The 115343-nt window shown below is 32.7% G+C and carries 95 protein-coding genes and 3 tRNA genes (1 of these 98 cut by a window edge); 56 read left to right on the plus strand and 42 right to left on the minus strand.

Annotated features, from left to right (window positions below):
- Together GKZ86_RS18070 and GKZ86_RS18075 are read left to right on the plus strand one after the other, a co-directional pair.
- Positions 1-167, plus strand: the 3' portion of a protein-coding gene (locus GKZ86_RS18070; protein WP_154784462.1) for a polysaccharide biosynthesis/export family protein. It extends 625 nt beyond the left edge of the window; only the last 167 of its 792 coding nucleotides appear in the window; its start codon lies off the left edge, out of view; the stop codon is at positions 165-167.
- Between the two features lie 14 nt (positions 168-181).
- Positions 182-2548 (plus strand): tyrosine-protein kinase, encoded by a 2367-nt coding sequence (locus GKZ86_RS18075; RefSeq protein ID WP_154784463.1) that lies wholly within the window; start codon positions 182-184, stop codon positions 2546-2548.
- An 80-nt stretch (positions 2549-2628) separates the two neighbouring features.
- Here GKZ86_RS18075 and GKZ86_RS18080 read toward each other — a convergent pair whose 3' ends face one another.
- Positions 2629-3366 carry a tyrosine-protein phosphatase gene (locus GKZ86_RS18080; protein WP_154784464.1) on the minus strand — a complete coding sequence of 246 codons (738 nt, stop codon included), beginning with the start codon at positions 3364-3366 and terminating at the stop codon, positions 2629-2631.
- A gap of 143 nt (positions 3367-3509) precedes the next feature.
- Between GKZ86_RS18080 and GKZ86_RS18085 the strand changes: the two genes are divergently transcribed.
- The 13 genes from GKZ86_RS18085 (at position 3510) to GKZ86_RS18145 (ending at position 14947) form a co-directional block, all read left to right on the plus strand.
- Positions 3510-4703, plus strand: a complete 1194-nt coding sequence (locus GKZ86_RS18085; RefSeq protein WP_154784465.1) for a DUF5009 domain-containing protein — start codon at positions 3510-3512, stop codon at positions 4701-4703.
- A 210-nt stretch (positions 4704-4913) separates the two neighbouring features.
- Positions 4914-6017: a hypothetical protein gene (locus GKZ86_RS18090; protein ID WP_154784466.1), complete on the plus strand. Its 1104-nt coding sequence runs from the start codon at positions 4914-4916 to the stop codon at positions 6015-6017.
- Between the two features lie 30 nt (positions 6018-6047).
- Entirely contained in the window at positions 6048-7211 is a 1164-nt protein-coding gene (locus tag GKZ86_RS18095; protein WP_154784467.1) for a glycosyltransferase family 2 protein, read from the plus strand.
- 84 nt (positions 7212-7295) lie between these two features.
- Positions 7296-8645, plus strand: coding sequence for a dihydrolipoamide acetyltransferase family protein (locus GKZ86_RS18100; protein ID WP_154784468.1), 1350 nt, complete (start codon positions 7296-7298; stop codon positions 8643-8645).
- A gap of 166 nt (positions 8646-8811) precedes the next feature.
- Complete coding sequence (locus GKZ86_RS18105) at positions 8812-9582, plus strand: 3'-5' exonuclease (protein WP_154784469.1); 771 nt, start codon at positions 8812-8814, stop codon at positions 9580-9582.
- Between the two features lie 90 nt (positions 9583-9672).
- Positions 9673-10284 (plus strand): fumarylacetoacetate hydrolase family protein, encoded by a 612-nt coding sequence (locus GKZ86_RS18110; protein ID WP_154784470.1) that lies wholly within the window; start codon positions 9673-9675, stop codon positions 10282-10284.
- The gene (locus tag GKZ86_RS18115; RefSeq protein WP_059116510.1) at positions 10284-10628 is read left to right on the plus strand and encodes an Hpt domain-containing protein; all 345 of its coding nucleotides are present in this window, start codon (positions 10284-10286) and stop codon (positions 10626-10628) included. The genes GKZ86_RS18110 and GKZ86_RS18115 overlap by 1 nt, the downstream gene beginning before the upstream one ends.
- A 227-nt stretch (positions 10629-10855) precedes the next feature.
- Complete coding sequence (locus GKZ86_RS18120) at positions 10856-12109, plus strand: CinA family nicotinamide mononucleotide deamidase-related protein (RefSeq protein WP_154784471.1); 1254 nt, start codon at positions 10856-10858, stop codon at positions 12107-12109.
- Between the two features lie 71 nt (positions 12110-12180).
- Positions 12181-12417 carry a 50S ribosomal protein L28 gene (rpmB, locus tag GKZ86_RS18125; protein ID WP_008468080.1) on the plus strand — a complete coding sequence of 79 codons (237 nt, stop codon included), beginning with the start codon at positions 12181-12183 and terminating at the stop codon, positions 12415-12417.
- 27 nt (positions 12418-12444) lie between these two features.
- Positions 12445-12627, plus strand: a complete 183-nt coding sequence (gene rpmG / locus GKZ86_RS18130) for a 50S ribosomal protein L33 (protein ID WP_008253902.1) — start codon at positions 12445-12447, stop codon at positions 12625-12627.
- 77 nt (positions 12628-12704) lie between these two features.
- Positions 12705-12857, plus strand: coding sequence for a DUF4295 domain-containing protein (locus GKZ86_RS18135; RefSeq protein ID WP_007805819.1), 153 nt, complete (start codon positions 12705-12707; stop codon positions 12855-12857).
- Between the two features lie 271 nt (positions 12858-13128).
- Positions 13129-14082: a signal recognition particle-docking protein FtsY gene (gene ftsY, locus GKZ86_RS18140; RefSeq protein ID WP_154784472.1), complete on the plus strand. Its 954-nt coding sequence runs from the start codon at positions 13129-13131 to the stop codon at positions 14080-14082.
- A gap of 226 nt (positions 14083-14308) precedes the next feature.
- A complete protein-coding gene (locus tag GKZ86_RS18145) occupies positions 14309-14947 on the plus strand; it encodes a Zn-dependent protease (protein ID WP_228526601.1) in 639 nt (212 codons plus the stop codon).
- Between the two features lie 9 nt (positions 14948-14956).
- Here GKZ86_RS18145 and GKZ86_RS18150 read toward each other — a convergent pair whose 3' ends face one another.
- Positions 14957-16024, minus strand: coding sequence for a serine hydrolase (locus tag GKZ86_RS18150; protein WP_154784602.1), 1068 nt, complete (start codon positions 16022-16024; stop codon positions 14957-14959).
- A 174-nt stretch (positions 16025-16198) separates the two neighbouring features.
- Between GKZ86_RS18150 and GKZ86_RS18155 the strand changes: the two genes are divergently transcribed.
- Positions 16199-16639: a hypothetical protein gene (locus tag GKZ86_RS18155; protein WP_154784473.1), complete on the plus strand. Its 441-nt coding sequence runs from the start codon at positions 16199-16201 to the stop codon at positions 16637-16639.
- Positions 16620-16916 carry a DUF721 domain-containing protein gene (locus GKZ86_RS18160; RefSeq protein WP_154784474.1) on the plus strand — a complete coding sequence of 99 codons (297 nt, stop codon included), beginning with the start codon at positions 16620-16622 and terminating at the stop codon, positions 16914-16916. Before GKZ86_RS18155 ends, GKZ86_RS18160 begins: the two co-directional genes overlap by 20 nt.
- A 133-nt stretch (positions 16917-17049) precedes the next feature.
- Here the strand turns inward: GKZ86_RS18160 and GKZ86_RS18165 are convergent, their stop codons facing one another.
- From GKZ86_RS18165 to bshC, 3 genes are all read right to left on the minus strand, one after another.
- Entirely contained in the window at positions 17050-17469 is a 420-nt protein-coding gene (locus GKZ86_RS18165) for a nucleoside-diphosphate kinase (RefSeq protein WP_154784475.1), read from the minus strand.
- Positions 17470-17676: 207 nt separating this feature from the next.
- Positions 17677-18948: an acyltransferase family protein gene (locus GKZ86_RS18170; RefSeq protein ID WP_154784476.1), complete on the minus strand. Its 1272-nt coding sequence runs from the start codon at positions 18946-18948 to the stop codon at positions 17677-17679.
- A 168-nt stretch (positions 18949-19116) separates the two neighbouring features.
- Positions 19117-20706 carry a bacillithiol biosynthesis cysteine-adding enzyme BshC gene (gene bshC, locus GKZ86_RS18175; protein ID WP_154784477.1) on the minus strand — a complete coding sequence of 530 codons (1590 nt, stop codon included), beginning with the start codon at positions 20704-20706 and terminating at the stop codon, positions 19117-19119.
- Positions 20707-20976: 270 nt separating this feature from the next.
- On the opposite strand from bshC, the gene GKZ86_RS18180 reads away from it, so the two are divergent.
- The 4 genes from GKZ86_RS18180 (at position 20977) to GKZ86_RS18195 (ending at position 24669) form a co-directional block, all read left to right on the plus strand.
- Complete coding sequence (locus GKZ86_RS18180) at positions 20977-22254, plus strand: MFS transporter (RefSeq protein WP_154784478.1); 1278 nt, start codon at positions 20977-20979, stop codon at positions 22252-22254.
- A gap of 104 nt (positions 22255-22358) precedes the next feature.
- Positions 22359-22613: an autorepressor SdpR family transcription factor gene (locus GKZ86_RS18185; protein ID WP_026984867.1), complete on the plus strand. Its 255-nt coding sequence runs from the start codon at positions 22359-22361 to the stop codon at positions 22611-22613.
- A 2-nt stretch (positions 22614-22615) separates the two neighbouring features.
- Complete coding sequence (locus GKZ86_RS18190) at positions 22616-23278, plus strand: SdpI family protein (RefSeq protein ID WP_154784479.1); 663 nt, start codon at positions 22616-22618, stop codon at positions 23276-23278.
- 26 nt (positions 23279-23304) lie between these two features.
- A complete protein-coding gene (locus tag GKZ86_RS18195) occupies positions 23305-24669 on the plus strand; it encodes a S9 family peptidase (protein WP_154784480.1) in 1365 nt (454 codons plus the stop codon).
- A gap of 55 nt (positions 24670-24724) precedes the next feature.
- Here the strand turns inward: GKZ86_RS18195 and GKZ86_RS18200 are convergent, their stop codons facing one another.
- Positions 24725-31960: a T9SS type B sorting domain-containing protein gene (locus tag GKZ86_RS18200; RefSeq protein ID WP_154784481.1), complete on the minus strand. Its 7236-nt coding sequence runs from the start codon at positions 31958-31960 to the stop codon at positions 24725-24727.
- Between the two features lie 188 nt (positions 31961-32148).
- Here GKZ86_RS18200 and GKZ86_RS18205 point away from each other — a divergent pair, with 188 nt between their 5' ends.
- Both GKZ86_RS18205 and GKZ86_RS18210 read left to right on the plus strand, forming a co-directional pair.
- Entirely contained in the window at positions 32149-34374 is a 2226-nt protein-coding gene (locus GKZ86_RS18205; RefSeq protein ID WP_154784482.1) for a radical SAM protein, read from the plus strand.
- 82 nt (positions 34375-34456) lie between these two features.
- Positions 34457-34777, plus strand: a complete 321-nt coding sequence (locus tag GKZ86_RS18210; protein ID WP_154784483.1) for a GIY-YIG nuclease family protein — start codon at positions 34457-34459, stop codon at positions 34775-34777.
- A 190-nt stretch (positions 34778-34967) separates the two neighbouring features.
- Here the strand turns inward: GKZ86_RS18210 and GKZ86_RS18215 are convergent, their stop codons facing one another.
- Genes GKZ86_RS18215 through GKZ86_RS18225 form a run of 3 tightly spaced genes read right to left on the minus strand, consistent with a single transcriptional unit; the run spans position 34968 to position 37731 of the window.
- Positions 34968-35732 (minus strand): MBL fold metallo-hydrolase, encoded by a 765-nt coding sequence (locus GKZ86_RS18215; protein ID WP_154784484.1) that lies wholly within the window; start codon positions 35730-35732, stop codon positions 34968-34970.
- A gap of 56 nt (positions 35733-35788) precedes the next feature.
- Positions 35789-36472: a response regulator transcription factor gene (locus GKZ86_RS18220; RefSeq protein WP_154784485.1), complete on the minus strand. Its 684-nt coding sequence runs from the start codon at positions 36470-36472 to the stop codon at positions 35789-35791.
- Positions 36469-37731: a sensor histidine kinase KdpD gene (locus tag GKZ86_RS18225; RefSeq protein WP_154784486.1), complete on the minus strand. Its 1263-nt coding sequence runs from the start codon at positions 37729-37731 to the stop codon at positions 36469-36471. Before GKZ86_RS18225 ends, GKZ86_RS18220 begins: the two co-directional genes overlap by 4 nt.
- 161 nt (positions 37732-37892) lie before the next feature.
- On the opposite strand from GKZ86_RS18225, the gene GKZ86_RS18230 reads away from it, so the two are divergent.
- Entirely contained in the window at positions 37893-38309 is a 417-nt protein-coding gene (locus GKZ86_RS18230) for a DUF1573 domain-containing protein (protein ID WP_154784487.1), read from the plus strand.
- 91 nt (positions 38310-38400) lie between these two features.
- On the opposite strand, the gene GKZ86_RS18235 is transcribed toward GKZ86_RS18230, so the two are convergent.
- On the minus strand, positions 38401-38907 hold the full coding sequence (locus GKZ86_RS18235; protein ID WP_154784488.1) for a C40 family peptidase: 507 nt from the start codon (positions 38905-38907) through the stop codon (positions 38401-38403).
- A gap of 250 nt (positions 38908-39157) precedes the next feature.
- Here GKZ86_RS18235 and GKZ86_RS18240 point away from each other — a divergent pair, with 250 nt between their 5' ends.
- The 4 genes from GKZ86_RS18240 to GKZ86_RS18255 all read left to right on the plus strand — a co-directional run bounded on the left by GKZ86_RS18240 (position 39158) and on the right by GKZ86_RS18255 (position 45401).
- Positions 39158-40246 (plus strand): SGNH/GDSL hydrolase family protein, encoded by a 1089-nt coding sequence (locus tag GKZ86_RS18240; protein WP_154784489.1) that lies wholly within the window; start codon positions 39158-39160, stop codon positions 40244-40246.
- Positions 40236-41615 carry a sialate O-acetylesterase gene (locus GKZ86_RS18245; RefSeq protein WP_154784490.1) on the plus strand — a complete coding sequence of 460 codons (1380 nt, stop codon included), beginning with the start codon at positions 40236-40238 and terminating at the stop codon, positions 41613-41615. The genes GKZ86_RS18240 and GKZ86_RS18245 overlap by 11 nt, the downstream gene beginning before the upstream one ends.
- A gap of 205 nt (positions 41616-41820) precedes the next feature.
- Positions 41821-44136: a beta-glucosidase BglX gene (bglX, locus tag GKZ86_RS18250; protein WP_154784491.1), complete on the plus strand. Its 2316-nt coding sequence runs from the start codon at positions 41821-41823 to the stop codon at positions 44134-44136.
- A gap of 308 nt (positions 44137-44444) precedes the next feature.
- Complete coding sequence (locus tag GKZ86_RS18255; RefSeq protein ID WP_154784492.1) at positions 44445-45401, plus strand: aldo/keto reductase; 957 nt, start codon at positions 44445-44447, stop codon at positions 45399-45401.
- Positions 45402-45452: 51 nt separating this feature from the next.
- Here the strand turns inward: GKZ86_RS18255 and GKZ86_RS18260 are convergent, their stop codons facing one another.
- The 7 genes from GKZ86_RS18260 to GKZ86_RS18290 all read right to left on the minus strand — a co-directional run bounded on the left by GKZ86_RS18260 (position 45453) and on the right by GKZ86_RS18290 (position 55449).
- Positions 45453-47447 (minus strand): glycoside hydrolase family 97 protein, encoded by a 1995-nt coding sequence (locus GKZ86_RS18260; protein WP_154784493.1) that lies wholly within the window; start codon positions 47445-47447, stop codon positions 45453-45455.
- Between the two features lie 130 nt (positions 47448-47577).
- Positions 47578-48864 (minus strand): cellulase family glycosylhydrolase, encoded by a 1287-nt coding sequence (locus GKZ86_RS18265; RefSeq protein WP_154784494.1) that lies wholly within the window; start codon positions 48862-48864, stop codon positions 47578-47580.
- 255 nt (positions 48865-49119) lie between these two features.
- Positions 49120-50367, minus strand: coding sequence for a glycoside hydrolase family 26 protein (locus GKZ86_RS18270; protein ID WP_154784495.1), 1248 nt, complete (start codon positions 50365-50367; stop codon positions 49120-49122).
- 3 nt (positions 50368-50370) lie between these two features.
- Positions 50371-51561, minus strand: a complete 1191-nt coding sequence (locus tag GKZ86_RS18275; RefSeq protein ID WP_194632548.1) for an AGE family epimerase/isomerase — start codon at positions 51559-51561, stop codon at positions 50371-50373.
- A gap of 6 nt (positions 51562-51567) precedes the next feature.
- Entirely contained in the window at positions 51568-52758 is a 1191-nt protein-coding gene (locus GKZ86_RS18280; RefSeq protein WP_154784496.1) for a glycosidase, read from the minus strand.
- A 28-nt stretch (positions 52759-52786) separates the two neighbouring features.
- Entirely contained in the window at positions 52787-54178 is a 1392-nt protein-coding gene (locus GKZ86_RS18285; protein WP_154784497.1) for an MFS transporter, read from the minus strand.
- 140 nt (positions 54179-54318) lie between these two features.
- Positions 54319-55449, minus strand: coding sequence for a glycoside hydrolase family 26 protein (locus GKZ86_RS18290; RefSeq protein WP_154784498.1), 1131 nt, complete (start codon positions 55447-55449; stop codon positions 54319-54321).
- A 302-nt stretch (positions 55450-55751) separates the two neighbouring features.
- Between GKZ86_RS18290 and GKZ86_RS18295 the strand changes: the two genes are divergently transcribed.
- From GKZ86_RS18295 to GKZ86_RS18325, 7 genes are all read left to right on the plus strand, one after another.
- Positions 55752-56630, plus strand: a complete 879-nt coding sequence (locus tag GKZ86_RS18295) for an AraC family transcriptional regulator (RefSeq protein ID WP_154784499.1) — start codon at positions 55752-55754, stop codon at positions 56628-56630.
- Between the two features lie 311 nt (positions 56631-56941).
- Positions 56942-60139, plus strand: coding sequence for a TonB-dependent receptor (locus GKZ86_RS18300; RefSeq protein WP_154784500.1), 3198 nt, complete (start codon positions 56942-56944; stop codon positions 60137-60139).
- 11 nt (positions 60140-60150) lie between these two features.
- A complete protein-coding gene (locus GKZ86_RS18305) occupies positions 60151-61749 on the plus strand; it encodes a RagB/SusD family nutrient uptake outer membrane protein (protein ID WP_154784501.1) in 1599 nt (532 codons plus the stop codon).
- Between the two features lie 16 nt (positions 61750-61765).
- Positions 61766-62824: a hypothetical protein gene (locus GKZ86_RS18310; protein WP_154784502.1), complete on the plus strand. Its 1059-nt coding sequence runs from the start codon at positions 61766-61768 to the stop codon at positions 62822-62824.
- Between the two features lie 94 nt (positions 62825-62918).
- Positions 62919-64154: a glycoside hydrolase family 27 protein gene (locus tag GKZ86_RS18315; protein WP_154784503.1), complete on the plus strand. Its 1236-nt coding sequence runs from the start codon at positions 62919-62921 to the stop codon at positions 64152-64154.
- Positions 64155-64165: 11 nt separating this feature from the next.
- Positions 64166-65125 carry a glycoside hydrolase family 5 protein gene (locus tag GKZ86_RS18320; RefSeq protein ID WP_154784504.1) on the plus strand — a complete coding sequence of 320 codons (960 nt, stop codon included), beginning with the start codon at positions 64166-64168 and terminating at the stop codon, positions 65123-65125.
- A gap of 634 nt (positions 65126-65759) precedes the next feature.
- Positions 65760-66851, plus strand: a complete 1092-nt coding sequence (locus tag GKZ86_RS18325) for an outer membrane beta-barrel protein (RefSeq protein WP_154784505.1) — start codon at positions 65760-65762, stop codon at positions 66849-66851.
- A gap of 337 nt (positions 66852-67188) precedes the next feature.
- On the opposite strand, the gene GKZ86_RS18330 is transcribed toward GKZ86_RS18325, so the two are convergent.
- From GKZ86_RS18330 to GKZ86_RS18350, 5 genes are all read right to left on the minus strand, one after another.
- Complete coding sequence (locus tag GKZ86_RS18330) at positions 67189-68094, minus strand: N-acetylmuramoyl-L-alanine amidase (protein WP_154784506.1); 906 nt, start codon at positions 68092-68094, stop codon at positions 67189-67191.
- Positions 68095-68125: 31 nt separating this feature from the next.
- Positions 68126-68680 (minus strand): hypothetical protein, encoded by a 555-nt coding sequence (locus GKZ86_RS18335; protein ID WP_154784507.1) that lies wholly within the window; start codon positions 68678-68680, stop codon positions 68126-68128.
- A gap of 41 nt (positions 68681-68721) precedes the next feature.
- Positions 68722-70035: a 30S ribosomal protein S12 methylthiotransferase RimO gene (rimO, locus tag GKZ86_RS18340; RefSeq protein ID WP_154784508.1), complete on the minus strand. Its 1314-nt coding sequence runs from the start codon at positions 70033-70035 to the stop codon at positions 68722-68724.
- 224 nt (positions 70036-70259) lie between these two features.
- Entirely contained in the window at positions 70260-71762 is a 1503-nt protein-coding gene (locus tag GKZ86_RS18345) for an OmpP1/FadL family transporter (RefSeq protein ID WP_154784509.1), read from the minus strand.
- Between the two features lie 48 nt (positions 71763-71810).
- Entirely contained in the window at positions 71811-72830 is a 1020-nt protein-coding gene (locus GKZ86_RS18350; RefSeq protein ID WP_154784510.1) for a hypothetical protein, read from the minus strand.
- 101 nt (positions 72831-72931) lie between these two features.
- Between GKZ86_RS18350 and proS the strand changes: the two genes are divergently transcribed.
- The 5 genes from proS (at position 72932) to rpsT (ending at position 75193) form a co-directional block, all read left to right on the plus strand.
- Entirely contained in the window at positions 72932-74410 is a 1479-nt protein-coding gene (gene proS, locus GKZ86_RS18355; RefSeq protein WP_154784511.1) for a proline--tRNA ligase, read from the plus strand.
- 77 nt (positions 74411-74487) lie between these two features.
- Positions 74488-74559, plus strand: a tRNA-Glu gene (locus GKZ86_RS18360).
- A gap of 41 nt (positions 74560-74600) precedes the next feature.
- Positions 74601-74672 (plus strand) — tRNA-Glu (locus tag GKZ86_RS18365).
- Positions 74673-74715: 43 nt separating this feature from the next.
- Positions 74716-74787: transfer RNA gene (locus GKZ86_RS18370), tRNA-Glu, on the plus strand.
- Between the two features lie 154 nt (positions 74788-74941).
- A complete protein-coding gene (gene rpsT / locus GKZ86_RS18375; protein WP_089051601.1) occupies positions 74942-75193 on the plus strand; it encodes a 30S ribosomal protein S20 in 252 nt (83 codons plus the stop codon).
- Between the two features lie 323 nt (positions 75194-75516).
- On the opposite strand, the gene GKZ86_RS18380 is transcribed toward rpsT, so the two are convergent.
- Together GKZ86_RS18380 and GKZ86_RS18385 are read right to left on the minus strand one after the other, a co-directional pair.
- Positions 75517-75924, minus strand: coding sequence for a response regulator (locus tag GKZ86_RS18380; RefSeq protein WP_154784512.1), 408 nt, complete (start codon positions 75922-75924; stop codon positions 75517-75519).
- 6 nt (positions 75925-75930) lie between these two features.
- On the minus strand, positions 75931-77643 hold the full coding sequence (locus GKZ86_RS18385; protein ID WP_154784513.1) for a PAS domain-containing protein: 1713 nt from the start codon (positions 77641-77643) through the stop codon (positions 75931-75933).
- 167 nt (positions 77644-77810) lie between these two features.
- Here GKZ86_RS18385 and typA point away from each other — a divergent pair, with 167 nt between their 5' ends.
- The gene (gene typA, locus GKZ86_RS18390) at positions 77811-79607 is read left to right on the plus strand and encodes a translational GTPase TypA (RefSeq protein WP_154784514.1); all 1797 of its coding nucleotides are present in this window, start codon (positions 77811-77813) and stop codon (positions 79605-79607) included.
- Between the two features lie 239 nt (positions 79608-79846).
- Here the strand turns inward: typA and GKZ86_RS18395 are convergent, their stop codons facing one another.
- From GKZ86_RS18395 to GKZ86_RS18405, 3 genes are read right to left on the minus strand one after another with little or no spacing between them, the layout of a single operon-like run.
- The gene (locus GKZ86_RS18395; protein WP_154784515.1) at positions 79847-82198 is read right to left on the minus strand and encodes a T9SS type B sorting domain-containing protein; all 2352 of its coding nucleotides are present in this window, start codon (positions 82196-82198) and stop codon (positions 79847-79849) included.
- A 15-nt stretch (positions 82199-82213) separates the two neighbouring features.
- Complete coding sequence (locus GKZ86_RS18400; RefSeq protein ID WP_154784516.1) at positions 82214-83050, minus strand: ABC transporter permease; 837 nt, start codon at positions 83048-83050, stop codon at positions 82214-82216.
- 2 nt (positions 83051-83052) lie between these two features.
- Positions 83053-83964, minus strand: coding sequence for an ABC transporter ATP-binding protein (locus GKZ86_RS18405; protein WP_154784517.1), 912 nt, complete (start codon positions 83962-83964; stop codon positions 83053-83055).
- Between the two features lie 95 nt (positions 83965-84059).
- Between GKZ86_RS18405 and GKZ86_RS18410 the strand changes: the two genes are divergently transcribed.
- Complete coding sequence (locus tag GKZ86_RS18410) at positions 84060-85112, plus strand: hypothetical protein (RefSeq protein ID WP_154784518.1); 1053 nt, start codon at positions 84060-84062, stop codon at positions 85110-85112.
- A gap of 67 nt (positions 85113-85179) precedes the next feature.
- Positions 85180-86040 carry a hypothetical protein gene (locus tag GKZ86_RS18415; RefSeq protein WP_154784519.1) on the plus strand — a complete coding sequence of 287 codons (861 nt, stop codon included), beginning with the start codon at positions 85180-85182 and terminating at the stop codon, positions 86038-86040.
- A gap of 87 nt (positions 86041-86127) precedes the next feature.
- Here GKZ86_RS18415 and GKZ86_RS18420 read toward each other — a convergent pair whose 3' ends face one another.
- Positions 86128-89859 carry a metallophosphoesterase gene (locus GKZ86_RS18420; protein WP_154784520.1) on the minus strand — a complete coding sequence of 1244 codons (3732 nt, stop codon included), beginning with the start codon at positions 89857-89859 and terminating at the stop codon, positions 86128-86130.
- Positions 89860-89887: 28 nt separating this feature from the next.
- On the opposite strand from GKZ86_RS18420, the gene GKZ86_RS18425 reads away from it, so the two are divergent.
- Positions 89888-91066 (plus strand): Pycsar system effector family protein, encoded by a 1179-nt coding sequence (locus GKZ86_RS18425; protein ID WP_154784521.1) that lies wholly within the window; start codon positions 89888-89890, stop codon positions 91064-91066.
- Between the two features lie 132 nt (positions 91067-91198).
- On the opposite strand, the gene GKZ86_RS18430 is transcribed toward GKZ86_RS18425, so the two are convergent.
- Entirely contained in the window at positions 91199-93568 is a 2370-nt protein-coding gene (locus GKZ86_RS18430; protein WP_154784522.1) for a GAF domain-containing protein, read from the minus strand.
- Positions 93569-93798: 230 nt separating this feature from the next.
- On the opposite strand from GKZ86_RS18430, the gene GKZ86_RS18435 reads away from it, so the two are divergent.
- Together GKZ86_RS18435 and GKZ86_RS18440 are read left to right on the plus strand one after the other, a co-directional pair.
- Positions 93799-94551, plus strand: a complete 753-nt coding sequence (locus GKZ86_RS18435; protein ID WP_154784523.1) for an SDR family oxidoreductase — start codon at positions 93799-93801, stop codon at positions 94549-94551.
- Between the two features lie 72 nt (positions 94552-94623).
- Positions 94624-95205: a TetR/AcrR family transcriptional regulator gene (locus GKZ86_RS18440; protein ID WP_154784524.1), complete on the plus strand. Its 582-nt coding sequence runs from the start codon at positions 94624-94626 to the stop codon at positions 95203-95205.
- A gap of 117 nt (positions 95206-95322) precedes the next feature.
- On the opposite strand, the gene GKZ86_RS18445 is transcribed toward GKZ86_RS18440, so the two are convergent.
- The 11 genes from GKZ86_RS18445 to GKZ86_RS18495 all read right to left on the minus strand — a co-directional run bounded on the left by GKZ86_RS18445 (position 95323) and on the right by GKZ86_RS18495 (position 103901).
- Positions 95323-95832: an Rrf2 family transcriptional regulator gene (locus GKZ86_RS18445; RefSeq protein ID WP_154784525.1), complete on the minus strand. Its 510-nt coding sequence runs from the start codon at positions 95830-95832 to the stop codon at positions 95323-95325.
- Between the two features lie 36 nt (positions 95833-95868).
- A complete protein-coding gene (locus tag GKZ86_RS18450; protein ID WP_154784526.1) occupies positions 95869-97092 on the minus strand; it encodes an NAD(P)/FAD-dependent oxidoreductase in 1224 nt (407 codons plus the stop codon).
- A 270-nt stretch (positions 97093-97362) separates the two neighbouring features.
- A complete protein-coding gene (locus GKZ86_RS18455; protein ID WP_026984812.1) occupies positions 97363-98421 on the minus strand; it encodes a nucleoid-associated protein in 1059 nt (352 codons plus the stop codon).
- A 41-nt stretch (positions 98422-98462) separates the two neighbouring features.
- The gene (locus GKZ86_RS18460) at positions 98463-98822 is read right to left on the minus strand and encodes a four helix bundle protein (protein WP_154784527.1); all 360 of its coding nucleotides are present in this window, start codon (positions 98820-98822) and stop codon (positions 98463-98465) included.
- Between the two features lie 97 nt (positions 98823-98919).
- Complete coding sequence (locus GKZ86_RS18465) at positions 98920-99459, minus strand: hypothetical protein (RefSeq protein WP_154784528.1); 540 nt, start codon at positions 99457-99459, stop codon at positions 98920-98922.
- Positions 99460-99643: 184 nt separating this feature from the next.
- Positions 99644-100243 carry an HPP family protein gene (locus GKZ86_RS18470; protein ID WP_154784529.1) on the minus strand — a complete coding sequence of 200 codons (600 nt, stop codon included), beginning with the start codon at positions 100241-100243 and terminating at the stop codon, positions 99644-99646.
- A gap of 110 nt (positions 100244-100353) precedes the next feature.
- The gene (locus tag GKZ86_RS18475) at positions 100354-101634 is read right to left on the minus strand and encodes a chloride channel protein (protein ID WP_154784530.1); all 1281 of its coding nucleotides are present in this window, start codon (positions 101632-101634) and stop codon (positions 100354-100356) included.
- A 288-nt stretch (positions 101635-101922) separates the two neighbouring features.
- Entirely contained in the window at positions 101923-102312 is a 390-nt protein-coding gene (locus GKZ86_RS18480; RefSeq protein WP_154784531.1) for a VOC family protein, read from the minus strand.
- A complete protein-coding gene (locus GKZ86_RS18485) occupies positions 102312-102887 on the minus strand; it encodes a sugar O-acetyltransferase (protein ID WP_154784532.1) in 576 nt (191 codons plus the stop codon). The genes GKZ86_RS18480 and GKZ86_RS18485 overlap by 1 nt, the downstream gene beginning before the upstream one ends.
- A gap of 8 nt (positions 102888-102895) precedes the next feature.
- Positions 102896-103354, minus strand: coding sequence for a YciI family protein (locus tag GKZ86_RS18490; RefSeq protein ID WP_154784533.1), 459 nt, complete (start codon positions 103352-103354; stop codon positions 102896-102898).
- Positions 103355-103442: 88 nt separating this feature from the next.
- Entirely contained in the window at positions 103443-103901 is a 459-nt protein-coding gene (locus GKZ86_RS18495; protein ID WP_154784534.1) for a DinB family protein, read from the minus strand.
- A 140-nt stretch (positions 103902-104041) separates the two neighbouring features.
- Between GKZ86_RS18495 and GKZ86_RS18500 the strand changes: the two genes are divergently transcribed.
- From GKZ86_RS18500 to GKZ86_RS18540, 9 genes are all read left to right on the plus strand, one after another.
- Positions 104042-106207, plus strand: coding sequence for a TonB-dependent receptor (locus tag GKZ86_RS18500; protein ID WP_154784535.1), 2166 nt, complete (start codon positions 104042-104044; stop codon positions 106205-106207).
- Between the two features lie 386 nt (positions 106208-106593).
- Positions 106594-107001 carry a DUF2141 domain-containing protein gene (locus GKZ86_RS18505; protein WP_154784536.1) on the plus strand — a complete coding sequence of 136 codons (408 nt, stop codon included), beginning with the start codon at positions 106594-106596 and terminating at the stop codon, positions 106999-107001.
- A 50-nt stretch (positions 107002-107051) separates the two neighbouring features.
- A complete protein-coding gene (locus tag GKZ86_RS18510; RefSeq protein ID WP_154784537.1) occupies positions 107052-107672 on the plus strand; it encodes a hypothetical protein in 621 nt (206 codons plus the stop codon).
- A gap of 27 nt (positions 107673-107699) precedes the next feature.
- Positions 107700-109061: a 2TM domain-containing protein gene (locus GKZ86_RS18515; RefSeq protein ID WP_154784538.1), complete on the plus strand. Its 1362-nt coding sequence runs from the start codon at positions 107700-107702 to the stop codon at positions 109059-109061.
- A 2-nt stretch (positions 109062-109063) separates the two neighbouring features.
- Complete coding sequence (locus tag GKZ86_RS18520; RefSeq protein WP_154784539.1) at positions 109064-109366, plus strand: 2TM domain-containing protein; 303 nt, start codon at positions 109064-109066, stop codon at positions 109364-109366.
- Positions 109367-109368: 2 nt separating this feature from the next.
- Entirely contained in the window at positions 109369-109698 is a 330-nt protein-coding gene (locus GKZ86_RS18525; protein WP_154784540.1) for a 2TM domain-containing protein, read from the plus strand.
- Positions 109699-109700: 2 nt separating this feature from the next.
- Positions 109701-110006: a 2TM domain-containing protein gene (locus GKZ86_RS18530; protein WP_228526600.1), complete on the plus strand. Its 306-nt coding sequence runs from the start codon at positions 109701-109703 to the stop codon at positions 110004-110006.
- 17 nt (positions 110007-110023) lie between these two features.
- On the plus strand, positions 110024-110389 hold the full coding sequence (locus GKZ86_RS18535; RefSeq protein WP_154784542.1) for a 2TM domain-containing protein: 366 nt from the start codon (positions 110024-110026) through the stop codon (positions 110387-110389).
- A gap of 36 nt (positions 110390-110425) precedes the next feature.
- Positions 110426-111193, plus strand: a complete 768-nt coding sequence (locus GKZ86_RS18540) for a LytTR family DNA-binding domain-containing protein (protein ID WP_154784543.1) — start codon at positions 110426-110428, stop codon at positions 111191-111193.
- 102 nt (positions 111194-111295) lie between these two features.
- Here GKZ86_RS18540 and GKZ86_RS18545 read toward each other — a convergent pair whose 3' ends face one another.
- Positions 111296-112321: a COX15/CtaA family protein gene (locus GKZ86_RS18545; RefSeq protein WP_154784544.1), complete on the minus strand. Its 1026-nt coding sequence runs from the start codon at positions 112319-112321 to the stop codon at positions 111296-111298.
- A gap of 358 nt (positions 112322-112679) precedes the next feature.
- Positions 112680-114110, minus strand: coding sequence for an HD domain-containing protein (locus tag GKZ86_RS18550; RefSeq protein WP_194632547.1), 1431 nt, complete (start codon positions 114108-114110; stop codon positions 112680-112682).
- Positions 114111-114435: 325 nt separating this feature from the next.
- On the opposite strand from GKZ86_RS18550, the gene yaaA reads away from it, so the two are divergent.
- On the plus strand, positions 114436-115194 hold the full coding sequence (gene yaaA / locus GKZ86_RS18555) for a peroxide stress protein YaaA (protein ID WP_154784545.1): 759 nt from the start codon (positions 114436-114438) through the stop codon (positions 115192-115194).
- The last annotated feature ends 149 nt before the right edge of the window (positions 115195-115343 follow it).

A 115343-nucleotide genomic window follows, 5' to 3' on the forward strand; every position in this document is an offset into this window, starting at 1 on the left:
AATCAGACTTTATTAATTCTCCCTTTTATTATTTGGCTCAAAATGATGTAATATATGTTGAGCCTAATAAAACAAAAGTAAATGCATCCGCAGTTGGACCAAATACTGCAGTTATTATATCTGCGATTTCTATTTTAGTATCGCTTTCTGTTCTAATATTTAAATAAATCGAAATAGTATAATGCAAAGAGAAGATTTTTATAATGATGAAATCGAAGATGTTAATCTTCGTGAACAATTAGATAAATATATAATTCACTGGAGATGGTTCTTATTAAGCATCGTAATTTGCTTAACCATTGCTTTTTTGTATTTGCGATACACTACTCCAATTTATGAAGCAACCACTACGATATTGGTTAAAGATGAAAAAAAAGGAGGAATGCTTTCAGAATTATCCGTTTTTTCAGATTTAGGATTAGGAGGGGCTTCTGTTAATAATTTAGACAATGAAATAGAAATATTAAAATCAAGGACTATTGTTGAAAGTACTGTAGAAAAATTAAATTTAAATATAGCTTTAATTGCAGAAGGAAGTGTAGTAGACAGGGATATTTATAAAGACGTACCAATAAAAGTAAATTTCATTAGTAAAACAGTTTTGTTCAATAATGCTAAAGTTGTTTTAAAATGTAATTTTTTAACGAAGGAAACTTTTGAATTTACAAATTATAAGGAAAATGAGAATATAATTTTATCTACTAAGAAAGTATTTAAATATGGTGAAAAAATACCAACCAGTTTAGGGATTTTAGTCATAAATAAAACAAATGCTTTTGACGAAAATAATTTTAAACATTATAATTCTATTAGTATTTCTATTAGTCCTGTTGAAAACGTTGCTGAGAGCTATAAAATCAGATTAAAAGTAGAGCCAATAAGTAAAACTAGTAGTGTGGTTAATGTATCTATTTCTGATCCTGTACAAAAAAGAGCAGAAGCTTTTTTAGATAATATGATTCGGATCTATAATGAAGATGCGGCACGAGACAAGAATTTTATTTCTGAAAATACCTCCAGATTTATAGCGGGCAGATTAGCTTTAATCGCGCAAGAATTAGATGGAGTAGAACAAGATGTAGAAAGTTTTAAAAAATCAAACAGATTAACTGACATTGAATCTGAAGCAAAACTTTTTATTGAAGGTTCAAATGAATATGATAAAAAGGGAGTAGAAACGGAGATTCAGCTAAATGTAGTTTCTTCTTTATTAGATTTTATAAAAACAAGCACCAATTCTGATCTACTACCAACGAATCTGATTACCGATAGTGGCGATACAGGAGGATTAATAAGTTCTTATAATCAGCTGGTTTTAGATCGTAATCGTATTTTGAAATCAGCGACAACTGAGAATCCATCTGTGATAAAATTAGATCAACAGATTACTTCTTTAAAATTAAATATGGCTGAAAGCCTAAAACGTTTGCAGTCTAATTTGCAAATTCAAAATAAGAATATTCAAAATCAGGAAGGTGTTCTGGATAGTAAAATAAGTAAGATTCCCGCACAGGAACGACAATTTAGAGTAATTGCCAGGCAGCAAAAAGTAAAAGAAGAATTATACCTGTATTTGTTGCAAAAAAGAGAAGAAACGGCAATTTCGTTAGCAGCTACAGAACCCAATGCCCGTGTTATAGATGTTGCTAAAGCGGGAAGAAACCCTGTAAGTCCGAAGAAAAAAGTTATATATCTGGCCGCAATGTTATTGGGATTATTAGTTCCTTTTGGAATTATTTATGCAGATGATTTACTAGATACAAAAATTAAAAGTAAACAGGATTTAGAAGGTAAGACACAAATTCCTTTTGTTGGCGATATACCAACATCTAATGATATCGAAGAATTAATAAAAGCAGAAAGCAGGACCAGTTCTGCCGAAGCAATTAGAATTGTGCGGACAAATCTTGAGTTTATGTTAAATAAAGTTCCTGATGGAATTGCGAAGACTTTATTTGTAACATCTACATTTCCGGCAGAAGGTAAAACATTTATAGCGGTTAATTTAGCTGCAACATTTGCTTTGTCAGGAAGAAGAGTGCTATTAATAGGCATGGATATCAGAAACCCAAAATTTAGTGAATATATGGATGTTCCGACTTTTGGCTTAACAAACTATTTATCATCAGCAGATAAAGATGTTAGAGATTATATTATCAAACATCCTGGTTATGAGAATTTCTTTATCCTTCCTTCGGGTATAATTCCGCCTAATCCGGCCGAATTGTTAATGAGTAAAAGAGTAGATCAGCTTTTTGAGACATTGAAAAAGGAATATGATTACATTATAGTTGATACAGCGCCTGTTAGTTTAGTTACAGATACTTTATTGGTTGCTAAAAATGCAGATACTTTTGTTTATATAATGCGTGCAAATGTCTTAGAAAAACGAATGTTATCAATTGCAAATTCTTTATACAGAGAAAATAAATTACCAAATATGTGTATTGTACTTAATGATACTGATTCTTCAAAAGCTTATGCGTATGGATATGGATACGGTCCTAAGGAAGCAAAAAAACATTGGTTTAGAAAGTTTTTTTCTTAATGGGTAATAGCATAAAAAAAGGCGATTCAAATATTTGAATCGCCTTTTTTTATGCTATTTTGTGTTTAAAACTGTTTTGTTTAAAATTTAAAAAATTGATTATTTTTTATGATTTCTTTTAAAGGAGCAATGTTTTTTACTTTTATTTTTTGACTGAAGGCCGCTATATGATTATTATGATGAACATCAGAGCCCGTAAAATCATACATTCCCTTTTTTAATAACTGATCGGCAACCTTCGTAATTCTCTCTCCATAATAACCTACTAAAGACAATAAATTTAGTTGAAATAAACATCCGGCTTTTTTCAGTTTCTCATATTCATTAAAGTTTTTATGATAAAATAAATATCTTTCAGGATGTGCTAAAACCGGAATATATCCTGCCACTTGCAAATCGAAAAGTATTTTATACAATTGTACTGGAGCATTCATATAAGACATTTCGACCAAAACGTAATTATCTTTTAATGTTAGAAGTTTTTCAGATTTAAAATGATTTTCAAACCAGTCATCCATGAAATATTCTGCTGCAGCATGAAGTGGAACTTTTACGTTGTGGTTATTTAATAAAAGTTTAGTTTCAGAATGGTTTGCAATAATAGTCTGCGGTGAATTATTCCAAATATAATGGCTAATGTGCGGTGTAGTTATAAATTGATAAATACCAATTTCTTTTAGCGCTTTAACAAGTTTTGTTGTTTCGGTTATAGTTCTTGCACCATCATCAATTCCCGGTAATAAATGAGAATGAATATCTGTATAATCGCCAGAAAGAAGGTCTTTTAAGTACGGTTTTGATTTAAAAAATGATAGCATTTGACAAAAGTAATTAAATTGGCAGAGATTTTCTTACTGATTAGTGTATTATTTACAAGAATTAATATTTAACAGCTGTTGAAAGATAATTTTGCATTTAATTAATTATGTTATAATTTGCATTGAAAAAAATGTAATAATTTATGAAAATTAAAGAAAATTTATATAATCAAAGAATTATTTCAATAGACGCTTTACGCGGAATTACAATTTTTGTAATGATTTTTGTAAACGAATTATCAAGTGTCAAAAATGTGCCACAATGGATGAAGCACATGCCGGAAGATGCTGACGCGATGACTTTTGTAGATTTAGTTTTTCCTGCCTTTTTATTTATTGTCGGAATGTCGATTCCATTTGCGTTTAATGCCAGATTAATTAAAGGTGATAGTACAAAAATAATTTGGACACATACTTTAAAAAGAGCTTTGGCTTTAATTATAATTGGCGTTTTTATGGTGAACGCTGAATATGGTTATGACGCTTCAAAGATGATAATTGCACCTGCATTTTGGGGACTTTGGGCTTATGCAATGCTAATTCCTATTTGGAATAAATATCCGAAATATTTTTCGTTTTGGTTAAAAAATATACTTCAATATGGTGGAATCTTAGTTTTGATAACGCTTTACTTTTTATATGTTCAGGAAAATACGGGTGATATTGGGATGACGCCAAAATGGTGGGGAATTCTTGGGTTAATAGGTTGGGCATATCTTTTTACCGTGATTTATTATTGGCTTGTTTCAGGAAAATTATGGGCAATGATTACTTTTTTGGTTGTTTGTGTTGTTGCTAATTCAATTAATTTAACAGAAGGTTTGACATTACAAAAAGTGATCTGGTTTAATTTTATAGCAGGACATTTAACGCATGCTTCATTAGTTGCCGCGGGAGTTGTTATTTCATTATTGTTTTTTGATCGAAAAATTCCACTTAAAATTAATTGGGCTGTTATTGCATTTGCTGTTTTGTTTTTTTTGGCTGGATATTTTCTGAGACCATATTATGGAATTTCTAAAATAAAAGGAACCCCATCCTGGACAATGTTCTCTGCTGCAATTTGTACCGTTCTCTTTTATTTTCTCTACTGGTTAATGGAAGTTAAAAAGCAAACCAAATGGAGTAATTTCTTCATGCCGGCAGCGGCAAATCCTTTACTAATTTATATTTTGCCAGGCGTAATTTATTATTTTAATCTGGCTTTCAATATTAAAATTATTCCGGACTATTTTCGCGAAGGTGTTCCAGGAATTATTTGGAGTTTAGTATTTTCGACTATAATGTTATTGGTCATGAAAATATGCAATAAATACAAAATTCAATTGCATTTATAAAAGACCTTCCTATTCCAAATAATATAAACTTTAATCACTTTAGAATTTTTTCTATTTATTCTTTTCAAAACTATCGATGTATCTTAATAAATTCTAAATTTGTAGGAAAATATTCTTAGTTTGCTTTTGATGAATAATTCGAAATTAAAGTTAATAGTACTTGTTTTTCTTATTACTCCATTTTGTTATTCGCAAAATGACAGCATAACTATGGAGAAAAAGGATATTCTGGATGTTATATATAAGATTTTCAATAAAAACGATTCTATAAGAAAAATTAAAGATAAAAAAGTAGCCTTTTCGTTATTACCGGTTCCTATCGATGCCAATTCGAGTTCAGGATTAGTAGTTTCATTTTTAACAACTTTTTATTTAGGTGAAGATCATAAAACAACAAAAATGTCGCAAGTATCTTTTTCTCCCTATTTCAGTTTTAGTAATCAGTATGTTTTTCCTTTTCAGTCATATATTTATACCAAGGATAATAAATGGAATTTTATTGGCGATTATCGTTATCTGATTTATCCTCAGCTCACATATGGTTTGGGAGAACATAATACGAAAGATGAAATGTCAACTTTAGACTATCAGCAATGGCGGTTTTATCAATTTATTACCCGAAAAGTAATTGGCGATTTTAGACTGGGTATGGGTTTAATGTTAGATAATTACCAAAACATTTCGGAGAAATCATATATAGATGAAGAAACAGATTATGTGAAATATATGAATGGAGATTTTTCAGATGAAAGTTCTTTCGGTTATGCATTTCAGGCGTTATACGATTCCAGAGAAAATAATGTAAATCCTGAACAAGGTTTGTATGTCGAGGCCGATTTACGAATAAATACAAGCGGAGCAGAAGGAAAAAAATGGAAATCACTTTATATTGATGCCCGAAAATATCATTCATTTAATAAATACAAACATAGAGTTTGGGCTTCGAGAGCTTTTTATTGGGCAACATTTGATGGTAAACCTCATTATCTCGATCTTCCCAGTATAGGTTGGGATCGTGAAGGAAAAACTGGAAGGGGATTTACAAAAAACAGATATCGCAGCAATGCATTGCTTTATTTCGAAACCGAATATAGAACTGACATTACCCGAAATGGTTTTTTTGGTGCCGTATTTTTTGCAAATATTTCATCTGTTTCAAAATTAGAAACCTATCAATTTGATAAATGGAATCCTGCTGTTGGAACCGGAATTCGAATTAAATGGAATAAACGAAACAACAGCAATTTAGCGCTAGATTTTGGTGTCAGTAAAAACGATTGGTCATTAAGGTTAGGATTAACAGAAAATTTTTAACTTTCAACAAAATCCACAGTCCCAATTTTCATGCAATTATCGGTAATTATTCTCAATTATAATGTACGTTATTTTCTCGAACAATGCGTTTTAAGTGTTCAGGAAGCCATATCTACACTTAATGCCGAAATCATAGTAATCGATAATAATTCTACAGATGATAGCTGTTTGATGATGAAACAGCGATTTCCGGAAATTAAACTAATTCAAAACAAAGAAAATTTTGGTTTTCCCAAAGGAAATAATATTGCTGTCGAACAAGCACAAGGAAAATACATTTGTATACTAAATCCTGATACCGTTGTTGCAGAAGATACCTTTAGTAAAGTTTTGGCTTTTGCCGAAAAGCAAATTGATCTCGGAATTATTGGTTGCAAATTAATTGACGGAACAGGAAGTTTTCTACCAGAAAGTAAACGTTGTATTCCAACACCTTGGGTTGCTTTCACCAAGTTTTTTGGTTTGTATAAAATTTTCCCCAAAACACATCTTTTCAATCAATATTACGCCCAGCATTTATCTGAAAATGAAACAGGAAAAATAGACATTCTGGTTGGCGCTTTTATGTTTATGCAACGAGATTTATATCTTGATTTAAAAGGGTTCGACGAAGATTGTTTTATGTATGCCGATGATATTGATTTGTCCTATCGTGTTTTACAAAATCGAAAATCAAATTATTATTTTCATGAAACTACCGTAATTCATTATAAAGGAGAAAGTACAGTAAAAGATGAAAAATACATGAAACGTTTTCAGGAAGCGATGAGGTTTTTTTATCAGAAGCATTTTAAAAAATCATTCTTTTTTGAGGTTTTTATTCAAATTGGAATTGTGTTTTTTTCTTTTGTTAAAATGTTTCAGGGAAAATCGAAACTAAAAGCTGTACCAAAAAGTTATGTTTTGTATTCTTCAAATGAAAAATTATCCGAAAAATTGACTCATATTTTCAAAAATAAAGTAGTTATTTTCGATTTCAAAAAAGAAAAAACAGTAAATTCGTCTCAGATTTTTAGGGGTAAAAGAGTAGAGATAATTTTGGATAATCAATATGTTTCATTCAAAAAATGTATCAAAATCATAGAAACTCTTAAAGATAAGAGCATTACTTTTAAAATTTTCCCCAAAAATGCAAATTTTATTATTGGAAGTGATTCAAGAAATGATAGAGGTCAAATTATAAAAATTGAGTAAAAAATTATATTAAATGTAATTTATATTTAAAATATTCAGTAATTTCGCAATCTGAAAATTAAAATCACCCTTGAGGTTAACAATATGGCAAGATTTGAATTAAAACTTCCTAAAATGGGAGAAAGTGTAGCTGAAGCAACCATTACAAACTGGTTGAAAGAGGTTGGAGACAAAATTGAAGCTGATGAAGCTGTACTGGAAATCGCAACTGATAAAGTAGATAGCGAAGTACCAAGCGAAGTTTCAGGAATTTTAGTTGAACAATTATTTGGCAAAGATGATTTAGTTCAGGTTGGTCAAACCATTGCAATTATAGAAACAGAAGGTGATGCACCGGCAGCAAAAGTAACAGAAGAAGTTGCGGCTCCGGCAGAAGTTGCAGAAATTGAAAAGACGATTGAAGTAGCTCAGGAAACTGTTACTGCCCCACTAAATTTTTCAGGATCAGATAAGTTCTTTTCTCCATTAGTAAAAAACATTGCAAAAGAAGAAGGTGTTTCTGTTGCAGAACTGGATAATCTTAACGGTTCAGGAAAAGACGGACGTATTACTAAAGAAGATATCTTAAAATATATTGAAGATCGTAAATCTGGTGCGATTGCTCCAACTCCAAAAGTTGTTGAAGAAGTTCCAAAACCTATAGAGGTTGTTTCACAAGTTGCTCCACAGGTTGTAGAACCAATAGTTCAAAAAGTTCAGCAAGCAGTTCCTGTTTCTGTAAATGGAGGTGATGAAATTATCGAAATGGACAGAATGCGCAAACTGATTTCAGGTTACATGATTACATCGGTACAAACTTCAGCTCACGTTCAGTCGTTTATTGAAGTAGATGTAACCAACATTGTAAAATGGAGAGATAAAGTTAAAACAGCTTTCGAAAAAAGAGAAGGTGAGAAATTGACTTTTACGCCAATTATGATGGAAGCTGTGGCAAAAGCATTAAAAGATTTCCCGGGAATGAATATCTCTGTTAATGGTGATTATATCATTAAAAAGAAAAATATAAATTTAGGTATGGCTGCAGCGTTACCAAACGGAAATTTAATTGTTCCTGTTATTAAAAACGCAGATCAGTTAAATCTTGTTGGAATGGCAAAAGCAGTTAACGATTTAGGAAACCGTGCAAAAGCAGGAAAACTAAAACCGGATGATACACAAGGCGGAACTTACACGGTAACGAATGTGGGAACGTTTGGAAGTGTTTTTGGAACGCCAATTATCAATCAGCCTCAAGTTGGAATCTTAGCTCTTGGTGCAATTCGTAAAGTGCCTGCTGTTATCGAAACTCCGGAAGGAGATTTTATCGGAATCCGTCAAAAAATGTTCTTATCGCATTCTTATGATCATAGAGTAGTAGATGGTGCATTAGGAGGAAGTTTTGTAAAACGCGTTGCCGAATATTTAGAAGCTTTTGATATCGATAGAGATTTTTAAGAAATAAAAAATTTATAAATATTTAACCCTTTTAACATTTTAGATGTTGAAAGGGTTTTCTTTTTCTGATAAATCTATATTCAAAGTAAGAATCCTAGAACTTTGTAAAAAAAACGGGGAAAATTCGTCTTTAAAATTTATATTTGTAGACTTTTAAAATTTAAATATGGAACTAAAACTCAACAAACCAATTTGCTTTTTTGATCTCGAAACCACTGGAATTGACATAGGAAAAGACCGAATAGTAGAAATTTCAATATTTAAAGTTTTTCCTAACGGAAACAAAGAAAGTAAAACCTGGTTGGTGAACCCTACAATTCCAATTCCACCACAAACAACAGCAGTTCATGGTATTACCGATGAAAAAGTGGCAAACGAACCTACTTTTAATGAACTGGCACCGCAAATTCATAATATGATTAAGGATAGTGATTTGGGTGGATTTAACTCAGATCGTTTTGATATCCCTTTATTAGCTGAAGAATTACTTCGTGCGGGAGTTGATTTTGACATGAAAAATAAAGTTTCGGTCGATGTTCAGACTATTTTTCATAAAATGGAAGAACGTACATTAAGTGCTGCCTTGAAGTTTTACTGCGGAAAAAGTTTAGAAAATGCACACTCGGCAGAAGCGGATACTATGGCAACTTACGAAATTCTGAAAGCACAATTAGATCGTTATCCTGAATTGGAAAACGATATGAAAATATTGTCTGAATTTACAACCCGTAAAAAAATCGCTGATTTTGCAGGAATGATTGCTTTTGATAAAGACAATGAAGAGATTTTTACTTTTGGAAAACACAAAGGCGCAAAAGTAGAAAAAGTGTTAGAATCAGAACCGGGCTATTTCAGCTGGATCCAAAATGCTGACTTTCCTTTATATACCAAGAAAGTCTTAACAGCTATAAAATTAAGAAAGTTAAATACTAAGTAAGGTTCTGAGGAACTAAGATTCTAAGACTCTGAGTTTTTTCTTGGTTTCTTGGCAACTTAGTGTCTTAAGTAGCTTAACAATTCAAAAAAAATGAAAATACTTTGTATCGGTAGAAATTATGCCAACCATATTGAAGAATTAAAAAACGAAAAACCTTCTGAGCCTGTCGTTTTTATGAAGCCGGATTCAGCTGTTTTATTAAAACAACATCCTTTCGTAATACCTGAATTTTCTGAAGAAATTCATCACGAAATAGAAATAATTGTTAAAATTAATAAAGTAGGTAAGTATATTGAACCTAAGTTTGCGCATAAGTATTATGATGAAATTAGTGTAGGTATCGATTTTACTGCCAGAGATTTACAAGCCCAATTGAAAGCAAAAGGTTTGCCTTGGGAAAAAGCAAAAGCCTTTGATGGTTCTGCGGTTATTGGAGATTTTTTGCCTAAAACCGATTTTGTTTCGATGGAAAATCTTAGTTTTGAGCTTACAAATAACGCACAAACAGTTCAAAAAGGGAATACAGGTCTTATGCTTTGGAAAATTGATGAACTTGTTTCGTACGTATCGCAATTCTTTACGCTTAAAATAGGGGATATAATTTTTACAGGAACTCCGGAAGGTGTTGCTGCCGTAAAACCAAATGACGTTTTAGAAGGCTTTTTAGAAGATAAAAAATTATTTAGAATACAAGTAAAATAATGGCTTTAAAATATAACCTTTCGAAAGTGTATGCGCTTTCAGATAATGATCCTGAATTTGTAAACGAAATTCTTAAATTATTTGTAACAGAAGTTCCTGAAGATTTAAAACAAATCAAAGAAGGAATCAAAAAAAAGGATCATAAATATGCTTACGCCTATGCGCACAAAATTAAACCAACATTAGATTTAATGGGTTTAAATGTGGCTTTTGAAGAAATTCTTCAGGTAGAAGCCTGGACAAAAGCAGAAGGCAAGAAAAAAGAAATTGTCGAAACTTTTAAAAGTATTAAGCTGCAAGTAAAAGAAGCTATCAAAGAAATTAAAAAAGACTTTGATGTTTAATTTGGGCGTGACCTTATTTTTGACCTAATTTAAATTAGGTCAAAAATAAGGTCGGGTCATTCACTATATCTTTTGTTCCAGAAATTTTTTGTTTAATGAGTACCTTTCGTTTGTCACAAAAGGATGCCGTTTCTACCCCTCACGCAAAATCGTTTCAATAAAACCTACTTTCTAATAATAACCTTACGATTAGTGATTTAAACTTCGTAAGAAAAATATTTTACGATATGAAAGCAACTATTATCACTATTGGAGATGAAATTTTAATAGGACAGATTGTAGATACAAATTCTGCATTTATTGCCAAATCACTTGATCGGATTGGAGTTGAAATTCATGAAATGATTTCGATCAGCGATGATAAAAAACATATTTTAGACACTTTTGCACAACTACAAAATAAAGTCGATGTTGTTTTAATTACAGGCGGATTAGGTCCGACAAAAGACGATATAACTAAAAAAACATTCTGTGAATACTTTGATGATGAGTTGGTTGTAAATCCGCAGGTTTTGGCTCACGTAACAGAATTAATCGAAGGTTTTTATAAACGACCAATTTCACAATTAAATAAAGATCAGGCTTTAGTTCCGTCAAAATGCACCGTTTTGCATAACAAAATGGGAACTGCACCAGGAATGTGGATGAAGAAAGAAAATACTGTTTTTATTTCACTTCCGGGAGTTCCGTATGAAATGAAATATTTAGTAGAAGAAGAGATCATTCCTAAAATAGTAAATGAGTATAAACGTCCTTATATTATTCATAAAACGATTTTAACGTATGGGCAAGGCGAGAGCCTAGTGGCAGAACGTATCGAAGATTGGGAGAATAGTTTACCTGAATTTATCAAATTAGCCTATTTGCCAAATCCGGGAAGAGTTCGTTTGCGTTTGTCTGCCAGAGGAATAAATAAAGAAGAATTAGAAGCAGCAATTGATGAAAATGTAAAATCTTTAGATGCTATTATTCACGATATTATAGTAGGATACGAAGAAAATGAAACGATAGAATCTGTAGTAGGAAAGTTACTTACAAAGCAAAATAAAACAATTGCAACAGCTGAAAGTATTACAGGAGGAAAAATTGCTTCAATTTTATCGGCTGTTCCGGGAGCTTCTAACTACTTTAGAGGCAGTGTAGTTTCGTACGCAACAGAGGCTAAAGTGAGTGTTCTCGGTGTTTCGCAGGATTTAATAGATCAATATTCGGTGGTAAGTGCACAAGTAGCTTCGGCTATGGCTTTGAATGTGAAAGAGATACTCAAAACTGACTATGCAATTGCAACAACCGGGAACGCCGGACCGACAAAAGGTGACTCGGATGCAGAAATTGGCACTGTTTTTATCGCTTTGGCAACTCCAAATGATATAATTGTTGAAGAATTTAATTTTGGTCAACCACGTGAGAAAGTGATAGATAGAGCCACGATTAAGAGTTTAGAAATATTACAGAAAGAAATTTTGAAAATTGTGCATTAATTTTTTGCTACAATGGTTTATTTTTCTTTTCTTTGCACCCTGATTTTGAATAACGATAAAAGATAAGTATAATGTCAAGAGTTTGTGACCTTACAGGTAAAAGAGCGATGGTAGGAAATAACGTTTCTCACGCTATGAACAAAACTAAGAGAAAGTTTTCTGTAAACTTAGTTAAAAAGCGTTTTTATCTTCCAGAAGAAGATAGATGGATTACTCTTAGAGTAGCAGCATCTACGATAAAAACAATTAATAAAAATGGAATCACTGCTGTTTTGAAAAAAGCGCAGTCAGAAGGATTTATCAAATAATCTTTTCCTAAATAAATATATAGCAAGATGGCAAAGAAAGGTAATAGAATCCAGGTAATTTTGGAATGTACTGAGCACAAGACTTCTGGTGTTCCAGGTACTTCAAGATACATAACAACTAAGAACAAAAAAAATACTCCGGACAGATTAGAGATTAAAAAATTTAATCCAATCTTGAAACGCGTAACTGTTCACAAAGAAATTAAGTAATAATTAGAGATTTTTGTAAATCTCAAATGGTTTTGCCATTTAGAGTTTTATAGAAAACTTCAAATAACATTTGAATCATGGCAAAGAAAACCGTAGCATCGTTACAAACATCTTCTAAGAGATTATCAAAAGCCATAAAAATGGTAAAATCTCCTAAAACTGGTGCATATACATTCGTAGAATCTATTATGGCTCCTGAAGAAGTTGATACTTTCTTGAAAAAGAAATAATTACAATCACATTATATAGAAAAGCTACTTTCATTCGGAAGTAGCTTTTTTATTTTTTATATTTGTCTCAACTTTTATAGAAGTAGAATAATTGGCTTTTTTTTAAGCGATAATTTACGTTATACTTTATATCTTTACTCTTCATTTGTGTGATAAGCAAAGAATATTGATGCTATAGAACAGAAATAAAAATAATTGACATTCTTTAAAGATTAGGATTTCAGATAATCTAATAAGTCTAGAAGTCTAACAATCTAATAATCAACAAAAAATGAGTTTTTTTAAAAAATTATTCTCTACTGATAAAAAAGAGACTTTAGACAAAAGTCTTGAAAAATCAAAAACTACTTTTTTCTCAAAGTTAAGCAAAGTTGTTGCCGGAAAATCTAAAGTCGATGACGATGTTTTAGATGATCTGGAAGAAATTCTTGTAGCTTCGGATGTTGGCGTAAATACAACACTAAAGATAATTTCAAGAATCGAAAAACGCGTTGCTGAAGATAAATATTTAGGAACAGAAGAATTAAATCAAATTCTTCGTGAAGAAATCGGTGGTTTATTGTCTGAAACCAATAGAGGAGAAGCAACAGAATTTGATATTCCGAAAGATAAAAAACCTTATGTTTTAATGGTTGTTGGAGTAAATGGAGTTGGTAAAACAACAACCATTGGTAAACTGGCCTATCAATTTAAAAAAGCAGGTTATAAAGTTGTTTTAGGTGCCGGGGATACTTTTCGTGCCGCAGCAATCGATCAACTTCAGGTTTGGGCAGATCGGGTAGATGTGCCAATCGTAAGACAAAATATGGGAAGTGATCCAGCTTCTGTTGCTTTTGATACTTTACAATCAGCCGTAGCTCAAAATGCAGATGTTGTTATTATTGATACTGCAGGACGTTTGCATAATAAAATCAATTTGATGAACGAATTAACCAAAGTAAAACGTGTAATGCAGAAAGTTGTTGCCGATGCGCCTCACGATGTACTTTTGGTTTTAGATGGTTCTACAGGTCAAAATGCTTTTGAACAAGCAAAACAATTTACTGCTGCAACCGAAGTAACTTCTCTTGCTGTAACAAAATTAGACGGAACTGCAAAAGGTGGCGTTGTAATTGGTATTTCAGATCAGTTTCAGATTCCTGTTAAGTATATTGGAGTTGGCGAAGGAATTGAAGATCTGCAAGTCTTTAATAAATACGAATTCGTAGACAGTTTTTTTAAATAATTTTTCAGATAATTTATAATGAGTTTTTCTTCTATAAAAAATATAACGCCTCTTACTTTTTATTTCGGAAGCGTTATTTGTTTTGTTTTAGCCAATGTTTTAAGAGATAAAAGCCTGTCTTTTTATTATATTTTATTGGTTCTGGGGTTAATTTTCTTTTTTATGGGAATCTTAAAAAGACTTCGTACTAAAAGTTAATTTTTACTTTTAGAAATTTATTCAGTAAATGTTTTCATTACGAACAGCTGTAATTATCATGAAATACTATGTTTTTATTTTGATTTTCGGCTTGTTTTCTTGTACAAACAAGAAAAATGAAAACAATAATAAAGATTTAAAAGTAATTCAAAAGGTTATAGTTATCCAGCCTTTGGGTAATTTTAAAACAGAACAGGCTAAAAATATTTTTGCAAAAATCAAGACTATCAACTCAAATGTAGTTTTACGAGAAAATATTCCTTTTCCTGAAAATTCATATTATAAACCCAGAAATAGGTATCGTGCTGACAGTATTATAAAATCAATCCGAAATAATATCGGTAAAGATTCTGTTATTGTTGGGTTGTCTCATTCTGATATTAGCACAACAAAAGACAAGATTCAGGATTGGGGAGTGATGGGATTGGGTTACAGACCAGGAAAATCTTGTGTAGTTTCTGATTTTAGATTGTCTGTCAGGAATAAAAATCAACAGTTTTATAAATTGGTTTTACATGAACTTGGTCATACAGCGGGTTTACCACATTGCGCAGTGAAAACTTGTTTAATGCGAGATGCAGAAGGCGGAAACCCACTGGATGAAGAAAAAAACTTTTGCAATAATTGTAAAAGCTTCTTAAAAGCTAAAGGTTGGCAATTAATATAAGTGTTTACTTTACTGATACAAAGCACTAATTTTCTCCCATAAAACTTTATCAAAATCAGATAAGGCAAGATTAACATTATCTGCTGCATCTCCCATTCTGATGATAACCATATTTTTGCTTGGCACTACATAAATTTTTTGGTCGTTTTTACCCAAAGCCATAAACATATCATTTGGTCCGGTAGGAATTACACTTCCAGGAAAAGTAAGTTGTGACTGTGGTAAATGATAATTTGCTTTCCCGTTTAACCACCATAAATAACCATATCCTAAATTAATACTTTGTGAAGTAGTTGTAGCTTCAGTAAAATAAGCTTCGTTTAAAATTTGGGTGTTTTCCCATTTTCCTTTATTCAGCATCAATAATCCGAAACGTGCCATACTTCTGGAAGTACTGGTATATACGCTGTTTACACCAAGCTGAACCCAATTCCCGTTCATGCCAATTTTATCCCTTAATTTAGTATTAAAATAGTTTTCCCAGGTTTGCCCGCTTGCTTTTGCAACAACGTCTTGTAATTTTACATATACATTATGGTACGCCCAACGATTTCCTGCGTCGGCTTTATAAATTAAACTGGCAGGATCTACGTCATCTGTACTGTCATCAAGTCCGGATGTCATCGTTAGTAAATGTTTACAGGTAATTAGATTTTCTTGTGCTAAAGTTTCACTTGTCCAGCCTGTTCCAATATATTGAGAAACTTTGTTATTGATGTTCAATAAACCTTCTTGCTGAGCAATTCCTGTGATGGTTGAGGTTAATGTTTTTCCTGCGCTTGCCCAATACCAGTTTGTTGCTGCCGTATGTCCGTTAAAATAATTTTCTAAAACAATTCTTCCATTAACCAAAATAATAAATGATTTAGAATGTTTGAGTTCGAGATAATCTAAAAGTGGCTGCACGGCATTTTGATTCCATTTTAAGTTTGAAATTGTTTTTGTTTCCCAAGTGTTTCCTGTTGTTGGTGGAAAATACATGCTTTCAGTTGGTGTTGTTGTAGGTTCAGCAGGATCTGAAGTACTGCATCCTGCAAACACAAAGATTGTCAGGATAGTAAAAATAGTTTTGGTCATGTTTTTTGGTTTTAGTTTAGGGTTTGACCAAAAATATGCAAAATAGTTTAATGGGTTTTTATAAAATTTTATTTCTTTTGAATTTATAAAGTTAACTTTGTGATTCATTAAACTTCTTTTGAAAACGTGAATCCTGTCCGTTATGGAAACCGCATTGATTTTAATAAATATAATATGAAAAACACTTTTATGATTTTGGTTTTATCGCTTTTGTTTGTGGGTTGCAAACAAGAAATTAAACCTGCAGATATTGCAAAATTGAATGGCTATTGGGAAATTGAAAAAGTGGTTTTTGACGGAGGTGAAGAAAAGGCATACGGAATGAATGAAAACTTTGATTATTTTAAGATTAAAGACACAAAAGGGACACGAACGAAGGTTATGACGCAGCTTGACGGAACTTTTTTGACAACAAATACTTTTGAAAATGTTTCGGTTCGATTTACAGATAAAGGAACTTTTCTGGATTATAAAACAGATTATGCAAAGTGGAGTGAAGAATTAATTTCTATTTCTGATCAAACGTTTGTAGTGAAAAACGATCAGGGTAAAGAATATCATTATAAAAAAACAGGACCAATAAATATATTAAACGATGGCAAAAAGACTAAATAACCAAAGTACGATTGGCGATGTTTTACATCAGATTATTCAGGTAAATAAATTACAACCCGGAATGGATCAGATTGATGTCAAAGAAGCGTGGAGACAATTGATGGGAAATGGAGTAAACACGTATACAAAAAACGTTGTTTTAAAGGGAAGTACGCTTTATGTTGAGCTGGGATCAGCAGTTTTAAGAGAAGAATTGAGTCACGGAAAATCTAAAATTGTCAAAATGATTAATGAAGAATTAGGTCGTGAAGTGGTTAAGGATGTAGTGCTACGCTGATTTTAGATTTTAGAGTTCAAATTTTAGATTTTAGATTTTAGGCAATAAAAAAATCCATTTCAAGTGAAATGGATTTTTTTATTGTGATGATTAAAAGTTCAACAATCTAAAATTTGAACTCTAAAATCATAAATTAAAATTGCTCTCTTCCAGCAAAATGGAATGCACCTTCAATAGCTGCATTTTCATCGCTATCAGAACCGTGAACTGCATTTTCTCCAATAGAAGTTGCGTATGCTTTACGAATAGTTCCTTCAGCAGCTTCAGCTGGATTTGTAGCTCCAATTAAAGTTCTGAAATCTTCTACTGCATTGTCTTTTTCTAAAATAGCAGCAACAATTGGTCCGCGTGACATAAATTCAACTAATTCTCCGTAGAAAGGTCTTGCAGCGTGAACAACATAAAATGCCTGAGCGTCAGCTACAGTTAATTGAGTTAATTTTAATGAAACGATTTTGAAACCTCCATTAGTAATCATTGCTAAGATATTCCCGATGTGTCCGTTTGCAACAGCATCTGGCTTAATCATTGTAAAAGTTCTATTTGTTGCCATTTTTGTGTTTTTAAATTTTGTGCAAAAGTATACTTTTTTTATGAATTGATTTTAATAAATTCATAATTAAAACACGTTAGAATAATGTTTTGACTAAGAAAAGACTTTTTTTTAAACCATATAAGTTATATAAGTTCATTTAAATTGCTTTGCGTGCAGATTATCCTGTTTCTAAAATGAACTTATATAACTTATATGTGAAGCTTTCTATACTTTGAATATTAATTTATTTCTATAGAATATCCATAAAATAATTGTCCAGATACAAACGTAAACCAATGCGCCGGCCAAAGAAGCGGCCATTGGATTGCTAAAAAATGGCGCAATTCCAAATCTATATAAATAGTTTAGAAGATTGATTTTTTCAGATGTATTATGTGGATTTTGAAATTCGATCATTACTAAAGCTTGTGGAATAATCTGAGAGCTAAAAAATACAATCATAGGATTTACTCCCCAAATTAAAAATGGTTTAAAGCCTTTTTTGTAATCTGCAATATCAATAACATAATATAAAACAGCTAAAAATGTTGTGGCAAGACCTGTAGTAAATAAAACATAACTACTTGTCCAAAGTGATTTGTTTAGAGGAAAAACGATATTCCAAAGTAAACCAACAACAATAAGTACAACACCTGCAATAACTATTTTTTGAGCTTTTTGTGTTTTTGTGATTTCACGTAGAAGCAATTGGCCTATTAATAAACCAATAATTCCGTTTACAATTGATGGAATTGTACTTAAAATTCCTTCCGGATCCCAAGTTACAGTTTCATGATACATGTGGCCTTTTAGTAAAATGCTGTCGACCCATGAAGCTAAATTGGTTCCTTTTTCTAAATTCGCTGCTCCAAATCCAGGAACAGGAATTAAAGTCATTATTGCCCAATATCCCAATAATAAAATAACTCCGGTAATAATTTGAGTTTTTTGAGAGGTTTTTAAATATAAAAGAGAAACTACAAAATAAACAATGGCAATTCGTTGTAAAACTCCCGGAAGGCGTACATCGTGGTAAGCTTCGATACCACTGTAAGCTAAAAATAGATAAATAAAGAGAATTGAAAAGGCTAAAATATTTTTGATTTTTGAACTAAAACTGCCCATTAAAGCATAACCAACCGCAATAGTTATGGCTAAACGACCAATAAGAAGTGGGATTCCGTCAAGACCAAATAATTGTATTTTTCCAAAAAAGTTGAAGAAAATACCCAAACAGAACATGCGTAACGAACGCACTAAAATTTTATTAAAAGTTGTGCTGTCGTATGTTTTATCAGGCATTGCTAAAGGAACAGCAACTCCCATAATAAAAATGAAAAACGGAAAAACCAAATCTGTTGGTGTACAGCCATTCCATTCGGCATGTAAAAGTGGTGGGAAAACATTGCCCCAATCGCCGGGGTTGTTTACAATAGTCATTAATAAAATTGTTAATCCTCTGAAGACATCTAATGAAATCAAGCGCTCTCTGGTCATAGTTTTTTGTAATAGGTTAGTTTTGTTTTAAAAGTTACTATTTGGTTTAGAGAGGCAATAATTTCAGAAGAGGCGGTTATTTGTTCTGATGATTATTACTTTATTTTTATTTTTTTTCTCGAATTAGACAAATTAATTTGTCTAATTCGAGGAATCAGTGTTTAAGCTTTATATTGCTATGATATTAAAATTATGTTCTAATGGTTTTAATTTTTGGATTAAAAGCGGAATTAATTGTTCTCCTTTTTCTAAATAAAATTCAGAGAAATTAGTCTGGCGTTCCTGTAAACTTTCATTTGGAAACAACTCGCATTGTAAATCAGTAACGCGTTGCAATTCGTTATCTAATTTTCGTTTTTGGGCTTTTAATAATCTTTTTTCAAGATTTTCTAAACCTTTTTTCTGTTTCACTTCTTGCGCTTTAACTGCTCCCGTAAATGATTTATCGGTTTGTTGTGCTAATTCGTAAAGATATTCAAATTGTTTTTCTAATGTTTCCTTTTGAGGTGTTAAATCAATTGGGAAATCAGATAATTTATGTGTAATTGCATTAACTAAATCAGCAGGTTTAGTAAATAAATCTGACCAGCTTAAATTTAAATTGTCTGCTTTTTTAGCTTGTTTTTCAGTATTAAGAAGCACCGAATTTCGAACCAAAAGCATTGGAAAAGTAATGTTTACGGCATTAAAAAATGATTTTAATTCTAACCAATAAGCAATTTCGCCGCCGCCGCCAATGTAACATAAATTAGGTAAAATAATCTCCTGATACAGCGGACGCATAATTACATTTGGGCTAAATTTTTCAGGGTTGCTTTCTAATAATTTTAGAATTTCTTCTTTAGAAAATGAAGTTCTCGTATTATTTACAATGTATTTGTCATTCTCAAAAACAATTCGTTCACGCAAATCATCTTCGATATAAAATAAATTGATTTCACGAGGATTTACCTGAACTGTATAGTCTTTAAGCTGATCGATAGTTTCCTGAACAGCTTTAAACGAAGTTTGTTTTTCTAATTCTTCTTTTATATAAGGAATAAAAGAACGTTTTAAATCTTTGTCATCAGCATCTAAAATTACTAATCCGTGATTTGCGAATAAACCATTGGCTAAAAAACGAGTAGCATCGGCTAGATTTTCATGTTTTAAATAAGCTTCTTCAAATAGTTTTTTCAAAACACCCGCGTTGGTGCTGGAACCTAATTCTTTAGAATAAATTTCGAAAAATTCAGCTAAACCTTCTGTAGAAAGTCTCCCGACAGGACCTGTACTTTCTTTATTCCATCTGAATTTTTTTCCTTTAAAATTAAAATAATTGATCTCTTCAAAATCATGGTCTTCAGTTGCCATCCAATAAATTGGAACAAAATTATACGTCGGATATTTTGATTTTAATTCTTTCGTTAAATTAATTGTTGAAATAATTTTATATAAGAAGTACAACGGACCGCTGAATAAATTTAACTGATGTCCAGTTGTAATTGTAAAAGTACATTCATGCGCTAAAAGCTCAATGTTTTGCTTTGTAGAATCAGAGATTTCTATATTTTGATATTGCTTTTTTAAAGTTTCAACCAAAGGAATTCGGTTGTTATTATCAAAGTTAGCTGCTTTTTCAGCAATCTGTTTTTCAAAGTTTTCTAAAGTCGGAAAATGATTGTACAGCGGTTTTAATTCTGATTTTTGATCTAAATAATCGTGTATCAATTTAGAGAAATATCCTGAAGTTTGATAGCTGATACAGTCGGTAGGCATAATTTTAAATTTATTTTTGACAGCTGTAAATTTAATGAAAATATACAGTTAAAAACGGTTTTAACGATTGCTTATGATTTGATTTTTGATTTTTGTTTTAAAGCTCCTATAATCAAGTTTTTAATATTAAGTATTTTAATGGTTTGAAAAACGGAAAATATATGATATTTGTTAAAATTAAATAATCTTCCGAAACTAATTATTCTAAATGTAAATTATTAGTAACGAAATTCTATTTTTGTAATCAAAAAAAAGATATATCTAAATTGCATGAAAAATAACCCAAATCAGGAGAATTCCTTACGACATGTTCTTTTTGGCTCTTTAATAGGAACTACAATTGAATTTTTTGACTTTTATATTTATGCCAATGCCGCTGTATTGGTTTTTCCACAACTTTTTTTCCCGGGAGCAAGCAGTACAAATTCTACTCTCGAATCTTTGGCTACCTTTTCAATAGCTTTTTTATCCAGACCTATAGGTTCAGCTGTTTTTGGACATTATGGAGATAAAATAGGCCGTAAAGTGACTTTGGTCGTTGCGTTGTTAACAATGGGATTGTCGACAATTGCAATTGGTTTTTTACCGGGTTATGCAAGTATCGGAATTGCGGCACCAATTTTATTGATGTTATGCAGATTTGGTCAGGGAGTTGGTTTAGGAGGAGAATGGGGAGGCGCTGTTTTATTAGCGATTGAAAATGCACCGCCTCACAAACGGGCGTGGTACGGAATGTTTCCACAATTGGGAGCGCCAATTGGGTTGCTGCTTTCCGGAGGAACTTTTTTAATTCTGACAGATACTATGACGAGTGAAGCTTTTATGGATTATGGATGGAGAATTCCATTTATTGCCAGTTCACTTTTAGTAATTGTTGGGTTTTATATTCGTTTAAAGATTAGCGAAACTCCGGCTTTTGAAAATTCTAAACTTCAACAAAAAGAAGTTAGGATTCCGTTTTTGACTTTGATAAAATCATATAAAAATCAATTGATTTTTGGAACTTTCTCGGCAATTACTACTTTTTTGGTGTTTTATTTAATGACTGTTTTTACACTTAGTTGGGCTACTTCAGATTTAGGTTTTACTAAAAGAGATGCTTTGTTGATACAATTGTTTTCGGTATTGTTTTTTGCTGCTTTTATTCCTGTTTCAGCTTTAGTTGCAGATAAAATCGGGCGTAGAAAAATATTGATTATTACAACATCATATATTGCTATATTCGGATTTTTCTTTTCGTACTTTCTTAATTCAGGAAATCCGGTTTTGGTAACCGCCTTTGTTTGTCTGGGTATGACATTGATGGGTTTTACATACGGACCATTAGGAACTTTTTTATCTGAATTGTTTCCTACCACAGTTCGTTATTCCGGAGCTTCTTTAACTTTTAATATGGCTGGTATTTTGGGAGCTGCATTTGCACCAATGATTGCAATTTGGCTGGCAACCACTTACGGTTTAAACTACGTAGGTTTTTATCTGACGATTGCTGCTTTGATTTCTTTGGTTTCATTTTTAGTGATTTCTAAAAAGACACATCAATTTTAATTTTATAGATAAACTTTTCAAAAAGAGGCAGTAATGTAAAAATTATTGCCTCTTTTTTTTGCTGATTAAAAAAGTATTTAGATATTTGTCTAAATATATAAATGATGAATGATATTTTTAAAGCATTAAACGACGCAACCCGAAGGGAAATTCTGGAACTTTTAAAAGAGAAAGATTTATCTGCCGGAGAAATTGCTGACGCGTTTAATATTTCGAAACCCAGTATTTCGCATCATTTGGATATTTTGAAACGTGCAGATTTAATTACTTCTGAAAAAAATGGGCAATTCATCATTTACTCCATCAATACCACCATTATGGAAGATGTTTTGCAATGGATATTAACCTTTAAAAAATAAAAATGAATTTAGAACTAAAAAAAGAGCTTCCAATAATTGGAATTGTTTTGACACCTTTTGTGTATTTAGCTATTATTTGGGACAGTCTTCCTCAGCGAGTACCTATACATTGGAATTATAAGGGAGAAATTGATAATTGGGGCGACAAGTTTTCGCTTATTTTGATGTTGTTGCTATTGCCGGTTTTGATGTATGTTTTGATGACTTTTATTCCAAAAATAGATCCTAAAAACAGAATTTCTTTAATGGGAGGAAAATTCTATCAGCTTAAGTTTTTTTTGGTATTGTTCATGTCTGTAGTTGCATTATTAATTGTTTATGCCACCAAAGAGCGATCTGTAAATAATCCTAATTTAGTCTTTGCATTGTTGGGCGTTTTACTGATAATTTTTGGAAATTATTTTAAAGTAATTCAGCCTAATTATTTTATAGGAATACGTACGCCATGGACATTGGAAAATAATGAAGTATGGAAAGCTACTCATGCATTTGCAGGAAAGATTTGGGTTATTGGAGGTTTTATTCTAGTGCTGGGAGGCTTGGTTTTAAACAATGCATTTGGTAAAGTATTTGTTTTTATTGTTCTCGTTTTGGCCTTAATTCCCATAGCTTATTCTTTTATAAAGTTCAAACAAATACAAAAAAGGGATCGAAAATCAAATTAATTTAATTACACAATCATTCAAAACAAATGACAAAAATTATACTTATTTTAATAACAGTTTTAAGCTCTTTTTTAATGATGGGACAAGAGATTTCAGGAAAATGGAATGGAGTTTTAAAAGTTCAGGGCACTCAATTAAGATTGATATTTAATGTGAATAAAACAGAAAATGGTTATAATGCAACAATGGATAGCCCAGACCAGAAAGTGACTGGAATTCCTTTAGAGAAAGCAACTTTTGAGAATTCAATTTTAAAATTAGAAATACCAAGTGCTCAAATTTCTTATGTTGGTACATTAAATAAAGACAATATTATTGTAGGTACTTTTACGCAAAACGGGCAATCTTTTGAGATGAATTTGTCAAAAGAAGTAATTCAAAAACAGGTGTATGCAAGACCACAAGAACCGCAAAAATCTTTTCCGTATTATACTGAAGAAGTAAAATTTGAAAATAAAACAGATCATGTAACTTTAGCAGGAACTTTGTCTCTACCTAAAAAAGAGGGTAATTTTCCAGTTGTAATTTTAATTACCGGAAGCGGCAAACAAAATAGAGATGAAGAAATACTAAGACATAAACCATTTTTAGTTTTGTCTGACTATTTGACTAAAAAAGGAATAGCTGTTTTACGTTTTGATGATCGTGGTGCGGGCGAATCTAGCGGTGATTATACAAAAGCAACAACAATCGATCTTGCGAGAGATGTTGAGGCTGGTGTTAACTATTTAAAAACCAGAAAAGAAATTAATAAAAGCAAAATTGGATCAATAGGTCATAGTGAAGGAGGAGTAATCGCTCCAATTATTGCAGGAAATTCAAAAGACATTGACTTTATTGTTTTATTAGCCGCTCCGGGTCTGCGTGGAGATAAATTGTTATTAGTACAAAAAGAAATACTTGAAAGGCAATTTGGAGTTCCTGAAAATGATATTCAAAAAGGTCAGGAATTTTTTAAAGGTGCCTATGAAATTATTTTGGCTTCTTCTGTAAACGATGAAAAATTAAAAAATAATTTAAGTAGCTATGTTCAGTCAAAATTTGATGATAAAACTGCAAAATCATTTGTAGAACAAATTACAAATGTCTGGTGGTATAATTTTTTAAGAATGGACCCGGCTATATCTTTAGCAAAAGTGAAATGTCCTGTTTTAGCTCTTAATGGCAGCAAAGATTTGCAAGTTCCGTCAACTGTTAACTTAGAAGCGATTAAAGAAGCTTTGACCAAAGCAGGGAATAAAAATGTTACAATTAAAGAACTTCCTGGTTTAAATCATTTGTTTCAAGAATGTAAAACAGGTTCTCCTCTGGAATATGATACGATTGAGCAGACATTTTCCCCCATTGCTTTAGAAGAAATATCCAATTGGCTTTTAGTACAAACAAAATAAGAGGTATAACTTCTAAATAAAAAATAACCGCAAAATTTACTTTGCGGTTATTTTTTTATCGTTTCAAACTAAAATGTCCTCTAAATTCAGTTCCGTTTAATCGGGTTACAGTAAACCAATAATCAGACGAAGGTTCATTTTGACCAATATAAGTTCCATCCCAGGAAGTATCTGTGGTCAATTCTTTGATGAATTTTCCGTAACGATCAAATATTCGAATTCCAGTATTTGGAGCCAAATATGCAAAATCGATTGTCCAGGTATCATTATATCCATCATTATTTGGAGTGAAGAATTTCGGAAACGGAAGTTCATCAACATAATTAATACAATCTCCTGTAGTTGCTTCTAAGATTTGAATTTTAATTGTAGCTCTGTCACTTTCACAACCATCAATTGTTTGTGAAGCATAATAGGTATTTCCGTTTTCAAGCGGTGTCGATTCAGATAATTCAATTCCTGTGGTTAAGTCATTATACCATCTTATATTTTCTCCGTCGATTTTTATGCTTTTTAGCTTTGCATTCTGTTGTACGCAAAAAGTTTGAAAAGAATCCATAATTGGAGGTTCTGTATCCTGAATTTTTATAGTAATTACCAATCTTTCACTTTCGCAATTATTAAGCGTTTGACTAGCGTAATAAATACCATTTTGTAAAGTAGCTGTATTTGATAAAATATTTCCGGCTATTGGAGAATCATACCATTTGATGGACGTTCCGGTTATTTTAATATCGTTAATGATTGCATTTTCATAAATACAGAAAATCTGTTTGTTGTTTCCAATTGGCAAAGGTGTATCATAAATCCTAATCGTAATTGGAATTCTTGCACTTTCACATCCAACAGTTTGAGAAGCATAATATGTATTATTATTTTGCAATAATGTAGTATTTGCCAATACAGCTGAAGAAGAATTAGAATCGTACCATTTAATATTTTGACCAAAGACGGAAATAGTATTTAAAGTCGCTTTCTGACTTTTACAAAAAGGTTGATTTGGATTCCCTGTAGGAGCAGAAGGCGTATTTGTAACAGAAACTGTAACTCCAAATCTTTGGCCTTCACAACTATTTAGAGTTTGCGAAGCATAATATGTTTTACCATTTTGAAGATTGGTTGTGGCTGGTAAAAGATTTCCATTTACAGCAGCATCGTACCATTTTATAAGATCGCCATTAATCTGAATATTTGCAATTGTTGGATTTTGTCCAGAACAAAAAGGCTGGTTTGCATTTCCTGTTGGAAGAGATGTATTCTGAATATTAATTTTTACAGCAACTCTTTCACTTTCACAACCGTTTATAGTTTGTGAAGCGTAATAAGTTATTCCGTTTTGAAGTAAGGTCGTTTTTGGTAAAAGTGTTCCTCCGGTCAAAGCATCATAAAACTGTATGTTTTGACCTGTCGCACTAATATTACTTAAAGTTGCATTTTGTTGAATACAGAAAGTTTGAGGGCTAACTAAAGCAGGTTTTGGAGTAAAATTTGTAAAAGGAGTAATGGTAACGGTGGTTGCAGTTGAAACACAACCGTTATTATTCTTGATCTTAATAAAATAGGTTTTAGGGTCAAGATTTGATTTCATTGCAGTTGTAGTCCAGCTAACACCATCATCGAAACTATATTCTGATGCTGCGTCGGTAATTGTAATAGCGCCTTTAAGATTATTGCAGTCAGGCTGTATAGTTGTAAATTTAGGATTACCCGGATAATCAGTTGGAGCATTAATGGTTGTAGATAATGGAGCAGACTCGCAGCCACTACTATTTTTAACACGAACCATATAGGTTCCAGCTACTAAATTTCCTGAATTAGGATTGGCTGAATAATTTTTACCATTGTCAAAACTATATTGATCAGCAGTACTTGTAATTAAAATTGAGCCAAATGGATTGCTGCAAGTAATAGGTTGAGTAATATTTAAAGCTGGAATTGCGGGAGCATTTGGCGCTGCATTGATGGTTGCTTTATACGCAATAGATTCGCAGCCATTTGTGTATTTTATTCGGATAAAATAAATTCCGGGAGATAAACTGGCACTATTGCTGGCTTTCCAGGTAAGACCATCGTCAAAACTATATAGATTAGCAACCGTAGAAACCATAATGTTACCTGTAGGTGAATTACAGCCAATTGGGTTTGTTACTACAACTTGTGGTGCATCAGGAATTACAGGTGCAGCTTGTATAGTGACAGGTGCCGCAAGAGAGATACAACCCGAATTATATTTAATCATCAAATTATAGGTTCCTGCAGAAAGATTAGATTTTGTATTGGATGTCCCATACGTGATTCCGTTATCAAAACTATAAAAATCGGCTACGGTATTAATTGAAATTGATCCTGTAAAATCGGTGCAATTGGGTTGAACTGCTGTAAAGGCAGGAGCTGAAAGCGGTGACAATGGTGAAATCGTGACCGGAGCAGCATCTGAAATACAACCCGCTAAACTTTTAATTTTTATGAAATAAGTACCCGGAGAAAGATCTGTTTTTGTATTAGAAAAAACGTAGGTTAATCCGTTATCATAGCTATAAGTTGCTGCATTTGTTGTAATGGTAACAGAGCCTTTTGACGAACTGCAATTTGGCTGAGCAGTAGTAAAAGCAGGAGCTGCAATTGTACTGCCAGAACTCAAATTGACAACAGTTGTTGATGATTCACAACTATATGAATTTGTTTTGATTTTAATAATATATGTACCAGCCCCTACATTTATTTTCGTCGGACTTGTTGTCCAACTATTTCCATCATTGAAACTATAACTTATTGCTGATGTTGTTATAGTGATGCTTCCATCAGTCGCGCCGCAGGAAGAAGGTTGAACTATCTTTACAGCAGGTGCAGCAGGAATTGTGGGAGGAGTATTTATATAAACATAACTGCCGTAAGATGTACAGCCCAAAGTGTTTTTTATCAGTACATTGTACGATCCACCTGCTAAATTTTTCTTTACAGGATTTGTAGTCCAGGTTGTTCCTCCATCAAAACTATATTGATCTGCGGCAGTATTTATTATTATAGTACCAGTAGGAGTACTACATGTGGGTTGAATAGTAGATACATTTGGTGATGAAAGGTAATATTTGTTTATATAAATATATTGTGAATTTGATTTACAACCCTTTGCATTTTTAATAAGAATATTATAAGACGAACTTACAGGATTTAATAAAATTGGATTTGTAGTCCAAGTGGTGCCTCCATCAAAACTATAACTGTCTGCAGGAGTAGTAACAGTTATGCTTCCTCCATTTCCGCAGCTGGGCTGTACTACTTTTATATTTGGATCGGGAAGATAATAAGGATTGATTGATATTGATAAACCATAAGATTTACAACCTGCTGCATTTTTTATCATAATGTTGTAATAACCAGAAGTAAGTCCTGAAAGAACTGGGTTAGTTGTCCAGGTATTGCCATTATCAAAGCTATAAGAACTTGCAACTGTTGCAATAGTAATACTTCCGTTGATACCACAGGTTGGTTGTATAAATATAAAATCCGGATTAGGTAAATAATATTGTTGTAGGGTAACGTATGTACCGTAAGGGTTAGATGTACACCCGGAAGTATTTTTTACTAACAAATAATAATAAGTGTTTGTACTTAGATTCGTAAATACAGGATTAGTGCTCCAGGTTTTACCTCCATCTATACTGTATTGTGCTGCAGTTGAAGTAAAGGTTATACTTCCTCCAACTCCACAGGTAGGTTGTGTTGTTTTAAAAGTGGGAACTGGAAGATAAAATTCTTCAAGCCATACCGAGTTTGAGTTAGAAACACAACCTTGAGCATTTTTGATCATTGGATAATAATATCCTGTTGAAAGATTCGAAAAAAGAGGATTTGTACTCCAATTTGTCCCGTCAAGACTATAAAAGCTGGCAGTTGTATTAATTTTAATACTTCCTTTTGTTCCGCATGCTGGCTGAACGATGGTTAAATTAGGCTGTGCTAACTTCGAATTATCCATATAAATGGAAATGTAATTGGATGTACAATTACCTTTTTTTATCATTAAATAGTAAGATCCCTGGCTTAAATTATTAAAAATATTACTTGTACTCCAGGTTGAACCATAATCGATACTGTAAAAATCTGCAGTTGTGTTGAATGTAATATTGCCAATATTTCCACAACTTGGATTGGTAACTGTATAATCTGGATTAGGAAGTCTGGCATCGTTAATTGAAACACTTACAGAGTTAGAAACACACCCTAAATTGTTTTTTATTGCAATGTTATAATATCCATAAGAAGTAAGATTTGATAAAGAAGGAGAAGTTCCCCAGGTATAACCTCCGTCAAAACTATATGAACTAGCAGCTGTATTTATTTTAATGCTGCCCGAGGACGTACAAGTGGGCTGAACAACGGTATAATCGGGTATATCTATATTCGGATTATTTAAGTAAATACCATTTGGATAAGAGGTACAGCCAAGATTATTTTTTATAATTATGGTATAAATACCGGGAGGTAATGATTTAGAATTAACAGTTGTCCAGGTTGCACCATTGTCAAAACTATAAAAATCGGATAATGAGTTTATAGTGATTTTTCCGTTTACACCACAAGTTGGCTGTTCCGTGGTAATAATTGGCGGATTCAAGTAAGGCTGATTTAAATAAACATAATTAGCAGCACTGATACATCCCGCGCTGTTTTTTATTTTTATTTGATAGTTTCCAAAAGGTAAAATTTTAACATTATTGCTAGTCCAAGTTACCCCATTATCAAAACTATACGAATCTGCTACTGTAGTAATAGTAATGCTGCCATCTGTTCCGCAAACAGGTTGTTCAGTTGTATATTGAGGATAGAAATCTTTAAAATCATTTAAATAAGCATAAGTGTAATAAGAAGTACAGCCTAAAGCATTTTTAATTCCTAAAGAATAGCTTCCTGCATTTAAATTACTCATTGTGTTGTTTGTAACCCATGTGGTTCCTCCATCAAAAGTGTAAAAATCTGAAAGAGTATTAATTGTAATACTTCCTTTTACTGTACAAGCAGGTAATACGATTGTATAGGTTGGAGTTTCTAGCGTATTACTGCTGATGAGTACATTGTTTGCCGACGAAATACAACCTTGTAAATCTTTGGTACGAATTTTATAATTTGCAGGTAAAAGATTGTTAGCAGTAGAATTATTTCCCCAAGTTGCACCATCATCAAAGCTATAGTATGCAGCTGGAGTTGTGATGGTAATACTTCCTTTATCTCCGCAAAATAATGGATTGTTATAACTGTAATTTGGATACAAAGTAGAAGCAGCTGTAATAGTTACACTTTGAGAATAGGAAGTACAGCCATTTACGGTCTTTATTTTTACTAAATAGGTTCCAGGATATAAATTACTTTTTGTATCGCTTGTGACCCAGGTTGAACCATCATCAAAACTATATTGTGATGCTGGTGAAGTTACTTTTATTGTTCCTGTAGCGACAAAACAAGAAGGCTGCGTAATCTGCAAGATAGGAGAAACAGCAGTTTGACTTGGTTCGATAGTAACACTTGCATTGCTGGTGCATCCAAAAGAATCTGTGACAGTAACAGAATAATCTCCTAACGAAGTTACCGTAATACTTTGCGTAGTTCCTCCTGTATTCCATAAATACGAAGATCCGGGAGAAGAAGTTAAAACAGTGCTTCCAGAGCAAACATTTAGAATACCTGTAATATTTGCTGTGGGATTTCTTACCTCTAAATTGGCAGAAATTATTTTGTAGCAAGTTGCATCCCTGCTCACACGAACAAAAATAGAAGCACTTGAACTTGGATAACTTGTAAAATTGGTGATAGCATTTAAGTTAGATTCTGCCTCGTTGTAATTTTTGAAATAACTAAAATTTAAACCCGCAGTAGAAGGAACCATTAAAGAGTTTAATGTAGACAAATTAAAATTTTCATTTCCATCATGATTTGCATCACATTGCGATATTTTGGCAGTAGTTACGTTAATAGTACAACTTGAAGAGCAATTCAAAAAAGAAATATCCCAACCAGGATTTGCGTCAGGATCTATGGCAGAATTAAATGTGGTTCCTGCGCAAGAAGTACCGGAAATGTCATAATCGACCTGTACGCCTACATTATAATTAGCATTTGTAATATTTGGAAAATCACCGGTTTTTAATGTAAAACAAAATTTTTTATTTGTCGTATCTAAGCTTGAGGTAGTCGATGTGCTATATACGGATACATTATTGCTGTTGTAAACATTTAAAGTGATTTTTTTCACTGATGCAGAAATTCCTCCAGAATTTGGAATAGTATAAGTACCACACACTGAAATCGGTAAAGTTGGACAAACTTTATTCAAAGGATCAAGTTCTATAGAACCTTGCAAGTTTTCTGCGGAATGTAAGATGCAAACATCATCAACATACATATACCCGAAATGCCCGCCCAATCCACATCTTGAAGCCATAAATTCAACAGTAAATTCTTCATTATTGGGAATTGATGAAATGTCTAATATTCCTGATTGCCAATTGGTAGTATATAAAGTAACATAATCAGAAGCCTGACTCGGAACCTTGCTGAAAATGCAATTTTTTTCATCTCCTACCAAACAAAATTCACTGACAACGGTCTTATTTTTATCTAAAATCCGTGCTTTTACAAAAGCTTGATTATCAGTATGACTATTATCGTAAACACTTTGTAATACTGCTTTGTAGTTAAATTTTAGATAATTTTCATTATTTGTTTTAAACCTTTTGCCCTGAACAATAGAACCATAAGTAGAGGAGTTCTCATAATTAATTTTAAGAGCATATTGATCAAATGCTTTAATGTCTCCTATATATGGATCAACCAAATTGGCAGAAACACCAGTTGCCATAATGTCCATGTTATTAGGATTATAGCGATTGATGTATGAATCGGCAGTATTGGTGATCGATCGGCATTGCGTTGGTCCGGGAGGATCACCAATTGTGCAAAGAAAATTCTTTAAATAACTGCTCCCGTTTATAGTTTCATATTGCTCAAAACCTCCATTAGTACACATTTCAACTCCTTGAAGAGTAGCAGCTGATTTTGAAGTCAAATTTCCATCTTTTGAATTCAAAATCATCTTTTTTAATTCCAGCATTTCTGCTTTCATTTTTTCTTCCCTAATTTTCAAAAATTGTTTTTGCTGTTCCAAATTTTGAATGAGATGACCATTCTTATCTTCTAATAAAAAATTATTAGACGAATTCGGATTAATTTCTTGTGCAAAAACACAAGTACATTTGATAAAAACAATAAATAAGAGTAAAGTTCTAAGCTTCATTTAGGAAAATTTTGTAGGCAAATATAGCCAAAAAACTAACCTTTAAAGGCGGGAAAAAAAATGTTTTTGTAAGTTTTGTGTCAATAATAAAAACATAAAATATTTAGTGATGTTAGCCGAATAATTAGGATTTATTTCTTTTGTCAAATAATTCTAAATATCTCGTATTTTTGCAAAAAATATTCCTGTTGAAAACCAAACTCTTCGTCATAACGCCTCCATTTACGCAACTGAATACACCATATCCGGCAACTGCGTATATAAAAGGATTTTTAAACACAAAAAATATCGAATCTGTTCAGGCAGATTTAGGTATCGATGTGATTTTGGAGTTGTTTTCTAAGAAAGGTTTGATTGATTTGTTTGAGGTTTCAAGTTCAAAGTTTCAAGTTTCAGGTTCTGAAGTTTCAGATAATTCAAAACGTATTTTTGCTTTACAGGATGAATACATCAAGACTATTGATGCCGTAATTCAGTTTTTGCAAGGAAAAAATCCAACATTAGCATTACAAATTTGTCAGGAAGATTTTCTACCCGAAGCCTCTCGTTTTGCACAATTAGAAGAACTCGACTGGGCTTTCGGAACAATGGGAACGCAAGACAAAGCAAAACATTTAGCGACTTTATATCTCGAAGATATTTCAGATTATATTGTAGAATGTGTCGATGATAATTTTGGCTTTAGCCGATATGCGGAACGTTTGGGGCGAAGTGCAAATTCTTTTGATGAATTGTACGAAGCTTTGCAACAGCAACCAACCTACATAGATTCAATTTTGATCTCGATTTTAAAAGATAAAATTGAAAAAGTAAATCCAACGCTATTTTTAATTTCAGTTCCCTTTCCGGGAAATTTATACAGCGCTTTTCGATCTGCACAATGGGTAAAACAGAATCATCCGGAAATTAAAATTTCGATGGGCGGAGGTTTTCCAAATACTGAATTACGCTCACTTTCTGATGCTCGTGTTTTCGAATTCTTTGATTTTATTACGTTAGATGATGGAGAAGTTCCGATAGAAGAATTAATTTTCAATCTCGAAAATCCAAATGCTGTCACTTCGAACGAAAACGAGAAGCGGTACAAAAGAACTTTTCTTTTAGAAAACGGAGAAGTCGTTTATAAAAATAATTCCCTGAAACACGATTACAAACAAGCCTACGTAGGAACGCCTGATTATTCTGATTTGCCTTTGGATAAATACATTTCGGTTATCGAAATCGTAAATCCGATGCATAGAATGTGGAGCGACGGACGTTGGAATAAGCTCACAATGGCACACGGATGTTATTGGGGAAAATGTACTTTTTGTGATATTTCATTAGATTACATAAAAGTATACGAACCGGTTGCAGCCAATTTGCTTTGTGATCGAATGGAAGATATGATGCTTCAAACAGGACAAAATGGTTTTCATTTTGTCGATGAAGCCGCTCCACCAGCGTTGATGCGTGCTTTGGCACTCGAAATTTTACGCCGAAAATTAGCCGTAACGTGGTGGACCAATATTCGTTTTGAAAAAAGTTTTTCTAAAGATTTATGCCTATTGCTAAAAGCTTCGGGTTGTATTGCCGTTTCCGGAGGTTTAGAAGTAGCTTCAGATCGATTATTAAAATTAATTGATAAAGGCGTAACAGTTGAACAAGTCGCAAAAGTGACCCGAAATTTTACCGAAGCCGGAATTATGGTTCATGCGTATTTAATGTATGGATATCCAACGCAGACGATTCAGGAAACCATAGACAGTTTAGAAATGGTACGTCAGCTGTTTGAAGCCGGAATTCTGCAATCTGGATTTTGGCATCAATTTGCAATGACGGCTCACAGTCCGGTTGGATTATATCCTGAGAAATTTGGCGTTACAAAAAAAACAGAAGCTATTGGAACTTTTGCCAATAATGATATCGATTATACTGATTCTACAGGAATCAATCATGACAAATTTAGCTTCGGATTAAAAAAGTCTCTTTTTAATTTCATGCACGGAATCTGTTTTGATTACGAACTGCAAGATTGGTTCGACTTTAAAATTCCGAAAACCAAAATCGATCCCGATTTTATTTTTAATGCACTCGAAGAAGGAAATGATTTCAACACAAAACCAAATGCAAAAGTGGTTTGGTTAGGAGGAAAACCTTCTGTAGAACATTTTACAAAATCTAAAAAAGGAAGAACCTGGGAAATGATGACTTTTACCTTTCACGATAAAAAAGAAAGTTTCAATATTCAAACTAATAAAAATGAAGGTGAATGGTTGGTAGAAATCTTAACGAAAATTACGATTGCAAATGCTAAAAATTATACTTTTCAGGAAGTCAAAAATGATTTCGAAACGCAATTAGAAGATTTTGAATTGTTTTGGTATTCTAAGCCCATTAACACTTTACGCGAGTTTGGGTTACTTGTTTTGTGATTTTTGTATTTCTTTGAAAAGCAACAATACAAACCTATAAAAAATATATGAATTTTCTTATTTTTGTTTAAAATATGAATTAATGTTTATACAATTTCAGGAAGGTTATCACACTTATTATATTTATATCATAACCAATAAAACGAAAACAGTATTTTATACAGGTGTTACTAATAATTTAAGAGAAAGATTAAATCAGCATAAGGACAATATTTTAGTGAAAAATAAAACGTTTGCTTCAATCTATAATATTCAATTTTTACTTTACTATGAAAAGTTTACCTGGATTCAGGAAGCAATTGCTCGTGAAAAAGAAATTAAAGGCTGGAGAAGAGATAAAAAGCTCGAATTAATAAAATCAATAAATCCTGATTTTGAATTTTTGAATTACTTATTTGAATAATGTTACGGAGCTACTTGCGGAGACTCCTCCTCCGTCGGAATGACAAATCTTTGTAAATAATTTATTTTGATGCAGAAAGACGCGCAGAATGTCATTCCGACGGAGGAGGAATCTCCGCAAGTAACTCGATAAAGATTAGGAAAAAAAACGGGTTTCAGATTCTGAAAAACAATTTGTTTTTTAATAAAAACTAATAACTAACACTTTCCCCATCCTCAGGAATCGACACCTTCGACAAAAGATTATGCTCTGTCAAAGCAAGTCTTAAATGAGATCGGGTTGTCGGGCAATGATTTAAAGCTTCCAGGTGATTCGCAAAAATCTGACTTGGAGCCAATGCAACAAATTTCAAAATATCATTCATTCTCATCAATAAAGGCTGACCAATATCAAGCCTTGCAGTACCGCACGCCACAACAGCAATTTCAGGTTTATATTCTACCAAAACTTTTTGTACGTGTTCTGTAAAAACAGTATCTGAACTAACATAAATTGATTTTTCATTAGGCAATTCAATATGAAAACCCATCACATTTCCCATTAGTTTGGCGATAAATCCATAACCATGAATGGCAGGAATTCCAATAATTTTACCATCTAAAAAAGGTTCAGGTTTCCAATAATCCAAAGTTTGAGTAATGTTTAAACCTCTTTTTGTCAGCTCTTTTTCATCTTTAATACTGCAAATTACCGGAATGCTTTTTCTTCTCAAAAAAACTTCACCTGCTTTATCAATATGATCAGGATGTAAATGTGTAATCAGGCAATGCGTAACTTTACTCAAAATATCCCGACTGTTTTTGGGTAAAGCTACAAGCGGATTTCGTTTGGGTTTATATCTAAATAAGGTAAAAGGCGGAATCGTTTTTCTTTTTCCTAACATAGGATCAACCAAAATAACATGTTGATCTGTTTCTATTACTAAAGTAGCGTTTCGTAAATGATACAATTTCATATTGGAAGATTTAGATATTAAAAATACGAAATTTTAAAATAATTATTGTCAAGAAATTACATCTTAAAACGAAAACCAACTCCATGAATGTTTTCTATAGCAATTTCTTTTTCATTAATTAAGATTTTACGCAAGCGGGAAATAAAAACATCCAGACTTCGTCCCATAAAATAATCATCATTTCCCCAAAGAGCCGAAAGGATTTTTTCTCTTTTTAAAACCATATTTTTATTATCAAAAAATAATTTCAAAAGCTCAGCTTCACGTTGAGTCAGACCTATTTTTTCGTTTTCATTAAAAAGAAAGAAATTTTCAAAATCAAATTGATATTGACCAATTTCATAAATCGGATTTTCGATCAGGTTGTTTTTCTGGGATCGCTTCAGGAAAATTTCGATTTTCAATAATAATTCTTCAATACTAAACGGTTTAACCAAATAATCATCGGCACCCAAACGCAAACCTTTGAGGCGATCTTCCTTTAAAGTTTTGGCCGAAAGAAAAATAATCGGAATATCAGTATTGCTTTTTCTTATTTCTGTTGCCAGTTCAAAACCATCCATTTTAGGCATCATGATATCAAGAATACAAATATCAAAATCTTCCTCTTCAAAGGCTTCCAGGCCAGATTTTCCATCACGGCAATGAATTACTTCGTAGTTGTTTTGTTCCAGGTTGTCTTTCGTCAGAAACGCTAATGTTTCATCATCTTCGGTATAAAGAATTTTAAAATTTTTCATTTTTTATAAGGAATTGATAAGGCGATAGTCACACCTTTTAGATCATTATTTAGGGCATTTATTTTCCAGTTTTGCAAATTGCAAATTTCTTTTACATAATATAAGCCAAGACCAAAACCATTGACTTCGTTGCTTTTTTCATTTTGAATACGATAGAATTTATCAAAAATAAAAGAAAGATTTTTAGACGAAATTCCAATTCCGTTATCGATAAAAGCCAATTTTAATATTTCATTTTCTAATGTAATTCGAATCGTGATTTCAGGCTTTTCATTGCAATATTTTACAGCATTATCGATCAGATTGTAAACTAAGTTGGTGAAATGAAAAATATCCGTTTCAATTTTAATATCAATTAAATCCGTTTCAATTTTAATGTTTGCTTCAGGATATTTTAAAACAATATTTTCAATAGTTTCTTCAATAACAGGAACAATCAAAATCGATTCTTTTTTTAATTCTAATGTCTTATAATCAGATTTAGCGACATTTAAAATTTTCTCAATATGATGGTTTAATTTATGGCTTTGCTTAATAATAATATCGGTATAAGTAAAAAGCTTTTTGTCTTCTTTAATCGGATTTTGTTCAATTAAATATTTAGAAGCAATTAAAATGGAAGACAAAGGCGTTTTAAATTCATGCGTCATATTATTAATAAAATCACGCTGTAATTCTGAGTATTTTTTTTGCTGTAAAAGTGTAAAAATCGAATACACATAAATCAATAAAATAAGGATCAGCGCCATGGAAAGTACAAACCAAAAACGCATCGAACTAAACAAATAAGTAGTTTCATTGGGAAAACGAACCGCAAAATAATAGACTAGATTTTTATGTTTCGGAAAATAAACAGATTGCTTTCCTCTTCCTTTTTCAGATAATGAAATATAATTTCCATAAACCATTTCGTCGCTTTGGCAATTATACATTGCATATTCAAAATCAGTCGTAATATTCATTTTTTTGAATTCTGTTTTTAGATAAAATTCTAAAATATCAGGTTCAAAGTCATTATCGACATTTACAATATAATAGTCATTGGCTATTTTTCGAACAGGATTTTGCGCCGGCAATTCGTGATTCGTGCCTTCATAAAGTTTTTTGGCAACTTCAAGTAAAGCAATATGGGCTTTTTGGCTGAGTTTTTTTTGCTCTAAAGTAAACGCTTCTTTTGTCCAAAGCAATTGCGCAACCAAGATACTTATGATCGCAATAAGTCCTAAAAGAATGATACTATTGAGTTTATTTATTTTCAAAAATTGGGGCGTTTAAAAAGTGAATATAGTCAAAATTTAAATTAAAAACACCGCTTAACAAGTCGTTAACAAACATTTGAAACCGCTTAACAGCTAATTGATTTTAACTCAATTACTTTTGGTATAGAAAATTTAACTATAAACCATTAAAAAAATCGACTATGAAAATTATTAAAATTTCGATGTTAGCTTTAGCTTTAGGATTAATGTCTTTTTCAGCAATAGCACCAGTTAAAACATTAGTTTGCAAAAATGGAAATACAGCAATTGCAGCTTCAACAATAGTTTGGAAAGCAGAAACAGTTGATGTTGGAGAAATTCCGCAAGGAACACCAAAAGCAATTGTTTATGAATTTAAAAATACAGGAAAAACGGCTATCGTAATTACAACAGTTCAGGGATCTTGCGGTTGTACAGCAACAGATTATACTAAAGAACCAATTTTGCCTGGTAAATCAGCAAAAGTAACCGCTACCTATAATGCAGCTAACAAAGGTGCTTTTACTAAAACAGTTACCGTAACAACAAGCGCTGAAACTGCTCCAAAAATCCTAACTTTAAAAGGAACAGTTATTTAAATAAAAGGTTGATTATAAAGGGAAAAACTCCAGATATGTAATGTGTCTGGAGTTTTTTTATGTGTTTTATTAGAATTATTTTGATTCGGTTTTATTTCGAAATCACATCAATACATTTATAAAAACGGTTGGTGTAATGTTCTGTTGCAAGAGAAGTGATCGTAACACTGTTTACTTTTCCTGAAGAAGCATGTATAAACTTTGACTGCATGCCATTAGCCTCGCAAATAATACCAAGATGACCAACGACAGTTCTGTCCTTGTATCCGTAAAAAACTAAAATATCGCCAACTTTAAAATCTTCAGGATTTAAAGCAGTTCCTAAATTTTTATAACCACTAGAGCTTCTTGGTAAATTTAGGTTGAAATTTTTAAAAACGTAACTCACAAATCCAGAACAATCAAATCCTTTTTTGGGATCATTTCCGGCATATAAATAAGGAGTGCCTAAATAATTTTTAGCATAATCAACAATAGAATCGCGATTGATTTCAGTTGATATTTTCTCAATTTGATGAATCATCGGTTTGTTTTCTTTTTTACATGTAAAAGAAGAAACTAAAATTGAAACGAATACTATAGAGATATATGACTTCATCTTGAAATTATTTTTTTGGCTAAAACCGATTTATGCTGTTCAAAATTTTTGAACCTTTTTTATAAAGATAAACTGTTGCTTTTGAAAATCAAAGCAATAGTTGTTATGACTTTTAAGAACGAGACTATAACGTAAAAAAAGCCTTGATTATTTTGGTGTTTTTTTATTGTCTTTTGATATTTTAGTATCTTTTTGGAAACCATATTTAAAATATATTTGTGAATCACATTTAGATTTTAACGAATAAATTATGTTTCTAAAAAAAATAGCCCTTTCAATTTTGTTTTTGTTGATTTCGATAGTTTCGACTTCGCAAAGCAAAACAAATACATTTGTTTACGAAGGACGAATTGAAAAACTTTCCAATAACAATGTGATTTTAATTGGAACAGCTTCTTCTGTTTCTTTTAATTTTACAGGAACTGAATGTTCAATTTCACTTCAAAGTGTTGATTCGTATGAACATCATAATTATGTTTCTTTAGTTTTAGACGGAAAATATATTGGTAAATTAAGAATTGAAAAAGGTGCAGTTCAATCTTTTCCAATAAAAACTACGGCTAATAAAAAAATCCATAGACTTGAAATTTATAAAAACACCGAAGCTCAAAGCGGAAATATTTTATTTGCCGGAACAAGCGCCAAACTGACTTCAATTGCTTCAAAAAAGAAAAAGAAAATCGAATTTATTGGTGATTCTATTACTTGTGGCGCAGCAAGTGATTCTGTTGATTGTGATAAAGGAGAATATCACGACCATCATAACGGATATTATGCCTATGGTCCAGTGCTTTCAAGAGAAATTGGAGTTGATTATTTAGTAAGTTCAGTTTCCGGAATTGGAATGTACCGGAATTGGAATGATGAAAATAAAGACGAAGCTATAATGCCCGATGTGTACCAGAATTTATATTTGACCAAAGATAATTCTAAACCAAAATATGATTTTGCCTTTCAGCCAAATATTATAAGTATTGCATTAGGAACCAATGATTTTTCTGGTGGAGACGGAAAGAAAGAGCGCTTGCCTTTTAATGCAGAAAAATACGTTTCAAACTACATCGATTTTATAAAGATGTTATACAAACACAATCCGAATGCGCAAATTGTAATTACAAATAGCCCGATGGTCAATGGTGAAAGAGCAATAGTTTTTGAGAATTGTTTAAATAAAGTAAAAAACGCTTTCGCGGAAGATAAAATCCATAAACCAATCTTGATTTTTAAATTTAAACCAATGACGCCAAAAGGATGTTTAGGGCATCCTGATGTTGCCGATCATAAAGTTTTGGCAGCTGAATATGCTCCGTTTTTAAAAAAATTACTAAATGAAAAATAATATATTTAAGTTTGTTTTCTTTCTATTGATTTCCAGTACTATGATGGCAAACGTGACACTTCCGAATATTTTTGGCGATAATATGGTTTTACAACGCAATTCTGAAGTGAAAATTTGGGGTTGGGCAAATCCAAAAGAAGAAATCAAATTGGTTTCGAGCTGGAACAATCAGGAATATAAAGTCGTTGCCAATAATCAGGCGCAATGGGAACTTCATATCAAAACACCTGAAGCCGGCGGACCGTTCACGATTTCTATAAAAGGATATAACGAAGTTATTCTTAAAAATATTTTGATTGGAGAAGTTTGGGTTTGCGCCGGACAATCTAATATGGAAATGTCTGCAAGCTGGGGAATCGATAATGGAGAAGAAGAAACAAAAAATGCTACGAATTCTAATATTCGTTTTTTCACCGTTCCAAAATTAACAGCAACAACTCCCCAAAATAATTTATCTGGAAACTGGGTTGAGTCGACTCCCGAAACCATGAAATATTTTAGCGCCATTGGTTATTTTTTTGCAAAACGTTTAAGAGAGGATTTAAAAAATGTGCCAATCGGATTAATCTCATCGAATTGGGGCGGAACTCCTGCTGAAATCTGGATGCCGGAAGAAGTGGTTCAAAATGATACTGTTTTGTTAGAAAATGCCAAAAAGCTAAACGAACAAGAATATGGACCACGCCAACCCGGACGTGCTTACAATGCTATGATTTACCCAATTGTGGGTTTTAAAATTGCCGGAACTTTATGGTATCAGGGAGAATCTAATGTTGGTTCTTTGGTTTATGATAAAACGTTGTCAGCCTTAATTACGTCCTGGAGAAAGGTTTGGAATGATGAATTTCCTTTTTATTTCGTTCAAATCGCGCCTTATAAAACCGGAAGCAATAATTTCTCGAATGTCACAGTAAGAAATTCTCAAAGAAAAATTTTAAAAGAAGTTCCGAAAACCGGAATGGTGCTGACTTCTGATATTTCGGATACGATTGATATTCATCCAAAGAATAAAAAATCGGTTGGAATTCGTCTGGCAAATTTGGCTTTGACCGAAACTTATCGAGTCAATTCAAATTTGGTAAATGGTCCGCTTTTTAAAGAAATTAAAATCGATAAAAACAAAGTTTTGGTTTCATTTGATTATGCTGAAGGTTTATATTTCAAAAATAAAATTTCGAATCAGTTTGAAGTGGCTGGAGCCGATGCTATTTTTTATCCGGCAGAAGCGTCGATAAAAAATAATGAAGTGATTTTAGTGAGCAAAAAAGTTTCGAATCCTGTAAAAGTGAGATTTGCTTGGGGAAATACAATTCAGTCGGATTTGTTTAATAAAGCGAATTTACCTGCTTCTTGTTTTATTACGGAATAGGAGATTAGGAGAATAAAGAGTAAAGAAGAAAGATTTTATATTTTTTGTGTCATTTCGAGGAACGAGAAATCACATCCAGAGAGCAACGAACCGGAATTCCGTTATGTGATTTCTCGCTCCTCGAAATGACACAAAATGTGCATTTTTAAGCTTATAATATACTTTGTGCCTTAGTGTCTTTGTGGCAAAAAAAACTAACTCAACCATGAAAAATAAAAAAATAATAACCATTGGGATTTTCGCCCTTTTTACTGTTGGAAATATGAATGCACAGAAAAAACCTTATCTGGATAAAAATAAAACCATTGAACAGCGTATTAATTTGCTTTTGCCTTTGATGACTTTAGAAGAAAAAGTGGGGCAAATGAACCAATATAATGGTTTTTGGGATGTAACAGGACCAGCTCCAAAAGGCGGAACTGCTGAATTAAAATACGAACATTTAAGAAAAGGATTGGTTGGATCGATGTTAACGGTTCGTGGTGTAAAAGAAGTTCGCTCCGTACAGAAAATCGCGGTTGAAGAAACCCGTTTGGGAATTCCGTTGATTATTGGTTTTGATGTAATACATGGTTATAAAACGTTAAGTCCAATTCCTTTGGCAGAAGCGGCGAGTTGGGATTTAGAAGCCATTAAAAAATCAGCGGCGATTGCGGCAGATGAAGCTTCGGCATCTGGAATTAACTGGACTTTTGGACCAAATGTAGATGTTGCAAATGATGCGCGTTGGGGGCGTGTGATGGAAGGTGCAGGAGAAGATCCTTATTTGGGAAGCAAAATTGGTTATGCGAGAGTGAAAGGTTTTCAGGGTGAAACCATTGCTGATTTGGCTAAAGTAAATACCATTGCAGCCTGTGCGAAACACTTTGCGGCGTATGGTTATGTTGAAGCGGGATTGGAATATAATATTGTCGATATCAGTAATTCTAAATTGTATAATTCGGTTTTGCCTCCTTTTGAAGCGACAGTTGAAGCCGGAGTTCGTACGTTTATGAATTCGTTTAATACGTTGAATGGCGTTCCGGCGACTGGAAATGCATTTTTGCAAAGAGATATTTTAAAAGGGAAATGGAAATTTGACGGATTTGTAATTTCAGATTATGCGTCGATTCGTGAAATGATCGCGCACGGTTATGCAAAAGACGAAGCCGATGCAACAGCAAAGGCGGTGAATGCAGGTTCTGATATGGATATGGAATCGTATTTGTATGTAGCAAAACTGGTTGATTTGGTAAAATCAGGAAAAGTAAAAGAAGCTTTGGTTGATGATGCCGTTCGCCGAATTCTTCGTGTGAAATTTGAATTGGGATTATTTGATGATCCGTATAGATATTGCGATGAAAAACGCGAAAAAGAAGTTATTGGAAGTAAAGCCAATAATGATGGTGTTTTGGATATGGCGAAGAAATCGATCGTTTTATTGAAAAATGCTTGTCCGCCGGGGCGGAAAGAGAATCTGCTTCCACTAAAGAAATCAGGACAAAAAATTGCTTTGATTGGCGCTTTGGCAAACGATAAAAACAGTCCGCTTGGAAGCTGGAGAATTGCTGCCGATGATAATACAGCTGTTTCGGTTTTAGAAGGAATGCAGCAATATAAAGACAATCAATTGGTTTTTGAAAAAGGTGTTGATTTGTTGTCACAAAAAGCAACGTTTTTAACCGAAACCGTTTTTAACACAACAGATAAAAGCGGATTTGAAGCTGCAAAAACAGCGGCGAAAAATGCTGATGTTGTTGTAATGGTTTTAGGCGAATACGGATTTCAAAGTGGAGAGGGAAGAAGCAGAACTGATTTGAATTTGCCAGGATTACAACAGGAATTATTAGAAGAAATTTATAAAGTGAATCCGAATGTTGTTTTGGTTTTAAATAACGGTCGTCCGTTGAGTATTCCGTGGGCTGCAGAAAATGTTCCTGCAATTGTAGAAGCTTGGCAATTAGGAACGCAGACAGGAAATGCAGTTGCGCAGGTTTTATACGGAGATTATAACCCAAGTGGGAAACTGCCAATGTCATTTCCTAGAAATGTGGGTCAGGTTCCAATTTATTATAATAAATATAGTACTGGAAGACCAATTGACAGTGACAAAAATGTTTTTTGGTCGCATTATATGGATGTGGAAAAAACACCTCAATTTCCTTTTGGTTTTGGATTGAGTTATACAACATTTGATTATAAAGATTTAAAAGTAAATAAAATCGCTTTTGCAAAAGGAGAAAAAGTTCAGGTGAGCGTTGAGGTTACGAACTCTGGAAATTACGACGGAAAAGAAGTAGTTCAATTGTATATTCACGACAAATTTGCCAGTATCGTTCGCCCAATAAAAGAATTGAAAGGTTTTGAATTGGTGAATTTGAAAAAAGGAGAAACGAAAACCGTAACTTTTACTCTAACGAATAAGGAACTTGGTTTTTATGATAACGAAGGAAATTATTTAGTAGAACCGGGAACTTTTAAAATTATGGTTGGAGGAAGTTCTGATAAAGGTTTGCAAAGTGGTTTTGAAATTAAAGACTAAAAGTTTTAATCTCGCAAAGACGCAGAGTCGCAAAGTTTAGTTTTTAAAAATAAGATTGAATAGCGTCCAGCTTTAGCTGGATGAAAATATAAACACAATCGAAAGGGCTTTAGCCAAACCTACAAAGTTTGGCTAAAGCCCTTTCTTATTCAAATCTTATTCCCCTAGCTGAAGCTAGGGGCTATTCAAAAGAAACTTTGCGACTCTGCGTCTTTGCGAGATTAAAAAAAGCATAACTTTTAAATTAATATCTTTTCATATTTTTCTACCTTTAAAACCTATAAAACTACAACCATTAAACAAAAACAATGAAATATAACAGATGTGGAAAAAGTGGGTTATTATTACCTGAAATTTCTTTAGGATTATGGCATAACTTCGGATCGGTAGATAATTTTGATAATGCCGAAAGTATTGCCGTAGAAGCTTTTGATAAGGGAATTACTCATTTTGATTTAGCCAATAATTACGGACCGGTTCCGGGTTCTGCAGAAACTAATTTTGGTAAAATTTTGTGGCATAACTTTCAGGGAAATTTGCGTGATGAAATCGTAATTTCTACAAAAGCAGGTTACACAATGTGGGACGGACCTTATGGAGACTGGGGTTCTCGTAAATACTTACTATCAAGTTTAGATCAGAGTCTTAAAAGAATGAAGGTTGATTATGTCGATATTTTTTATTCGCATCGTCCTGATCCTGAAACTCCAATTGAAGAAACAATGGCTGCGCTGGATTATGCCGTAAGAAGTGGAAAAGCTTTGTATGTTGGAATCAGTAATTATTCTGCAGAAGAAACTCGAGTTGCGGTAGATGTTTTAAAACAATTAGGAACGCCATGTTTGATTCATCAGGCAAAATATTCGATGTTAGAACGTTGGGTTGAAAATGGTTTGTTAGATGTTCTGGAAGAAAAAGGAGTGGGCTGTATTGCATTTTCGCCTTTGGCACAAGGACTTTTAACTGATAAATATCTAAACGGAATTCCGGAAAACTCCAGAGCGCATAATCCAAACGGACATTTGAAAGAAGATGAGGTTACGGAAGAACGTATTCAGAAATTAGTTCAATTGAATGAAATTGCTCAGAATAGAAATCAATCTTTGGCGCAAATGGCCTTAGCATGGTTGATGAAAGACAAGCGAATAACTTCAGTTTTAATTGGCGCTAGTTCTGTAAAACAGTTGAATAATAATATTGATTGTTTACAAATTTTTGATTTTACATCAGATGAATTGAACGCGATTGAAAAGATTTTATCGTGATTTCACTATAGTTTAAAATCTAATAAAAATGGGACAATTTGTCCCATTTTTTTATTTTATAATCATCGCCAATCCGCCGCCACTTGCTAGTCGATATTTTAATTTTGTTGTCGAATCAACGGTTATGATTTCTCTTTTATAATCTACTGCAGCTTTATCAGCGTTTAATCCGTCAGAGAAAATCTCGGCTTCGAATTTTTTGCCTTTTTCAAGGAAAGAAAAATCAATTGTAATTTCTCTGGAGTCCCAATTTGTAATTGCGCCCAAATACCAAGTAGATTCTTTTTTTCTGGCGATTGTCACAAATTTTCCAACTTCGCCATTTAAGGAAACGGTTTCATCAAAAGTAGTTGGTATTTTAGCAATAAAATCAGTGCTTTCCTGTTCTTTCATATAAGCTGTCGGGCTATCGGCCATCATTTGCAAAGGCGCTTCAAAAATCGTGTAAAGCGCTAATTGATGGCATCTTGTTCCCTGACTTACCGGATTTGAGTGACTTGGTTTGAATTCGCTTTTGGTTGCATTTCGCATTGCGCCCGGCGTATAATCCATTGGGCCGGCCATCATTCTGATAAACGGAATCGTGCAATCATAAAGCGGAACATCATCATTTGGTGTCCATTTATTATTTTCTAAACCTTTTACGCCTTCAAAATTCAGAATATTTGGAAAAGTTCTCTGAATTCCGGTTGGTTTATACATTCCGTGAAAATCCAAAAGCAATTTATGATTGGCTGCTTTTTGGGCAATATCATAAACTGAATTCACCATTTTAGCATCGTCTCTGTCAATAAAATCAACTTTAAAACCTTTGATACCAAGTTTTGCGTAGTTTTCAAAAACGCCATCTATATTGTTATTCAAAGCCATCCATGAACTCCATAAAATAATACCAACGTTTCGTTCTTTTGCGTAGGCGATTAAAGCTTCTAAATCCACATTTGGATTATGTTTCATGATGTCGGTTTCTACGCTCCAGCCTTCATCTAAAACAACATATTCAACTTTGTTTTTAGAGGCAAAATCGATGTAATATTTATAGGTTTGTGTATTAATTCCGGCTTTAAAATCAACATTATAAATATTCCAGTCGTTCCACCAATCCCAAGCGACTTTTCCGGGTTTTATCCACGAAATATCTTTGACTTTTGAAGGTTCGGATAATTTCTGCACCATATCATTATTGGCTAAATCCGAATCATTTTCAGAAATTACAATCGCTCTCCACGGAAAAGTTCGTGTTCCTTTTGTTTTAACCAGATAATCGGCTCTTTCGGTAATTAATTTGTTGAGGTAATTAAATCCACCGTTTGTCTCCTGAAGTGGATATTTAGAAAAACGAGATTCAAAACCTGATTTTGTTTTATTATTTGTGACAAATAATCCCGGATAATCTTCGAGATTAGCTTCCAGAAAAACGGCTTTTTTGTGGTTTTTATAATCAATTAAAAAAGGTAAAAAGGCAAGAGTATCTTTAGCAAATTCGCTTATTTTTTTGTTTTCATAATGTGATTCAAACGAAGAAATAAAAGGATCTTTCGGATTTCGTAAATCACGTACATACGGCATTAAAGTATTATAATCCTGATCGAAATTCAAAACAACTTCTTCGGATTTTACGGTAATATCTTTTTTCTTTTTAGTAATAAATCGATAGGCGGAGCCATCGTCAAAAGCACGAAATTCAATGCTAAAATCATTTTTAAAATTTAAAGTAAGCTGATTGTATTTGTTCTGAACGGATTTCTTTTTGTAAAACGGAGTTTCAAATGAAGTATTTACATTTTCTTTTTTTGAATTTAAAACAATGGCATTTTTTCCTAAAATAGCATTTTCATTCAAAGCCATTGACATTTCAGAAGGTGCGAGAATCAAATCTTTTTCATGTAAAATCGTCCACGTTATTTTTTCGTTCACAGCGATTTTAACTTCGATTTTTCCGTTAGGAGAATTCAAAATAAAGTCTTGTTTTTTCTGTGAGAAAGAAAAATTAACGAATAGTAAACAAAAAAGAATAAGTGTTTTTTTTATGGTGTGTTTTTTCATCAAATTTCGATTTTGTAATTACGTAGAGGCGCACAGCAGTGCGTCTACGTCCAGTTTATGTTCAGGATATTCTTTGCGCATAAGACGCACTGCTGTGCGTCTCTACGGAAAATAGGAATGAATTCTATTTTTATTTTTTCAATTTCAAATTATAATCTTTTACAATTTTCAATGTCGATTTATCCGTAGAAAAAACAGAATTTAATCCTTGAGGTTCTTGCGGAGGATCTGTTGTTAACGGATCGCCGGGATTCCATTTTCCATTTTCATTAACGGCTTTTCCTTCGCCGCCAAACCCCCAGAAATTTGCCGCCTGCAACGGGCCATTATTTTTAACACTTTCGGCAACTCTGTTAAAAATGTAATTATAAAAAATATCTCTGTTCGCTACAGATGAAGTTGCTAATAAACTTTCATTTTCTCTTCCTAAACCAAATTCTTCAATAATAATTGGGCGCTTTAAATTGTTTGCCACTTTTACATGTTCGTCAATATATTTTCCGGCATTTTCTAAAGTTGTTGGCAATGTATTTTCTGCATTATCAGCTTTAAACCAATTCCAGTTTTTTGGCCAAATATGCATCGTCAAATAATCAATATTCGGATTCTGATGTGTGCGTTCAAAAATTTCCATACTGTCATTTGAACTGTTTTTACCTTCAGAACCTGTCGAAATTAAGTGGTTTTTGTCAAGGCTGTCAATTAAATCGACGATGTTATTTAACCAAACTGTAAATTTTGTTTCGTTTTCTACCGTAAAAAGTCTTGGTTCATTCCCAACTTGCCACGCCATAATGGTATTGTCTTCGGTGTATTTCTTTTTCGAATATTTATTAGTTCTTCCAATAATAAATTTTACATGATTCTCTAAAGCTTTCATACAAGGCTCACAACTGTGAAATTGTTCTGTATACGACATGAATTCGGGCCAAGTATTTGGTGGAATCGCAGGAACCGGAATCGCGCCTTTTCCATTCCATTCTAAATATTGCGACATTCCGCCAGACCATTCCCAATTATTAGTCAAATACAAAACCGCATACATTTTACGTTTACGCATTTCGTTTATCAAAAAATCAAGTCCGTCAAGTAAATCTTCATCGTATTTTCCTTGCTCATATTGTAACGCCGGACGAACCGTAAAATCATATTTTCCGCCATCGCCGCCAACGAGAATTCTTAAATTATCAATTCCGTTTTTGTGTAATAAATCAAGTTCACGAAGCAGTCTTTTTCTATCGCCTACTTTTTTAGAAGCTAATAAACTTCCGTACCAATAATTGGTTCCAATGTAAGCATAAGGTTTGTTGCCTTTATAGAATTGTGTTCCTTTAACCGTAATTCTTTCTTGTGACTGACAAGCGATTGCAGAAAGGATTAGCATTAATCTGAAGGTTTTTTGAAAGATGTTTTTCATTATTTATTTTTTTTGGAGCTATTTCCTGCTATCCGTTTCAATCTTTTGTGCCTCCCGAAGCCTCGGGACCGGCACAAAAGGATTTCCACTTCTATCAGGGCTAGGACTTTACGTTTTTTAAGAAGCTTTTGAATTTCATAATCTTATCATTTCGAAGAATATAACGGATTTACAGTTCGTTGCTCTCTGGATGTGATTTCTCCTTCGTCGAAATGACACAAATACGTTTAGTTTGTCAACTAATTAAACATAATATTATTTCGGTAATTCATACATCTTCGGTAAAGAATTCAATAATGCTGATTTTGGTTTTGTGGCAAATGTTTTAAAATCACTTGCGTTCGACACAGCACCATTCGGAACATAATAGCCATCTTTAGTATTATTCCAAAACATGACATAACTTATCGATATAATTTGAAGATCAAAAGTTGGATTATTATTTAATACACTGTATAAGTTGGTCGAAAACCAATTGGTAACTGGTGGCGTTGTTGCGTTAACCTGATATCCGGTTTCGGTTAAAGCGGCAATTTTTACTTTATCGAGAGCTATATTTGAGACCATTTTAAGTTTGGCATTTGCAGTATTAACTCCTGTGCTTCCTTGGTTGTTTAAGTCGCCATAATTGTCCATTCCTAAAATATCAACATAACTGTCTCCGGGATATCGGCTTAAATAAGTTTCTCTTGTTAAATAGGAGTTGTCAGGAGAAAAAGCATATAAAATATTGTGAACGCCTTTTGTAGTTTTTAAATAATCAACTGTAAACTGATATGCTTTTTTATAATCGTCCGGAGTACAAAAATTTGCTCCCCACCAAAACCAGCTTCCATCGAATTCATGAAAAGGCCTGAAAATTATCGGAATCAATTCGCCGTTTGCGCCTTTTAAATTCGAAACTACACTGGCAACTTTATCTAATTTTTTCTTGTACCATTCGTGATTTGTTCCGCCAGGTAAAATACTTTTAAATGCGGTTGCCTTTTGGTCTGCAGTCATATCGGCTGCATAAAACGAATCTTCATTATTTGGTTCTCTCAAATGCCATGAAAATGTATTAATCATACCTTTTGCGTAAGCGGCTTTTGCATCGCTGGTAATTTTTTGTTCTTGCTGATAAAACCAATTATCTGACTGATTGTTATTGTTTTTATCGGTAATAAACATAAAATCTGATCCTAAAACTGCGGGATCGTAACCTGTATTTTTCTTGATGTCAGAATCTCCTCCAGCATCTTGATAAAAACTATTAAAAGCATCTTGTTGCCCAATCGCAACTTTGGTTTTGGATAATCTTTTTAAATTATAAAATAAAGCTACAGTTTCTTTGGTAGCATTGGCGTCGACCATATAATTTGTGACATTTTTTGTGGTCATGGCATCAACTTCTGTGGGCGGATCAACGATGACTTCATCACTTGTATTATTGTCTGAAGAACAACTTACAAACGCTAATATCGATAAACTTATAAATGCTATTTTGAGAAATGTAGTTTTCATTTTTTAGGTTTTAATTCGGTTAATAAGTTCTAAACAGGCGCGGCTATTATGATACGGACATTTCCAGAAACCGGCTTTGTCTTTTTCTATTAGGGAATAATCGCGGTAAATTCCCCAAAACCATTCTCCGTTTTTAGTATCAAGAATGTGTTTTTTTATAAAATCCCAATTTTTGAGAGCAATATCTAGATAACTTTTGTTACGCGTTAATTGATAAGCGTTATAAAAACCAATTAAGGCTTCGGCCTGAACCCACCAATGTTTTTCGGCAATTAATTCATTTTTTTCAGGACCAAATTCGTACCATAAACCACCATCAATGTCTAAACCTTCTTTGGTTACTTCTGCCATTTGAACGGCATGTTTTTTATAGTTTGAAATTAAAGTTTCATCTTCTGAAATTTCGGCACAATACAATAAAAGCCAAGCCGCTTCGATATCATGTCCGTAGGAGATAACGTCTGGTTTTTCGATCCAGTTTTCATCAAAAAACAAGCGTAAATGCCCGGTTTCTGTATTGATAAAATGCTTTTCTATGGTTTGTAATAATTCAATAATATCTTTTTGAAGCGTTTTATCTTTCCAAACCTTAAATAAATTTGCATACGCTTCTACAATGTGCAAATGCGTATTCATCGTTTTCTTTTCGTTGGCATCTTTATTGCTTAAGCGCAAATCTTCTATCGCTTGCCAATCGCGTGTAAAAGCTTCCAGATAACCTTTATTGACAGGATCATAACTGTGTTTTTGTATTCTCAAATATAGATTTATCGCGATAGCTAAAGCTTTCTCGTCTTTTGAAATCACATAATATTCAGATAATCCATAAATGGCAAATGCTAAAGCATAAATCTGGTTTTTAGTGTCTTTTGGAGTTGTATCAGCATTAATACTCCAAAATAAACCTCCAAATTCTGAATCATAAAAATATTGTGAAAGAAACTCAAAAGCGCGCTTAGCAATGTTTTTATGCTCTTCATTTTTAGTGATTTGATAACTTGCCGAGAAAGACCACAAAATTCTGGCGTTTAAAACAGAACCTTTTTCAGCGTTTTCAATGCTATTTTCATTACTATCAATCTGACCTATAAAGCCGTTATTTTTAGTGTCGATGGCATTTTTTGACCAATAATCTAAAATAGAATCAAGTTCTGCCGATAATTCGGTTTTAAGCTGCTTTAGTTTTGTTGACACGATAAATTATATTGCGTTATTTTTCTCAATCTGGTTGATAATTGTTTTTACTGAACCTGCAGAAATAAACGTATCTGCGGGCGTATTTGTAACATAATCTACCAGTTTTTCTACAGATGAAACCGCAACATGCATTCTGGTGTCTGATGAAGCATAATAGACATATACAGTTCCGTCAGTATCTTCAATCCATCCGTTTGAAAATAAAACATTTGATACGTCACCAACTCTTTCAATTCCTTCAGGACCCATAAAATGTCCGGCAGGTACGTAGGTTACTTTCGAAATATCATGTAAATCAGTCATGAACATATAAAGCGTATAACGTAAACCTGCAGCAGTATTACGAACTCCGTGTGCGAGATGCAGCCAGCCTTTTTCTGTTTTAATAGGAGCGGGACCAAGTCCGTTTTTCAATTCATAAATCGTATGATATTGTTTCCCAAAGATTATTTTTTCCTCTTTAACGACTGGGTTTGTCATATCATCAACATATCCTAAACCAATTCCGCCGCCTGCACCAACATCAATAAAACCATCTTGCGGACGTGTGTATAAAGCATATTTTCCGTTTACGAATTCAGGATGTAAAACTACATTTCGTTGTTGTCCTGTATTTGAAATTAAATCCGGTAATCTTTCCCAATTCACTAAATCTTTAGAACGCACGATTCCGGCATTGGCTACAGCCGAACTTGTATCACCTTTTGGTGCTTTCGGATCTTTTCTTTCAGTACAAAAAATGCCGTAAACCCAACCATCTTCATGATTAATTAAACGCATATCGTACACGTTTGTGTCCGGTTCTTCGGTTTGTGGAATCACGCATGGTTTATCCCAAAACTTAAAGTTATCTACTCCGTTTGGACTTTCTGCTATAGCGAAAAAAGACTTTCGGTCAATTCCTTCAACACGAACAGCAAGAAGATATTTTCCGTTCCATTTCATTGCTCCGGCATTAAAAGCGGCATTTACACCAATTCTTTCCTGCAAAAACGGATTGGTTTTTTCGTTTAGATCAAAACGCCAGTTTAATGGAACATGAGATGCTGTAACAACCGGATTTTTATAGCGTTCGTATATCCCGTTTCCGGTATTATCTTGTGGAGCATTTTTTTGCTCGATTAGTGTTTTATGTTCTTTTTCTAATGCTACTTTTCTATCCTGAAAAGTAGTCGAAGATGTTATTGTTGTCATATGAATTGATTTCGGTATCTGTAATATTTTAATGGGTCTGGTCTCGTTTTTCGTTTAAATCTTGTTCTATTATTTGAAGTTTTTCTTCAGATAAAGGATAAAATAATATGAAAGCGACTGATATAAAAGCTGCGAAAGCAGGTAATATGCTTAGCATTAATTGAATTCCGTTTTGCGTTACTGCGGTTTGCTCGACATTTGCCTGAAAACCGTAATAGCCTAAAAGCCATCCGGCTCCGGCGCCACCAATTGTCCAGCCAAATTTTTGAGACATTGATGAAGCTGAAAAAACCAATCCGGTAGCTCTTCGTCCTTGTTTCCATTCTGAATAATCGGCGCTATCAGCATACATTGACCAGATTAGCGGGAAAATGCAACCTGCACAAATGCTGATTAAAACCTGAAAACTCATGATTAGGAAAATATCTTTTTTTCCGAAGAAATAGAAAATTAAACTCAAAATTGCGGCTAAAGCCATCGCTCCAAAAAAGGTTTTCTTTTTACCAATTCTGTTGGCAATTGGTGTTGCAGCAATAACTCCGATGATATTTGCAGCCTGCCCTAAAACCAAATAAATTGAAGTAGGAGTCATGTGAAAAGCTGTTCCGAAAAGTGAAAAATCAAAGTTTATACTGCTGCTTACATAATATTTGAAATAATAAACGGCAGCTCCGTCACGAATGGAATTGAATACTAAAGCGCCAATTCCGGCGCCCAACAAAATCCACCACGGTTTGTTTTTTAGTAAATCTTTTAAATCTTCTTTTAGATTCGTTTTTTCGTCAGAGATTGGTTTTACTCTTTCTTTAGTGAAGAAAAAACATCCCCAGAAAAAAGCAGTTGTAATGATTCCGAAAACGGAAATTGTTGCCAACCAGCCTGTTTTAGAATTTAGGCTTCCACCGAAGTAATTTACTAAAGGTTCAATTAACCAAAGCGCCAGAAGACTTCCTCCAAAGGCAAAAACCATTCGGTACGATGATAAAGTCGTTCTTTCTTTTCGGTCTGATGACATTACACCTAAAAGTGATGCATAAGGAACATTGATTAACGAATAAATCATCATCATGGCAGAATACGTTACATAGGCATATATTATTTTTCCTTTTTCATCAAAATCAGGTGTATAGAAGGTTAAAACCCCAATTACGGCAAAAGGCACGGCAACCCATAATAAATAAGGCCTGAATTTTCCCCACTTGCTTTTGGTTCTGTCAGCGATGATTCCAACAATTGGGTCGAAACAAGAATCCCAGATTCGGGTAATTAAAAACATGGTTCCGACTATTGCAGGCGCCAACCCGAAAACATCGGTATAAAAAAATAAAAGATACATGCTGAAAATTTTCCAGAACATTGATGATGCTGCGTCTCCAAGACCGTAACCTATTTTTTCTTTTAAACTTATTTTGTCGTGCATTCGGCTTTTTTTTAAGGTTGTGGTTTAGATTTGGGTAGTTATTTTAATAATTCTATGTGTTGTTTTTTGACGCGGATAAAACGGATTTACTTCGTAAAAACGCGGATTTAAACGTTTTTTTAATTTTTAATTCTCAATTTTTAATTTTTTTTAATGTCTTTTTCAAAAAGTGTTTTATCAAGATTGTAGAAATCAACAAAATCTTTTTCACTTATTTGGCCGGAATAAGGGGCGTAATAATGCATTTTTTGTTCTTTTTCCTGCCAGCCGTGATTTCTCCATAATAAAACATACGATATTTTATAATCACCAATAGCTTTAGATAAAGTTCCTGTCCACCATTTAGGATCTGGAATTGCTTCGTATCCAGCTTCGGCGAAAGCCATTAATTTATGTTGATTTGCAGCGATTTCATTTAAAATTTTAAATTGCTTTTGAGTTTGTTCAATAAATATTGCGCCTTCTTTGTCATTGTTATTCTGATAGTTATCAAAACTTAAAATATCGGCATAATCGTCGCCAGGATAGTTGGCGAGAAATTCTTCTTTTGAATTGAAACTGCCTGTATTATAGACGTAAATTAAATTGTGAACTCCTTTTTTCTGTAAATATTCGAAGGTAAATTTCCATACTGCTTTAAATTCTTCAGGAGTACAATTTCCTTTTCCCCACCAAAACCAGCCACCGGTAAGTTCATGATAAGGCCTGAAAAGTATCGGAATATTTTTTCCTTTTTTATCTTTTAATGATAAAAAGAAAGCTGCGGCTTTGTCTAGCCAAGTGGTAAATTTTTGATGATTTTCTCCGCCCGGTAAAATTGTTTTTACAGCATTTGGTGTATTGTCCCAGGCATTTTTTCCTGTTGCAGGATTATCAAAATGCCAGCTTATTGTGGTTATTCCGCCTCTTTGATTGGCTTCTTTGATGTATTGTTTCATTTTATCAAACGGAACTCCATCTATATTTTTAGTGTCATCTTTTTCTAAACCTGCAATGTCCCAGCCGTAAACGGCAGGATAATCTCCAACAACATCTTTTACATCGCTTCGACCATTTTCATATTTCCAGTTTACACCATAAGCAAGATCGTCCTGATGTCCAAAAAGATATCCTTTTTGAATTAGCTGATTTAGTTTTTTATAAAGCAAAACAGTTTTGTGTGTTGCTTTTTTATCTGAAAGTGACAAATTAGTATCAGTTAAGGTTTCTGTTGAATAACATGAAGTTCCTGTAAATACAGCCATTATTACTATTAGGATATTTTTTTTCATTACAAATATTGTTGTTCTTCAGATTAATTAGTATAAAACTATAAAATGATAATGGCTTAAAAGTGCTTTAATTTGTGATCGAGAATTTAATATTATTTTTTCTTTAAAATTATTAAAACTATAAAAATATAGTATATTAAAAATGATTAATATTTAATATGAATGCTCTTTTTGTAAAAACAATAATTCTATTTTTCAAAGATAAACGGATGATTGTAGCATAATTAATATTATTTTATCAATTATATATCATATTATTGCAAATAAAAAAAGGAATATCACTTAGTAAAATTGTTTTGAAGATGAGTACTACTAAAAATTTTTACAGAGAAATTGCGCCACTTTCGGCTGGAGACAGCTTTTTAGTTTTTGACAGGGTAAAAGATAATTTTGATTTTCCGGTGCATTATCATCCTGAATTTGAGATTAATTTTATTTTAAACGGAAAAGGAGTTAGACGTGTTGTTGGAGATAATATTGAAGAAATTGATAATGTAGAATTGGTTTTGATTGGGCCAAATTTATATCACGGTTGGGAATTGAATAAGTGTACAAGTAAAAAAATTCATGAAATTACGATTCAGTTTCATAATGATTTATTTCATGAATCTTTATTGTCGAGACGTATTATGAATCCGATTCGGGATATGTTTAATCGTTCGATTCATGGCATTTTATTTTCTAAAAAAGTAACGGAAGAATTAACGCCAAGATTGGTTAAGCTCTCTAAATTAGATGGTATGGACTACTTTTTAGAAATTACTTCTTTATTATATGACCTGGCAAATTCGAGAAACCAACGTTTGCTTTCTACGTATACTGTAGATTATGATACGTTTGATGATTATGATAAAATGAAGCTGGTTTATGAATATGTGCAAAAACATTTTGCTGAAAAAATTACTTTAGAAGATGTTGCCGGTGTTGCGAGCATGTCTATAATTTCTTTTAATCGATTTATAAAAAAGCGCACGGGAAAAACTTTTGTCAATTATATTAATGATATCCGAATTGGATATGCAGCACGTTGGCTTGTTGAAAAAGACATGAGTGTTTCTGAAGTTGCGTTTAAATCGGGCTTTAATAATATTGCGAACTTCAATCGTAGTTTTAAAGCTACTAAAAATTGTACGCCAAGTCAGTATAGGGAAGATTTTTCTGGACTTAAGCGTATTTTATAATGATACTTTTTTAGCACAAACAAATATTATTTTTAACGAAATCGTTTGCATTTTAGCCGATTCGTTAATTTTAATTTATAATTCACACCAATTCAAGGGATGGTCATTGCGAATAATGTAAAATTTATTCATTTTATTTTTCATATATGTTTTTTTAAAGCGATATAGTAAAAATATTATCATTAAATGATATAATACTATTGATTTAATGTTTTCTTCTGTTATAGATTTGTTAAATAATTTAGAAAATAAATACCACTCTTTTATTACTGAATTATGGACAACAAATTTAAACTAACCAAACATTTATTATGAAAAGACTAATGACTAACTTCATTCATTGGAACGCTAACCACAGATTAGTTCCTTTGATTTTATTCTTGTTGCTGACATGTAATTTTGTTAAGGCTCAGGTAAAAATATCCGGAGTCGTATCTGATGACAAGGGATTATCTATTCCGGGCGCAAATATTTCGGTTGCAGGAGCAAAGACATCTGCTTCTACAGATTTTGACGGAAAATATACGATTGACGTTCCTGCAAATTCAACTTTGATATATTCTTTTATTGGCTTTACAACACAAAGAATCGTGATCAGCGGAAAAACGACTATAAATGTGGTTTTAAAACCTGCTGCTGAAGACTTAAAAGATGTGGTTGTAATTGGTTACGGTACGCAAAAGAGAAAAGACATTAATAGTGCTATTTCCAGTATTAGCTCTAAAGATATTGAAAATTTAAAAGTTGTTTCGTTTGATCAAATGATGCAGGGTAAAGCTGCAGGGGTTATTGTAAGCAGTAATTCAGGTGAACCGGGAAGTAATGTTTCGGTAAGGATTAGAGGGGTTTCATCTTTAACGGGTACAAATGAACCTTTGTATGTAATTGATGGTGTACCAATTTCAGGTGATGCTCGTAACTCATCTACTTCGGGTAGAAATGCACAGGGAAATACAAATTTTTCTAATAACGGGAATATTACACAAAGTCCTTTAGCGCTTATTAATCCAAGTGACATTGAGTCTATTGATATTTTAAAAGATGCTTCGGCTACTGCGATTTATGGTTCTCGTGGTGCTAATGGTGTTATTATCGTAACGACTAAATCTGGTAAAAAAGGTACAGGTAAATTATCTTTCGAAAATTCTTATTCGATAAGTAATCTTCCAAAGAAATTGCATTCTATGAATTTGCAGGATTATGCAAAACATCAAAATGCTTTGGCAGATGTTTATGATCCTACGGCTAAACGTCCTGAATTTGCTCATCCTGAACTTTTAGGAAATGGTACAGATTGGCAGGATGCTATTTACGAAACAGGAATTATGAAGAATAACCAATTATCGTTTTCTGGTGGTAAAGAAGGTGTAAATTATTATATCTCGGGAGGTGTATTAAATCAGGAAGGTATTGTGATTGAATCTGGCTTTAAAAGATATAATTTTAGAACCAACGTCGATGCAAAAGTAAACAACTTTATAAAAGTTGGTGTAAACGTAAGCGGAGCAATTACAGATGAAAAATTGACTTTAAACGGTCAGTTTAATGGAGTTGTTGCAACTTCTTTATTAGCAACTCCGGATGTTGCTGTCAGAGAATTGTCGGGAGCTTTTGCGGGTCCGCCGGCGGGAGGTGCAACATCATTTGTAAACCCGGTTGCTACTTCTTTATTAGGTTCAAACACATTGGTGAGAAAAAACTATGCAGGAAATTTTTATACTCAGATTGACTTATTCAAAGGTTTAGAATATCGTTTTGAGGCTGGTGGTTATATCTACGATAATTTAGGACAGCGATTTGATCCTATGTATTCATTGGGTAATGCCGTAAAAAGTTATGCTAATTTGTATTACAACCCATCAACCGGTAATTCATGGAATTTAAAAAACATGCTTACCTACAGAAAAACAATTGACAAACATAGTTTTACAATTTTAGCTGTACAAGAATCTAACAGGTCGCACTGGCAAGGATATTCTATAACAGGTTATGGTTATAAGGATAATAATGATAAATCGCTTGCGGCATCAGACTTGTCGAAAGCAGTTACAAGCGGCGTGTATTCAGGAACTCAAACTTTGGCTTCTTATTTAGGAAGGGTTGTTTATGATTTTGATGATAAATACGGTCTTTCGGCTGCGGTAAGAACAGATGGATCTTCAAAATTTTTCATAGGAAATAAATGGGGTGTTTTTAGTTCTGCATCCGGTTCATGGAAAATTTCTCATGAGGCTTTTATGGAAAGTACCAGAAAATATGTTGATGATATTAAACTTAGAGTAGGTTGGGGACAAACAGGAAATAATCAAATTGGAAATAACTTATATGATTCTAATTTGCATTTGGTTAATAGTTCAATGGGAACTTCTTACCTGCCATCAAATACACCTAATAAAGATTTAAAATGGGAAACCCAGGAACAAACTAACTTAGGTTTAGATTTTACAATGTTTAAAGGTAAGCTTACCGGAACGGTTGATGTATACAAAAAAGTGAATAAAAACTTCTTGTATCAGGTTCCGTTACCAAACTACCTTTCTGGTGGTGGTGATTATGAAGGTGGTGTAAATCCTCCTTATTTTAACCTTGGTAGTATGGAAAATAAAGGTATTGAGATAACGCTTGGTTATACCAATCAATTTACAAAAGATTTCTCGTGGAATACGAGTGCGAACTTTACCAGATTTGTAAATGAGGTTACGAATATGGCAGGATTAAATATTGTGAAAACAATGGGTACGCTTGCGTATAATACGGTAACGGTTTCGAGAACTCAGGAAGGTTTGCCAATTGGTTCATTTATAGGATATGAAGCGACTGGTATTTACAGAACTGATGATGATTTATTAACTTACGGACATGAAACTTCTCCGGGAAACAGAGTGGTTCTAAAAAATGGAACGAATTCATTATTGCCAAATTTTCAAAAAGGAGATGTTATCTATAAAGATCAAAACAATGATGGTGTTATTGACTTAAAAGATTTAGTTTCAATTGGAAATCCAAATCCAAAATTTACTTACGGATTCACCAATAATTTCAAATATAAAAATGTCGATTTATCTATTTTTCTTCAGGGAACTGCCGGAAATAAGATAATGAATTTAACCCGCTTATCAGGAACAATGAATAGCAATTTGGGGACAAATTATTTAGCAGAAGCTTCAGATTTTTACTCTGCTTCAAATATAAATGCTTCTTTGCCAAGACCTTCAACTTATGATGATATCAATAATGCGGTATCTACACGTAATGTCGAAGATGGATCTTATTTAAGAATTCAGAACGTAACTTTAGGTTATTCTTTGCCTTCTGATATTATTTCAAAAATAAAATTAACAAGATTGAGGCTTTATGTTTCCGGGCAAAACCTATACACTTTTACAAAATACAAAGGCTATGATCCTGAGGTAGGTAATTACAATCAGGACGCATTATTATCAGGTGTTGATAATGGTCGTTATCCTGTTCCGAGACAAATCTCTTTTGGTTTTAATGTTGAATTTTAATACGTATTAATATGAAAAATATAATAAAAAGAAGCAGTGTTATTGCCGTAGCAATGTTGATGTTAATCTCATCGTCTTGCTCGCAGGACTTTTTAGATGTACCTGCCGAAGGAACTCCTACAATTGGTAATTATTACGATTCAGATACAAAACTTGATAATGCAAGCAACGGATTATATGGCATCGTTTGGTTTAATATGAACAAATCGGCTTTTTACGGTATTACAGATGTAATTTCAGGTAATATGTATGCGAGCCAATATAATGACTTTGGTAAATTCACAGATTTGAGTTTTACCAATTCACAAGCTTTTATTTCTGATGCGTGGAGATCATGTTTTGGTGCAATAGCAAATTCTAATGCTTACATTAATAATTTACCTCAAAGTGTTGGGCCAAATGTTAGTCCGGCAGCATTAAATAATGCTTTAGGGGAAGCACATTTTATCAGAGCTTTTTCTTATTTCTTCTTAGTGAGATTATGGGGCAATGTGCCAATTATCGAAAACAATGCAGATTATTCTAAAAACTTTGTTATTCCTAGTAATCCCGTTGATGATGTTTATACTTTTATAGAAAACGACTTAAAATTTGCCATTGCCAATTTAAGATCTAAAAACAGAGGTTCTGATTATGCTTCAAATGCGCATGTGTCTAGCGGATCTGCAAAAGCCTTTTTAGCAAAAGTATATTTATACCAAAAAAAGTATGACCTGGCAAGAGCAATGGCTCAGGAAGTAATTACAAGCGGAGAATTTAAATTGTTAGGTGGAGAAGAATTGCCTACAAAATCTTTTGCTGATTTATGGCTTCAAAAAAACAATAACAACGAAGAATCAATCTTTTCATGGCAATGGACAGGAGCCGGAACTTATTTTGAAGGTAATTTCTCAAACACATTATTTGCTCCCGAAAACAGATTGGTAGAAACTACCTATTCAGGTCAAATTGCGCCATCTCAGGATTTAATTCATAATGTTTTTGAAAATGGAGATAAAAGAAGAGCAGAAACATTTATGCTGCCGGGAGATTATTATCCAAATCTAACGTATGCTCAAACACTTGCTGTAGATTCTCCAAAACTATTAGGCTACACATTCGAAATCGCAAATGAAGCTCAAAACTCAGGAGCAGGATTGAAAAAATATGTAATCGGAAAAGAAAATTTACCTATTACCGGGCCGTTTAATGCTCCATTTAATGGAGAAAGCAGCATGAACAGTTATATGATGCGTTATGCAGAATTATTATTAATTCATGCCGAAGCAATATTAGGTTCACAATCAGGAAGCACTTCTGATGCATTAGCGCTTAAATCTTTTAATGCAGTTCGTAAAAGAGCAGGTTTGCCTGAGAAAGCTTCTATTTCTTTTGATGATATATTTAAAGAAAGACGTGCGGAATTAGCTTGCGAAGGAGATTATTATTTCGATTTAGGACGTTTGCCTTTCAGCAAAGCCAAAGAAATATTAGAAGCACAAAACAGAGGAGATCAAGACATAGAAAAACACATTACAATTTCTGCAACAAGTCTTTTATTGCCATATCCAGCTGATGACTTAATTAAAAATCCAAAATTGACAGAAGTAGCACCGTATACTTTTAAATAATTTTAAAAATAAAAATATGAAAAATATAAAAATTGTTTCGTTAACAGCATGTATCGCATGGGTGTTTTCTTTAATGCTTTTTAGTTCATGCTCAAATGATGATAATAATACAGAAGCTACTGGTGGTGGCCCTGTTATAGAATCAGTATCACCTTCAGGATATAATGAAGATGGTAGTATGAAACCATTAACTCCGGTAACAATAGGAGATCCAAAAAATTACTACGTCATTCACGGGAAAGGATTTCTTAGTACAACAAAGATTTATTTTAATGATTTTGATACTTATTTCAGACCAACTTTTGTAACAGACACCGATATTATTGTATTAATCGATGAAAATACGCCTTATGCAAACGCTTCAAATCAGTTAAAAGTAGTTACAGCGGGCGGTACAGCAACTTTTGATTTTATGGTTGCGCCACCAGTGCCAACATTTAGTAGTTTTAATTTAATAAACGCTTCCGAAGGTGATGAGGTAACTATTAAAGGAAAATATTTCTTAAATCCGGTGGTTACGCTTGCAAAAACTGCTACACTACCAGCTGTTCCAGTAACGATAGTATCTTCTACACTAGAGCAAATTGTGGTAAAAATACCGGCAAATGCTAATTTCAGAACTCTTGCCGTAACCAATATATCCGGAACTGCAGTTGCGAAAGAAGCTATAGGAACGGCATTGTATGATGATGAACTTTACGGAATGCAATGGGGAGGGCCTTGGGCAGGAAAAGGCGTAAATTTTGCTTTTGAAGGAGATGCATATCAGGGAAATAAATCATGGCGTTGGGAATTTGGACAATGGGATGGAGGAAACTGGGGTTTCAATGTTGATATGACACCATATAAAGCCTTAAGAGTTGCTGTTAAAGGTTCAAAAAACGGACGTGTGAATTTTAGTGTAAACGGAGGAACTAATTATGTTATTCCTGTTACAACGACATGGGTTTATATTGAAATTCCTTTAAGCGATTTAGGAAACCCTACAAGCGTTACCATGCTTACATTTCAGGAATCTAATAATGATGGAGGTAACACTGTATTGTTTGATGATATTGGTTTTGTTTTAAAATAAAAGCATTTATTATATTTTGAATTTTGTTTCAAGTATTCCCTAATCTACTCAATTAGGGAATACTTTTTTATACTATATTTTAAAATCGATTTTGATGAAAAAAATAATTTTAATAGTGACTTTAAGTGTTTCGATGTTAGGTTTTGGACAAGGAAATACACATACACAAGCAGGTGGAAAGTTTGAAGGTTTGGCGATGACACCTCCAATGGGTTGGAATTCGTGGAATACTTTCGGAACAAGTATCGACGAAAAACTGGTAAAAGAAACAGCAGATATAATGGTTTCGTCAGGAATGGCTGCTGCAGGATATAAATATATTGTACTCGATGATGGCTGGATGACCAGAGAACGAGATGTTAACGGTGATTTAGTTCCTGATCCGGTAAAATTTCCTAACGGAATGAAAGCGGTAATTGATTATGTGCATAATAAAGGTTTAAAATTTGGGTTGTACAATTGTGCCGGAACGCAAACCTGTGCAGGTTATCCCGGAACTCGCGGTTACGAATATCAGGATGCTCGTTTTTATGCTAAATTAGGAATCGATTTCCTGAAATACGATTGGTGTAATACAAAAGGAATAACCGCTCCCGAAGCTTATACGACAATGAGCAACGCTCTTAAAACTGCCGGAAGACCAATTGTTTTTAGTCTTTGCGAATGGGGAGATAATCAACCGTGGGAATGGGGAAAACCAATTGGTAATCTTTGGAGGATTTCAGGAGATATTTATCCTTGTTTTGATTGCGAATTTAAACATGAAGAAGGAAATTGGTCTTCCTGGGGATTTATGAAAATTGTCGAAATGCGAAAAGATATTCGTAAATATTCAGGTCCTGATCATTGGAATGATTTTGATATGATGGAAGTTGGCAATGAAATGAATGACATTGAAGATAAATCACATTTTTCGATGTGGTGTATGATGGCTTCTCCGCTTGTTGCCGGAAATGATTTTAGAAAAATGTCTAAAGAAACCCTGGCAATTTTAACCAATAAAGAATTGATCGCCATTAATCAGGATAAATTAGGAATTCAGGGTTTTAAATATGCTGCTGAAGACGGATTAGAAGTTTGGCTAAAACCTTTATCAGATGGAAATTGGGCTGTCACTTTTTTAAACAGAAGCGATGTTGCAAAAAAAATCAATTTTGATTGGAAAAAACATCTCATTAAAGATGTCGATTTTGGTTATGAAGCTGATTTTAGTAAAACAGTTTTTAAATTAAAAGATCTTTGGAAAAACAAAGAAATCGGCAATACTAAAAAAAACTTTATGGCTGATCTTGCTTCTCATGATGTAATTACACTGCGATTAATTCCGTAAAAAAGTTTACTATGAAATCAAAAACCAAATTTTTTATTATTTCTTTATTTTTAATGTGTTACTTCTCTAATGCACAATTTGTAAAACAACACGGTCAATTAAAGGTTGTTGGAACTCAATTACTGGATAAAAACAATAATCCAATAGTTTTGCGTGGAATGAGTTTTGGCTGGCATAGTATGTGGCCAAGATTTTATAATGAAAAAGCAGTTCGCTGGTTAAAAAAAGATTTTAATTGCAATATCGTACGGGTTGCAATGGGTATAGAATTAGGAGAGATGTCTTATATGAAAGAACCGCAATTCTCAAAAGATAAAATAGAAGCTGTAATTAAAGGAGCAATAAAAGCAGATATTTATGTCATTATAGATTGGCACAGTCATAATGTTAATCTAAAAGAAGCCAGGGAATTCTTTGCAGAAATGTCTAAAAAATATGCCAAGTATCCCAATATAATATATGAGGTTTTTAATGAACCCGATTACGAAAGCTGGGCAGAAGTTAAGGCTTACGTCGAAGAAGTAATTAAGGTAATCAGAGAAAACGATCCAAACAATATTATTTTGGTTGGTTCGCCACATTGGGATCAGGACGTAGATCTTCCTGCGGCAGATCCTATAAAAGGATATAATAATTTAATGTACACCATGCATTTTTATGCCGCAACGCACGGTAAAGATTTAAGGGATAAAACAGATAAAGCAATACAAAGCGGTTTGCCAATTTTTATTTCTGAATCGGCAGGAATGGAAGCAACAGGAGATGGACCGCTAGATTATAAATCCTGGCAAGAATATATAGATTGGATGGAATCCCGAAAACTGAGTTGGATAACATGGTCAGTTTCTGATAAAGATGAAACATGTTCTATATTAAAAAAGTCAGCCCAATCAGAAGGAAATTGGAAAGAGAAAGACTTAAAAGAATCGGGAATAAAAGTTCGTGAATATCTAAATAAATATAACCACTAAAAATTTTCAGTATACCTATCGCTTCAATATTTATCATAATGATATTTGAATCGATATAAATACATATCAAAAAGACGCACAGTTGTGCGTCTTTTTTTGTTTCTACAATCCATGATTCGAAATCTGCTATTTATAAATCAATACTATTTTAATGTTTTGTTTTTGTAAGAATAATAATTCTGTTATTGTGAGGCTTTATTTTTGGTAAAACTTAATATGATTTTTCACTTTTATATTCTTTAAAAATAAATACCCCTATTTTTTATGGGGTATAATTTATTTTGAAGACTATTTTTGTAAAATAGCTTCTAATTTTGAATGTAATTTCTTTTTAAACCCTTTATTGTTGGTGCGTTTTAGTTAAAAACCGTTATTGAATTTTCAAAAACAAAACGCTATAAATGTCAAATAACGATTATTGTTAAAATAATTTTTGTAATCCATAATTCTTGCTATAAAACATCAAAAAAATAGGTTTGAGTTCTTGTACTCATGCAAAAGTTAATAAATTCGCTAATGAAAATGAAGAGGTTTTAAGGGGTAATAAGAGGTTTTAGAAGTGACTTATAGTATACAATACATATATAAAAATTTAACTAACCAGAATCAATTAATAACTAAAACCAATTAAAACATGAAAAAAGTATGTCACATTTTAGCTGCGATGCTAACGAGCTCTTTTGCTTTTGCTCAAGATGATACCGAAACGACAGTTTCGCCGGCAACAACTTGGGGAGGATCAGCAGATGCTTATTACAAATATGATTTTTCAAAACAAATGAATGGATTAACGAGCTTTACCAACTCACAAGATTCATTCGAATTAGGAATGGCTTCCGTACAAGCAAGTCACACATTCGGCAAAGCTTCTGTTTTTGTCGATTTAGGATTCGGAAAAAGAGCAGGAGAATTTTCATATAATGAAACAACAGATAAAGATATTAACGCAAAATTTTTAATTAAACAATTATTTTTCACCTATCAGATTACTGATAAATTTAAAGTTGTCGCAGGTAGTTTTGGTACACATATAGGATATGAAGTATTAGACGCAATAGGAAATAAAAATTATAGTATGTCTTATGCGTTTTCATACGGGCCATTCTTTAATACTGGGGTAAAAGCACAATATACCTCAGGAAAATTTACGGCAATGTTTGGTATAACAAATCCAACCGATTTTAAATCAGCAATGGATGCAGGTTCAAGTCAAAAAACATACATCGGACAAGTAGGTTTTGTTGGCGAAACAGGTAGTGCATATTTAAACTTTACATCAGGAAGTACTAATCCTACTCCGGGAAGTTTGGTAATACCAACAGACGAAAACAAAACGCAGTTTGATTTAACTGCTTCAAAAACAATAAGTGATAGTTTTGGTCTTGGATTGAATGCGACTTATGCTAAATCTAAAAATGATTTTGACAGTACGTTAGATGGAGAATGGTTTTCGATAGTTGGATATGCTAATTACGCATTCAAGCCATCTTTAAGTTTAGCATACAGAATTGAATATTTCGATGCTAAAGATGCTTTAAATCTTGGAACTTTAAACGGTTCTAGTGTATTTGCAAATACGGTTTCATTAAATTATAAAGTTGGAAAACTTACAATAATTCCTGAGTTAAGATACGATGCTGCATCAGAAGATATCTTTTTAGATAGTGATGCTGCTCCAACAGGAGGATCTTTCTACGGATTAATTGCTACAACATACTCTTTCTAGAGATAAAGATTGATATTTTTTTTTTTTTTGGAGCTGTCACTACATAATAATGTTTTGGCAGCTTTTTTATTTGGTTATTTTTTTGCCACAGATTAAAGGATTTTTTCAGCCACGAATTTCACTAATTCCACTAATTTCTATGCTGCTTAAACTTAACTAAATTGTACGGTTTTAATTTGTGCTAATTAGTGAAATTCGTGGCAAAAACAGACATCAGTATCAAAGAAGAATTAATCTTTTTAATCCTTTTAATCTGTGGCAAAAACTAAAACTTGATATAAAAAAAACGCGTTTCTAAATATTTAGAAACGCGTTTTATATTTTATTATTTGATGTTTTACTGAACCTGTTTTTTATAGATTGAATAAATAGTATCTATAGTTTTTCGATCCAGAACCGAAGTTGTATCCGTTTGAATATAATGCAATTTGAAAGCTTGAATTGCTGCTGAAAGATTCTTAGTATTATAACCAATGATTCTTAGGGCTTGTTCAATTTTAAAATCAAAAGGAGCCTCTTCCAGAATTTCGTCCGGCCAGATTCCGAAACCTTTCTCAGCTAATGTTTTCCATGGAAATAATGCGCTTGGATCTTGTTTTCTCCCAGGAGCAATATCAGCATGAGCTAAAAAGTTTTGAGTCGGAATATTATAATCTTTTTTTAGTTTAGTCAAAAGAGCAACCAAACTGCTTATTTGAGCTTCTGTGAAAGGTTTAGAACCATTATTATCAAGTTCGATACCAATTGAACTTGAATTTAAATCAGTGTTTTTACCCCATGTAGATGCTCCGGCATGCCAGGCTCTTAAATAATCATTTAGCATTTGAACCACTTTCCCATTTTCAGATATCACATAATGAGCACTCACTTGTGTTCTGGTTTTTGTAAAAGTGTTTATAGTTTGCTGAATTGAATCTTGGGCTGTATGGTGAATAATGACAAAACTTGGTTTTCTCAAATTAAAATTTACAGTCCCAATCCATTCCGTATTTATACCGTTTAGTAAAGCCGTAGATCCCGTTTTTGATAATGTATCTTTTACGATACCCAATTGCTGTGCATAAGTAGTATCTATAACCACAGGAGTAATTCCCGGAATTGGTTGAGCTTCTTTGCTTGTAATTTGACCCTCTAGAGTTTTAAGCTGCTGATCATAAACTTTCTCGGTACTTTTATAAGGATTTGTAGAGCAAGAAGTAATTATAATTGCTAAAACAAGATAACACAGATGTCTTTTTACCATGATTATTACATTGTAAGATTAATAGAAATAGTTATTCTTTTACTGTTTCTGTGTTTTCTTTTGTTTCTTTAGAGTCATTGGAGTCTTTTTCTTTTTTCTTTTTAGACTTCGTTTTTTTTATCTCTTTAAAATTCGCCATAAAGGCCGTATATTTTTCAATTTGATCAGGATTAAGAAAAGCAGTTACTTTTTTTGTTGTACTTTCTCTTAAAGCTTTCATTTGCTCCATTTTTTCGTCCTGACTGCTGCTTTCATTTTTCAAAAGAATTCCTTGTTCTCTCATGCTGTCAGCAAATACATTCGTGATTGCAATAGCTTGTAATTCATCAAGGTTTACTTCCGGTTTCATTTGCTCTACAATTTTTGCAGCTGTTTCTTCAGGAGGAACTTCTTTAGGTTTACTCGTGTTGCCTTGAGGTCCAGCCATCATGCTTCTGTCCATTCCGCCACCTCTTCCGTAGCCACCGCCACCTCCATAGCCGCCACCGCCGTAACCATTATTGTATCCGTTTCCATATTGAGCCGAAACAAAATTGAAACTTAGTAAGGTGAAAACTAAAATAAATAAAAATTGGATAGGTCTCATAAAGTGGTTTTTATCAAAAGTTAACAAATGTTAGCGTAAATTTAAGCAGGTTCTCCGTATAAATCAAATTCTGTTGCTTCAATTATTCTTATATTAACAAATTCTCCTGTTTTTACGTAATGTTTCGACGCATCTATTAAGACTTCGTTATCAACATCCGGACTATCAAACTCAGTTCTTCCAACAAAATGAGCTCCTTCTTTTCTGTCAATGATACATTTATAGACTTGACCAACTTTTTCCTGATTCAAATCCCATGAAATTTGCGATTGTAATTCCATGATTTCATTTGCTCTGGCTTGTTTTACATCAGCAGGCACGTCATCTTCTAATAAATAAGCATGTGTATTTTCTTCATGAGAATAAGCAAAACATCCCATTCTGTCAAATTTCATTTCCTGAACAAAATCTTTCAAAATTTCAAAATCTTCCTGAGTTTCTCCAGGATATCCAACAATTAAAGTAGTTCTAATTGCCATTCCCGGAACAGCAGCACGAAAATCTTTTAATAATTGAGTTGTTTTTGCCTGAGTTGTACCACGACGCATCGATTTTAAAATAGAATCTGAAATGTGTTGTAGTGGAATATCAATATAATTACAAATTTTTGGTTCACGTTTCATTAATTCCAAAACATCCATAGGGAAACCGGTAGGGTAGGCGTAATGTAAACGAATCCATTCAATACCTTCTACCTTAGCCAATTCTTCTAAAAGTTCAGCAAGATTTCTTTTTTTATAGATATCAAGACCGTAATAAGTTAAGTCTTGTGCAATTAAAATTAGTTCTTTAACGCCGTTTTTAGCTAAACCCTGAGCTTCTTTAACCAATTTTTCAATTGGCTGAGAAACATGTGAACCTCTCATTAAAGGAATAGCGCAAAAACTACAAGGTCTGTCGCAGCCTTCGGCAATTTTTAAATAAGCATAGTTTTTTGGAGTTGTTGTTAAACGCTCTCCTAATAATTCATGTTTATAGTCAGCACCTAAAGCTTTCAATAATTGTGGTAATTCAGTTGTACCAAAATATTGATCTACATTAGGAATTTCTTTTTCTAAATCAGGTCTGTAGCGTTCAGATAAACATCCTGTTACAAAAACTTTGTCAACTAAACCTTTATCCTTTTTATCAGCATATTCCAAAATCATGTTTACAGATTCTGCTTTCGCATTATCGATAAAACCACAAGTGTTGATTACAATAATGTTTCCTTCTTCAGCTGCAGGCGCTTCATGTTGTACTTCTTTACCATTGGCACGAAGCTGTCCCATAAGCACTTCACTGTCGTATACATTTTTCGAACAGCCAAGAGTGATTACGTTAATTTTGTTCTTTTTTAAAGACTTGGTTCTCATACTTTTATAAATTGGAGTGCAAAATTACACTTTTTTATTCAAACACCACTTGTTTCGGTTTCTTTTACGTGTTTTTTATGAAACCAATTGCCCGAAACTTCTGAGGTTAGTTTTAATTTTTCTTTTGTTGAACCTAAAAAAAACTAATTTGTTTGAATTAGGCCAAAAAAAATCCGTCAAGTAAAAAACCTGACGGAAATTTCCATTCATCTATTTTTCTCTAATTACAATTCAAATAATACAGTCAAAGAAACATTATTCAACTTCGATGTAATGTTTGCAGGATCAGTTAATCCCGTAGCAAAAAATCCCTGACTCGATTTTCTTTCTAAATAGGAGTAAGCTAAATCTACTTTAGTTCCTCCAAAATTATAACCAAAACCTCCGGAATAACTGTTTAAATCTCCAATTGTAGTTCCGTTTTTATAAGGACTTCCTTCAAAACGATATCCTCCACGCAAACTCAATCGGCTTATTTTGTATTCGGCACCAACTCGTAACTCTCCATTGGTAGTTAATTGATTGCTCATGTCACTATTTAGTTTTCTAAAGCCAACATCGTTTGTTGGTTTGTATTTGGTATTTGAATAATCTTTAATAGCATAATCAATACTAATCAAACCTGATTTTCCAAATACATATGCTGCACTAAAAGTTACTTTTCCAGGAGTTTGTAATCTATATGGTTCGTAAACGTTAACAATATTAGGATTTACATTTGCATAATTTTCTGGTTGATTAGCAGCTTGTGTAGTTGTGTATAAGCTTTGAGAAAGTTCATCATAAAGTTCATACCAAGTATTTGATTCATAAGCTAAACCAAGTCTAAAGGATTCGGTAACTTTAGCAATTGCTCCAAGCTGAAAAGAAAATCCATTACCGTAAGTATATAATTCATTATTAAATTCTAAGTCTGATATAGTTGCGGTTGCTTGTAATGGATTATCATTTCTTTCATAGAAACTACTTGATCTTCTATAATCGGTAACGTGAACATTTAAATTTGCTCCAAAATATATTCTGTCTTTGTAAGATGTTGCTATATTAAAGCTTAGTTTGCTATTATATCCTTTTTCGTAAATTCTATTTTCTTGATAGTAATTACCACCCGTTGGAACATTAGAAGTGTATTGTGTGTTTTTATCATTCTCTGCTAAAGGATTTATTACGAATCCATAATAACCAAAACGAGCTTGCTGTTGATTATAAAGTTGGTCTTCATAGGGTATGTTTTTTATATTACCCAATTCTATTCCATTAGCATAAGATAAGAAGTACTTATCTATAGAGTTTGTTGGATTTGTTCCTACAGAAAAAAGATTGTTATTGAAATTATTAGTATTTTCGTAAGTTGCTCCAATTGCTATTTTTTTCCAGTTATTATTTGGGTTTCTGTCATGAAAAACAAAAACACCACCCGCCTGATTTAAGATAAATGAATTGTCTTTATCACTAGATGGAGTTTCAAAATAATTAGAATTATTTTTAATGTTTTGATTGCTTAAAGTTATTCCAACTTGATTGTTTGAAAAAATAGCAGAACCAGCCGGGTTTACCGACATTGAAGATAAATCTCCACCAACAGCTCCAAAAGCTCCACTCATAGCTCTAAATCTGGCAGTTCCGGTTAAATTATCTTGCGCATAGCGCATTGCATCTGAAACTTCTTGAGAATGTGAGACGCTAAAAGTTAGTCCTGATATAAGTAGGAAGAATATTTTTTTCATTGGGTTTAAGTTTTAGATGATTGTTTTGATGTTGAAATAAAAGAAAAATTATCTTCTTCCTCCTCCGCCACCGCCAGATCTCATGCTTCCGCCACCGCCACCGCCGCCAGAAGATCTCATACTTCCGCCACCACCGCCATTATAAGAACGAGATGGACTTGGTGATGAATAACTTCTTGATGAGTTGTTATTGCCACCGTTGTTATAGCTTCTTGTTGTAGTCGAGTTGCCAGATGATCTTCTGTTAGAATAATCATAACTGTTATTGTTGTAGTTTTGAGATTGTGCTGAGCTTCTTCTGTTTGTAAAAGTTGGACTTGAACTATTATAGCTTCTTCCATTTACAGAAGAACTTCTTCTGTAGTCAGAATAGCTATTTTGTCTGTTTGTGAAACTATTTCTATTTGTAGTATAGTTACTTCTGTTACTGTAGTTTCTGTTAGTATAACCTCTATTGGTGTAATAATTTCTGTTGGATGCGTAATTTCTTCCGCCATAATAAGCGGCAGAACCTCTTCTTCCGTAGCTGTAAGAGTAGTTGTTGTAGCCGTATCCGTAACCAGGTCCCCAGTATCCAGGGTAACCCCATCCGTAACCACCGCCCCAATATCCTGGATATCCCCAAGCGTAACCAGGGTATCCCCAATATCCACCGTAACCATAACCCCATCCATAATAAGGATATCCAAAACCAAATCCGATTGACCAGCTTGGATCAGAATAAACATTAACAGCTACATCTGAGTTACCGCTTCCCCAAGCAGGATAAGCGTTAGTAGTAGCAACTTGTGTACTGTCATTTTCAGCATAATTGCCATAAGAATCTACGTCTGTAAAAATTTCAGTAGGCTGATTGTCGTCCTGTAATGATTTAAAGTAGTCCTTATATTGATTGTTGGTGTTTGTGGTATTAGTTTGCGCATAAGTGTTTGGTCTGTTGCCATAAACTCCATCATTGTCATGATAGGAAGCATTTTGGTAAGAACCACACGATGCTGCTAGAAAACTCAGTAATCCAATTAAGTAGAAATGAGCTGAATTTTGGCGAAGAGAAATATAAGTTTTCATATCTGTGGTGTTTTTTATTGTTGCACATTACAAAAATAGTTAGTTTTGTGAAACTTTTAAGTTAAAATTATTAAAACAAAATTTGTGCCAAACTATTCAATATGAGTAAGAACCTTACTACGAGATCAGAAGATTATTCTAAATGGTATAACGAACTGGTTGTTAAAGCAGATCTAGCCGAAAATTCAGGGGTTAGAGGGTGTATGGTTATTAAACCATACGGATATGCTATTTGGGAAAAAATGCAGGCAGAGCTTGACAGAATGTTTAAAGAGACAGGACATCAAAATGCCTATTTCCCTTTATTTGTTCCTAAAAGCATGTTTGAAGCTGAGGAAAAAAATGCAGAAGGATTTGCAAAAGAATGTGCAATTGTAACACATTACAGATTAAAAAATGATCCGGATAAACCCGGAAAATTGATGGTTGATCCCAATGCTAAATTAGAAGAGGAATTAATTGTTCGTCCGACAAGTGAAGCTATTATCTGGTCTACATATAAAGGATGGGTACAATCGTATAGAGATTTACCTTTATTAATTAATCAATGGGCTAATGTAGTTCGTTGGGAAATGCGTACGCGTTTGTTTTTAAGAACTGCAGAGTTTTTATGGCAGGAAGGGCATACGGCTCATGCTACAAAAGCAGAAGCTGTAGAGGAATCTGAAAAAATGATGAACGTTTATGCTGATTTTGTAGAGAACTTCATGGCAATTCCGGTTGTTAAGGGAATCAAAACAGAAACAGAACGTTTTGCAGGAGCTGATGAAACGTATTGTATTGAAGCTTTAATGCAAGACGGAAAAGCATTGCAGGCAGGAACTTCTCACTTTTTAGGACAAAACTTTGCAAAAGCTTTTGATGTAAAGTTTGCTAATGCCGAAGGGAAACAAGAACATGTGTGGGGAACCTCTTGGGGAGTTTCTACTCGTTTAATGGGAGCTTTGGTAATGACGCATTCTGATGATCAGGGATTGGTATTGCCTCCAAATTTAGCGCCAATACAAGTTGTAATTGTTCCTATTCATAAAACAGATGAGCAATTAGAGCAAATTACTGCTGCTGTAAATGAATTGACAGCTAAACTAAGAAAGTTGAAGATTTCAGTTAAGTATGATGACAGAACGACGCAAAAACCAGGATTCAAGTTTGCTGAGTGGGAGTTAAAAGGTGTGCCTGTTAGAATTGCTGTTGGTCCAAAAGATTTAGAAAACGGAACTTTTGAAGTTGCAAGAAGAGATACTTTGACAAAAGAAGTTGTTTCTAATGACGGAATCGTTACTTATATAAATGACTTGTTAGAGCAGATTCAAAATGATTTATTTAATAAAGCATTAGAATATCGCAATACCCATATTACTGAAGTGAATAGTTTTGAGGAGTTTAAAGAAGTTTTAGACGGAAAAGCAGGTTTTGTATCAGCACATTGGGATGGTACGGCAGCTACTGAAGAAAAAATAAAAGACTTGACAAAAGCAACCATTCGTTGTATTCCTTTGGATGCTGTAGAAGAGGCGGGAACCTGTGTGTTTACCGGTAATCCTTCTACTAAGAGAGTGTTGTTTGCGAAGGCATATTAAAAATTTTTAATTTTTTTTGCATCAGGTATTGTACATCTTAAAAATAGTTGTATTTTTGCATCCGCATTAGAGAAGCAGGCCCGTTCGTCTATCGGTTAGGACGCATGGTTTTCATCCATGTAAGAGCGGTTCGATTCCGCTACGGGCTACTACTTTTTATTGCAGATTAAAGTCATTGAACTTAAAAAATGGCCCGTTCGTCTATCGGTTAGGACGCATGGTTTTCATCCATGTAAGAGCGGTTCGATTCCGCTACGGGCTACAATTTCAATTTTATTTAAATTGAAGAAAACTTAGAAGAATTTGGTCTGTTCGTCTAGGGGTTAGGACTCCAGGCTTTCGTCCTGGTAACAGGGGTTCGATTCCCTTACAGACTACAAAATTAGTTGTAAATAAGTTTTATAAAATAAAGGCTGGTGTCTCGGTTTTTGTTTTATTAGTTAAAACCAAAGTGATTGTTTTTCAATTGTGGGAGGTTTTTCTTTTTTAACTAGTATCTATAACAATTATTACATCTAAAATTAAGAAAAAATGGCAAATCATAAGTCAGCATTAAAAAGAATCAGAAGTAACGAAAAAAGAAGAGTTCTTAACAGATACCAACATAAAACTACTCGTAATGCTATTAAAGCATTAAGAATAGCTACTGACAAATCTGATGCTACTGCAAAATTATCAACTGTAATCTCTATGATTGATAAATTAGCTAAAAAGAACATCATTCATGATAATAAAGCTTCTAACTTGAAGTCTAAATTAACTAAGCATGTTGCTAAATTGTAATTAACTTACAATTTCCTAAAATATAAAAAGTCCTCTTTTAGAGGACTTTTTTTGTTTGAACAAAATAGAAAAGGGAAGTCCAAAAAAAATCCAAATTCCAATTAACCCGTTAAATTATCGAGTGTATTGGAATTTGGATTTTTATTTGGAATCTAACTTTATTTTTTACTGCTATATTGCGTTAGGGATGGGAGCGATATCCTTTTGCGAAACCATAGAAGTTCTGGATTTTTATATATTTTATGAAGCAAAAGATTTAGCGGACAGCCCGACCCGGAGGGAAACGCTATTATTATTTTATAGCTAGATCTGTATTTGATTTTTTATAAAAGCTCGATCTTCTTTTTTAGATATTCCAACATCGGCTTTGTGATTGGTTTTGAAAGGAAATCTATAATTATTGGGTATTTTTTTGCTTTAGCAAGATCATCCGGATCAATTGTAGATGATAATACGATAACTTTTGCGGTATTAAATTCTGTGTAATCTTTAGAAGTAAAGTGGTCTAAAAACTCCCAGCCGCCCATAATTGGCATGTTTAAGTCTAAAAAAATCAGCTCTGGTTTGCTTGTTTTGTTTTTGTTGTATTTTAAGGTATTAAAATGGTGTAATGCCTCTTCGCCATTTTGAGCTGTGATAATTTCTTTAGAAAATGATGATTTTGAAATTACTTTTTTGCACAACATTAATGAAATCGGATCATCATCAATGCATAAAATTTGCTCGAGCATATAAATTTAATTTTTAAATGTTATTGTAAAAGTGGTTCCTTTGTTTACTTCACTTTCTATACTTATAGTTCCTCCCATGGTTTCAACCTGCGATTTTACAAGGTATAATCCCAGTCCTTTACTGTCGGGATAATTATGAAATCTTTGGTATAATCCAAAAACTTTGTCACCATTTCTTTCTAAATCAATTCCGATTCCATTGTCTTTAAAAGTTAAAATAGCTTTGTGATCTATTTGTTCTGCAGTGATAGAAATTTTTAATTTTCTATTCTCTGATTTGTATTTTATGGAATTGGTGAGCAAATTAAGTAAAATACTTTCTATATAGGCTTTATTTGTAATTAATATTGGTACTCTGTCAAATTTTAACTTAATGATTGGTTTGTGTAATTCTATTTGAAAAGATAATTGACTAAAGACATTTTCGAAAACTTCTTTTAATGATACTTCTTCTTTTTGCATCGAAGGGTTGTCTTTAATGATAATAACCTTTACCAGATCATTGATGGTTTCGTTTAATAAATGAGTTGATTTACTAAACCCAGCCAGAATTTCTTCGAGTTCAGGATCTTCAATTGGAATGTCTTCGGTAAGATTTAAAAGTCCAATTAAATTAGATAATGGCGCTCTCAGGTTGTGTGACGTTATGTATGAAAACTGCTTTAAATCTTTATTGTTTTGTGTCAGTTCGCGAATAAGATGTTCTTTTTCTGTTTCAAGTTTTTTCTCATCGGTAATATCTCTTTGAATGGAGATCCAATGCGAAATAACTCCTTCATTATTAAAAATCGGAATCATCGAAAACCGAACCCAATATTCTTCTTTTTGCTTTGTATAACTTATGGTTTCAATTAGGCATTCTTCTTCATTTTTAATGGCTCTTAAAAGTTTTTTTAATTCATCTGAATCTGAATTTGGGCCTTTGTTGAAAATGTTTGTTGATTTTCCGATAATTTCATTTGGAAGATACCCGGACATTAACGAGAATGCGGGATTTACATATACTATTTTTGGAATTCTTCCACTGGTTGAGTTTGCTTCTGTAATTAATATAGAATCTTTAGATTGAGTAATTACAGTTTCTAAAAGTTTTAATCGCTGTTCTTCTTCTTTTTGTTTGGTAATATCCTGAATGGCTCCAATCATTCTGATGGCTCTTCCGTTATCGTCTTTTAGTAAAAAACCTCGGTCTAACACATATTTGTAGGTTCCGTCTGCGCATCTAAAACGATACTGATCTTGCCATTTTTCGGTTTTTTGTTCAATAAAAGAATACAATTTAATAGACATTCTAATGCTGTCTTCGGGATGAATTTTGTCAAACCACCATTTAGAGGTTTTTCCAACTTCTTCTTGTTTGTATCCAAAAACAATTTCAATTCCTTTATTCCAATTAATGCTGTCTTCCTGAATTTTCCAGTCCCAAATGGTATCGCTTGTTGCTTTTGCTACGATATCATATTTTTCATTTGATTCTTTGATTTCTTCATTTGTACTTTTTAATTTCTCGAAAACAGAAATATTTTTGTTTTCATTTTTCGAAAGTATGTATTTGAAAATAAGACCAGTAATTAAGATGAAAAGTATGTCTTTTAAAATGAAAAAATAGAAATATTCTTTTGAAGAGATAAAAGCAGTTAGTAATTTATGACAGATAATCGCCATAAATAACGAAATAATAATATAAACCAGAGTAATTTGGAGAGTTTTACTTTTCATTACTCAAATATAATTAAATTAACCAGAATTAAGCAAAAATAAGGCTCCATTTTGACCCTAAAATTTACATTGAATGTGTAACTAATTACTTGGATATACGCAAACTATCAAAGAAACGTTTTTTATATCAAAATAAAGTGTACCTTTGCACCCATTAAAAATCACAGATGGAATCTATTAGAAATATTGCAATTATTGCCCACGTCGATCACGGTAAAACCACTTTGGTTGATAAAATTATGTATCACTGTCAATTATTTCGTGACAACGAAAATACAGGTGATTTAATTCTTGATAATAATGATTTAGAGCGTGAAAGAGGTATTACTATTACTTCTAAAAACGTATCAGTTCAATATAAAGGAACAAAAATCAATATTATCGATACTCCTGGCCACGCGGATTTTGGAGGTGAAGTAGAACGTGTATTGAACATGGCCGATGGTGTATGTTTGCTAGTGGATGCTTTTGAAGGTCCAATGCCACAAACTCGTTTTGTATTACAAAAAGCTATCGACTTAGGTCTTAAGCCATGTGTAGTTATCAATAAAGTTGATAAAGAAAACTGTACTCCTGAAGAAGTTCATGAAAAAGTTTTTGACTTAATGTTTGAATTAGGTGCTGAAGAATGGCAGTTGGATTTTCCAACAGTTTATGGTTCTGCTAAAAATAACTGGATGTCTGATCATTGGGAAAACGTAACTGATAATGTTGAAGCATTATTGGATATGGTTGTTGAAAATGTACCAGCTCCTAAGGTTTCTGAAGGAACACCACAAATGTTAATTACATCTTTAGATTTCTCAGCTTTTACAGGTCGTATTGCTATTGGTCGTTTAGAAAGAGGAGTTCTTAAAGAAGGTATGCCAATCTCATTAGTAAAAAGAGACGGTACTGTATCTAAATCTCGTATCAAAGAACTTCATACTTTTGAAGGACTTGGACGTAAAAAAGTACAAGAAGTTATTGCTGGAGATATTTGTGCTATAGTTGGTGTAGAAGGGTTTGAAATTGGAGACACTATTGCAGATCACGAAAACCCTGAAGGTTTAGCTTCTATTGCTATTGATGAGCCTACAATGAGTATGTTGTTTACAATCAATGACTCACCTTTCTTTGGTAAAGAAGGTAAATTTGTAACTTCTCGTCATATTAGAGAAAGATTGACAAAAGAATTAGAGAAAAACTTAGCTATGAAGTTAGGTGAAACTGATTCTGCAGATAAATTCATGGTTTTTGGCCGTGGAGTACTTCACTTGTCTGTTCTTATTGAAACAATGAGAAGAGAAGGTTATGAGTTGCAAATTGGTCAGCCACAAGTTATCATCAAAGAAATTGATGGTAAAAAATGTGAGCCAATTGAGGAACTAACAATTGATTTACCAGAAAATCTTTCAGGTAGAGCAGTAGAGTTTGTTACTATGCGTAAAGGTGAAATGTTAAGCATGGAAACTAAAGGAGAGCGTATGATTGTAAAATTTAATATTCCATCACGTGGAATTATTGGATTACGTAACCAATTGCTTACTGCAACAGCTGGTGAGGCTATTATGGCACACCGTTTTATTGGATATGAGCCTTACAAAGGAGAAATTGCAGGACGTAACAAAGGTTCGTTGATTTCTATGGAAAAAGGAAAAGCTATTCCTTATTCTATTGACAAATTGCAAGATCGTGGTAAGTTTTTTGTTGAACCAAATACTGAAATCTATGAAGGTCAGGTAATTGGAGAAAACTCTCGTGCTGATGATATGTGTGTAAACGTAACTAAAGAGAAAAAACAATCTAACGTTCGTTCTTCTGGAAATGATGAAAAAGCTAGAATTATCCCTCCAATCATTTTCTCATTAGAGGAAGCTTTAGAGTACATTCAAAAAGATGAATATGTAGAGGTAACTCCAAAATCTATTCGTTTGAGAAAAATCTATTTGACAGAAACTGATAGAAAAAGATTTAAAATCTAATACGTTTTAAATTTTAATATAAAAAACCCAAATTCCAATCGGAGTTTGGGTTTTTATTTTATATGAAAGTTTTAGATTTCAGATTTCAATTTAGTACAGGAATTTTCTTCTCTATTCTTTACTCTCTATTCTCTATTCTTTACTCTCTATTCTTTACTCTCTATTCTTTACTCTCTATTCTTTACTCTCTATTCTTTACTCTCTATTCTTTGTTTCTCTATTCTTTGTTTCTCTATTCTTTATCTTTTCAGACTAAAATGACCTTTAACATTTTTACCATCAACAAAAATTAAATTAAACCAATAATCATCAGAAGGTAAATTTTGCCCGTTAAATATTCCATTCCAACCGGAACTGTTTTGATTCATTTGTTTTAAAAGTTTACCATAACGATCAAAAATAGTTATAGTATAATCCGGAAGTAAGTTAGAGTCTTTAATAATCCATACATCATTATATCCATCTCCATTTGGAGTAAAAAATCTCGGATAATCCAGAACATAAACTATAAATGAGTTTGATAATCCACAACGATTTTTATCCCTGGCAATTGCGTTATAAGTTCCCGGAGCTACTCTTGTAAATAAAGGTTCGTTTTGAAATGTAGCACCATCCAATGAAAATTCATAATTTCCTGCACCAGTATATTCTAATAATACAGAATTATCATTTCCTGAAAAATCGTTTATAACAGCGTTTGTTATTGTCGCAGGTTCAGATAAAATGACTTTAAAAGTTTTGGTCTTTTCGCAACCGTTGGCATCTGTTACGGTTACTGAATAATCACCAGAAGTGTTAACAATTAAGGAATTAGATGTATTTGTGGGATCAGTATTCCATGAATAGCTGCTAAAACCTGAATCTACACTTAATGTTAGCTGATCATCTTTGCATAAAAACACTGACTCATTCTCAAAATTTGGTGGGTCAAAAGTATTTACAATAAGTTTAACCGGCACTACATCATAACAACTGGGACCATTAACAACTCTTGCATAAATAGTTTGATTAAAGGCTGTTGTATTATTGAAAATATTTGGGAGTGGATTCGTTTCTGTTAAAGCATTATTGGCTGTTAAATAATAAATAGCTGTCAGACCATTTGGAAGTCCTGCAGTGATTTTTGGAGTCACTTCGGTATCCAGATTAAAATGATAAAATCCATCCTGAATATCGTCTCGGTCACAAGTACTTATAGGGTTTGGATCAGCGATTGGTGTATTGGCAATTTGTAAAGTTACTTCGGCTGTTTTAAAGCAGCCAAACGTGTTTTCAAGACGTGCATATACAATCTGAGGATTACTTTTGTTTATATAATTTCCAGGTGTTGCAATTCGGTTTGTTTTGTTTTGTGCGTTGGCTAATGTTTCATAATATCCTTGATTAGAAATATTTGCAGCATTATTTTTCACGATATTGTTGACCTTATTCAAATCAAAAATTGAAATTCCGTCTGTATTATCATCACATTGCAAAAGTGAAGTATTTGTAGAAAGAATTTCCGGAGCATAATCAATTTTTATTTCTCCTGATAATATGCAAGTTGTTCCAATAACAGTGGCTTCAACTTTGTAATTTCCGGCCTGTGTCACTTCAAAAGTAGAATTTGTACCCAGAATAGTAGTAGGATCGCTTTTTTTATACCATTTAAATGTATAACCGGCAGGGGCTAGTTTGCTGTCCAGCGGAATTTTTTCTCCAAAACAAGCAGGATTATTACTTGCAATTGTTCGATCTTCTCCCAAAGCAATTTTTGAAGCAAAACTTCCGGCTTCCAGAAAGATTGCTGAATTTTGGTACCTAACGTCAGCATCGCCGATGACCAATTTTACATGATATTTTTTTCCTGCAGTTACCGTACTTTGAGCAGTCATAACAACCGTTTGTCCGGCATAATTTACCGGACTCGTATTTGTATTTAGTCCATTAAAATAAGTTTCGTTTGAAGCAGCACAACCTGGATACGTAATACCTCCGGGTTTTGTTCCGGGTTCGATCTTTGGACGAATATTTACAGACGAAACAGGTGTATTTGTATTCGCTATTACCGCTAAATTTTTATAAGGATCAGCAGTTCCGACTTCTTTAATTAAAAAAGCAAATCCATCAGAATATTGACACGGATAATCATATTGATATTCATTTGAAGCAAAAATATAATTGAAGCTCAAAGAATTTGTATAAGCAACAAAATCAAATTCTAAAACAGTTGTATTTAGAGAAGTAATACCTAATATCTGATCAAGATCGCTGTCACGACCCCATTGCGGGCTATCACTGGCGCCTTCATTTACATCACTAACAAATGGGCCAACTGCACTTTGAGCTGTTGATGTTACTAATACTACTCCTTCACTAAAAGGAAAACTGCTGGCATTGCTATTAAAATAAGCAAAACTCTGTTTTCCCGGTCTAAAATTGTCTCCTTTTCCTGTTGAATTTGAAGTTGCAGCACAAGCGCTATTTACTAAAACATCTTCAACCAGTTGCTGCGGTGTTTTTTGATCATCAATACTTATAAATTGCGCATTTACCTTTGCAGGCAGGCAACAAATAAACAATAAGAAAATAAAACTTTTAAAATAATTCATAGTAAAACAAATATACTACAAATCTCGTTTTTTTAATAATTTGTAAGAAAAATAAACAAATAAAAATGTCCAGACTAAAACAATAAAAATTGAAAGATAATGTACATCATAATCTTTGACGTTTTCAACACCCATTTGATTTCCAATACTTTTTATTATTGATAATCTTGTAAAAGGTTCAATAATTAAATTTGACATTGCTTCTAATGGAAGAAATTGCATAACATAATCGCCTGTATTACTGTTTGGGAAAATCTTAAAAACTAAAAGGCCTTTTATAATTCCTTCAAGAATACTCCAAACTAATAGAAAACCTAAAGCAAAAGCAGAACGTTTTACAAAAATCCCTAAAAATAAACAAAATGAAAAGAAGCCGGTTAGCTTTACAAAAAAGGCCAATAGATAATCTAAATCCATGAAAATGACATCGAATTCAGTATAAGATGAAAAGCTAAATCCGAGAAGTAAACTCATTACAAAAACGAAAATAGTTGAGCATAATGCGAAAAGCACAACGGTTAAGAATTTTGATAGAATAAATTCTTTTTTACTTAATCCGTCGATTAAATTTTGTTTTAAAGTTCCATAACTATATTCGTTTGCCATCATAGATACAATAACAATAGCCAGGAAAAATTTAAGCCACGCAGCAATATAAGTATTGAAATGCCAGATATAAGGAAAATTGAAAATTCCCATTTCTGCCGCATGAAATTTAAATGGCCCTATATCAAATTTTATAGAAGCAATTAAAGCAATGAAAGAAAGTAAAATAAAATAAGTTAAAGTAAGGACACGACTTGCCTTGTTTTTCCAGATTTTTTGTAATTCTATAGATATAAGTCTGTTCATGATTAGTTGGTTTTGGTAGTGGCGTTTTTGGTTAATTCTAAAAATTGTGCTTCTAAACTATTTTTGCGTTTTACCAAATGGCTCAAAACAATGTTTTTAGAAAACAAAAATGAGTTTAATTCTGAAGCTGATAAATCTGATTTTAAATAAACCAAAATTTTACCGTCTTCCTCAATAATTCGATCGACGCTTTGATGCTCTTTTAAAACTGATTTTAAAACCAAATTATCACTCGCCATAACTTCAAAAAATCCTTCATTGGCTGACATTTCATCAACTGAACCTGAATATAAAATTTCGCCTTTTCTTAAAACGATAACATGCGAACATACTTTTTCGACTTCATCTAATAAATGGGAAGCCAATAAAATTGTCGTTCCCTGCGAAGCAATTTTTTTAATAATATCCCTAATTTGGTGAATTCCCTGCGGATCTAAACCATTTGTTGGTTCATCTAAAATAAGAATTTCAGGATCGTTTAAAAGTGCCGAAGCAATTGCCAAACGCTGTTTCATTCCCAACGAAAAAGTACTGAATTTGCTGTCTTTCCTTTCAGTTAAACCTACTAAGTCAAGCTTTTCGTTTATTTTAGAATAATTGATGCTTTTTATTTTACAGACTAATTTTAAATTTTCTTCCGCCGTCATATACGGGTAAAAATTCGGTCTTTCTATAATCGCGCCTACTTTTTTCAAAGCTTCGTGCGTTTGAATTTGTCCGTTAAACCAGCGATATTCGCCAGACGTTAGGTTTACAACATTAAGTACAATTCCTAAAGTGGTCGATTTTCCGCTTCCGTTCGGACCCAGGATTCCGTACACACGGCCTTTTTGTATTTCAAAAGATACATTTTTTAAGGCCTGAATGCGCCCGTATTTTTTGCTAAGATTTTCAATGGTAAGAATGGTTTCCAAATTTATTTCGGTTTTAGTTTTAAGTATGACGATTCAACTTCTATATTGTTACGCTAAATTTTATTTAATGTAAATTTGTAATAAAGATATTCAAAATGAGTGAACCTTTAATGGTTTTAAAAAAACCATCATATCCTTTAACGCAATCACTTTTAAGTTATTTAGAGCGATACGAACGAATTTCGAAAGTATCAGTGTTCTACGATGACTTATTGCGCTTTTCAGGTTCTGTAAATGTTTACGATAAACATGAAACCGATACTTTGTGGATTCGGGTTTATTACAGCGAATTCGAAAGAAATGAAATCGATCTGAATCTGAAGAAAATCTATTCGCTTTTGCATTCTGATGGAAATAGCGAAATCATTCAGTTTTTAAATATTGATGCCATAGATTATTGTACGTTTGGAAATTCAAAACCTTTCCGGATAAAAGTCCGAAACATTCTCAATGATAACTACGTTCATTTTTATATTAAAAAAGCCGATGCTTCAAGAATTTACGGTTTAGAATTAGAAGATATTCTATCGCCGGATAAAATCAACTTTTTAGTTTATAAAGACACTCTGATCGAAGAACATATTATTGGTATTCCCGGTGATGTTTTTATGGATACTTTATTGGATAATTGTACCGAAATGGAAAAATCGCAAATTGCAAAAGAGTTTGTGAAGTTTAACGAGCGCTGTATGATTCGACTTTTAGGCGATATGCGGGCTTATAATTATGTAATTGTACCAATTCACGATTTTGATCAGGTTGTTTATAAAATTCGCCCTATTGATTTTGATCAGCAATGTTATGAAGGCAATTTTAAAGTCTATCGTCCGCAGTTTTTCAAAGAAAATTATCCAATGATAAAACTCATTAAAGATAAACTGGAAGAACGTTCTATAATTCAATATAAAGATGAAGAAAGAGCCATTTTGGCCAAACGTATTCATTCGGCAGAAAACAGGATTAAAAAGTTACTGAATATTATGTGTCACGATACGATTTCGACAGATGAACATCTGAATCAACTAAAAATGGAATTGTACCGTTATACAAATGATATGAAATTTAAAAATGCGAGATCGATGGGACACATTATGTTTGCGGCATTCGAATTTATCACCCGTAACTTTAAAAATACAAACTTAATATAATATGTGATTTTGTCATCCTCAGAAACGAAGGATGACAATATTGCATATAAACAAAAAATATAATTTTATGAAAAAGTCTTTATTAATAGCAGCTTCTCTGGTATTACTAGCTTGTCAGCAACAATCAAATGATGATTTAAAGGAACTTTATTCGCTTCCTAAAAAATTAAAAGAAGTTTCAGGAATTGCTTATTTTCCAGAAACTAATCTGATTTATACAATAGAAGACAGTGGTAATAAAAATGCCATTTATGCGATTAATTCAGACGGAAAATTAGCTAAAACAATTACAATTGGCAATGCCACAAATGTCGATTGGGAAGATATTACCAAAGATAAAAAAGGAAATATTTATATTGGAGATTTTGGAAATAATGACAACGAACGCAAAGATCTTTGTATTTATAAAGTTGCCAAAAATCAATTAAATAAAGATTTGGCTTCCGCCGAGTATAAAATTTCATTTTCATATCCGGAACAAACCGAATTTCCTCCAAAGAAAAAAGAAATGTTTTATGACGTTGAAGGTTTTTTTGAACACAATGGATATTTCTATCTTTTTACAAAAAACCGAAGCAAAAATTTTGACGGAACTGCTTTTATCTATAAAATACTAAATGCACCGGGAACTCAAAAAGCAACCAAAATAGGAGAATTTAAAACCTGCGATAATTACAATCATTGTGTTTTAACCAGTGCCACAATTAGTCCAGACGGAAAAAAAGTAGTGTTGTTAAGTCACGATAAAATAGTTTTATTTAAAGGTTTCAAAGGAGATTTATTCCATAAAGGAACTCAAACGCAAATAATGCTAAACAACTTCACTCAAAAAGAAGCCATCGTTTTTAAAGACAACAATACATTATTAATTGCCGACGAAAAAACCAATAAAATAGGAGGTAAGATGTATGAGTTTAGATTAAAGTAGTTTTTAGGTTCAAAGGTTCAAAGGCTCAGAGTAACAAAGTTTTTTAAAGACCTTTGAACCTTTGTTACTCTGAGCCTTTGAACCTTACTAGAAACTATATGCCGCTCCAAAAATAACTCTTCCTACTTCGTCAGGAGATTTAAAATAAGAAATCCTTGCGGTTAAAATATTGACAGCATTCAGCCAAAGTCCGCCACCGTAATCCTGATGCCATTTTTTAGAATCTTCACCATCAAGCCAAATTCTTCCGTAATCAAAACCGCCTAATATTCCGTAAGTAAACGGAGCGATTGTACGGCGAATTTTTCCAAGACTTAATCTTAAATCAGAGCTTTGAGAAAAATAAGAACTTCCTAAAAAGCGTTCGTTTCTATACCCGCGCAAATCAGTGTCACCACCTAAAGTTGCACCCTGATAAAACTCGTAGTTATTATTTAAAATAGCTTTTCCTTTAAAGTAAGTTGCTAAAACCAGTTTTCCGTTGTGATCAATTTTATGCGTAAAACCTAAAATACTTTCCAGCGTAGGAAAATTTTTCTTGGTATCATCCAGATTTGTTGTCCAGGTTGCAGCAAGCATAAAAGCCATTCCCAAAGTTGGTTTTGCAGCAAAATCAGCATTTTTAAAGAGATATTTCACTTTTAAACCTCCGTAATTTTGACTGTCAAAAACATTCGGATTAACAATATTTGGTAAATTAATGAATCTGTTTTCTGTTTCTTCAACCGTCATTCTCTGAAAAATAGGCTGCACGCTAAATTCACTTCCATAACGTCCAACGTGTCTTACAGCGCCCGAAACATTAAATTTCCGAATTCGAACACGATTATAATCCATATCCAAATCATCGTCATTATTTACAGTTTCATTTCCGTATCCAAAATAATTCATTGCAAAATTTGGAGTCGTATAAAGCGATTCAACATCAATAACCCATTTACCCAATAATCCGGGGAAATGCGCAACATAATTAAATTCTAAACCGCCCGTTGCAAAATAATAGAAAGCATTAATAACATGTCTTTGCGTATAAGGATTTTGCTTGAAATTATTAACAGTATAATTTAGATTAATACCAACTTTTACGCCATCATCCGGATTGAAACCAATGTTTGGAAGACCAGAAACGACATTGTATTTTGGTTTTTCATAATTGTATAAATTGACATCGTAATCGTCTGTAAGTTGAGTTTGTGTTTTAGAATCAAGATTATAAGTATTGTTTTTAGATTTAAAATCATAAACAATCACTTTTCTTCCGTTTTCAATATTATAGGTATCATTGTTCTGACCACCAATTAAACGAATTTTTATTCTCGATTTTTCTTTTCCTGTAACTTCAAAAACATCCGCATCATCTAATCCGTATATCCAGAGATTTTTCGTTTTATCATCCGTTACGGTTTTAGTATAAACTAATTCGTCGCCTTCTTTCTTTATTCTATAAACCTGAATTTCAATACTTTTTTTAGCGTTATGATTCAAAACAAACTTATCTTTTTTGTCCGTTCCCGCAATCATAACAGTTTTGCTTAAAACATCAGAATACTCAGCAGCATATTTTTGAAGCTCTTTTTTTCTGTTTTTAAGTTTACGCTGAATATCTGCAACCGTTTCATCCTGAACTTCTTTAGGCATGTTTTTAAAAGCGTTGTCAATATCATTATCTGATAAGTTTTCCTGAATAAATTTAGCCTGTTCAATCCAGTCTTTTTCAGTTGAAGTTCTTAAAAAAGCCAAATCCATTGGATAAGGTTCTCTGCTCAGCCATTTTACATTATCAATTTTATTTTTGAAAGTTCGCATGTGGCGAAGTGCCGGAATATTCATTAAGAGTGAAAGCAAAGCTCCGTCGTATTTAGCAAAAGCCTGATCGCGGTCGCGCGGAATAGGTTTATAAATTACTTTATCACCTATTTTATATTCTCCCCAACGCCATTGATCGCTGTGTCTGTCCCAATCGCCAATAAGCATATCAAACAAACGGGCTTTTATATATTCTTTTTCATCAACCGAATATTTTTCATCTTTATGAAGATTGTCCATCATATCTTCGGTACTGATAATATCGCTTGGTTTACCAAAGTTTTTAGCGTCGATATGATTGTCTGCCGGTCTTTCTTCAACCATATACAATTCATCTCCAAAATTGGAATTAAACTCTTTTAATGCATTTTGTTTCGGAATATAATACAAAACCGGATTGGTATGCGAAATACCTAAATGATCTGCCATATCGCCAATTACAAATGGTGCATACGGATGAGAAGTGGTGTAAAAATCTAATAAGAAATTTTCGGTATAAGTATCTTCAAAATCATTTACAACGTATTGATCTTTAAATGCAACCGACTGTAAAAATACTGCGGCACTTTTTTTCATGGCGCGCATTACGTATTCTCTTCCTTTAGAATCAGACATTCTTAAAGAAACAGATTGATGTCCTCCGCCTTCGCGAATAGGTTTTAAACCGCCCATTAAAGTGTCTAAAGTTGCTGTTTTTGCCGAAATTGGTAAGCTGTAATATTTTCTGTAATGATTTCCGAATAAGAACTTATGAACGATACTTTTACTCGTCATTTTTTTAGAATAAATAGAAGTTGTAACTGTTGCAGGAAATTTATTTTCTACAGCCGCAGCCCAATTTATTTCTTTTGCTTTTATAATTTCATGCTCGAAAAGCAATTTTTCCTTATTATTTTCATTTCCAAAAAAAGTCACTTTTGCATCGCCGCTTTTAAATAAAGTAAGCGTTGCATAACCATTTCCGCCGTATGAAAATTCAGTTGGATTTATAGCTCTTGCTGCTTCAGATTTAGAACCCGCGCCGCTAATAATTTGTTTAATATTTTCTTTATTAACGTATTGCAGATTATGATCGTGTCCTGAAACTACAATTACATTTTTCTGACCCTGCAAAAGTGTCTTTATCCTTTTTGCATAAATTGTATATTGTTTGTTTTGAATATCCTGCGGACTAACTCCGGATGTTTTTCGCAGTAAATTGATAAACGAACCAATTACAGGAAGTGGGATTTTCTTCTCTAACGGAAATAATTGTTTTTCTAAAGAAAATTGTCCGCCATGAGTTCCGTTGCTCATCAAAGGATGATGAATAGCAATAACAACTGTTTTTTCCTGATTTTTATTTAGAAGATTTTCTAATTCATCAAAAAAAGCTTCTCTTGTTTTTATATCACAATTGTCATTTATGGTTGGGTGATTATCCCAATCTTCCAAAAACCATTCACTGTCAATTGTTATTAAAGTAGCTGTGCTGTCAATTTTTATATCTTCAATAGGACATCCTTTTCTTGGTAAAAATGCTTTTTTGTCGTTAAGATATTTAGTAACGAATTCACCTTGAAGCTCAAGGCCTTTTATGCCGCTGTACCAATCATGATTTCCGGGAATAAATACTGTTTTTCCTTTAAATCCTTTCGTTAGTTTTAATTGATTCGTCAGTTTTGTTTCGGCTAAAGCCTTTTCATTTGCATCGTCATTACTGGGAAAACCTTTTGGATATATATTATCGCCTAAAAATAATAAAGTTGCTTTTTTATTCGATTTTTTTAGTTTTGTATGTAATAATTCAAGTGTTTGTTGAGCTTGCTCTTCATCAGCATTTCCGGCGTCTCCAACTAAATAAATAGTATGGGCAATTTTTATAGAGTCTGTTGCGTTATCCGTTTCGTTAGCACTCACGTTTTTGCCATACTGGGCTTTGTGCGTTGCGCACGAGCTGAGTAAAGACAGACTAAGAACTAAAGAATAATTTTTAATCTTAGTAATAAAATGGTTATCCAAAAACAATTTCATAATTTAGTGGTTTATAAAAATATTCTCCATGAATCTAATAGAACAATCTGAAGATTTCGTCAGTAATTTACTCAAAGATAAACTTTCTAATTTATATTCTTACCATAATTTTAACCATACTTTAACTGTTGTAAATGCAGTAAAAGTATTGTCTAAAAAAGAAGATGTAAATGCCGATGAAAAAGAAATACTTCTGGTGGCCGCTTGGTTTCACGACACAGGTTATATAGAAGGTTATGAAAAACACGAAGAAGAAAGCGTAAAAATCGCTGCGAAGTTTTTAAAAGAACATGGTCAATCTGAAGAATTTATAGGAAATGTCTCTAAATTGATTTTGGCAACCGTAAAGGAATATGTTCCTCAAACGCATTTGGAAAAAATTATTAAAGATGCAGATTTTGCTCATTTAGTTGGTCCTGAATATTTTACTACTTGTGAATTGTTGCGTCTTGAACTGAAAAACACATGGAATATTAGTTTTTCTAATACGGAATGGACGAAGGAAAACTTAAATTTTTTATTGAATAAACATCGTTTTTATACCAATTACGCATTAAAAAAATGGCAGCCTCTTAAAGAGAAAAACTTAATTCTCGTGCAAAAGAAAATCGACAGACAGGAAAAGAAAACGGCTAAAAAAATTGAAGCCGAAGATAAAAAGAAAGATAAAATTGAAAAACCGGATCGTGGTGTTGATACGTTATTTCGTGTTACTTTAGGAAATCATACACGCTTAAGCGGAATTGCTGATAGTAAAGCGAATATATTATTATCTGTAAATGCCATTATTATTTCGATTGCACTTTCATCCATTATTCCAAAATTAGACAGTCCAAAAAACGCACATTTGGTAATTCCTACATTTATTATGTTGATGTCTAGTGTAATTACAATTATTTTTGCAATTCTTTCTACACGTCCAAAAGTTACTTCAGGAGTTTTTACCAGAGAAGATATTGAGAATAAAAAGATTAATTTATTGTTTTTTGGAAATTTCTACAAAATGCCTTTAGAAGAATACGATTGGGCAATGAATGAAATGATGAAAGACAGGGATTATCTTTATTCGAACATGATTAAAGATTTATACTATCTGGGATTGGTTTTACAGCGAAAATATAATTTACTGCGAATTGCCTACAACTTTTTTATGGTTGGGATAATAATCACGGTTATTGCTTTTGTAATTGCTTTTAAATCGATTTAAAATTAAGGACATAATTTAGAACACTGATTTTACGGATTCGCTATCGCTAAGACGCGGATGAACATAGATTTTTTTTATTTATTCAGAAATCCGTTTCATCCGCGTTCAATAAAATAAAAAAAAGCTCAACTGTTAGTTGAGCTCATCTAATAAATCCTGATAAGTAATTTTTTTCGCTGTAGGATTTGCTGTATTGTTAATCACTTTTACACGAATGGCTCTTAAGCCGGAAACACCCTGAAGATCTTCAACTTCAAATTGTTCAATAGCTGGTTCAAGAATTTTCTTGTGCTGCAAGTATTTAATGTATTTTAAATATTCTGCTTCTTCGCTGTTTTGCGAATAAACAATAGTAATTTTTTCTTTTTCGGTAATGCGCTCGTTTGTTCCTTTAATGTTCGATTTGTCGATACGTTTTTTAACAACTTCATATCTCGCATTATAAGTTCCATCAACGTCAAAACGTTTTTCATCCATTCTAAAACGAATCGAAAGCGGCGAACTAAATACCAAAATCAGCGAAGTAACATCAAGTTCATAAGGCAAAGATTCCTTAAGCTGATGATGTTCTAACTCCATATCGCACAAAGTCTGCAATTGCCATAAACGTAAATTATGCAAATACATAATGTCAAACGGCATTGTTGGCGAAATAGATGCCCCAATGTATAAATTATGTTCAACACCATCCGTTTTAAAACGTTCGTAATAATGCGGATAAATTTGTTGCGCTTCAATTTGCTTTTTATCCAGAACAGAAGCCAGTCTTTTATTGATAATTGACATCGCATTATCGAATTTCTTTCTTTCCTGATAAAACATTCCTGTTTTTTCATCAAGCGTTTCAAAGTACAATTCCTCTAATTTTTCATCTTTAGCATTGCCTTTTGTGTTTTTCAATATCGGATGAATTTCTTCTTCGATATAACGCTGAATATGTTGTTCTGTATCTGCTTTTAATGGAAAATCTAGTTCTGTACGAAGCGATTCCAATTCAAATTTTCTTTGTTCCAAAAGAATCAGATTAGAATTTGGTTTCTGATTGTCGAAAATTTGCAAAAGAGCCGTAAGCTGATTTTTTAAATCGATTTTAACCGTTTCATTTCGATGTTCAGATGAACCTTTAATATCAATTTGTCCGTATAACGGAAATACGTTTTTAAACACAATTTCCTTAAAAATATAATCTTTTGTATGGTTTATATTTTGAAAGTAATTTTGAGATTCTTTTTTAAATTTCCAATAAACACTTGGGTGAATCGTAGTATATTCACGTTGAATAATGGCTTCAACCTGATGTTGCATATCCGTATTATAGCGATCAATTGTGTCGGTTAAATACGGTAAAACCAATTCTAGTTTTGTTGCATTTACGCTGTTTAAATCCCGAACATTTTCTGAAACTAATTCGACAACGCCTAATAAATGGCCGTCTTTTATGACAGGCGCAAAAACACAGCTTTGAATTCCTTGTTTTAATAAATGCTCACCAAGTTTTGGATTTGAAGATTCTTCGATGAATTTTTGAACATTAGAAATCACAAAAGGCTCTTTGTTGCCTAATAAATTTTCAAATGAACATCCAAAAAAAGCATTTTTACAATCGACTTCCTGAGCAGATGAAAGTAAAAAGCTTTGTAGCTGATTATCAAATTTTATTGGTCTGATGAATTTTTCTTCTTCAGGATTGTAAATGATAAAGCCAACTTTTAAACTCGGAATTTTGAAAATAGATTTAAAAATATTTTCAATAACATCTGTAGAAGCTACTGTTTTAGTATCGGGTTTTAATAAATTACTTTTTAAATTTGAGATAGCACTTTCTGTAGTCGCATCAAATAAAGAAACAATTCCGAAACCTTTTAAGATCCAGCTTCCTGGCGGAAATTTAGATTTCCATAAATCAAGATCATTATAATTATCAATTAACTTATCAATATCGTCCTGAGTAAGTTCAAGCGCTTGATCGGTTGGAGTAATTTCCATGAAATCGGCATTGTATAAAATGCGATAATGTTTTTCTACGCCATCTTCATCTGGAATATCATAAAAGAAAGGTTTATTAAAATCAATATTTTGATGATAATAACTGCTTAAAATCAGGCAGCAATTGTTTACATAGAATTGGTGATCATCAAAATCACGAATTTCCATATAAAACTCATCACCTGCATTGCGTAAAATTTTCTTGAAACGTTCTGTATAATTGAATGATAAATTCTGAAAAGGAATTGTAATTGCTTTTATTTCGTTATGAGTTAAAGCCGTAGGAAACAAATCAGCAACTAAGTTTTTGATTAAAGCCTCATTATTTTTAATCGTATTATAATCGCGAATTCCAGTTCTAAATTCCGGATAAGCATCAACTTCTTTTAAAATAGCTTTAGCATAATTAGAACGGTAGTCAACATCTGATAAAGCAATTTCTTCAAAAGATTCAACTAATTTATGAAAGGAAATTATTGTTTCGAAAGGGCTCTCGTGGTGTAAAAGACTTTCCATTTGTATTTTGTTTTTAGGCTACAAAATTAAGCATAAATTAAGAATCACCGACATTTTACCATTTCTTTCGTTTATAGTGCCATAATCACAATCCCTTATTAAATAGCGGTTTTGAGAGGTAATAATTATTTTAACTTAATATTAACACTAATAATAACGGAATGATCGTTCCGTTATCATATCTTTGTACCATAATAATTGAATAATCAATAACTTAAATAACAAATAAAATGAAAAATTTAGAAAACAAAGTAGCTATAGTAACAGGTGGAAATAGCGGAATTGGGTATGCAACTGCAGCAGAATTAGTTGCAAAAGGAGCAAAAGTAATTGTAACAGGAAGAAACAAAGAAGCATTGGCAAAAGCTCAAACAGAATTGAATGTTACCGGAATTGTTGCTGATCAATCTGATTTAAAATCAATTGATAGTTTAGTAGAACAAGTAAAAGCACAATTTGGAAAAGTTGATATCGTATTTTTAAACGCAGGAATTGCAGCTTTTGCTCCGGTAGATTTAGCGTCAGAAGAGCATTATGACAGCATTATGAATGTAAATGTAAAAGGAGTTTATTTTACAGTTCAAAAAGTATTGCCAATTTTAAACGATGGTGGTTCTATTATTTTCAATACTTCAGTAAATGCGCAATTAGGTATGCCGGGTTCTAGTGTATATGGAGCAAGTAAAGCTGCAGTTTTATCATTAAACAGAATATTTGCTGCAGAATTAGCGCCAAGAAAAATCAGAGTAAATGCAGTTTCTCCTGGTCCAATTGAAACACCATTGTACGGAAAAGTTGGTTTAGAAAAAGAAGAAGTAGAAGGTTTAGGAGCTGCTTTGGGAGAAAAGATTTTATTGAAACGTTTTGGACAAGCTGCTGAAGTTGCAAAAACAATTGGTTTCCTTGCTTCTGATGATGCATCATTTATTACAGGTACAGAAATTGTTGTTGATGGTGGACTTACTGTAAACACAGTATTATAATTTTTTGACTAATTAAGGAACGATTGTTCCGTTTAATTAGTATCTTTGTAAAGAATTTAATTTTTTAAAGTCATGGCTAGAACAAAAGAATTTAACGAGGATCAGGCTTTAGATAAAGCTATCGAAATTTTTTGGCACAAAGGTTACAACGGAACTTCTGCCCAGGATTTAGTAACGCATTTAGGGTTAAGTCGTTCGAGTTTGTATGATACTTTTGGCGATAAGCAAAAGCTGTTTTCTAAATCTTTACAACGTTACCAAAAGCAAGCGCAAGACAATGTGCAACAGCTTTTTGATGAAACTGATAATATTAAAGACGCATTACTTGCTATTTTTAAGCAAGCAGTGATAGAGAGTTTAGAAGATAGGATTACAAAAGGTTGTTTTATGGTAAACTCTTCTGTAGAACTTGCAATGCATGACGAAGACATTTCTAAAATTGTAAAAAATAACAGCCATAATATGGAAGAAGTTTTTACAAAAGCAGTTCAAAAAGGGCAGGATGCAGGTCAGATTTCAAAACAACAAGATGCGAGAGTTTTGGCTCGGTTTATTTTTAATAATTATTCCGGAATTCGAGTTTTGGCTCGCGCCGGAGAAAGAGATAAACAAGTTTATGACGATATTGTAAAAGCAGTATTTTCGTTGCTTTAAACTGTTAATTGACAAAAGCATATAAAAAAATCCCATTTCTAAAGAAATGGGATTTTTGTTTTTTATCCCTGATTTTTTCAAGGTAATTCTATAAGACTGAAAGCTCAAATGAATTGTTTATTTTGTATTAAAAACATTTAACTGAAACCAATTTTGGCTTTTATCAATCATTTCCTGTCCGTACTGTTTGCATATAGTATCATGAACCCATTGCAGGTTCTTTTCTTTTAAAGAATCTTTTATTTTATTCTCTATGTCAATCATTACCAAGTGTATTGCACAATAACTATTTTTTTTCCAGGGAAGGTTTCCCTTATCTAACAATACACAATTATCCCTGATTTTATTGCATTCAAAAAACGAAATTTCTCCTTCGACTGCAAGAACAATATCTAAAAATGTGATTTCATTAGCCAAGCGTGCAAGCTTGTAACCTCCTTTTACACCAATATTTGATTTCACTATTCCAGCTTTTTTTAATTTGGTAAAAGCTTTGGCAAGATATGTTTCTGATATATTTTGAAAATTGGCCAAATCGCGTACAGTAACCGTGCTGGCTTCAGGATTATCTATTAAATATACCAAAGAGTGTATCGCATATTCTACATTTTTTCCTAAAGTTGGCATGGTAATGATTTAATCAGTTTCATAAAAGGTGTACTTTTAAACAGCGTTTTGGCTAACATTTGGAACTTCAGGATAAGAATCTTCCAGTGCAGTTAGAACGTCGTCTGCCGGATAGATTAGTTTTGTCGTAACTTCCATTTTTATATTCTTTCCTTCAATACCGCTCACGGCAAGATTGCGTTCCCATCCTGTAGTTAACATTCCGTCTTGCTGACCTAAATCTACACAGGTTACATAATCCGTATAATTATAAGGTTTTAAAGGTTGAGAGAATAATGCGTTAACAGCATTATGTCCAGCCCATTTTCCTAAGAACATGGAGAACTGGCAAGCCATAAGTGAGTTATTACCTTTATCATCAGTCGGGATATTAGCAACATCACCGGCTGCGATTACATTGTCATATTCTTCTAACTGAAGATATTTATTTACATGAAGACGTCCCAGTTTATCCTTTTCTCCTTTAAAGAAATTGCAAAGAGAACTAGCCACTAAACCTACAGTTGAAATAACCGTTTTTGAAGGAATAAAAGTGCCATTACTTAATGTTGCACCATTTGCAGTTACTGCAGCCAATGAAGTACCAGTTACAACGGTTACATCTTTAGACTTTAATGTTTCTATAACGTAATCCTGTGCTTCAGCAGCATAATAATTTCCTACTTTCTCTGCCTTTTCTATCAATACAACTTTAAAGTCAATTGCATTCTTAGCATGTTCGCCCCATATTTTTAATGCTTTTTCTTTAATAACAGTAGCAACTTCAAGCCCAGTTAATCCGCTTCCGGCAACTACAAAAGTGGTAGCTCCGTCATCAAAACTTTTACTTGCCAATTGTATTAAATGATCTTCTAATCTTTGAGCACCGTTAAATGTGTCGACATTAAAAGTATTTTCAATACCGGGAATATTTATTGCTTTTAAAACACTTCCTGATGATAAGATCAAATAATCGTAGTTTAAAATTCTTGAACCGCTATCAGTTAAAACCGTTACGAGTTTTTGCTCAGGGTTGATGATTTCTGCTTTACCAATAATAAATTTAATATTTAGTGGTTTGAAATATTTATCCAGACTCACTCTTAACCCTTCTAATGAAACTTCATATAATCTTGGTCGAATCGTTAAATATTCATCCGTGTTCACCAAAGTTACTTCTACTTCATCTTCTTTTTGTAATTCTCGGCTTTGTCTAATAGCACTCAAAGCGCTCCAAAAACCTGCAAAACCCCCTCCAATAATCAATAACTGTTTTTTCATTTCTTTAATAGATAATTACGATAATAATTGTCGCAAATTAAATGAAATAATCTAATAAAGTAAGTAAATTCTTTCTTTTTTATTTGTTAAAAATAATGTAGTATTTATAAATGATTGAATATCAAAACGTCATGCAAGGGAAAAATATAATTGAAGAGCTTAAAATGTAAACTATAATGAACTCCATTATTTATTGCAATAAAAAAACGGCAATTACACAATGTAGTTGCCGTTTTTTGTTTTAAGTAAGTAATAGAAAATGAATAACTCTTAGCTTTTTTCTTCTTTATTGAAATACACTAAGTAGTAATACATTTGTTTTTCTTCATCCCATCCTTTTTCAACAAATTTTTCTGCACTTTCAGGATTGATGAAATCCATTTTAATCTGAATATGAGTATCCAGGTTAATTACGTTTTTAATCGATTTTCTGGCGTCAGAAACTGCTGCGTTGGCAATTGGGAATGAGGTTACATCTTCGATGCTGTATTTTTCTCCTTTATCAACTTTATAGTTTTTGAATTCAGGAATTAAGTCAGGATTATCTAATACTTCGTTTAAGAAATTTTGTTCTTCAAACTGATCATTTTTAGCGAAATAATTCACAGATCGGTTCATAAACATAACTTCTTCTTTTTTGTCTTCTGCCGGTAAAACAACATCTTTTGCGAAGTTTTGACAGAATTTCAAATATTTTTTAGTGATGAAGTTTTCATCTTCAAAAGCATCAACAGACAAAAAATGCTCTAACCAATAACGCGCATCATAACGGTTGCTGTCTACAGTTAAAATTTTATATCCTTCTTCTTTTTTGTAGTTAAAAATCAAACAACCTTTATCTAATTTGCTCAAGTTAATTCCTTGTTGCAGAATCATTTCAAGATTACTGTCTTTTTCTTCAAATTGTAAAAAGTCGGCCTGCAACTCACTTTTAAAAATTCCGATAGCATCAACAACATTATTGTCAATACTTAAATTCGTTAAATACGTTACATAAACCTCTCCGTTTTTAATGTGCGGATGATTTGACTGCTCAAATAAATGCGTGGTGATTTTTTTTGAAATCTCCTGTAAATTCCCAGGATTAGTAAAAATCTCAGTAGCATATTTAAACATGTCGTTGTAATCCAAATCAACTTCGTGCGCAAACTGATAATAGTTTTCTTCTTTCTCTCTAAAAGGCTTAAAAAAGTATTCTTTTATCAACGGAACGATTTCATCATTTAAATTAAATGGTTGTTCCGATAAAAAAATCGCTTCGTTTCTGCTCTTGTTTCCTACGCGGTGTATCGCAAGCGTCTCGATGTGGGTGTTGAATAAGTTGATCATTTTTAAGGTGCTGAGGTTCTAAGTTGCTAAGATACTAAGGTTTAGTTTCTATTCTTTATTTTTTTAATGAATGAAACTAACATTCTTTCTACTTCGCGGGTGTCCTCGTATAGGTTATTAAATTCTTCTTCGTTTAGATAAGTTGTATTTTTTGCAATTTCTAACTGAGTTTGCATTTCAAATAAAGAACCTACCGAAATGTTTAAAAATCGTAAAAAATCTTTGTCACTTTCTCGTCCGTATCCTTCTGCAATATTACTAGGGATAGAAACAGAACTGCGTCTAATTTGTGAAGTTAATCCGAAAATTTCTTCTTTTGGAAAATTATTTGTTGAAAAATAAATTTTGGTTGTCAAAGCCATAGATTTCTGCCAGATAAGCAAGCTTCTAAAATTACTCATTGATAATATTTTTAATTTAAAAAAAAATAAAAATAAGAAAAAACTTTCAATTTAAAAGCCTTAGAACCTTAGCATCTCAGAACCTTAGCGACTTCGATTAATTCCAGTTTTCCTCAAATCCATAATCTTCAAAGCTGTCGTCTCCTTCGAACATGTCAAGATCTTCTTCATCAAGATCATCTTCAAATTCGCCATAGATATCGTCGTGCATATCAGCTTCAAAGTTTTTTTCGATAGCTTCGTCCGGCATTTCTCCGTGAGAGAATAAAGTTTCAGGATAAGGAGCTCCAACAACTTGGTCTTCAATAGCGGCCAATTCTACTAAGAAAGTCCACATATTGATGAAATCATATACGTAGATTATTTTAGTATTTTGTTCATCTAAGATGTCTGATAATTGGTAGTCGCTCATGGTTTTTTGTTCACCAGGAACATCTCCGGTATCAAAAAGAGCAATTTCATCTTCCTGATTCCAAGTTTCATCGCAAGTATAAAACGAAGCTACTTCCATTCCGTCAAAACCAAAAGCGTTGAAGATTGCATTGTGTAAATCTTCAAGCGTATCATCTTCAAGAATTGCAATGTCTCTAAAAATATCTTCTTCGGCGTCTAGAATTACTCTAAATTTATAAACCATAATCTTTGTTTTTATTGAAAGGTCAAAGGTAAAATATAAAAAACGAAATACGAATTGTGAATTAAGATTTGTTGAAAAGATTTTAGTCAGCCTCCTGCAAGGTTTTCAAAACCTTGTAGGTTTCTATAATCGTTAAAGTTACACCTACAAGGTTTTGAAAACCTTGCAGGAATCGAAATTAGGATTATTTTCTAGCCAATCGCTGTCTAATTCTATGATAATGTTTGTGGTAAGTACTATGACTAGGATAACTTCTGCTCGAAGTCATATTGTTAAAAATCAAAGCCGTTAAGAGTAAAATCAGTACTCCGGTTAAAACAGGAGAAAGAACATACATATATCCCAAAGCTTTTACTTTTTCTGTTCCAATAATAGCAATCAAAGCTGTTGCGCCTCCCGGTGGATGAAGCGTTTTGGTAATCTGCATTAAAATAATTGCAATAGAAACTGCCAATGGAGCCGCTATATACATAATATCCGGTACCAGTTTGTGAACCGTTACGCCTACAAAAGCAGAAATAACATGTCCGCCAACTAAATTACGTGGTTGCGAAAACGGACTTTGAATAATTCCGTAAACCAAAACACTCGAAGCTCCAAAAGAACCAATTAAATAAACGGCATCATTTCCTGAAAAGTGAATTGATTGAACGTAAGCCAAAACTCCAATTCCGACAAATGATCCAATAAACGACCAAAAATGCTCTTTATAATCAATTAAAGTTTCTTTATAAAGAATGTAACGTGTTTTGCGGTAGCTTCTTTTAATCCTGGGAGTTGGCATAATTTGTAATATTTGTGGTATTTTTTCTTGTCACAGATTTTACGGATTAAAGAATTAAAAATCTTTGTGAATCTGTGAATCCCGATAGCTATCGGGAGTAGCTATATAATTTATTTCGTTAAGCTTGGTACATAAGTATATACAGTATACGGATAAAGAGCTTTTGCTGTGTATTTAGAAATCAGGCAAACAACTAAAATTGGCAAAAACAAAGTATAATCATTCGTAAGTCCGCAAACTAAAAAGATTGCTGTAAAAGGCGCATGAATACTGGCGCTCAAAACAGCAGCCATTCCGATAATCATGAAATTAACAGGAATTACATTTACATGAAAAAGAGAATTTAAGACAGAAGCTAATAACAATCCCAAAAAGGCTCCAATGAAAAGACTCGGAGCAAAAACGCCACCATCACCGCCAGAAGCCAGTGTTATAGAAGTTACAATTGGTTTTAAAATTAAGATTCCGATAAACGTTAAAGCCAAAGTCAAGGTTAACGGAAGTTGAGATGAATTAAGAAATATCCCTTTTATGGCGTGATAACCTTCACCATATAATTGAGGGAAAATAAATAAAGAAACACTTAAAACAACTGAACCAATTAAGATTTTATAATAATGCGTTCCAATTTTTCCAAATTGAGATTTAAAAAATAATACACAACGTGTTAGATAAACAGAATTTAATCCGGCTAAAATTCCTAAAAGAATAAAATACGGAATTGCTTTTAAATGCCAGGTTGTGATAGAAACGGTAAATAATGGTTCTTCTTTTAAAATAGAAAGTAATCCGAAAGCAATTGAAACCGCAATTACATTTGAGATAACAAAAGCACGCGTAACTTTTCGTGAAATAACTTCAAGAGCAAATAAAATTCCGGCAATCGGACTGCTGAATAATGCTGTAACTCCGGCCGCAACTCCGGCACAAATTAATTCAGTTTTATACTGGCGAAAAACATTTTCTTTTTGTTGCGCTACAGAACCAATTGTAGCCGTGGCAACAACAGTTGAAACTTCGATTCCTGTTGATCCTCCAAAAATAACAGTTAATAATCCGTTTATAAAATGTGATGGAATTTTATAAGAAGGAAGATTTTTTGAAGGTGATTTTGTACTTTCAAAAACTTCTTTGATGCCTTTGTTTTCTTTTTTCTTAAAGAGATATTGTCTCAGAAAATAAATTACAGATAATCCGAAAACTGGAAAAATAATATAGAAAAGAGGATTTACTGAAACTTGATGAAAGAAGATTTCTTCGTAATATTCTGTGATTTTTTTAAGTGAAATTCCTAAAAAGGCAGATAAAAAGCCAATTAAAATAGAAACAACAACTAATTTTCTGAACTTAATAAATTGATGATTTTTTTTGATTTGCGCCGTTTTGTTCATCAGAAGTAAATTTGAATTCGCATTTTATTTTATGCGGATTACAAAATTAGGAATCACAATCGGTTTTAAATAGTAAAAACGCAATATAATGTGTTAAAACTTATAAAAACAGGAAAATTCTTGCAGTATGTTTTTCTTTGAATATCGTTTAATTAGGCGCAAAGGTTCAAAGGTTCAGAGGCTCAAAGTTTTTATTCAAAGATGTTCCATACATACGGTTTCTAGAAATGACACAAAATAAGAAAACCTTTGTCTCTTTGCATCTTTGAGCCTTTGTATCTTTTTTATTTATCTTTCATAAAACTCTATCGGCAGTAAATCAGGATCTGCAATAAAAGTAAAACGTTTTTCGGTCGTTTCATCAATCCGGATAGGTTCTGATTCGATGTTTTTTGTGTTTAAAAAAGCAATTGTTTCTTCTAAATTAATGACTTCAAAAGCTAAATGGCGCAAACCAACTGCTTCTGGTCTTGACGGACGTTTTGGCGGATTTGGAAAGGAGAATAATTCAATAATATAAGTGCCGTTTAAAGCCAAATCGAGTTTGTATGATTGACGTTCTTCGCGGTAGATTTCTCTAATAATTGTCAGCCCTAAAACTTCGGTATAAAAAGTTTTAGATTTTTGATAATCTGAGCATAAAATGGCAATATGATGAACTTTATTTAAGGTAAGCATTATTTTTCTGATTCAGGTTCCTGATTTAATTTTCGAATTACTTTTGCCGGATTTCCAACCGCTAATGAATTGTCCGGAATATCTTTTGTTACAACAGATCCGGCGCCAATAACGCAGCCTTTTCCAATCGTTACACCCGGACAAATAACAGAATTTCCACCAATCCAGCAATCGTCGCCAATTGTAACCGGATAAGCATTTTCTAGTGATTTTCTTAATTCAGCGTCAAGCGGATGCGATGCCGTATAAATTTGAACATTTGGCGCAATAAATACATTCGAACCAATATTTACGGGCGCACAATCCAGAACAACACAATTTACATTAAAATAAACGTTCTCTCCACAAAAAATATTATAACCATAATCACAGTGAAAAGGCGGTTCTATGTAAAAACCAGCTCCAGTATTTGGAATTAGTTCTTTTAAAATTTCTTTTGCTTTTTTGGTTACCCTATATTCTTTTACATTCAAAGTATGCAAAAGATTTTTTGCTGTTCGGCGACCTTTTACTAATTCCGGGTCAAAAGCGTTATAATATTCGCCCGAAATCATTTTTTCTTTTTCTGTTTTCATATAAGATATTACATTTTTGTCCTGGCAATCTTTTCATGAATTTTTAAGGTTTCCTGCAAAGCAGCAGTTGCGTACCAAGGCGTTAACTCAGCTTCAAGCAAATTGGCTTTTATTGCCGGATCTGTTGCTACTAATGATTTAGCTTCTTCAACAGTTTCTACGTTAAAAATATAAATACCTCTGTAATTTCGATCATTTTTCATAAAAGGTCCGGCGACAACCAGTTTTCCTTCTTTGGCTAATTTGTTGATGTTTGCCATATGACCTTCAAACAATTTTTTAGTTTCTTCTTTTGAAGCCGTTGTATTTGTTCCCGATTTTAAAAGACAGAAAACATATTTCTTCATTCCGTATTCATCTGCATTTAAAGATTTTGCCAGACTTTCATCGTATTTAACTTCAGTTTCCTGAGAAAACCCGATGCTATTCAACATTAAAAAAGCCAGAATTAAAAAAGAGTTTTTCATATCAATTTACTTTACAGTTTATTTTTAGCACATAGAAACAAAACTTTAAAAATGGATGTTTCTATGTGCCGGATAATTTTCTCAGTGTTTAAACTAATTTCTTCAAAATAACAATTTGTCCTAAATGGTAAACATCGTGCTGAATAATTCCGTGAATATCTTCATAAAAATTGTGATTGTTATTTGGATCTATTTTATCAAAACCGGCATCATCAAAATCACTTAAAAAAGCACTCCATGATTCCTGAGATTTCGACAAACTTTGAAGCGATTGCTCCCAGGCTACGTCAGACGAATCTAAAATTGGTACAAAATAATTATGATCAGGAGTTACAACTGTTTCTCCCTGAACACGCCTTAGTATATTTTTTCTCCATTGTATTAAATGATTAACAATTTCCCAAATGGTATTTAAATTAGGATTTGCTTTTTTGTAAGCCTGAGCTGCACTTACATCTTTTAAAGTATCTGCTAAAGTTACTTCAATCCAGGGATTTCCGTTATAAATGGCTTGATACAGATTTGAAACTCTTTTACTTTCTGACATGATTGATATTTTTATAAAACTTGAAAGCTAAGATACAAATAAGTAATTTACAACTCATCCTCAAATTTCTACAATTGGGTTATTTAATATTTTTTAACTTCGAATGTTAAAATACATTTGCTTCATCAAAATCAAAAACCATGACAACCAAATTATTTTTTACAATCAGCTTTTTATTTTTTACAACTATTTTTTTTGCTCAAAATACCATTTCGGGAAAAGTAGTTGATGAAAAAGGGAAACCAGTTCCTGGAGCAAATATTTATATCGACGGAACTTACGACGGAACAAACAGTTCTGAAACAGGCGAATTTTCATTTGAAACTACCGCAACAGGAAATCAATTTTTAGTAGTTAGTTTTTTAATTTACGACACTTACAGAAAAGAAATTGATGTTACGAATTTTAAAGATCAAACCGTAAAATTAAGAGAAAATGTAAACGCGCTTGATGCTGTTGTAATTACTGCCGGAACATTAGAATCTGGAGACAAAGCAAGAGTTTCGGTTTTAAAACCTTTAGATATTGTTACTACGGCAGGATCTGCAGGTAATATTGTTGCGGCGTTGCAAACATTACCGGGAACACAAACAGTTGGTGAAGACGGACGTTTGTTTGTTCGTGGTGGAGAAGCCAGCGAAACGCAAACTTTTGTTGACGGACTTCGTGTAGCACAGCCTTACGGTGCAACGACAAACAATTTACCAACAAGAAGCCGATTTTCGCCTTTTTTGTTTAGCGGAATTGCTTTTTCTACCGGTGGATATTCTGCTGAATATGGAGAAGCTTTGTCAAGTGTTTTATTATTGAATACGCAAGATGAACCGGACCAAAATAAAACTGATATTGCTTTAATGACAGTTGGTTTGGGAATTGGAAATACTCAAAAATGGGAAAAAAGTTCGTTCAGTATCAATACTAATTATATTAATCTGGCACCTTATCAGGCTGCAGTTCCTCAAAATGTAGATTGGAATAATCCATATCAGTCTTTAGGCGGAGAAGCAGTGTACAGATACCATTTTGAAAGAGGGATTTTTAAATTGTATGCTGCTTTTGATTCGGAAAAATTCGATTTAAATCAGAAAAATATAAATTTTGTTGATCCTGTCAGAACAGACTTAAACAATAATAATTTTTACCTGAATGCATCTTACAAAGGAGATTTTGGAACAGGCTGGCAACTTACATCAGGAATTAGTTATGGTTACAGTAAAAACAAAGTTAAATATGATATTAATGATGTTGATAGTGATGAAAATGCAGCTCAGTTGAAATTGAAGTTGAGAAAAAACATTTCAAATTATTTTAAATTGTCTTTTGGAGCTGATTATTTCATTACCAAATTCAATGAAAACTTTAATGATAATGTTTCTATTGATGTTGCAAACGGTTACGATTCAAACATTGCGGCTTTTTATACAGAAGGAGATATTTTATTCTCAAAAAAATTAGCTGCAAAAGTAGGTTTCAGACTTTCAAATAATAGTTTATTAAACGAAACCAATATTGCGCCAAGAGCTTCTATTGCATATAAAGTCTCTAAAACAAGTCAGTTTTCTTTCGCTTATGGAGATTTCAGTCAGGCGCCGGTTGTTGATTATATTAAATATTCAAAATACCACCAATTCGAAAGTGAAAAAGCAAAACATTATATCTTAAACTATCAGTTTACAAGACCGGGACAAACTTTTAGAGCCGAAGCTTATTATAAAGATTACAGCAATTTGGTTCAATACGATACAAGAGATATTCAATACAATTCAGTTTTCAACAATAATGGTTCAGGATATGCAAAAGGTTTGGATATTTTTTGGAGAGACAGTAATTTGTATAAAAACTTAGAATATTGGATTTCATACTCTTACATTGATTCAGAGAGACAATATAAAAACTTTCCAACAATGGCAACGCCAAGTTTTGTAGCCAATCAGAATCTGTCAATCGTAACGAAATATTTTATTACAGACTGGAAATCGCAAATTGGTTTTACAAATACTTTCAGCACCGGAAGACCTTACAACGATCCGAACCAAACACAGTTTATGAACGGAAAAACAAAATCATATAATAGTTTGAGTTTTAACTGGGCGTATTTATTAACAACACAAAAAATCTTATATTTCTCTGTTTCAAATGTATTAGGAAACCAAAACGTTTTTGGATACGATTACGCCAAAATACCAGACGCAAACGGAGTTTATAACAGACAAGCCGTAACGCCAACCGCAGACAGATTCTTTTTCGTTGGTTTCTTCTGGACGATTAGTAAGAATAAAAATGATAATCAATTGAAGAATTTATAAATAAAGGTACAAAGTAGCAAAGGTTCAGAGGGACTAAGGTTTTTTCCTCTTTAGGTTCAAAGAATCCAGAAAAAAACTTTGAACCTTTGCTACTCTGAACCTTTGAACCTCGAAAGAAACAATTCAGTAGCAAAAATCAACAACTCAGTATTAATTAATTTTAAAAGAATAAAAACCAACATACTTTTGAAGTATAAATTGAAAGGAACAAAGAAGCAAAGAAGCAAAAATTCAAAGTTTTATAAATATTAATAATAAGAAAATCAAACCTTTGAACCTTTGTAGCTCTGAACCTTTTAACCTTGAAAAAAGAGTTTTAATCATCAATAAAAAATCTTAGACACTCAGAACCTTAGTAACTCAGAACCTTAAAAAAAAAAGAACTCATGACCAAAATTATTACCATTACGATGTTGTTTATCTGCAGTATAATTTCTGCTCAAAATGTAAAACTAACCGTTTCTGTTTCAGGTTTAAAAAATAATACAGGGATTGTTAAAGTAGGTTTGTACAACTCAGACGGTACATTTCTAAAAACGACGTACAAAAGCCTTACTTCTGATATCAAAAATAAGGAAGCGGTTGTAACATTTACCAACCTTCCGGCAGGAGAATATGCAATTTCAACGTATCACGATGAAAACAGTAACGGAATACTGGATAAAAATATGATGGGAATTCCTTCTGAAGATTATGCAGCTTCAAACAATGCTAAAGGATTTATGGGTCCGCCTGCGTATAAAGATGCTAAATTTGTTATTGATAAAGATTCAAAAATTGAAATTGTATTATAAATAGTAACTAACAAAACAAATAAAAATCAACCATTTAAATTACTTATAAAATGAAAAAAATCATCACATTAGTCGCATTATTCGTAGTAGTAATAAGCTCTGCACAAACACAATTTGAACAAGGAATGGGAAAAGCTTTCGGGCTTTGGAAAGAAGGAAAAAATACAGAAGCTTCGGCAATGTTTGAAAGAATTGCAGCAGCAGAAAAAACAAGTTACTTGCCAAATTATTATGTGGCGCTGGTAAACACGACATCGGCTTTTACAGAAAAAGACAAAACTAAAATTGATTTGTTATTGACAAAAGCACAAGATGCACTGGATATCGAATTTATAAAAGATCAAAATAATGCTGAATTATATGCCATGCAAGCTTTAATTTATACGGCTTATGTAGTTGCAGATCCTATGACAAATGCAATGAAATATTCTTCTAAAATAATGGAAGCTTACGCAAAAGGAAAAGCGATAGACCCAAATAACCCGAGAATTGTTTTTGGTGAAGCTGATTATCAATTAGGAGGAGCAAAATGGACAGGTGTTGATACAAAACCTTTGTGTGCCCAGGTTAATAAAGCAATTGAACTTTTTGCTACTTTTAAACCGGAAACACCTTTTTCTCCAAAATGGGGATTAGACAGAGCTTTGGAAACTCAAAAAACGTGTAAATAAAAAATATCAATTTAAGCCAATTCATAAATGAAAGATCATAGAAATGTATCGTATAGAGATTTAAAAAGTGGAACAATTGTTTCTTTCAAGATTTCTATGGTCTTTACAGTAATATTTATAGCTTGTTTAGGTGAAGATTTCAATGTTCGAAACGTTCTTATTACTTTTTTTATAAGCTGTCTTTATTCTTTCGGATTGGGTTTTGGTAACGCATTAATCAACTCTCTTTTAGACCGAAAATGGGATTGGCTGGAACAGACAAATCTTAGGGTTTATTATGGAATCATAGTAACTGTTTTATACACGGTTCCGGTAATTTTAGGAATAAATTATTACCTTTTTATCATCTTGCAAGACATGACAATAAAGGAGTTTTTTGGAGAAAGAATGCTTTGGGTACATCTCTTTTATATTATTCTTTCTTTAGGAGTTTCGACTTTTATGCAAGCCAGAAGTTTCATGGTAAAATGGAAACAGGCCTCGAAATTTGAAGTTACGCAGCAAAAGATTATAGCAGGAACGGCAAGTGCTAAATTTGAAAGTTTAAAAAATCAAATCGATCCGCATTTTCTTTTTAATAGTTTAAATGTATTAAGTTCTTTGATTGAAGAAAACCCCGATAATGCGCAGCGCTTTACCACTTCATTATCTAAAATTTATCGCTACGTTTTAGAGCAAAAAGATAAAGAACTGGTTTCTGTTGAAGATGAATTATCGTTTGCAAAAACATATATGAATTTGCTAAAAATGCGGTTCGAGAATAGTTTGTTTTACGAATTGCCAACAACAGATATTAATCTAGATGCGAAAGTAGTGCCATTATCGCTGCAGCTTTTGCTTGAAAATACGGTGAAACATAATGTAGTAAGCGAGCAAAAACCATTGCATATTCGAATTTTTGTTGATGGAGATTATTTAGCTGTTCAAAACGATTTTCAAAAGAAAGAAGTTTTACAGGACAGACAGGGAGTGGGATTGCAAAATATCGTAAACCGATACGGAATTATAACGAACAGAAAAGTGCTGATCGAACAGAATGAACAAAATTTCACCGTTAAAATTCCAATTTTAACCAAACAAATTGCAGTTATGGAAACTGGTGCAGATTATAATGACGAGAATAAAGCTTATTTCAGAGCTAAAAAAAGAGTAGAAGAATTAAAAGGATTTTACGGAAATTTAATTTCATATTGCTGTGTAATTCCATTCTTAATTTTTATAAATTTGAGGTATTCTCCTGGATTTCAGTGGTTTTGGTTTTCGGCTTTAGGCTGGGGATTTGGAGTCGTAATGCATGCTTTTAAAGTATTTGGTTATAGCTCTGATTGGGAAGAACGAAAAATCAGAGAAATTCTTGAAAAAGAAAACAAACAAAAAACCTGGAAATAATTATGGAAACAAATTATACTGAAAGGGAACGCTATTACCAGATTCAAAAAAAGGTAGTAGAAATTAGAAAATTTTACGAGCATTTAGCCGTATATGTAGTTTCAAATCTAATTTTAATAGTTGTAAATCTTACGACTTCGCCAGGTTATTTGTGGTTTTTGTGGTCATTAGTACCTTGGGGAATAGCTGTAATTTTAGATGGATTAAGAGTTTTTGGTTATTTACCGTTTTTTAATAAAGAATGGGAGGAACGAAAAATTAAAGAATTTATGGAAAAGGATAAGGAAAACCTAAACTGGAAATAGCCATGAAAATGAATTGTCTTAATGACCGCGAAATATTTGAACTAAAAAGAATAGCGAGCAAAAAAGTAAACAGGCTTAAATCATTTTACATTCATGCCTTAATTTACACAGCAGCTTTAATTGCTTTTGTTTTAAAACAATATTATGGAGTTTCATTAAATTTCTTTCCATTGCAACATCTCAATTACGTTGTAATGATAATTTGGACTTCAGTATTTTTATTTTCTGCAATTGATTTATTTGTTTCTTTTAAAATTTTTGGAGAAGAATGGGAGGAACGTAAACTAAAAAGTCTTTTAGAGAAAAAACAAAAAACACAAAAATGGGAGTGATCATGGAAATTAATTATAGCGAAGAAGACAAATACTATCTTGCAAAAAAGAAAGTAGAAAACATAAAAGGATTTTATGCAAATCTTACATCTTTTATTGGTGTAAATATTATTCTGATTATCATTAACCTATGGACATCACCAGAATATTTGTGGTTTTTCTGGCCACTATTATGGTGGGGAGTTGGAGTTCTTTTTCACGGATTGAAGGTTTTTGAAGTATTTCCGGTTTTAGGTAAAGGCTGGGAAGAACGAAAAATTAAAGAATTCATGGAGAAGGAAAAAGAGAATAAAAATAAATGGCAATAATTTAATTAAAAAATAAAATGGGACGATTTAGAAGACGTATGTACGAGGAATTTTCGCAAGAGTATAGCAATGATGAACGCTTTAATGCTGCGTACAGAAAAGTAAAAAGAATTAAGGGATTTTATTCTCACTTAAAAGTTTATATAATAGTTAATATCATTATTATTGCTTCAAATTTGAATGGAGATTTTTTTGGACATGAAGTTCGTGAAAGCGGATTATTTTCATGGCACACTTATTCTACTGCATTTTTTTGGGGAATAGGCTTACTGGCGCACGCATTATCTGTTTTTGGAAAAGATATATTTTTTAGTGATGACTGGGAGAAAAGAAAAATTCAGGAATACATGAATAAAGACGCAGCTAATAATAAATGGGAGTAATTTTAAATTCAATTTTTTCAAATTTTTCATTGTAAAATGACAACATTAATAATAGAAGACGAAAAACCGGCTGCAAGACTGTTGCAGCGAAAGTTAGAAAAACTGGATATTGCAGTAAAAACCATGCTGCATTCTGTAGAAGAGTCGATACATTGGTTTACTAATAATGAACATCCGGATTTAATTTTTCTGGACATCCAATTATCAGATGGTTTATCGTTTGAAATTTTTGAAAAAATAGATATTAAAAGTGCTATTATTTTTACTACAGCTTATGACGAATATGCTTTAAAAGCCTTTAAACTTAACAGCATTGATTATCTTTTAAAACCTATTGATGAAGATGATTTAGATGTAGCCGTTACCAAGTTTAAAATGCGTTTGCCAAAAGCAGCATCAGAGAATCAAAATCTTCAACTGGATTTTGAAGAAATAAGAAGAATGCTTTCAAATCCATTTGAGAAAAATTATAAAAAACGATTTACAGTTAAAATTGGCCAGCATCTAAAAGTAATTACTACAGATGAAATCGAATGTTTTTTTAGCGAAAATAAAGGAACATACATTCATACTTTCGATAACCGAAACTATTTAATCGACTCGACTTTAGAAATTCTGGAGCAGGAATTAGACATGAAAAATTTCTTCCGCGTAAGCAGAAAATTCATTGTTCCGCTACAGGCTATAAAAGAAATTCAGGTTTACACCAATTCTCGTTTAAAAGTAATTTTACCAACATATAAAGAAGATGAGGTAATTGTAAGCCGCGAAAAAGTGGGAGATTTCAAGAATTGGCTGGGGTAGTACAACTGGATTTTAATCTGGTTTAAACATATCAAAGTCAACATACATAAACATAAAAAAATCCTTCATTTGAAGGATTTTTTTATGTTTAAAAACGTTTTGTTATTTACTCAATCTGTGTAATGTAAATGTCATAGCGCTCAAAAGGAAGAAAGCCATAATTTGGTGAATTAATCCTAAAGCCAACGGCACACTATATAACAATGTAAATACGCCTAATAAAAATTGAATAAAGACAAAAACGACTAAAGTCTTGATTCCGTTATTTTGCGTTCTGTTAAGCGAAAATTTGGTACTTTTATAATATAAAAACAGAATAAAAGCTACCACAACATAAGCAAAAGTTCTGTGTACAAACTGAACACCGCTTTTACCTTCCGTTAAGTTTTTTGCCAAAGTAGATTGTTCAATAAAAACCGAATCGTGTATAAATTGTCCGTCGCTCATTAATGGCCAGTGATTGTGTATTAATCCCGCATTTAATCCCGCAACAAAACCACCATAAATAATCTGAATTAATAAAGCAACCAAAGCGAATCTGGCGATATTTCGAAGCGGAATTACTTTAGTAATTGTTCTTTCCGGATAAATTAAATCCAGTGCTACCCAAAGCGTATAAGCAAAAGTTATAAAAGCAAAAGTTAAGTGTAATGAAAGTCTGAAATGGCTAACATCCGGATTTTCAATAAGTCCGCTGCGAACCATAAACCAACCTAAGAAACCTTGAAAAGCTCCCATTGCCAAAAGAACAATACATTTTTTGACAGTTTCGCGATCCAGTTTTTTTCTAACTAAGAAATAAACAAAAGGCACAAAGAAAACCAATCCAATAATTCTTCCGATAAAACGGTGAAACCATTCCCAGAAATAAATAAACTTATAATCAGCTAATTGAAAATCATTGTGAATGTTGATTTTTTGATATTCAGGAAATTTCTTGTATTGTTCAAAAGCCTCATTCCATTTGGCATCCGTCAAAGGCGGAAAAGTATCAGTTACCAAATGCCAATCGGTCATTGATAAACCTGAGTTGGTCAATCGCGTAATTCCGCCCACGACAACCATTAAAAATAATAAAACACAACCTGATAGTAACCAAATGATTACTGATTTATTCTCTTTTTTCATTCTTCTCCGATTAATTCTATTTCGTTTTCTTTTTTTGTTTTGGAAATTCTTTTTAAGTAGAATTTCGAAAAATAATAATTTGTAATACTACTTAAAATAATTATTATGAAGCATTTTAAAATTCTGTCAGCGTATGTATCATTAATTTCAGTCTCGAAATAATCAATTACAATAGAACTTTCAAAGATGAAATAAAGTATCCCAATGAACGCAATTGAAAGGAGAGAGAATATAAAAAATGTCAATATATACTTGAATCGTTTTTCAGGTGTTTTTTTAAGCTTTATATAAAATAGAATATTAGATCCTACTATTATAGTTATAAGAATTACTAGAAAAATAAACCCTAATTCGTCCATTATTTTTTAAGCGTTAAATTTAATTTTTCAGCTCTTTTAATTACAAAATCATAAGCAGCCTGATATTCATTTGGAATATCACCTTCCAAAATAGCTTCTTTAACGGCTTCTTTCAAAACTCCAATTTCACGAGAAGGTTTTAAATCAAACATTTCCATAATTTCTTCACCTGAAATTGGCGGCTGAAAATTACGAACGTGATCGCGTTCTTCTACTTCGACAATTTTCTTGCGGACAATTTCAAAGTTTTTATGATACTTCTTGAATTTCGACGGATTTTTGGTTGTAATATCGGCTTCGCATAGTGTCATTAAATCCTCAACATCTTCGCCAGCATCAAAAACCAAACGACGAACTGCACTGTCAGTCACGATATCTTGTGCCAAAACAATTGGGCGAGAACTCATAATCACCATTTTTTGTACAAACTTCATTTTGTGGTTCAACGGCATGTGCAAGCGTTCGAATATTTTCTTCGCCATTTTCCCACCTAAAAACTCATGTCCGTGAAAAGTCCAGCCTTGTTTTTTATTGAAACGTTTTGTTGGTGCTTTTCCAATATCATGTAATAAAGCCGACCAACGCAACCAGACATCATCTGTATTAGGGCAAATATTATCGACAACTTCAAGAGTGTGATAAAAGTTGTTTTTATGAGTGTGACCTTCAATTTCTTCTACTTGATTTAAGGCCGTTAATTCAGGTAAAATAATATCTAAAAGCCCGGTTTGATATAAAAGTAAAAACCCGATAGAAGGTTTATCTGTTGATAGAATTTTGTTTAATTCATCAACAATACGTTCACCGGAAATGATTTGGATTCTGTCAGCGTTTTTTGTGATCGCGTCAAGAGAATTTTTTTCAATCTCAAACCCTAACTGATTTGCAAAACGAATTGCACGAAGCATTCGCAAAGGATCGTCAGAATATGTTATACTTGGATCTAAAGGCGTTTTTATTGTTTTATTTTCAAGATCAGCCAATCCGTCAAAAGGATCAGAAAGATCTCCAAAAGTTTTTTCGTTTAATGATAAAGCCAAAGCATTAATGGTAAAATCACGACGATTTTGATCATCTTCCAGCGTTCCGTTTTCAACAATTGGATTTCTGCTGTCAAAATTATAAGATTCTTTTCTGGCGCCAACAAATTCAATGTCAGTACCGTCAAAATGGAGCATTGCTGTTCCATACGTTTTAAAAACCTGTACTTTTGGATTTTTTGGTAGTAATGCAGATACTTTAAGAGCCAATTCAATACCGCTGCCAACAGCAACAACATCAATGTCTTTTTTAGAACCTCGGTTTAAAAGCAAATCCCTAACAAAACCGCCAATAACATAACTGTCGACGTTTAATTCCTGAGATGCTTTCGAAATAACTCCGAAGATTTTATGTTGTAAAGCTGTTTTATAGTTTGTATGTATAGCCACGAATTCACTAATTTTTATAATGTATTTCTATTTTTGAAGAAAATGAAACGTGTGCAAATTTACAACATAGAAAATGCCTTTTATAATGTAAAGAGCACTTTTTTCTATAAATTCTTAGTTTGGCGACCAGAATTTTATTGAAATAAAAATGGTTGCCACGAATTACACGAATTATCACGAATTCTACTTAAAATTTACTACGAAATGATTTGTGTTAATTCGTGTAATTCGTGGCGAAAAATTATACAGTAATAAAACAAATCAATTGTAATAATATATTTTATAGAATTCAATTTGTATTTTTGAATTCTATAAAAATGCACAAATGAAAATTGTTATATCGCCTGCGAAGTCATTAAATTTCGAAAAAGAATTACCAACTGCTCAATATACTGAACCCTCTTTTTTAAAAGAAGCGCGTCTGGTTCATAAAGTTTTAAAACCTAAAAAGCCAGCTGAATTATCAGAGTTAATGTCGATTTCAGACAAATTAGCTGATTTGAATTGGGAACGAAATCAAAAATGGAAAACTCCTTTTTCTCCAGAAAATGCACGTCCGGCTGTTTATACTTTTGATGGTGATGTGTATACAGGTTTAGATGCGTATTCAATTCCGTTAGAAAAATTAGATGCTTTGCAAGATAAACTCCGAATTTTATCAGGACTTTATGGTGTTTTAAAACCATTAGACTTAATGCAGGCTTACCGATTGGAAATGGGAACAAAATTGCCTGTTGGAGAATACAAAAACTTGCATGAATTCTGGAAACCTGCTGTTACTAAAGCTTTAAACAAAGAATTGACTAAAGGTGAATTATTCGTGAATTTAGCGAGTAATGAATATTTTTCTGCGGTAGATGTAAAAGCTTTAAAAGTTCCTGTAATTACTCCTGATTTTAAAGATTACAAAGACGGAAAATTAAAAATGATAAGTTTCTTTGCCAAAAAGGCAAGAGGTATGATGGTTCGTTATATAATCGATACAAATGCAGAAACCATTGATGACTTAAAAGGTTTCGATTATGAAGGATATCATTTTGATGCGAATCTTTCTAAAGGAAATCATTTGGTTTTTACAAGGTAATTTTTAAGGGACAAAGGTTCAAAGTTACAAAGGTTCAGAGGTTTTGAAGTTGCTAAGAATCTAAGATGCTGAGGTACTAAGGTTTTTACTTCGGGATTAATCCCTTCACAATTAAAAGATATTATAGATAGAGATTTCAATCTCCTCAA

Origin of the sequence: Flavobacterium sp. LC2016-13 (assembly GCF_009707955.1) — a bacterium.
GTDB lineage: Bacteria > Bacteroidota > Bacteroidia > Flavobacteriales > Flavobacteriaceae > Flavobacterium.

Bases quoted from the DNA above. Each gene is read 5' to 3' on its own strand.
- GKZ86_RS18235 (WP_154784488.1), bottom strand. From the start codon at position 38,907: ATGAAGTCATATATCTCTATAGTATTCGTTTCAATTTTAGTTTCTTCT.
- GKZ86_RS18350 (WP_154784510.1), bottom strand. From the start codon at position 72,830: ATGAAAACTTATATTTCTCTTCGCCAAAATTCAGCTCATTTCTACTTA.
- GKZ86_RS18285 (WP_154784497.1), bottom strand. From the start codon at position 54,178: ATGCACGACAAAATAAGTTTAAAAGAAAAAATAGGTTACGGTCTTGGA.
- GKZ86_RS18430 (WP_154784522.1), bottom strand. From the start codon at position 93,568: ATGGAAAGTCTTTTACACCACGAGAGCCCTTTCGAAACAATAATTTCC.
- GKZ86_RS18315 (WP_154784503.1), top strand. From the start codon at position 62,919: ATGAAAAAAATAATTTTAATAGTGACTTTAAGTGTTTCGATGTTAGGT.
- GKZ86_RS18470 (WP_154784529.1), bottom strand. From the start codon at position 100,243: ATGCCAACTCCCAGGATTAAAAGAAGCTACCGCAAAACACGTTACATT.
- GKZ86_RS18535 (WP_154784542.1), top strand. From the start codon at position 110,024: ATGGGACGATTTAGAAGACGTATGTACGAGGAATTTTCGCAAGAGTAT.
- GKZ86_RS18505 (WP_154784536.1), top strand. From the start codon at position 106,594: ATGACCAAAATTATTACCATTACGATGTTGTTTATCTGCAGTATAATT.
- ftsY (WP_154784472.1), top strand. From the start codon at position 13,129: ATGAGTTTTTTTAAAAAATTATTCTCTACTGATAAAAAAGAGACTTTA.
- GKZ86_RS18450 (WP_154784526.1), bottom strand. From the start codon at position 97,092: ATGAAAAAACAGTTATTGATTATTGGAGGGGGTTTTGCAGGTTTTTGG.
- GKZ86_RS18310 (WP_154784502.1), top strand. From the start codon at position 61,766: ATGAAAAATATAAAAATTGTTTCGTTAACAGCATGTATCGCATGGGTG.
- GKZ86_RS18210 (WP_154784483.1), top strand. From the start codon at position 34,457: ATGTTTATACAATTTCAGGAAGGTTATCACACTTATTATATTTATATC.
- GKZ86_RS18180 (WP_154784478.1), top strand. From the start codon at position 20,977: ATGAAAAATAACCCAAATCAGGAGAATTCCTTACGACATGTTCTTTTT.
- GKZ86_RS18290 (WP_154784498.1), bottom strand. From the start codon at position 55,449: ATGAAAAAAAATATCCTAATAGTAATAATGGCTGTATTTACAGGAACT.
- GKZ86_RS18415 (WP_154784519.1), top strand. From the start codon at position 85,180: ATGAAAAAGTCTTTATTAATAGCAGCTTCTCTGGTATTACTAGCTTGT.
- GKZ86_RS18540 (WP_154784543.1), top strand. From the start codon at position 110,426: ATGACAACATTAATAATAGAAGACGAAAAACCGGCTGCAAGACTGTTG.
- GKZ86_RS18105 (WP_154784469.1), top strand. From the start codon at position 8,812: ATGGAACTAAAACTCAACAAACCAATTTGCTTTTTTGATCTCGAAACC.
- GKZ86_RS18530 (WP_228526600.1), top strand. From the start codon at position 109,701: ATGGAAATTAATTATAGCGAAGAAGACAAATACTATCTTGCAAAAAAG.
- GKZ86_RS18255 (WP_154784492.1), top strand. From the start codon at position 44,445: ATGAAATATAACAGATGTGGAAAAAGTGGGTTATTATTACCTGAAATT.
- GKZ86_RS18320 (WP_154784504.1), top strand. From the start codon at position 64,166: ATGAAATCAAAAACCAAATTTTTTATTATTTCTTTATTTTTAATGTGT.
- typA (WP_154784514.1), top strand. From the start codon at position 77,811: ATGGAATCTATTAGAAATATTGCAATTATTGCCCACGTCGATCACGGT.
- GKZ86_RS18460 (WP_154784527.1), bottom strand. From the start codon at position 98,822: ATGAGTAATTTTAGAAGCTTGCTTATCTGGCAGAAATCTATGGCTTTG.
- GKZ86_RS18270 (WP_154784495.1), bottom strand. From the start codon at position 50,367: ATGAAAACTACATTTCTCAAAATAGCATTTATAAGTTTATCGATATTA.
- GKZ86_RS18465 (WP_154784528.1), bottom strand. From the start codon at position 99,459: ATGGTTTATAAATTTAGAGTAATTCTAGACGCCGAAGAAGATATTTTT.
- GKZ86_RS18260 (WP_154784493.1), bottom strand. From the start codon at position 47,447: ATGAAAAAACACACCATAAAAAAAACACTTATTCTTTTTTGTTTACTA.
- GKZ86_RS18335 (WP_154784507.1), bottom strand. From the start codon at position 68,680: ATGAGACCTATCCAATTTTTATTTATTTTAGTTTTCACCTTACTAAGT.
- GKZ86_RS18220 (WP_154784485.1), bottom strand. From the start codon at position 36,472: ATGAAAAATTTTAAAATTCTTTATACCGAAGATGATGAAACATTAGCG.
- GKZ86_RS18445 (WP_154784525.1), bottom strand. From the start codon at position 95,832: ATGCCAACTTTAGGAAAAAATGTAGAATATGCGATACACTCTTTGGTA.
- rpmG (WP_008253902.1), top strand. From the start codon at position 12,445: ATGGCAAAGAAAGGTAATAGAATCCAGGTAATTTTGGAATGTACTGAG.
- GKZ86_RS18165 (WP_154784475.1), bottom strand. From the start codon at position 17,469: ATGGCAACAAATAGAACTTTTACAATGATTAAGCCAGATGCTGTTGCA.
- GKZ86_RS18490 (WP_154784533.1), bottom strand. From the start codon at position 103,354: ATGAAAAACTCTTTTTTAATTCTGGCTTTTTTAATGTTGAATAGCATC.
- GKZ86_RS18160 (WP_154784474.1), top strand. From the start codon at position 16,620: ATGGCAAAAAGACTAAATAACCAAAGTACGATTGGCGATGTTTTACAT.
- GKZ86_RS18190 (WP_154784479.1), top strand. From the start codon at position 22,616: ATGAATTTAGAACTAAAAAAAGAGCTTCCAATAATTGGAATTGTTTTG.
- rimO (WP_154784508.1), bottom strand. From the start codon at position 70,035: ATGAGAACCAAGTCTTTAAAAAAGAACAAAATTAACGTAATCACTCTT.
- GKZ86_RS18400 (WP_154784516.1), bottom strand. From the start codon at position 83,050: ATGAACAGACTTATATCTATAGAATTACAAAAAATCTGGAAAAACAAG.
- GKZ86_RS18480 (WP_154784531.1), bottom strand. From the start codon at position 102,312: ATGCTTACCTTAAATAAAGTTCATCATATTGCCATTTTATGCTCAGAT.
- GKZ86_RS18525 (WP_154784540.1), top strand. From the start codon at position 109,369: ATGAAAATGAATTGTCTTAATGACCGCGAAATATTTGAACTAAAAAGA.
- GKZ86_RS18120 (WP_154784471.1), top strand. From the start codon at position 10,856: ATGAAAGCAACTATTATCACTATTGGAGATGAAATTTTAATAGGACAG.
- GKZ86_RS18395 (WP_154784515.1), bottom strand. From the start codon at position 82,198: ATGAATTATTTTAAAAGTTTTATTTTCTTATTGTTTATTTGTTGCCTG.
- GKZ86_RS18095 (WP_154784467.1), top strand. From the start codon at position 6,048: ATGCAATTATCGGTAATTATTCTCAATTATAATGTACGTTATTTTCTC.
- GKZ86_RS18170 (WP_154784476.1), bottom strand. From the start codon at position 18,948: ATGACCAGAGAGCGCTTGATTTCATTAGATGTCTTCAGAGGATTAACA.
- GKZ86_RS18475 (WP_154784530.1), bottom strand. From the start codon at position 101,634: ATGAACAAAACGGCGCAAATCAAAAAAAATCATCAATTTATTAAGTTC.
- GKZ86_RS18135 (WP_007805819.1), top strand. From the start codon at position 12,705: ATGGCAAAGAAAACCGTAGCATCGTTACAAACATCTTCTAAGAGATTA.
- GKZ86_RS18545 (WP_154784544.1), bottom strand. From the start codon at position 112,321: ATGAAAAAAGAGAATAAATCAGTAATCATTTGGTTACTATCAGGTTGT.
- GKZ86_RS18115 (WP_059116510.1), top strand. From the start codon at position 10,284: ATGGCTTTAAAATATAACCTTTCGAAAGTGTATGCGCTTTCAGATAAT.
- GKZ86_RS18295 (WP_154784499.1), top strand. From the start codon at position 55,752: ATGAGTACTACTAAAAATTTTTACAGAGAAATTGCGCCACTTTCGGCT.
- GKZ86_RS18520 (WP_154784539.1), top strand. From the start codon at position 109,064: ATGGAAACAAATTATACTGAAAGGGAACGCTATTACCAGATTCAAAAA.
- bshC (WP_154784477.1), bottom strand. From the start codon at position 20,706: ATGCCTACCGACTGTATCAGCTATCAAACTTCAGGATATTTCTCTAAA.
- GKZ86_RS18515 (WP_154784538.1), top strand. From the start codon at position 107,700: ATGAAAGATCATAGAAATGTATCGTATAGAGATTTAAAAAGTGGAACA.
- GKZ86_RS18155 (WP_154784473.1), top strand. From the start codon at position 16,199: ATGAAAAACACTTTTATGATTTTGGTTTTATCGCTTTTGTTTGTGGGT.
- GKZ86_RS18440 (WP_154784524.1), top strand. From the start codon at position 94,624: ATGGCTAGAACAAAAGAATTTAACGAGGATCAGGCTTTAGATAAAGCT.
- GKZ86_RS18280 (WP_154784496.1), bottom strand. From the start codon at position 52,758: ATGACAACAATAACATCTTCGACTACTTTTCAGGATAGAAAAGTAGCA.
- GKZ86_RS18185 (WP_026984867.1), top strand. From the start codon at position 22,359: ATGAATGATATTTTTAAAGCATTAAACGACGCAACCCGAAGGGAAATT.
- GKZ86_RS18385 (WP_154784513.1), bottom strand. From the start codon at position 77,643: ATGAAAAGTAAAACTCTCCAAATTACTCTGGTTTATATTATTATTTCG.
- GKZ86_RS18485 (WP_154784532.1), bottom strand. From the start codon at position 102,887: ATGAAAACAGAAAAAGAAAAAATGATTTCGGGCGAATATTATAACGCT.
- GKZ86_RS18085 (WP_154784465.1), top strand. From the start codon at position 3,510: ATGAAAATTAAAGAAAATTTATATAATCAAAGAATTATTTCAATAGAC.
- GKZ86_RS18410 (WP_154784518.1), top strand. From the start codon at position 84,060: ATGAGTGAACCTTTAATGGTTTTAAAAAAACCATCATATCCTTTAACG.
- GKZ86_RS18325 (WP_154784505.1), top strand. From the start codon at position 65,760: ATGAAAAAAGTATGTCACATTTTAGCTGCGATGCTAACGAGCTCTTTT.
- GKZ86_RS18495 (WP_154784534.1), bottom strand. From the start codon at position 103,901: ATGTCAGAAAGTAAAAGAGTTTCAAATCTGTATCAAGCCATTTATAAC.
- GKZ86_RS18150 (WP_154784602.1), bottom strand. From the start codon at position 16,024: ATGACCAAAACTATTTTTACTATCCTGACAATCTTTGTGTTTGCAGGA.
- GKZ86_RS18425 (WP_154784521.1), top strand. From the start codon at position 89,888: ATGAATCTAATAGAACAATCTGAAGATTTCGTCAGTAATTTACTCAAA.
- GKZ86_RS18080 (WP_154784464.1), bottom strand. From the start codon at position 3,366: ATGCTATCATTTTTTAAATCAAAACCGTACTTAAAAGACCTTCTTTCT.
- GKZ86_RS18110 (WP_154784470.1), top strand. From the start codon at position 9,673: ATGAAAATACTTTGTATCGGTAGAAATTATGCCAACCATATTGAAGAA.
- rpmB (WP_008468080.1), top strand. From the start codon at position 12,181: ATGTCAAGAGTTTGTGACCTTACAGGTAAAAGAGCGATGGTAGGAAAT.
- GKZ86_RS18305 (WP_154784501.1), top strand. From the start codon at position 60,151: ATGAAAAATATAATAAAAAGAAGCAGTGTTATTGCCGTAGCAATGTTG.
- GKZ86_RS18420 (WP_154784520.1), bottom strand. From the start codon at position 89,859: ATGAAATTGTTTTTGGATAACCATTTTATTACTAAGATTAAAAATTAT.
- GKZ86_RS18300 (WP_154784500.1), top strand. From the start codon at position 56,942: ATGAAAAGACTAATGACTAACTTCATTCATTGGAACGCTAACCACAGA.
- GKZ86_RS18345 (WP_154784509.1), bottom strand. From the start codon at position 71,762: ATGAAAAAAATATTCTTCCTACTTATATCAGGACTAACTTTTAGCGTC.
- bglX (WP_154784491.1), top strand. From the start codon at position 41,821: ATGAAAAATAAAAAAATAATAACCATTGGGATTTTCGCCCTTTTTACT.
- yaaA (WP_154784545.1), top strand. From the start codon at position 114,436: ATGAAAATTGTTATATCGCCTGCGAAGTCATTAAATTTCGAAAAAGAA.
- GKZ86_RS18200 (WP_154784481.1), bottom strand. From the start codon at position 31,960: ATGAAGCTTAGAACTTTACTCTTATTTATTGTTTTTATCAAATGTACT.
- GKZ86_RS18245 (WP_154784490.1), top strand. From the start codon at position 40,236: ATGAAAAATAATATATTTAAGTTTGTTTTCTTTCTATTGATTTCCAGT.
- GKZ86_RS18090 (WP_154784466.1), top strand. From the start codon at position 4,914: ATGGAGAAAAAGGATATTCTGGATGTTATATATAAGATTTTCAATAAA.
- proS (WP_154784511.1), top strand. From the start codon at position 72,932: ATGAGTAAGAACCTTACTACGAGATCAGAAGATTATTCTAAATGGTAT.
- GKZ86_RS18435 (WP_154784523.1), top strand. From the start codon at position 93,799: ATGAAAAATTTAGAAAACAAAGTAGCTATAGTAACAGGTGGAAATAGC.
- GKZ86_RS18240 (WP_154784489.1), top strand. From the start codon at position 39,158: ATGTTTCTAAAAAAAATAGCCCTTTCAATTTTGTTTTTGTTGATTTCG.
- GKZ86_RS18230 (WP_154784487.1), top strand. From the start codon at position 37,893: ATGAAAATTATTAAAATTTCGATGTTAGCTTTAGCTTTAGGATTAATG.
- GKZ86_RS18195 (WP_154784480.1), top strand. From the start codon at position 23,305: ATGACAAAAATTATACTTATTTTAATAACAGTTTTAAGCTCTTTTTTA.
- GKZ86_RS18100 (WP_154784468.1), top strand. From the start codon at position 7,296: ATGGCAAGATTTGAATTAAAACTTCCTAAAATGGGAGAAAGTGTAGCT.
- GKZ86_RS18500 (WP_154784535.1), top strand. From the start codon at position 104,042: ATGACAACCAAATTATTTTTTACAATCAGCTTTTTATTTTTTACAACT.
- GKZ86_RS18075 (WP_154784463.1), top strand. From the start codon at position 182: ATGCAAAGAGAAGATTTTTATAATGATGAAATCGAAGATGTTAATCTT.
- GKZ86_RS18265 (WP_154784494.1), bottom strand. From the start codon at position 48,864: ATGAAAAACATCTTTCAAAAAACCTTCAGATTAATGCTAATCCTTTCT.
- GKZ86_RS18510 (WP_154784537.1), top strand. From the start codon at position 107,052: ATGAAAAAAATCATCACATTAGTCGCATTATTCGTAGTAGTAATAAGC.
- GKZ86_RS18215 (WP_154784484.1), bottom strand. From the start codon at position 35,732: ATGAAATTGTATCATTTACGAAACGCTACTTTAGTAATAGAAACAGAT.
- GKZ86_RS18330 (WP_154784506.1), bottom strand. From the start codon at position 68,094: ATGGTAAAAAGACATCTGTGTTATCTTGTTTTAGCAATTATAATTACT.
- GKZ86_RS18380 (WP_154784512.1), bottom strand. From the start codon at position 75,924: ATGCTCGAGCAAATTTTATGCATTGATGATGATCCGATTTCATTAATG.
- GKZ86_RS18455 (WP_026984812.1), bottom strand. From the start codon at position 98,421: ATGATCAACTTATTCAACACCCACATCGAGACGCTTGCGATACACCGC.
- rpsT (WP_089051601.1), top strand. From the start codon at position 74,942: ATGGCAAATCATAAGTCAGCATTAAAAAGAATCAGAAGTAACGAAAAA.
- GKZ86_RS18145 (WP_228526601.1), top strand. From the start codon at position 14,309: ATGTTTTCATTACGAACAGCTGTAATTATCATGAAATACTATGTTTTT.